Origin of the sequence: Mucilaginibacter sp. (assembly GCF_025362475.1) — a bacterium.
Taxonomy (GTDB): domain Bacteria; phylum Bacteroidota; class Bacteroidia; order Sphingobacteriales; family Sphingobacteriaceae; genus Mucilaginibacter.
In genome coordinates this window covers 57,672-173,014 of record NZ_JANYGH010000001.1, presented here as the reverse complement: position 1 = coordinate 173,014, position 115,343 = coordinate 57,672, and the positions used below count along the sequence as shown (strand labels likewise).

General features: G+C 41.0%; 92 protein-coding genes and 4 tRNA genes (1 of these 96 only partly in view). 55 read left to right on the top strand and 41 right to left on the bottom strand.

The genetic code is table 11. From position 1 onward, the window contains the following. Together Q0R88_RS00765 and Q0R88_RS00760 are read right to left on the bottom strand one after the other, a co-directional pair. On the bottom strand, positions 1 to 480 hold the 5' end (the start) of the coding sequence (locus Q0R88_RS00765; protein WP_295711228.1) for a hypothetical protein. It extends 585 nt beyond the left edge of the window; the window shows 480 of its 1,065 coding nt (coding positions 1-480); it begins with the start codon at positions 478 to 480; its stop codon lies off the left edge, out of view. A gap of 148 nt (positions 481 to 628) precedes the next feature. Then, the gene (locus tag Q0R88_RS00760; protein ID WP_295711226.1) at positions 629 to 1,468 is read right to left on the bottom strand and encodes a phosphatidylinositol-specific phospholipase C/glycerophosphodiester phosphodiesterase family protein; all 840 of its coding nucleotides are present in this window, start codon (positions 1,466 to 1,468) and stop codon (positions 629 to 631) included. A gap of 161 nt (positions 1,469 to 1,629) precedes the next feature. On the opposite strand from Q0R88_RS00760, the gene Q0R88_RS00755 reads away from it, so the two are divergent. Then, complete coding sequence (locus Q0R88_RS00755) at positions 1,630 to 2,172, top strand: outer membrane beta-barrel protein (protein ID WP_295711224.1); 543 nt, start codon at positions 1,630 to 1,632, stop codon at positions 2,170 to 2,172. Positions 2,173 to 2,276: 104 nt separating this feature from the next. On the opposite strand, the gene Q0R88_RS00750 is transcribed toward Q0R88_RS00755, so the two are convergent. The 3 genes from Q0R88_RS00750 to Q0R88_RS00740 all read right to left on the bottom strand — a co-directional run bounded on the left by Q0R88_RS00750 (position 2,277) and on the right by Q0R88_RS00740 (position 7,697). Next, positions 2,277 to 2,798 (bottom strand): YceI family protein, encoded by a 522-nt coding sequence (locus Q0R88_RS00750; protein ID WP_295711222.1) that lies wholly within the window; start codon positions 2,796 to 2,798, stop codon positions 2,277 to 2,279. Positions 2,799 to 3,018: 220 nt separating this feature from the next. Beyond that, positions 3,019 to 3,477: a DUF1569 domain-containing protein gene (locus Q0R88_RS00745; protein ID WP_295711220.1), complete on the bottom strand. Its 459-nt coding sequence runs from the start codon at positions 3,475 to 3,477 to the stop codon at positions 3,019 to 3,021. A gap of 92 nt (positions 3,478 to 3,569) precedes the next feature. Further along, complete coding sequence (locus Q0R88_RS00740) at positions 3,570 to 7,697, bottom strand: hybrid sensor histidine kinase/response regulator (protein WP_295711218.1); 4,128 nt, start codon at positions 7,695 to 7,697, stop codon at positions 3,570 to 3,572. Positions 7,698 to 8,099: 402 nt separating this feature from the next. Between Q0R88_RS00740 and Q0R88_RS00735 the strand changes: the two genes are divergently transcribed. After that, positions 8,100 to 9,479: an OmpA family protein gene (locus Q0R88_RS00735; RefSeq protein ID WP_295711216.1), complete on the top strand. Its 1,380-nt coding sequence runs from the start codon at positions 8,100 to 8,102 to the stop codon at positions 9,477 to 9,479. A 94-nt stretch (positions 9,480 to 9,573) separates the two neighbouring features. Here Q0R88_RS00735 and Q0R88_RS00730 read toward each other — a convergent pair whose 3' ends face one another. Continuing rightward, positions 9,574 to 10,692, bottom strand: coding sequence for a glycoside hydrolase family 76 protein (locus Q0R88_RS00730; RefSeq protein WP_295711215.1), 1,119 nt, complete (start codon positions 10,690 to 10,692; stop codon positions 9,574 to 9,576). A 699-nt stretch (positions 10,693 to 11,391) separates the two neighbouring features. Here Q0R88_RS00730 and Q0R88_RS00725 point away from each other — a divergent pair. From Q0R88_RS00725 to Q0R88_RS00690, 8 genes are all read left to right on the top strand, one after another. Next, positions 11,392 to 14,109 (top strand): outer membrane beta-barrel protein, encoded by a 2,718-nt coding sequence (locus Q0R88_RS00725; RefSeq protein ID WP_295711214.1) that lies wholly within the window; start codon positions 11,392 to 11,394, stop codon positions 14,107 to 14,109. 178 nt (positions 14,110 to 14,287) lie between these two features. Then, a complete protein-coding gene (locus Q0R88_RS00720; RefSeq protein ID WP_295711212.1) occupies positions 14,288 to 15,133 on the top strand; it encodes an ABC transporter ATP-binding protein in 846 nt (281 codons plus the stop codon). Further along, positions 15,126 to 15,911, top strand: coding sequence for a hypothetical protein (locus tag Q0R88_RS00715; protein ID WP_295711210.1), 786 nt, complete (start codon positions 15,126 to 15,128; stop codon positions 15,909 to 15,911). The genes Q0R88_RS00720 and Q0R88_RS00715 overlap by 8 nt, the downstream gene beginning before the upstream one ends. 12 nt (positions 15,912 to 15,923) lie before the next feature. After that, positions 15,924 to 16,316 carry a GntR family transcriptional regulator gene (locus Q0R88_RS00710; RefSeq protein WP_295711209.1) on the top strand — a complete coding sequence of 131 codons (393 nt, stop codon included), beginning with the start codon at positions 15,924 to 15,926 and terminating at the stop codon, positions 16,314 to 16,316. Continuing rightward, positions 16,313 to 17,047, top strand: coding sequence for a hypothetical protein (locus Q0R88_RS00705; protein ID WP_295711207.1), 735 nt, complete (start codon positions 16,313 to 16,315; stop codon positions 17,045 to 17,047). The genes Q0R88_RS00710 and Q0R88_RS00705 overlap by 4 nt, the downstream gene beginning before the upstream one ends. 26 nt (positions 17,048 to 17,073) lie before the next feature. Next, positions 17,074 to 17,961, top strand: a complete 888-nt coding sequence (locus Q0R88_RS00700) for an ABC transporter ATP-binding protein (RefSeq protein ID WP_295711205.1) — start codon at positions 17,074 to 17,076, stop codon at positions 17,959 to 17,961. 21 nt (positions 17,962 to 17,982) lie between these two features. After that, the gene (locus tag Q0R88_RS00695; RefSeq protein WP_295711203.1) at positions 17,983 to 21,621 is read left to right on the top strand and encodes a hypothetical protein; all 3,639 of its coding nucleotides are present in this window, start codon (positions 17,983 to 17,985) and stop codon (positions 21,619 to 21,621) included. 275 nt (positions 21,622 to 21,896) lie between these two features. Then, positions 21,897 to 22,694: a DUF3050 domain-containing protein gene (locus Q0R88_RS00690; RefSeq protein ID WP_295711201.1), complete on the top strand. Its 798-nt coding sequence runs from the start codon at positions 21,897 to 21,899 to the stop codon at positions 22,692 to 22,694. Positions 22,695 to 23,099: 405 nt separating this feature from the next. On the opposite strand, the gene Q0R88_RS00685 is transcribed toward Q0R88_RS00690, so the two are convergent. Further along, positions 23,100 to 23,939 (bottom strand): aminotransferase class IV, encoded by an 840-nt coding sequence (locus tag Q0R88_RS00685; RefSeq protein WP_295711200.1) that lies wholly within the window; start codon positions 23,937 to 23,939, stop codon positions 23,100 to 23,102. Between the two features lie 158 nt (positions 23,940 to 24,097). Beyond that, entirely contained in the window at positions 24,098 to 25,138 is a 1,041-nt protein-coding gene (locus Q0R88_RS00680; protein WP_295711198.1) for an RluA family pseudouridine synthase, read from the bottom strand. 73 nt (positions 25,139 to 25,211) lie between these two features. On the opposite strand from Q0R88_RS00680, the gene Q0R88_RS00675 reads away from it, so the two are divergent. The 3 genes from Q0R88_RS00675 (at position 25,212) to Q0R88_RS00665 (ending at position 28,409) form a co-directional block, all read left to right on the top strand. Next, the gene (locus tag Q0R88_RS00675; protein ID WP_295711196.1) at positions 25,212 to 26,099 is read left to right on the top strand and encodes a pyridoxal-phosphate dependent enzyme; all 888 of its coding nucleotides are present in this window, start codon (positions 25,212 to 25,214) and stop codon (positions 26,097 to 26,099) included. A gap of 341 nt (positions 26,100 to 26,440) precedes the next feature. After that, complete coding sequence (gene lat / locus Q0R88_RS00670; RefSeq protein ID WP_295711194.1) at positions 26,441 to 27,772, top strand: L-lysine 6-transaminase; 1,332 nt, start codon at positions 26,441 to 26,443, stop codon at positions 27,770 to 27,772. A 199-nt stretch (positions 27,773 to 27,971) separates the two neighbouring features. After that, positions 27,972 to 28,409: a hypothetical protein gene (locus Q0R88_RS00665; RefSeq protein ID WP_295711192.1), complete on the top strand. Its 438-nt coding sequence runs from the start codon at positions 27,972 to 27,974 to the stop codon at positions 28,407 to 28,409. 78 nt (positions 28,410 to 28,487) lie between these two features. Here Q0R88_RS00665 and bshB1 read toward each other — a convergent pair whose 3' ends face one another. Genes bshB1 through Q0R88_RS00650 form a run of 3 tightly spaced genes read right to left on the bottom strand, consistent with a single transcriptional unit; the run spans position 28,488 to position 30,342 of the window. After that, a complete protein-coding gene (gene bshB1, locus Q0R88_RS00660) occupies positions 28,488 to 29,210 on the bottom strand; it encodes a bacillithiol biosynthesis deacetylase BshB1 (RefSeq protein WP_295711190.1) in 723 nt (240 codons plus the stop codon). 14 nt (positions 29,211 to 29,224) lie between these two features. Continuing rightward, positions 29,225 to 29,725, bottom strand: a complete 501-nt coding sequence (locus tag Q0R88_RS00655; protein ID WP_295711189.1) for a glutathione peroxidase — start codon at positions 29,723 to 29,725, stop codon at positions 29,225 to 29,227. A gap of 2 nt (positions 29,726 to 29,727) precedes the next feature. Further along, positions 29,728 to 30,342, bottom strand: a complete 615-nt coding sequence (locus tag Q0R88_RS00650; protein WP_295711187.1) for a DUF4294 domain-containing protein — start codon at positions 30,340 to 30,342, stop codon at positions 29,728 to 29,730. 111 nt (positions 30,343 to 30,453) lie between these two features. Here Q0R88_RS00650 and Q0R88_RS00645 point away from each other — a divergent pair, with 111 nt between their 5' ends. From Q0R88_RS00645 to Q0R88_RS00630, 4 genes are all read left to right on the top strand, one after another. Next, positions 30,454 to 32,676, top strand: coding sequence for a bifunctional (p)ppGpp synthetase/guanosine-3',5'-bis(diphosphate) 3'-pyrophosphohydrolase (locus Q0R88_RS00645; protein WP_295711185.1), 2,223 nt, complete (start codon positions 30,454 to 30,456; stop codon positions 32,674 to 32,676). A gap of 132 nt (positions 32,677 to 32,808) precedes the next feature. After that, positions 32,809 to 33,276 (top strand): transcriptional repressor, encoded by a 468-nt coding sequence (locus tag Q0R88_RS00640; protein WP_295711183.1) that lies wholly within the window; start codon positions 32,809 to 32,811, stop codon positions 33,274 to 33,276. A 45-nt stretch (positions 33,277 to 33,321) separates the two neighbouring features. Beyond that, positions 33,322 to 34,599 (top strand): adenylosuccinate synthase, encoded by a 1,278-nt coding sequence (locus tag Q0R88_RS00635; RefSeq protein WP_295711181.1) that lies wholly within the window; start codon positions 33,322 to 33,324, stop codon positions 34,597 to 34,599. Positions 34,600 to 34,702: 103 nt separating this feature from the next. After that, a complete protein-coding gene (locus tag Q0R88_RS00630) occupies positions 34,703 to 35,965 on the top strand; it encodes an anthranilate synthase component I family protein (protein WP_366086520.1) in 1,263 nt (420 codons plus the stop codon). 216 nt (positions 35,966 to 36,181) lie between these two features. Here Q0R88_RS00630 and Q0R88_RS00625 read toward each other — a convergent pair whose 3' ends face one another. After that, positions 36,182 to 36,961, bottom strand: coding sequence for a DUF5995 family protein (locus tag Q0R88_RS00625; protein ID WP_295711179.1), 780 nt, complete (start codon positions 36,959 to 36,961; stop codon positions 36,182 to 36,184). A gap of 214 nt (positions 36,962 to 37,175) precedes the next feature. Between Q0R88_RS00625 and Q0R88_RS00620 the strand changes: the two genes are divergently transcribed. Beyond that, positions 37,176 to 37,544, top strand: coding sequence for a nuclear transport factor 2 family protein (locus Q0R88_RS00620; RefSeq protein ID WP_295711177.1), 369 nt, complete (start codon positions 37,176 to 37,178; stop codon positions 37,542 to 37,544). Between the two features lie 49 nt (positions 37,545 to 37,593). On the opposite strand, the gene Q0R88_RS00615 is transcribed toward Q0R88_RS00620, so the two are convergent. The 4 genes from Q0R88_RS00615 to Q0R88_RS00600 all read right to left on the bottom strand — a co-directional run bounded on the left by Q0R88_RS00615 (position 37,594) and on the right by Q0R88_RS00600 (position 39,233). Beyond that, positions 37,594 to 37,872: a hypothetical protein gene (locus Q0R88_RS00615; protein WP_295711175.1), complete on the bottom strand. Its 279-nt coding sequence runs from the start codon at positions 37,870 to 37,872 to the stop codon at positions 37,594 to 37,596. A gap of 62 nt (positions 37,873 to 37,934) precedes the next feature. Next, positions 37,935 to 38,870 (bottom strand): alpha/beta hydrolase, encoded by a 936-nt coding sequence (locus tag Q0R88_RS00610; protein WP_295711173.1) that lies wholly within the window; start codon positions 38,868 to 38,870, stop codon positions 37,935 to 37,937. Between the two features lie 99 nt (positions 38,871 to 38,969). Continuing rightward, positions 38,970 to 39,053: transfer RNA gene (locus Q0R88_RS00605), tRNA-Leu, on the bottom strand. A 96-nt stretch (positions 39,054 to 39,149) separates the two neighbouring features. Further along, positions 39,150 to 39,233: transfer RNA gene (locus tag Q0R88_RS00600), tRNA-Leu, on the bottom strand. Positions 39,234 to 39,373: 140 nt separating this feature from the next. Between Q0R88_RS00600 and Q0R88_RS00595 the strand changes: the two genes are divergently transcribed. From Q0R88_RS00595 to Q0R88_RS00565, 7 genes are all read left to right on the top strand, one after another. Next, entirely contained in the window at positions 39,374 to 40,384 is a 1,011-nt protein-coding gene (locus Q0R88_RS00595) for a YCF48-related protein (RefSeq protein WP_295711171.1), read from the top strand. Positions 40,385 to 40,517: 133 nt separating this feature from the next. Continuing rightward, positions 40,518 to 40,590, top strand: a tRNA-Lys gene (locus Q0R88_RS00590). Positions 40,591 to 40,685: 95 nt separating this feature from the next. Then, positions 40,686 to 40,758, top strand: a tRNA-Lys gene (locus Q0R88_RS00585). Positions 40,759 to 40,922: 164 nt separating this feature from the next. After that, positions 40,923 to 41,714 carry a hypothetical protein gene (locus tag Q0R88_RS00580; protein ID WP_295711169.1) on the top strand — a complete coding sequence of 264 codons (792 nt, stop codon included), beginning with the start codon at positions 40,923 to 40,925 and terminating at the stop codon, positions 41,712 to 41,714. 23 nt (positions 41,715 to 41,737) lie between these two features. Further along, positions 41,738 to 42,337 carry a hypothetical protein gene (locus tag Q0R88_RS00575; RefSeq protein ID WP_295711168.1) on the top strand — a complete coding sequence of 200 codons (600 nt, stop codon included), beginning with the start codon at positions 41,738 to 41,740 and terminating at the stop codon, positions 42,335 to 42,337. Between the two features lie 360 nt (positions 42,338 to 42,697). Next, entirely contained in the window at positions 42,698 to 43,309 is a 612-nt protein-coding gene (locus Q0R88_RS00570) for a TetR/AcrR family transcriptional regulator (protein WP_295711166.1), read from the top strand. A gap of 156 nt (positions 43,310 to 43,465) precedes the next feature. Continuing rightward, positions 43,466 to 44,335 carry an NmrA family NAD(P)-binding protein gene (locus tag Q0R88_RS00565; protein WP_295711164.1) on the top strand — a complete coding sequence of 290 codons (870 nt, stop codon included), beginning with the start codon at positions 43,466 to 43,468 and terminating at the stop codon, positions 44,333 to 44,335. A gap of 94 nt (positions 44,336 to 44,429) precedes the next feature. On the opposite strand, the gene Q0R88_RS00560 is transcribed toward Q0R88_RS00565, so the two are convergent. From Q0R88_RS00560 to Q0R88_RS00540, 5 genes are all read right to left on the bottom strand, one after another. Further along, a complete protein-coding gene (locus tag Q0R88_RS00560) occupies positions 44,430 to 44,792 on the bottom strand; it encodes a nuclear transport factor 2 family protein (protein WP_295711162.1) in 363 nt (120 codons plus the stop codon). Positions 44,793 to 44,908: 116 nt separating this feature from the next. Then, positions 44,909 to 45,994, bottom strand: a complete 1,086-nt coding sequence (locus tag Q0R88_RS00555) for a fatty acid desaturase (RefSeq protein ID WP_295711160.1) — start codon at positions 45,992 to 45,994, stop codon at positions 44,909 to 44,911. A gap of 48 nt (positions 45,995 to 46,042) precedes the next feature. Then, positions 46,043 to 46,366 carry a hypothetical protein gene (locus tag Q0R88_RS00550; RefSeq protein WP_295711158.1) on the bottom strand — a complete coding sequence of 108 codons (324 nt, stop codon included), beginning with the start codon at positions 46,364 to 46,366 and terminating at the stop codon, positions 46,043 to 46,045. Between the two features lies 1 nt (position 46,367). Further along, positions 46,368 to 46,559, bottom strand: coding sequence for a hypothetical protein (locus Q0R88_RS00545; protein ID WP_295711156.1), 192 nt, complete (start codon positions 46,557 to 46,559; stop codon positions 46,368 to 46,370). A 10-nt stretch (positions 46,560 to 46,569) separates the two neighbouring features. Then, positions 46,570 to 47,301 (bottom strand): acyl-CoA desaturase, encoded by a 732-nt coding sequence (locus tag Q0R88_RS00540; protein WP_295711154.1) that lies wholly within the window; start codon positions 47,299 to 47,301, stop codon positions 46,570 to 46,572. 543 nt (positions 47,302 to 47,844) lie between these two features. On the opposite strand from Q0R88_RS00540, the gene Q0R88_RS00535 reads away from it, so the two are divergent. Genes Q0R88_RS00535 through Q0R88_RS00505 form a run of 7 tightly spaced genes read left to right on the top strand, consistent with a single transcriptional unit; the run spans position 47,845 to position 54,628 of the window. After that, a complete protein-coding gene (locus Q0R88_RS00535; RefSeq protein ID WP_295711152.1) occupies positions 47,845 to 48,207 on the top strand; it encodes a transmembrane 220 family protein in 363 nt (120 codons plus the stop codon). A 9-nt stretch (positions 48,208 to 48,216) separates the two neighbouring features. Beyond that, complete coding sequence (locus Q0R88_RS00530; protein ID WP_295711150.1) at positions 48,217 to 48,936, top strand: EboA domain-containing protein; 720 nt, start codon at positions 48,217 to 48,219, stop codon at positions 48,934 to 48,936. A gap of 35 nt (positions 48,937 to 48,971) precedes the next feature. After that, the gene (locus Q0R88_RS00525) at positions 48,972 to 49,955 is read left to right on the top strand and encodes a TatD family hydrolase (RefSeq protein ID WP_295711148.1); all 984 of its coding nucleotides are present in this window, start codon (positions 48,972 to 48,974) and stop codon (positions 49,953 to 49,955) included. 5 nt (positions 49,956 to 49,960) lie between these two features. After that, positions 49,961 to 50,848, top strand: coding sequence for a UbiA-like protein EboC (gene eboC / locus Q0R88_RS00520; RefSeq protein WP_295711147.1), 888 nt, complete (start codon positions 49,961 to 49,963; stop codon positions 50,846 to 50,848). A gap of 34 nt (positions 50,849 to 50,882) precedes the next feature. Then, entirely contained in the window at positions 50,883 to 52,046 is a 1,164-nt protein-coding gene (locus Q0R88_RS00515; protein ID WP_295711145.1) for a 3-dehydroquinate synthase, read from the top strand. A 12-nt stretch (positions 52,047 to 52,058) separates the two neighbouring features. Further along, positions 52,059 to 53,264, top strand: a complete 1,206-nt coding sequence (gene eboE / locus Q0R88_RS00510; RefSeq protein WP_295711143.1) for a metabolite traffic protein EboE — start codon at positions 52,059 to 52,061, stop codon at positions 53,262 to 53,264. Positions 53,265 to 53,272: 8 nt separating this feature from the next. Next, positions 53,273 to 54,628, top strand: a complete 1,356-nt coding sequence (locus Q0R88_RS00505; RefSeq protein ID WP_295711142.1) for a nucleotide pyrophosphatase/phosphodiesterase family protein — start codon at positions 53,273 to 53,275, stop codon at positions 54,626 to 54,628. A 707-nt stretch (positions 54,629 to 55,335) separates the two neighbouring features. Here Q0R88_RS00505 and Q0R88_RS00500 read toward each other — a convergent pair. Next, a complete protein-coding gene (locus Q0R88_RS00500) occupies positions 55,336 to 55,758 on the bottom strand; it encodes a response regulator (RefSeq protein ID WP_295711139.1) in 423 nt (140 codons plus the stop codon). A gap of 320 nt (positions 55,759 to 56,078) precedes the next feature. Continuing rightward, the gene (locus Q0R88_RS00495; protein WP_295711136.1) at positions 56,079 to 56,849 is read right to left on the bottom strand and encodes a porin family protein; all 771 of its coding nucleotides are present in this window, start codon (positions 56,847 to 56,849) and stop codon (positions 56,079 to 56,081) included. 861 nt (positions 56,850 to 57,710) lie between these two features. Between Q0R88_RS00495 and Q0R88_RS00490 the strand changes: the two genes are divergently transcribed. Then, positions 57,711 to 60,269, top strand: coding sequence for a DUF5686 family protein (locus Q0R88_RS00490; RefSeq protein ID WP_295711135.1), 2,559 nt, complete (start codon positions 57,711 to 57,713; stop codon positions 60,267 to 60,269). A gap of 99 nt (positions 60,270 to 60,368) precedes the next feature. Here the strand turns inward: Q0R88_RS00490 and Q0R88_RS00485 are convergent, their stop codons facing one another. Continuing rightward, entirely contained in the window at positions 60,369 to 61,082 is a 714-nt protein-coding gene (locus tag Q0R88_RS00485; RefSeq protein ID WP_295711133.1) for a DUF4397 domain-containing protein, read from the bottom strand. Between the two features lie 445 nt (positions 61,083 to 61,527). On the opposite strand from Q0R88_RS00485, the gene Q0R88_RS00480 reads away from it, so the two are divergent. After that, positions 61,528 to 62,106 (top strand): RNA polymerase sigma-70 factor, encoded by a 579-nt coding sequence (locus Q0R88_RS00480; protein WP_295711131.1) that lies wholly within the window; start codon positions 61,528 to 61,530, stop codon positions 62,104 to 62,106. A gap of 13 nt (positions 62,107 to 62,119) precedes the next feature. Here Q0R88_RS00480 and Q0R88_RS00475 read toward each other — a convergent pair whose 3' ends face one another. From Q0R88_RS00475 to Q0R88_RS00460, 4 genes are all read right to left on the bottom strand, one after another. Continuing rightward, positions 62,120 to 63,301, bottom strand: coding sequence for a chromate transporter (locus Q0R88_RS00475; RefSeq protein ID WP_295711127.1), 1,182 nt, complete (start codon positions 63,299 to 63,301; stop codon positions 62,120 to 62,122). Continuing rightward, entirely contained in the window at positions 63,286 to 63,735 is a 450-nt protein-coding gene (locus Q0R88_RS00470) for a chromate resistance protein ChrB domain-containing protein (RefSeq protein WP_295711125.1), read from the bottom strand. The genes Q0R88_RS00475 and Q0R88_RS00470 overlap by 16 nt, the downstream gene beginning before the upstream one ends. A gap of 29 nt (positions 63,736 to 63,764) precedes the next feature. Beyond that, the gene (locus tag Q0R88_RS00465) at positions 63,765 to 64,754 is read right to left on the bottom strand and encodes a DUF1259 domain-containing protein (RefSeq protein WP_295711123.1); all 990 of its coding nucleotides are present in this window, start codon (positions 64,752 to 64,754) and stop codon (positions 63,765 to 63,767) included. Positions 64,755 to 64,815: 61 nt separating this feature from the next. Then, on the bottom strand, positions 64,816 to 65,676 hold the full coding sequence (locus Q0R88_RS00460) for a chromate resistance protein ChrB domain-containing protein (protein ID WP_295711122.1): 861 nt from the start codon (positions 65,674 to 65,676) through the stop codon (positions 64,816 to 64,818). Positions 65,677 to 65,864: 188 nt separating this feature from the next. Here Q0R88_RS00460 and Q0R88_RS00455 point away from each other — a divergent pair, with 188 nt between their 5' ends. From Q0R88_RS00455 to Q0R88_RS00430, 6 genes are all read left to right on the top strand, one after another. Then, positions 65,865 to 67,067, top strand: coding sequence for a FecR domain-containing protein (locus Q0R88_RS00455; protein ID WP_295711120.1), 1,203 nt, complete (start codon positions 65,865 to 65,867; stop codon positions 67,065 to 67,067). Between the two features lie 223 nt (positions 67,068 to 67,290). Beyond that, the gene (locus Q0R88_RS00450; protein ID WP_295711118.1) at positions 67,291 to 70,812 is read left to right on the top strand and encodes a TonB-dependent receptor; all 3,522 of its coding nucleotides are present in this window, start codon (positions 67,291 to 67,293) and stop codon (positions 70,810 to 70,812) included. A 19-nt stretch (positions 70,813 to 70,831) separates the two neighbouring features. Continuing rightward, positions 70,832 to 72,688 carry a RagB/SusD family nutrient uptake outer membrane protein gene (locus tag Q0R88_RS00445; RefSeq protein ID WP_295711114.1) on the top strand — a complete coding sequence of 619 codons (1,857 nt, stop codon included), beginning with the start codon at positions 70,832 to 70,834 and terminating at the stop codon, positions 72,686 to 72,688. Positions 72,689 to 72,720: 32 nt separating this feature from the next. Further along, on the top strand, positions 72,721 to 75,570 hold the full coding sequence (locus Q0R88_RS00440; protein WP_295711111.1) for a SusC/RagA family TonB-linked outer membrane protein: 2,850 nt from the start codon (positions 72,721 to 72,723) through the stop codon (positions 75,568 to 75,570). A gap of 27 nt (positions 75,571 to 75,597) precedes the next feature. Further along, positions 75,598 to 77,274, top strand: coding sequence for a RagB/SusD family nutrient uptake outer membrane protein (locus Q0R88_RS00435; protein WP_295711108.1), 1,677 nt, complete (start codon positions 75,598 to 75,600; stop codon positions 77,272 to 77,274). Between the two features lie 75 nt (positions 77,275 to 77,349). After that, a complete protein-coding gene (locus Q0R88_RS00430) occupies positions 77,350 to 78,384 on the top strand; it encodes a DUF1735 domain-containing protein (RefSeq protein WP_295711105.1) in 1,035 nt (344 codons plus the stop codon). A 423-nt stretch (positions 78,385 to 78,807) separates the two neighbouring features. On the opposite strand, the gene Q0R88_RS00425 is transcribed toward Q0R88_RS00430, so the two are convergent. The 9 genes from Q0R88_RS00425 to Q0R88_RS00385 form a co-directional block, all read right to left on the bottom strand. Continuing rightward, positions 78,808 to 80,199 carry a Gfo/Idh/MocA family oxidoreductase gene (locus Q0R88_RS00425; RefSeq protein WP_295711102.1) on the bottom strand — a complete coding sequence of 464 codons (1,392 nt, stop codon included), beginning with the start codon at positions 80,197 to 80,199 and terminating at the stop codon, positions 78,808 to 78,810. A 177-nt stretch (positions 80,200 to 80,376) separates the two neighbouring features. Then, positions 80,377 to 80,865: a peptide deformylase gene (locus tag Q0R88_RS00420; protein WP_295711099.1), complete on the bottom strand. Its 489-nt coding sequence runs from the start codon at positions 80,863 to 80,865 to the stop codon at positions 80,377 to 80,379. Between the two features lie 69 nt (positions 80,866 to 80,934). After that, positions 80,935 to 81,135 (bottom strand): hypothetical protein, encoded by a 201-nt coding sequence (locus tag Q0R88_RS00415; RefSeq protein WP_295711096.1) that lies wholly within the window; start codon positions 81,133 to 81,135, stop codon positions 80,935 to 80,937. 334 nt (positions 81,136 to 81,469) lie between these two features. After that, positions 81,470 to 82,285 (bottom strand): glycerophosphodiester phosphodiesterase family protein, encoded by an 816-nt coding sequence (locus Q0R88_RS00410; protein ID WP_295711094.1) that lies wholly within the window; start codon positions 82,283 to 82,285, stop codon positions 81,470 to 81,472. 25 nt (positions 82,286 to 82,310) lie between these two features. Then, on the bottom strand, positions 82,311 to 85,052 hold the full coding sequence (locus Q0R88_RS00405; protein ID WP_295711092.1) for a hypothetical protein: 2,742 nt from the start codon (positions 85,050 to 85,052) through the stop codon (positions 82,311 to 82,313). Between the two features lie 24 nt (positions 85,053 to 85,076). Continuing rightward, complete coding sequence (locus tag Q0R88_RS00400) at positions 85,077 to 86,174, bottom strand: alkaline phosphatase family protein (RefSeq protein WP_295711089.1); 1,098 nt, start codon at positions 86,172 to 86,174, stop codon at positions 85,077 to 85,079. A gap of 70 nt (positions 86,175 to 86,244) precedes the next feature. Then, on the bottom strand, positions 86,245 to 87,819 hold the full coding sequence (locus tag Q0R88_RS00395) for a SusD/RagB family nutrient-binding outer membrane lipoprotein (protein WP_295711086.1): 1,575 nt from the start codon (positions 87,817 to 87,819) through the stop codon (positions 86,245 to 86,247). Between the two features lie 12 nt (positions 87,820 to 87,831). After that, positions 87,832 to 91,143, bottom strand: coding sequence for a SusC/RagA family TonB-linked outer membrane protein (locus Q0R88_RS00390; RefSeq protein WP_295711084.1), 3,312 nt, complete (start codon positions 91,141 to 91,143; stop codon positions 87,832 to 87,834). 179 nt (positions 91,144 to 91,322) lie between these two features. Beyond that, positions 91,323 to 91,907 carry a phosphonate degradation HD-domain oxygenase gene (locus Q0R88_RS00385; RefSeq protein ID WP_295711081.1) on the bottom strand — a complete coding sequence of 195 codons (585 nt, stop codon included), beginning with the start codon at positions 91,905 to 91,907 and terminating at the stop codon, positions 91,323 to 91,325. A 198-nt stretch (positions 91,908 to 92,105) separates the two neighbouring features. On the opposite strand from Q0R88_RS00385, the gene Q0R88_RS00380 reads away from it, so the two are divergent. Further along, a complete protein-coding gene (locus Q0R88_RS00380) occupies positions 92,106 to 92,684 on the top strand; it encodes an XRE family transcriptional regulator (RefSeq protein WP_295711078.1) in 579 nt (192 codons plus the stop codon). A 12-nt stretch (positions 92,685 to 92,696) separates the two neighbouring features. On the opposite strand, the gene Q0R88_RS00375 is transcribed toward Q0R88_RS00380, so the two are convergent. Further along, on the bottom strand, positions 92,697 to 92,903 hold the full coding sequence (locus Q0R88_RS00375; RefSeq protein ID WP_295711279.1) for a GDCCVxC domain-containing (seleno)protein: 207 nt from the start codon (positions 92,901 to 92,903) through the stop codon (positions 92,697 to 92,699). Positions 92,904 to 93,054: 151 nt separating this feature from the next. Between Q0R88_RS00375 and Q0R88_RS00370 the strand changes: the two genes are divergently transcribed. From Q0R88_RS00370 to Q0R88_RS00305, 14 genes are all read left to right on the top strand, one after another. Further along, the gene (locus Q0R88_RS00370; protein WP_295711075.1) at positions 93,055 to 93,741 is read left to right on the top strand and encodes an HAD hydrolase-like protein; all 687 of its coding nucleotides are present in this window, start codon (positions 93,055 to 93,057) and stop codon (positions 93,739 to 93,741) included. A 3-nt stretch (positions 93,742 to 93,744) separates the two neighbouring features. Further along, positions 93,745 to 95,106, top strand: coding sequence for a DUF5690 family protein (locus Q0R88_RS00365; RefSeq protein WP_295711073.1), 1,362 nt, complete (start codon positions 93,745 to 93,747; stop codon positions 95,104 to 95,106). 59 nt (positions 95,107 to 95,165) lie between these two features. Continuing rightward, positions 95,166 to 96,296 carry a TIGR03364 family FAD-dependent oxidoreductase gene (locus tag Q0R88_RS00360; RefSeq protein ID WP_295711070.1) on the top strand — a complete coding sequence of 377 codons (1,131 nt, stop codon included), beginning with the start codon at positions 95,166 to 95,168 and terminating at the stop codon, positions 96,294 to 96,296. 111 nt (positions 96,297 to 96,407) lie between these two features. Then, positions 96,408 to 98,960 carry a phosphocholine-specific phospholipase C gene (locus tag Q0R88_RS00355; RefSeq protein ID WP_295711068.1) on the top strand — a complete coding sequence of 851 codons (2,553 nt, stop codon included), beginning with the start codon at positions 96,408 to 96,410 and terminating at the stop codon, positions 98,958 to 98,960. A 214-nt stretch (positions 98,961 to 99,174) separates the two neighbouring features. Beyond that, positions 99,175 to 99,765 carry an RNA polymerase sigma-70 factor gene (locus Q0R88_RS00350; RefSeq protein WP_295711067.1) on the top strand — a complete coding sequence of 197 codons (591 nt, stop codon included), beginning with the start codon at positions 99,175 to 99,177 and terminating at the stop codon, positions 99,763 to 99,765. Positions 99,766 to 99,905: 140 nt separating this feature from the next. Further along, a complete protein-coding gene (locus Q0R88_RS00345) occupies positions 99,906 to 101,624 on the top strand; it encodes a hypothetical protein (protein WP_295711064.1) in 1,719 nt (572 codons plus the stop codon). A gap of 79 nt (positions 101,625 to 101,703) precedes the next feature. Beyond that, positions 101,704 to 102,102 (top strand): hypothetical protein, encoded by a 399-nt coding sequence (locus Q0R88_RS00340; protein WP_295711063.1) that lies wholly within the window; start codon positions 101,704 to 101,706, stop codon positions 102,100 to 102,102. Positions 102,103 to 102,178: 76 nt separating this feature from the next. Then, positions 102,179 to 104,359 (top strand): TonB-dependent receptor, encoded by a 2,181-nt coding sequence (locus Q0R88_RS00335; RefSeq protein ID WP_295711062.1) that lies wholly within the window; start codon positions 102,179 to 102,181, stop codon positions 104,357 to 104,359. A gap of 143 nt (positions 104,360 to 104,502) precedes the next feature. Continuing rightward, positions 104,503 to 105,462: a FecR family protein gene (locus tag Q0R88_RS00330; RefSeq protein ID WP_295711060.1), complete on the top strand. Its 960-nt coding sequence runs from the start codon at positions 104,503 to 104,505 to the stop codon at positions 105,460 to 105,462. Positions 105,463 to 105,666: 204 nt separating this feature from the next. After that, complete coding sequence (locus tag Q0R88_RS00325) at positions 105,667 to 109,065, top strand: TonB-dependent receptor (RefSeq protein ID WP_295711058.1); 3,399 nt, start codon at positions 105,667 to 105,669, stop codon at positions 109,063 to 109,065. Positions 109,066 to 109,075: 10 nt separating this feature from the next. Next, entirely contained in the window at positions 109,076 to 110,707 is a 1,632-nt protein-coding gene (locus Q0R88_RS00320) for a RagB/SusD family nutrient uptake outer membrane protein (RefSeq protein ID WP_295711056.1), read from the top strand. Positions 110,708 to 110,747: 40 nt separating this feature from the next. Continuing rightward, positions 110,748 to 111,884 (top strand): SusE domain-containing protein, encoded by a 1,137-nt coding sequence (locus Q0R88_RS00315; RefSeq protein WP_295711053.1) that lies wholly within the window; start codon positions 110,748 to 110,750, stop codon positions 111,882 to 111,884. A 59-nt stretch (positions 111,885 to 111,943) separates the two neighbouring features. Continuing rightward, the gene (locus Q0R88_RS00310) at positions 111,944 to 113,104 is read left to right on the top strand and encodes a glycoside hydrolase family 76 protein (protein ID WP_295711051.1); all 1,161 of its coding nucleotides are present in this window, start codon (positions 111,944 to 111,946) and stop codon (positions 113,102 to 113,104) included. A 63-nt stretch (positions 113,105 to 113,167) separates the two neighbouring features. Next, positions 113,168 to 114,241 (top strand): glycoside hydrolase family 76 protein, encoded by a 1,074-nt coding sequence (locus tag Q0R88_RS00305; RefSeq protein ID WP_295711049.1) that lies wholly within the window; start codon positions 113,168 to 113,170, stop codon positions 114,239 to 114,241. A 65-nt stretch (positions 114,242 to 114,306) separates the two neighbouring features. Here Q0R88_RS00305 and Q0R88_RS00300 read toward each other — a convergent pair whose 3' ends face one another. From Q0R88_RS00300 to Q0R88_RS00290, 3 genes are read right to left on the bottom strand one after another with little or no spacing between them, the layout of a single operon-like run. Next, positions 114,307 to 114,558, bottom strand: coding sequence for a hypothetical protein (locus Q0R88_RS00300; RefSeq protein ID WP_295711047.1), 252 nt, complete (start codon positions 114,556 to 114,558; stop codon positions 114,307 to 114,309). Next, positions 114,555 to 115,019, bottom strand: a complete 465-nt coding sequence (locus Q0R88_RS00295; RefSeq protein ID WP_295711044.1) for a lysozyme — start codon at positions 115,017 to 115,019, stop codon at positions 114,555 to 114,557. The genes Q0R88_RS00300 and Q0R88_RS00295 overlap by 4 nt, the downstream gene beginning before the upstream one ends. After that, positions 115,006 to 115,245 (bottom strand): hypothetical protein, encoded by a 240-nt coding sequence (locus Q0R88_RS00290; RefSeq protein WP_295711042.1) that lies wholly within the window; start codon positions 115,243 to 115,245, stop codon positions 115,006 to 115,008. Before Q0R88_RS00290 ends, Q0R88_RS00295 begins: the two co-directional genes overlap by 14 nt. Positions 115,246 to 115,343: the final 98 nt, after the last annotated feature.

The following is a 115,343-nucleotide window of genomic DNA, read 5'->3' as shown; positions in this document are numbered from 1 at the left end:
ACCGGCAAATTGCAGTTTGTAACCTTCGGAAGCAGCGCAGTAAACATCGCAGATATTTGATGCACCGTTTAAGGAGGTATTGCCACAAAGGGTAGATGGTAACCTTAACGTCCTCACTATTTTACTCCACAGGGTATACCGGTCAATCATACCCTCCTGTACCCAAATGGTTTTGTATTGCCTCATCCGTTTAGGAATGATCATATCTGTACAATAAACCACCAGGTCGTATTTGTTTTTTTTAGCACCGAAATCAATTTGCAGTGAGTTTTGGTACAGGTATCTTTCAGATTTTAGCTTGAATTTGCGTGAGAGCACCGTGCCGTTGAATATCGGTGTTTTGGTTAACAGGTATTTAAGCGGTGCATTATCTGTAAACAACTGGCTAAACCAGCAATCATACCCGGGTAACTCATTTGCAATCTGGTGCATTTGGGTTGTTTGGTTAATTGAACCCGTAATGAATAATATTTTCTTCATCCTTTAACTTTCAATTATATCGGGCTGCTGTTACAAAGTTTTACTTTTTGTTAAAAGTAACCCCGCTACTTTTAGATAAAGAGAAGCCAACGTTATCAAATTATTAAGGAGTAAGTTTTTAGTGTTGTTTTTTTTACATCAGTAAAGTTTAATCAATCTTTGCATAACTTTTAGGGCCCGAAGTCAGGAAATTCTTAAGCTCCACCAGTTTATCGGTGTTGATGAGATCAACACCACAATTCAGTAATTCTTTCCATACGGCTTCATTTTCTGGCGAAGCCCAAAGCCTTACTTTTTTGCCAAACCTGTGCGCCAGCATCACATATGTACACAAACGTTTCTTTTCAACAGGCGAGAAATCGCCTCTGCCATCCCATTTTAATAAGTGTGAGTATTTGCAACTTGCCGTTTGATATAAATTTTTTGAAATGGTATCTTGTTTCAACTGCATCAGGTCCTCATCAATAAAGGCTAAGCGGTTTTGCTGCGTTTTAATCATTTCAGAGGGTTTATGCCCGGTTATAACTACGGTTACCTGCCTTTGAGTATAAACCCCATTATTGTAGCCTGATAATATTGGCCGGTATTTTTCAAGTAAAATTTCAAGCGCCTGGTAAGTTTTATCGGCATCAGATTTTATATCAATCATTAATGTGAGCGGGTAAACAGGGCATTTAATTTCTTTGTTATTACCCTCAATACATTCCATCAACGGTTTAAAATAGAGGCGCTCCAGCGTTCGTTGTTTTTTAAAAATGGGGAGGATGTGTGCTACAATGAGTTTGTTCCCTCTTAAATATATATCGGCTTCAATATGGGTAAACCCGTTATCAAGGGCATCATACAAAGGCCGTTTGTGCCAGTAATCATTGTGGGCAAATCCATTTAAAAGCCTTAAATTTTGGGAGTAGGAGTTATAACCGAGGGAGATCAGCAGAACCAGGAACAAGAATTTAAGGTGCTTGGGGCAATAAAATGCTGTTGGCATCGATAACTTTTTTGTTTCCACAAAATTACCTGTCCAATGTTGCCTAATTATTAGCTTATTATAATGATAAGTCTTTAACCAGAAAAAATTAACATCAGAGGCAACGTATTTGTCAAAGTCACTGTAATATCTATAAGTGATTATTAACTAAAATCAAAAAAATGAAAATTTTACAAAGATTAATAGCCGTTTCATTTACGGCATCAGCTATGTTTTTTGCAACAAACCTAAAAGCTCAAACTACAGCGAAAAACCAATTTAACCTTGGCTTAGGTGCCGAAGTTGGTGTACCAACCGGTGTATCGCGACTGGGCACAAATTTTACATTAGGTGCTACCGGCCGGTTGCAATATGGTTTAACCGATAATTTTGCACTGATGCTTACTACAGGTGGTTATCACTTTTTTCAAAAAATAAAACCGGGTACAAATAAAAGGTACGAAAGCTATGGTGAGATCCCTGTTAAAATTGGTATTAAGCAGTTTTTTGTGCCAAACATATATGTTGCTGCAGAAGGCGGCCTTGTCTGGGAAAAGTTGGAGGCTGGCCAGGGTTGGGCACCATTTCACAGACGCGACCTATCAGGCGGGGTGGGTTATGCCACTAAGCACTGGGATATTGGCGTAAGGTATGAAGACTTTTATATGAAAGATTATCATTCTGGTTTAGTAGGTCTGCGCTTAGCTTACGGGATAGGGTTATAGTTCCAACACACAGACGAATAATTAAACTAAAAAGGGCAAATGATATAATGATCATTTGCCCTTTTTTAGTTTAATTAAAAACTGGTGTATGAGTTGCGCCGGGATTATGCTTTAGTAACCGGAACAGTAAGGCTGATGGTAAGTTCATCGGGCGTGCCGCTGCGGGTGATATTAAAATCCTTGGGTACTATTTTAAAACTGCCTTTAAAGAGGCCTTCATTACCTTTATCATCAAAAGTGAAACTGATGGTAACAGGTTTTGTAATTCCTTTAATGGTGAGTTTGCCCGCGGCCTGGTAACCACTGCTGCTTTTACTAACCGATGTGGCCACAAATGTAATGGTTGGATGATTATCGGCATCCAACGCACTTTTGGCGTGCATATTTTTTAAAAAAAAACCTGTAGCAATGCTTTCAACATCAATGGTTGCAGAAATTTTTGATTGCTCGGGATCTGTTTTATCAAACTGGATATTGGCCCTTAGTGTTTCAAATATGCCGTGGATCTTGCCGCCTGCAAATTTCACTTCGTATGGGCTTTTAACCTTGTAGTTTATTAATGTGAAAGCAAAAGCCGAAATGCTGATGATAAGCAGCATTAGTAAGGGATACATGGTCTTTTTCATAAGAGATTTGTTTTTTAATGTTTTAATGAATATCACCCTATTGTTATTAAGGGGGTTATATAAACTACGTTTGCCATATTCATGGGGTTGCCTCCATACATAAACTTATGGTATTTGGTTGGGCCTAAACAAAAATCCCCTGGCCTTTTTTAATAAAACCAGGGGAGATGTGGAGGAAAAGCCGACGATGATGCTTTTAAAACTTTTCAACCTAAAGCAATCAACACCCAAACTGAGTAAGGTGATGGTCCAGGTGTTTATAGAACATATTGTTCCATTCGGTTATGCTTAAGGAGCCAAAGGAATGTGACATTCTGCCATCGAACTCTTTCTCGCCTAACTGCTGTGTTTTTTGGATAAAGGCTATCAGCCTGGCCTTTTCTTCCGCAAAATCTTTAGCCGTTGTAATGATAAAAGCAGGTGCAGTAGGGCCGTTGTGTTTATAAGGTGTTTCGCTTACTACCTTGTTTTTTACAAGTAGTTTAAGTATAAACTTCATAAAGCCCTTTGGTTTGGGATGCTTATCTTCATAAGTCATCTCATAGGATACGCAGCAATGCGCAAGCATTTGCGCTACAGCCATTTTGCCCCATTGCGGGCTTGTTGTTGGTGTAAGGGTATTGATTCTTTTAATTATACTATCAGCAACCGGTTTAGTAAAAATATTGGGTAGGGCCATAAGTGTTGTTTTTTACAAATTTATTGAATTAAACCCCTATGACGACCGGGAAATTCAATATAGGACAAAAGGTAGTTTTTTTGTTTTAGAGGTTAAGCCTGTACATTCACCTTCTTTCCATACTTTTCAAGAATACTGATGATCTCTGTCAGTTTCATGGGTTTGCTCAAATAGTCATCCATACCGGCCTGCATGCAGGCTTCTTTGTCTTCAACCATAGCATTAGCGGTCATGGCCACAATAATTGGCTGGCTGGGCAGGTGTTTCCTGATGTACCGGGTAGTTTCAAGGCCATCCATTTCGGGCATTTGAACGTCCATGAAGATGATGTCATACTTCCTCACGGCCACGGCATCCAAAACTTCGAGGCCATTGATGGCGATATCGGGCTCATAACCCATTTTTTGAAGAATTTGTTTGGCTACCTTTTGATTGATCATATTATCTTCTGCAATCAAAATTCTTAGAGGGTATTGGATAGCCAGATCTTTTGATAAAAACTCTTTTTTTAGTTTATGTTCTGTAAGGGTGTTTCTATCATTTTTTAAGTGATCAATAATGTGTTTTAACAAAACATTGTGTTTTGCCGGTTTTGTAAGTACTGTATTAAATAAGTTAGCCTCGCTTTTGCCTTGCTTATCAACAGAACTAAGCAATATCAGCGGCATTGCTGGATATATGGCTTTTATTTTACGGGCCAGGTCGGCACCGTCCATTTCGGGCATGTACATATCTGTAATTACCAGCTCAACCTGGTTGTTAGCCTCTAAAATTGCTAATGCCTCGGCGCCCGATTGGGCAATTAATGGAATAAATTTCCAATGCCTTAGCTGGGTTTCCATAATGTTGCGGTTGGTAGCATTATCATCAACAGCCAATATTTGTTTATTTTCCAGGCCGGCTGCATCTAAATTGAAATAGGCAGTTGGGGTTTTTATGCCAACGCTTGTTTTAATATTAAAGCTAAAAGTTGTACCAGATCCTAATTTGCTTGTTACATTAATTTCGCCTCCCATTAAATGGATCAGTTTTTCGCTGATGACTAAACCAAGGCCGGTACCGCCATATTTGCGGGTTGTACTGGAGTCAACCTGCGAAAATGCTTTAAAAAGTCTTGATAATTTATCTTCCGGAATGCCAATGCCTGTATCACGAACAGTAAATAGCAGGTCGAGCTCATTGTTATTTAAGGTGTTTTCAATTACATCAATAAATATTTCGCCTTCGTGGGTAAACTTAATGGCGTTCCCAACTAAATTTATTAATATCTGCCTTAAGCGCATCGAATCGGCAATGATATGTTCAGGCACGCCGGGTTCTATCTGGTAAATCAGGTCGATGTTAAGTTTTGATGCCTTATCAGCAAAAAGATCCAGTACGCTTTCTACACAATCCCTGATATTAAAGTCATGCTCTTCCAGCTCCATATTACCCGATTCGATCTTTGAGAAATCAAGGATATCATTGATAACGGTTAACAAGGCATCGCCCGAGTGCTTAATGGTTTCTGTATACTCAGCCTGTTCATCGGTAAGGTCGGTATTGGCCAATAGGGTAGCCATGCCAATAACGCCGTTCATTGGGGTGCGTATTTCATGGCTCATAGTGGCCAGGAAAATGCTTTTGGCCTTGTTGGCATTTTCGGCTTCCTCGCGGGCTTTTTCTGCCGCTTCACGTGATCTTCTTTCTTCAATAGTAAGCTGTGTAATACTTTCTGTACGTTCTTTTACCAATTGTTCAAGATGTTCTTTTTGCCGCCTCACCGTGCGCATGCGGTATTTGAAAAAGCCGTAAATAGCAGCCACAACAGATAAAACAACCAGCAACTCAAACCACCAGGTTAACCAGAATGGTGGCACGATGGTTATCTGGAGCGGGGAGGTAACCGGCGACCACAAGCCCTGGCTGTTTCTGTATTTTAACAGTACATGATATGTGCCGTGCGAAAGATTGGTGTACGAAGCAGTGTTGTGATTACCTATATAGTTCCATTCCTTATCAAATCCTTCTAAATAATAGGCATATTGTTTCCTATCAGGAGAGGCGTAATCCAGGGCTGAGAACTCAAACGAAAAAACAGATTGTTTATAGGAAAGCACCAGTTTCCGGGTATCGGTAACATCATTTTTTAATGGCGAGGGGTCTTGTGAGTTTACAGCAATGGAAAGCGGCTTGTTAAATACCTGGAAAGAGGTAATAACTAATGGTGCAAACCCTACTTTTTTTAATATCTGATCTGGAGTAAATTCATTGAACCCATTAATACCACCAAAATACATTTTTCCATCATAAGTTTTTAACGCCGAATGTGGTTTATACTCATCACCCTGCAAGCCATCTTCAACTGTATAGTTAAGAAAAGACTTTGTTTCGGGGTCTAATTTAGATAAGCCTCCATTGGTGCTTACCCAGAGTTTGCCATAATCATCTTCTCTTACGGAGTAAATAATATCACTTGGCAGGCCATCTTTTTTTGTAAAAGTTGTGAAATGCTTTTTTAGCGGATCAAAAAGATCAAGGCCCGATAGGGTAGTGAGCCATAACCGGCCTTTACTATCTTCAAAAATATCGGTTACGCCATTATTACTGATGCTATTGGTTTTTTCGTCATGAACAAAACGTTTAAACTTGCCTGTTTTACGATCAAATAAATTTAAGCCACCATCAGAGGTTCCAATCCACAGATTGTTTTTGCTGTCTTCTAATAACGAATAGATCCTGTCGCTGCTAATGCTGTTTGGATCATACAAGTTGAACTTATAGTGGGTAAAAACTTTTGTTTTGTCATCATAACAATCCAATCCATCGTTAAAAGTGCTTAACCAGGTTTTTTTATCGCGGGTATGTAAAATGAAATAAATATTATCGCCGCCTATTCCCTGTGGCTTAGCCGGATTATGCTTAAAGTTGGTGAAAATGCCGGTTTTAGGATCAAGTATGCTGAAGCCATCTCCCCAGGTGCCAATCCATAATTTGCCTTCGGCGTCGGGCTTTACGGTAAGTACGTAGTTGCCCGTAATGCCATTTTTGCCATCGGTTGGTTGTTTAAAGCTTGAAAATGTTTTACTTATCGGGTCAAATTTATTTAAACCGCCGCCATCTGTCCCAATCCATATTTTATGGTCTTTATCCTCGGCCAGGTCAAGTACGTAATTATTGGACAGGCTTTCCTGGTGACTGTTGTGCCGGTATAGGTTGAAACTTGCGGTAGTTTTTTTGGATAGATTGATGCCGCCGCCAAACGCGCCTACCCACATGTTTCCAGACCGGTCTCTGCAAATACCATAAACCGAATTTCCGTTGATGCTGTTGTTATCAATCTCGTCATGCTGATAGGAAACAAATTTGCCGGTTTTTCTATTTAATACGCATAAGCCGCCATTTTCAGTGCCAATCCATAGGTTTCCATCCTCATCGTTATTAAGGCTGTAAATGGTGTTACTTGAAATGCTGCCGGCATCATTTTTATCGTGCAGAAAACGTTTGAATGTTTTATCTGTTCTGTTAAATAAGTACAGTCCATCTGCTTGTGTACCAATCCATAGCTGATGGAACTTATCTTCAAAAATAGCTACAACGTTGTTACCCCGGATTGCTTTAGTCGCCGGGTCATAATAGGGAAAATTTGAAAACTTGTTGGTTTTGCTGTTGTAAAGGTTTAAGCCCCCGCCACCGGTGCCTACCCATATATTGTGCTGTGAATCTTTGTAAACAGTGCGCGCATTATTATCGCTAAGCGTGCCTGCATCCTTATCAGAATGCATATGATGCTCAAATATATTACGTTTCAGATTGTAACGGTCAATGCCTCCGTTTTGAGTTGCCACCCATAAATTGCCATTATCATAAAGTAAGCGGTTGATAATGTTATTGATGATGCTTTTGGGGTTTTTATCGTCATGGAAATATCGTACAAAGCGGCCTGTACTTCTTTGGTACATGTTTAAACCGCCCGATGTTGATAGCCAGATATTGCCATTGTCATCTTCGGCAATATCGGTTATCGTGTTGTTACTTAAGGATGTACTATCTTTGGAATCATAGCGGTATTTTATAAACTGGTATCCATCATACCTGTTTAAACCATTACGGGTACCTATCCACATAAATCCCCGGCTATCCTGAAAAATGGAGTTAATATTAATCTGCGATAAGCCTTCGGCAGTACCTACATGCAAAAACTTAAGGCTTTCGTTTTGTGCATAACCATTAAACGGCATTAGGATGCAAATTAAAAATAAAGAGCAAACAATGGGTTTATAGTTTTGGAACAACCTTAGCATAGAACGTGATTTAACATTGAAAATACTGCGGAAACAGTAGGATTATAATAATTTGTATACGTTGTTTTTCACTAATTAGTTTCCTAAAGGTTTAAACAATTGTTATTGTAAAATGCCATTTAGTATTACCGATGATACAAAATTGTACTGTTTTTGACCCATTAACCGTTTTGTACAAAAAGTAAAATTTGTTACTGTTGCCTTATGCAAATGTTTGGCCTGTTGCAATTTAGGAAGTTGATACTCCCTTTATCTCTGAGGAAATTATATGCGGCATTAATGTTGAAAACATGTTGTTATGTTTTACTGAAAAGTAAACTAATAATTAAACATGATAATATGAAAACAAATTTAAAAAAAGCCACCTTACTCCTTACCGGAATTATGGTAGGTGGTAGATTATTCGCTCAAAGTCCTGATACTACAGCCGCAAAAGACTATGTTAAACCGTTCTCAGGTGGCAATCAATTACGCACCTGGTCAATAGGTGTTAACGGCGGTTTATTAACTCCGTTCACTATTTTTGGCAGTAACAACAAACAGGATTTTACCCATCCGCAAGAGCAAATAGGATATGGGGCTTATATTAAAAAGCAAATATTGCCTTCTTTTGGCCTGCAGGCAGATTTCCTTCGCGGTAAAGTTAAAGGTACCAGCAGTCAAACAAATGCTTTAGGCCAATCTACCTACTCGCAGTATGAAACTAATATTAACTGGTCTGCAAGTTTAAGTGCCAACATTACATTGGCTAATATTAACTGGCGCCATGAAAAGCCATTTATCCAGCCGTATTTAACCGTAGGTGCGGGTACTATGAATTACACCCCTAAAATTACTGAAACCGGTGGCCAGCAAACTAATTTTAAAACCACTGGCAACGGATCAATAAACGAAGTGTTTATTCCGGTTGGTCTTGGTTTAAAATTCGACCTTGCTCCAGGCGTAAATCTTGATTTAGGTTACCAGGTTAATTTTGTAAACTCTGATAATTTTGATGGCTACAAATTCGGAGCTACAAATGACAGATTCTCTTATGCACACATTGGTTTAGAGTTTGCTTTAGGCAGCCGTAAAAAGCCACAAATGGCTACTCATAACCCGGTAGCATCTATGCGTACAGAGTACTTATGGGAAAATGAACAAACTAAAACTGCTTTGCAAAAACAAATTGATGCAGAAAAAGCTAAAAATGATGAATTAAGAAATGATTTGAACACTACTAACGCAAACCTTGCTAAATTAACTACTGATAGCGACGGAGACGGTGTTGTAGATGTAAATGACAAATGCCCTAACACACCAGCCGGTACAAAGGTTGATGGTTCTGGATGTCCGCTTGCAAAACCAGAAGTTAAGGTGTATGTTACCGAAGAGGATAAGAAAGTGGTTAAAGATGCCATCAAAAACCTGGAATTTGATTTAGGCAAAGCTACAATCCGCGCGCACTCATTTCCAAGTCTTGATAGGGTTGCCGGATTATTGGTTGACAAAAACTTCAGCTTGAAATTAGCCGGACATACAGATAACACAGGTGCTGATGAATTAAACATGCGTTTATCAAAAGACCGTGCAGAATCAATTAAAGCTTACCTGGTAAGTAAAGGTGCAAATGCATCACGAATTGAAGCTACAGGTTATGGCGAAACACAACCAATTGCAACTAACAAAACTGCAGCTGGTCGTCAGGCTAACCGTAGGGTTGAGTTCACTTTATATTAATAGCAAAATCCTGTTAAACACAGGTTATGTAAAAGCCTCCCGATTTATCGGGGGGCTTTTTGCGTTGGTTTATATCTTACGTGCAGATAGCGTGTTACTTTGTGGGTGGGCAAAGCTGCATAAAGGTTACTATGCTGCTGGCCTCGTATGATTGTATATCGCCGGTAGGGCAGCTTACCGCGTAATTGCGATAAGTAAGATTGCGCTTTGCGTCGCGGTTTTTCCAGGCGGTATTTATATTGTTCTGTATCCAGCTTAAATATTGGGTTTGGCCTCCCTCTTTTATTAACTGCATCACATATTGGGCAAAAATGGCTTTTAGCACACCTTGCTCATTAAAATCGCCCTCGGCAGGGAGTATGCCATTGGTGCATAGGTTGTTCTTAACATAATCTGTATAAAGTTTGGCATCGTTAAGGTAAGTAGCATCTTTGGTTGTTTTATATAGTTCCAAAGCCGCGCCAATAGCCGTGCCCGAGTTATAAGTATAATCCTGACCACCCGCCGGATTGTTGCCAATTTTATTATCGTTCACTTTGCCCGATGCATCAACCAAATTGGTTTTGCTCCAGGCATAAATTGATTTAGCCTTGGTTAAGTAAGAGGCATCGCCGGTGATGGTATATAAGCGCATAGCGGCAATAACCGTTGGATAATTAATGCATGAGTTTTTACCGCTGTGATTAAAATCCCAATACATGCCGCCATTAACGGAATCATATGAGCCTGCCCAAACATGATCAAAACCGGCCTTGGCTTTTTCCAGGTATGTGGCGTTACCGGTAATTTGGTTGGCACGGGCCAGCGACATTATCCACCACATCATGTCGTCATAAATAAACCATACTGCCTTATTGCTCCAGTTATAGGCATCATAATGATCATAGTTTCCCTGGTATATATCATTTATCATGGTTAGCTGGGATTTGGCTTTGGTACGCTGGTATACGTTCATAGCCATATCCCAATAAATAGCTTGCGCCCAAATGGCAGCTACACCATCCTTTTTGGTTGTACCGTAATATAATTTGGCTGTGGGGTTATAAAAGTAACTGTTGAACGCATTGTAGGCAAGGTCAGCATCGCTCGTAGTAAAATTCTTGTCAATAGATTTAACGATAGCAGTTTTTGTAGGGGGGATGTTTTTGTCTTTACTATAGCTTACAAACGAGATAAGCAACCCGGGAATAAATAAGCATAACGATTTTTTCATAGTGGTGTTTTTAAATGGAATATAACCTAATATAGTGTTGGGGGCAAGTTTAAATAAGCAGGAACAGAAATTTCCGGTACTGCTGCAATTGCGTATCTATAGATTTGTCTGTAATTATCTACATCGCCGCCTTTTAGGCGCTCGCAAAGCACAATGTCATTAACGGTCATTTAAAATAGGTAACTGGATGTTGGCGGTACAATTATCGGTCAAAAAAATTGCTTATGCCAAATCGCCGTAAAAAAGAATTGTTCCCTGGAAAAATAAGCATGGATTGAAGGTGGACGTTTATTTGTTTTTCTTTTAAATAGATAATTATATAGTTTAACGATATAGGTTAAACTAATATAATTAAAACAGATAAAATTTAATATTCAACAGATAATACTTTGAAACTATAGGCGTTTGATAGCCAGTTTATTTATAAAATACCTAAAGCTAATTTATTATGTACCGGGAAGTAGTTAATGATGAAATATTAATAGTATAATCCATTATGATCTCTACATAATCCATTGTTGTGGCTGATTATTGCGTATATTTTTGAAATAAACATTAACTGCCCTCATTTTATTATACCTGCCGGGATATTTTTGCTTCCCGTAATCAAATCTTTTTTCCTCCTTTATGACATAAAAATTTCGATCAGAATACCTTGCTTCACCTTGCCTTATCTACCTTATAACACCTTTCACCTGCATGAAATTCCTGTTTACCTTATTATTCCTTGTAACCGGTGTGTCCATCGGTTTTGCCCAAAATCACGCGTCCATTAAAGGTCGGGTTATTGATTCCCTTGATGGAAAACCTTTAGAACTTAGTACAGTAGCCGCTGTTGATGTAAAGGATACCTCGTTAATTGCCTATACTTTAAGTAAAAAAACAGGCGAGTTTGAACTCAGTAGCCTGCCAGCCGGTAAAAAGTTAAAACTGATTATCTCTTTCACATCCCATAAAAGCTTTGTTAAAGTATTCAACTTTCAAAAAAATGAGGCGGTAGATCTGGGCAGCGTTTCATTGAGCAACAAAATGCTGGCCGAAGTAGTAGTTAGGGCCGAGCGCGTTCCCATCACGGTAAAAAAAGATACTATTGAATTTAGTGCCGAGGCGTTTAAAACCAGGCCCAATGCAGTGGTTGAAGAACTGCTTAAAAAGCTGCCTGGCGTACAGGTTAACGGCGATGGAACCATAACCGTTAACGGGAAGGGGGTAAGCAAGGTACTTATTGATGGCAAGCAGTTTTTTGGCAGCGATCTTAAAATAGCCACCAAAAATTTGGACGCTGCCATTGTAGCTTCAATACAGGTTTATGACGACAGGGAGAACGATCCAGACCATTTGATAAGCGATACCAAGGTTCAAAAGGTAATTAACCTTAAACTTAAAAGAGCCATAAAACGGAGCATGTTTGGTAAAGTATTTGGTGGTGCAGGTACCCGTGACAGGTATGAAAGCGGCGGCCTGTTCAACTTGTTTCGCGATACTTTGCAGGTAAGTATTATTGGGCTAAGCAACAACCTAAACCGCACGGCGTTTTCAAACGATGAGCTGTACTCACAAGGTGGCTTTAACCGTAGTGGGGGTAACAGTTTATACAATGGCACGGTTAATACCGGTGGCCAGGGCTGGGGAGGTATTGAAAAAATAACGTCGGGTGGGTTTAACCTCAATACCGATTATGGAAAAAAGTTAAAACTAAACCTGCTTTATTTTTATAGTCAAAAAAATAATGTCTCACAAAATTCCGCATTTATGCAGAAGTTTTTGGGCGATACTACCCTGCATTCCACTTCGAACAGTGAATACCGGTCAAACAATTATTCACATTCCATAAGCGGCTTAATGGATTGGAATCCCGATACCCTCAATACCATCCACTACGCGCCAAAAGTGATCTTTAGGCGCGATAATTCGTCAAGTACTTCGTTCTCTGATAACTTCAACAGTATTGATGGTCATTTGAGTACTGCAAGCGGTAATTCAAGCAATAGCGGGCATGGTGCGGAATTTCAACAGGATTTTTATTATAACAAGCGTTTTAAAGGCAAAAGAGGGGCATCTATAAATATTGGCCACAACCTGGCGTATAGCCCTAATAACTCACAAAACCTTAGTGTTAACAATCTTCACTCTTTTGTATCCGACCTAAAATCAGATACCTTAAAGCGACTGGGCAATGGTAAAAGCACTAATTTTTCGGCAGCATTAAACGGAAGTATCCGGTATCCGTTCAATAAAAAAATAATTGCCGATATCACCACATCGGGCAATTACAACCGATCAGGAGAGGAGAGTTACGTTTATGATTACAATAAAAGCACACGGGCTTATGATATATATTTGCCAAGCCAAAGCACCAATCTTAAGCGGAATTTATTTACAGAGGATGTGAAACCGGGTATTACATACCAGGCTACCAAAAGTATATCGCTAATTGCAGGCGTGTCATTTAACTGGCAACAGGCCGAAAATAAATTTATAACCGAAACCAATTATCATAATTATCTTTTTGTGCTGCCAACTGTAAGGCTGGAACTGGGCTCTGCATCTATTGGCTATAGCCGGTCGGCCAATTTGCCCAGCTTATCGTCATTGCAACCTCAAACCATTGTTTACAGCCCTTTGTACACCTTTACCGGCAACCCATTGTTAAAGCCTACTACTTATGATAATTTAAATGCAAACTATAACAAGTATTTCCAGGCGTCGCAGGTGAATATTTATTTTTATGGCAGCTTTTCAACCGAGCAAAATGCGGTTGTACAAACGCAGATTAGCACTGCTAATGGAGCACAGGCTACAAACTTTGTAAACCGCGATGGGCAACTCAATGTAAACCTATCCATGGGTTTGTATAAGCAATTTAAAAAAATGGGTAAATGGACGTTAAACGCCAACTCCTCGCTAAACGGATACTTTCGCCGTAACCTTAATATTATTAACGGTGTAGATGGTTGGCAGAAAAGCTATTCGCCGGGAATTGGTCAATTTATCAACGTAAACTGGAATGACAAGATAGAACTGAACACAAATGTTGGTTATCGTACAAACAATACACTGTATAATTATGGTGACCATAAAAAGGTACTTAGCAATAACTTTAACATGAGTAATAACCTGGTGGTACGCTGGCCCAAACGAATAATATGGGAAACCAAGCAGGATTTTAACTACAACTCGCAGGTGAGTAATAATTTTCAAAAGGGCATCAATGTAGTAAGCAGTTCTATAGCCCTGCAAATGCTTAGAAAAGATCGCGGCGAAATAAAAATAACCGGCTATGATCTGTTTAATCAAAATACCAGCGTATACCGCTATGCCGGCGATAATTCTATTTACGATGTGCAAAACAACACCCTGAAAAGGTATTTCCTGCTTACGCTTACTTACAAGTTTAATAGCATGAGTACTAAATAGGAGGGGATTGATATTTAAGCCTTTAATAGCTTAACTTCATCGTTACCTCTATTTTTCGCATTAAGCTATCCATTGTTCCAGGCAGTTAGAAAAAACATTTATATTTTTTTCTGAGTGCTTGGAATTCTCAATTATACTTGCGTACATTTGTAGTGCACTATCTAACTATAGCACTACAATGATAGAGATAAAAGATCTGCATTTCGGGTACCAAAAAAACAAGCTGCTTTTTAGTGGACTAAACCTCAAACTAACTAAAGGGCATATTTACGGCTTGCTGGGAAAAAACGGCGCCGGTAAATCAACCTTGTTAAAAAATATAGCGGGGTTGGCTTTTCCTTTAAAAGGAAGTTGTGCTTTTAATGGCATGAACGTTTCCGACAGGCCGGTTTCGGTACTTGAAGATATTTACTTCCTGGCCGAAGAGCTATTTGTACCTGATCTTACACCCGCCCAGTTTGTGGCCAATACGGCATATTTTTATCCCAACTTTAGCAAAGCCGATTTTTATCAATACCTGAGGGCTTTGGATGTGGATATTGATGCCGTTATGAATAAACAATCATACGGGCAGCAAAAGAAGGCCATGATAGCTTTTGGGCTGGCCACAAATACAGGGTTGATGATCATGGACGAGCCCACCAATGGGCTTGATATTCCATCTAAGGTGCAGTTCAGAAAACTCATCGCATCAATACTTACCGAGGATAGATGTATTGTAATATCCACACACCAGGTAAGAGATCTCGATAGCTTAATTGATACCCTGCTGGTATTGCATGGTGGCGAGATTGTGATCAATCAGTCCATTGATGATGTAATTGAAAAAATCACATTCGGCAGTTATTCAGATACAGAAGATCTGCCTGTTCTATATGAGGAAAATGGTCCGCGGGGTAAAAACGCCATCCTTAAGAATACTACCGGCGAGTATAGTAAGGTAGATCTGGAAATACTTTTTAATGCCATCATTGCCGATAATCAACCTGTTTTAAAAACTTTAAATGCATCAGTAAATGAATAATATTTTTAAGCCCGCACGTTTCGGGATGCTGTTTATTAAATTCACAGCGGAGCATTATAAAAGCTACCTGATGTCGTTGATTGTGCTCATGGGAGTACTGATGCTTGGCGGCAGCTTTATGGTGTACCTAATAAACGTACGTATGGAAATAAGCCTGCAATTATTGCTGTTATTGTGGGTTGTAATGTTTACCGGAACGGTATTTACAAGTACCATATTTGCTGATATAAATAGTAAAAAGGCCATTACAAGCCTCACCTTACCAGCCACACATTTTGAAAAGTACCTGGTGGCCTGGCTCTATTCCTTCGTTATATTCCTGGTACTGGTAATATCAGCTTTTTACCTGGTGATGTTATTTTTATTGAACATCAAGCATTTTCCTGGGGAGCAGCAAGAGGTGTTCAGCTTATTTTATAATGTAAATGGTTTAAGCACTAGCGTGCTTTTTGTACTGCTTACCATATATGGTGTATTGCACTCCATTGCTTTTTTTGGAGCCATCTATTTTAAAAAGATGCATTTTGTAAAAACAGCGTTGCTGTTTTTTATAGTTATAGGTGTTTTAATTATATGCAATAATTTGGTTATGCGGCAAATGTTAAACCGGGATATTATCCAGGTAATGCCGTTTAGCAATGTAGGGTTCATGGAAAAAGGAACCATGTATTCTGTTAACGTGTCGGGTTTTGTGTGGACGGGCCAGGTGGTGTTTGTAGGTATGGCTTTGTTTTTTTGGGTAGCCGCCTACTTTCGTTTAAAAGAAAAACAGGTATGATCTGGTTTAACTATGGAGTTTAAAGATAAGGATGCCATATACCTGCAAATAGCAGCCTATGTGAGCGAAAATATATTATTAGGTAAATGGTTGCCGGATCAAAAGATTCCGTCGACAAGGGACCTTGCTATTGAGCTGGAAGTAAATCCAAATACTGTTATCAGATCGTACGAGTTTTTGCAGAGCCAGGAGGTGGTTGTAAACAAACGCGGACTGGGAATATTTGTGGCGGCAGATGGCCCTCAAAAAGTTAAAGCCTACCGTAAGGAACGTTTTATTCAACAGCAGATGCCTGAGTTTTTTAGAAATATATACCTGCTTGATATAGATATTAAGGATTTAGAGGCTATGTACGAAAAATACAGATTGGCCATTGCTCAACCCAAAACAGACCCAAACAAATGAAGACGAGTACAAAAATATTTATAGCTGCCTTACTGTTCCTGGTGTTATCAATACTGGGATATGATTATTTGCTAAAAAAGGAATTTAATACCGGCAAGTATAAAGATGTATACGCCTATTACATCCCGCTTGATTTTAAAAACTTTGATGTGTTGGATATTAATGCGGGGCACATAGCCAATGTAAAATTGATACAAGGACCGTTTAGTGTGAAGATAGAATCAGACGCCCGGCATTATGTAAAAGTAAAACAAACGGGTACTCACCTTCAAATAGATGTGAACCTGGCAGTTGAACGTTACTACAACCACAATGCCCAACTGTTGCTGATATCTTGTCCCGATTTAAAAAGTGTGAATGTTAATGCTTTTAGTACGGTTAAAGGGCAAAAAATTATTGATACGGTAACCACAGAAGGCTGGAATTCGCGCGAGGTTTTGATTGATGGCTTTAAACAGGATAGCTTAACTATTACCCAAAGCTACGGGAGCCATGTAGTGTTGGCTAATAATCATATTCGATCTGTAAATGCTGCGGTAGGCGAAAGCCTTTTAAGTGGCTCCATACTCACTATTTTAAAAAACAACCGCTTTGAAAACGCCAAGCTGCAGATTTTAAACCGGAGCAAGCTCATTTTACACCAGGCAAGCATACAGCACCTGGATTATAGCATGGCCGATAGTACACAGCTACTTATCAATGGAGCGGCCAATAATACAATAAAACGATAATAGAAATACCTAACCACTTACAACTTATGAAATTAGTTATCAATTCACTTTCAAAAACCTATGCCAATGGGGTGCATGCTTTAAAGGATGTATCACTGACCCTATCAAATGGCATGTTTGGTTTGCTGGGACCAAACGGAGCGGGCAAATCATCCCTGATGCGTACCATAGCTACCTTGCAGGAAGCAGATAAAGGCAGCGTTTTTTTGGATGACCTGGATGTGCTGAAAAATAAAACCGAAGTAAGGCAATTATTAGGTTACCTGCCGCAAGAGTTTGGGGTTTACCCTAAAATATCTGCCGAGCGGATGCTTGATCACATTGCCCAGCTTAAAGGGATCGGTAATGCCGGCGAACGGAAGGACCTGGTAGGCAGCCTGCTTGAAAACGTGAACCTTTCAAAAGACAGGAAGAAGCACCTTGGCACCTATTCGGGAGGTATGAAACAGCGTTTTGGCATTGCCCAGGCACTGATAGGTAATCCTAAGCTCATCATTGTTGATGAACCAACCGCCGGACTTGACCCAGCCGAGCGGAACCGCTTTTATAACTTGCTAAGTCAGCTGGGCGAAAATACGATAGTGATCCTATCAACCCATATAGTTGAAGATGTAAGCACGCTTTGCTCCAACTTTGCCATCATTTGCCAGGGCGAGGTGTTGTATGCAGGCCAACCCGATACTGCTGTAAATGAGTTGGAAGGTAAAATATTTAGTAAAGCCATCAGTAAGCAGGACCTCAATTTTTACCAGGACGATTTTACGGTGATATCCACACAGTTAAAAATAGGTAAACTACATATCCGCGTGATACAGGATACTGACCCGGGGAATGGTTTTGTAGCGGTAAGCCCTGGTCTTGAGGATGTTTACTTCAGCAATATTGCTACCCGTGTAGATGTAAATACCATTTAACCCTCTTTAAATCACAACAATATGTTCTGGAAAATATTTATTTTCGAGGTGCAAAATCGCCTCAGGAGGCCCGCGGTGTACCTATATTTTGCGGCCGCGCTAGTTTTTACCGTAATGACCTTTGCCACCGGTTCATTACCTTTAGGCGAAAAAGAACACATCAATGCGCCTTATGTAATTGCCCTTTGGTGCTCGGGTATCACCATGCTTATGATGTTGGTAAGCTCGTCCATTATGGGGGTAGCTTTATATCGCGATATTGAATACAATACCAAAGACTATTACCTTACTTATCCCATCACCAAAACCGGCTATTTTTGGGGTAGATATTTGGGTTCGTTTTTATTTATGCTTTTTATAGCAAGCTCCATTATTATTGGGGCTTACATAGGTACTAAACTTGGTCCTTTAATGGGCTGGAAAGACCCTAAAGAGTACGGCCCTAATAAGTTGGTGTATTATCTGCACCCGTTTTTTACAATGGCACTCCCAAACCTGTTTTTTACCTCATCGTTGTTTTTTGGATTAGTAGCGCTTACCCGCAATGTAAAGGTGATTTATAGCGGTGGGATCCTGTTGTTTTTAGGCTATTTTCTTTCCATCTTTTTCCTTAATCACACTAATAATGCCACGGTAATTATTAATGCCGATCCTTTTGGTCTCAACGCGGTTCGGTTGCTTTCGGGTACGGCAACTTCAATTCAAAAAAACACAACCTTGTTTCCTATTGAAGGCGCCTTTTTATTTAACCGCATCCTGTGGACAGGTGTAGGGTTAGTCATTTTGTTGTTTACTTATGTGCGTTTTAATTTTGAGCGGTTCTTTAGCGGAAAACGGGATAAATCGGCTATTGATGATGTAGTATCAAAAGTAAAGCGTTCGCTCATCTTAAACTCCAAAGTTAGTTTTTCGGGCTCCTATAACCGCAATACCCTGTTTAGTCTTACCAAGGTGGAGTTAACCAACATTATCCGTGATAATTATTTCTGGATCATTTTATTAAGCGGTGTTGGTTTTCTGGGTTTTGTTTTCTGGATGGGTAATACAGAGTTTGGTGTATCCTATTTCCCGCGTACCATTATGTTGATGGATATATTTAATGATGTATTCCCGTTCTTCATATTTTTCATCATTATATTTTATACCGGCGAAACGCTTCACCGCGACAGGATAACCAGGTATGCTTTCATCAACGATTCTCTGCCGCCGCCAAACTGGGTGCTAAATGGCTCTAAACTCATCGCGTTGCTCATTCTTGGATTTGGTTTATCCCTGGTTCCCTTAATAACGGGGCTGGTGGTACAAACTGCAAAAGGGTTTTATCAGTATAACCTGTCTTTTTATTTGGTTTACGTGTTTACCATTGTAATGCCCCGCCTATTGGAGATGGTTATATTCTCGTACATGGTGCATGTGCTTATTAATAATAAATTTGTGGCACATGGGGTAGGGGTAGCTTTTTGGGTGCTGGTTTTTTTCCTGAATGTAACGGGCATGTTTAACTATAACCTGCTCATTTATTCCTATACACCCTGGTATGGCATCTCGGATATGGATGGATTGGGTCATATGCTGAAACCTATATACTGGTTTAACCTGTACTGGCTGCTTTTTGGCGGTCTGCTTATCATCCTTTCGGCATTGTTTTATTATCGTGGCGTTACCAGTTCATTTAAGGAACGGCTTCAGTTGCTGGCCGAAAGGTTTGATGCTAAAACTAAGCTATTTACTGCCGTATTAGTAGCAGCTTTTTTAGCCGTAGGCGCTTACAATTACTATAACATAAGTTATTTAAACAATTTTTTAACCCAGGGCGAAAATGAGAACAGGGCTATTATTTATGAAAAAACGTTAAAAAAATATGCCAGCCTGCCGCTACCCAAAGTAACCCGCATGGTAATAAATGCGGATATATTCCCCGATAAGCAGCAGGAATTTGTAAAGGCCTTTATCACCGTTTTTAACAGAACCGATAAGTCTATTTCAAAGGTGCTGATGGACGGCGATGAGCTTGCTGATTACTCCATTAAAATGGATGGTAAACCGGTGCCGTTTACTTATCCCTTAACCTACCAAAGGGGGATGTTCAATTGGTTCAGGCCAAAGCGGGATACAGCCGATTTTCGTTTGTACCAGTTTCAAAAACCATTAGCTCCCGGCGATTCGGCGGTGTTCGAGATTAACTCATCAGTTACCCACAAAGGTTTTGAAAATGGCTTGTATGCTAAAAACAGACTGCGTAACGGTACGTTTTTTAACGGAGGGTTGCCCGGTATAGGTTATGATGACGATGACGAACTGAACAGCAATTACGTGCGTAAAAAAAATGGCTTGCCAGAGAAGCATGAAGATGAAATTGCGCAGAACAACCCGGTTGGTATTAGCACGCTAAAATCGGGCAGCGCTTCTGATCTTCTGAGCATAGATATTACAGTGAGCACATCAGGCGATCAAACAGCCATAGCTCCCGGCGAACTGCAAAAACAGTGGCAACAAAATGGCCGGAATTATTATCGTTATGTACAAACGCAACCGGGTATGTATGCTCCATTAGCTATTGTATCGGCAAAGTATTCGGCATCGCATGATAGTGTACAGCTTGATCATAAGGTTGATATCAATATCTATTATCATCCTGCTCATAATGCCAATATAGGGCGGTTTATGGCGGCATATAAAGATGGTCTTCGTTATTATTCCACAGCTTTTGGGCCATACCCTTTCAAAAATATCCGCCTGGCCGAAACCTCTGTATACGGCCCTCATGATGCTTCATTAAATACGATGGATACCTATGCCGAGTATTACGCGTGGAACGCTGATTTTAAAGACCCTAACCAGTTTGATTTTTGCTATTTTAATACCACGCGCGAACTGGCCCAGCAATGGTGGCGTTACCAGGTAGCACCTAATAGTACCGTAGGATCGTTGGTAATTCCGGAAGGATTGGCAACCTACAGTGCCCTGGTAATGGCCGAAAAGAAATACGGGAAAGATAACCTGAAATGGATCTTGTTAGATCAGATTGACTTTTACTCGTTTATCAGGCGGCGCATGGAAGACAAAGAACACCCGCTAATAAAGGCTGATAAATGGTTTGAGTGGGGCGGCAAAGCCGGTTTGGTGCTTTACACGTTGAAAGATCTCATGGGCGAAGATAGTTTAAACGCCGCCCTGCGGGAGTTTAAAGATGCCTATCAATTTAAAAGTAAGCCGCCCTTTGCAGGCAGTAATGATTTGTACCGATACCTGCAAAAGCACGTGCCCGATTCATTACAGTATTATTTAACCGATACGTGGCAAAAAATTACCCTGTATGATAATAAGGTGACCGAAGCTAAAGCTATACCAACAGGTAACAAAAATGAATATAAGGTAACCTTAAAGGTAAATGTTGAAAAGGTTTGGATAGATAAAAAGGGCAATGATATACCGGCCAGGAACATGAACGATTATATTGATATAGGGGTATTTGCTGCTAACAGTACTAATAGGGAAGGCCGCATGGTTACAAATCCACTTTACTTTAAAAGATATAAATTAACGGCTGGCCCGCATACCATAACTGCTATTGTTAAAGGGAAACCAATAAATGTGGGTATAGATCCATATAATAAACTGATTGACCGCATGCCTAATGATAATTCGAAAGATCTTTAATCGTGATGATTCATTAAATTTTTACGCTGCCGGATAGCATTGCACCATAATTAAAAAGTCAGCTGCTTTTACATAAAGGTAGCTGGCTTTTTAATCAAAATGCTTTATGGGCATCTAAAACAACAGCCATATTTATTTTGTGGCAATAATAAAATTCGCCGTTACTTTAAATCATTTTCAACTAACGTCCTATCAACCCAAAGTCAAAAACTGCAACTTGCTGTTATTTAACAAACTGGATTGCTACTTTTGCGGCTTCATAATTTTATTACCCCATGGCAAATTACAGCGACCGCATAGAACTTTTAAAAAAACAGATTAAGCCTTTACGTGATCAACTAATTCAACATGAGCTTTATAAAAACATCAATACCCTTGATGAGCTTACCGTTTTCATGGACCACCACGTATTTGCCGTTTGGGATTTTATGTCGCTGTTGAAATCGTTACAGCAAAAACTTACCTGTACGGTTACTCCATGGATGCCAACCGGGAATGCAAACACACGCTACCTCATTAATGAAATTGTAACCGGCGAAGAAAGTGATGTAGACGAAGAGGGTAACCGTACCAGCCATTTTGAACTGTACCTGCGCGCCATGCAGCAGGCCGGCAGCCAGGCAACAGCCATTAGCAACCTGTTTGATGAGTTAAACTTTGGCAAGCACATTGATGAAGCTTTGATCATTGCGGAGATTCCGTTGGCTACGCGTAACTTTATGCAGCATACTTTTGATGTTATCGGCACTAATAAAAATCATGTGCAGGCAGCTGTATTTACCTTTGGTCGCGAAGATTTAATACCAGATATGTTTTTAAGTATTGTAAAGGAGATTAACAAACAACTGCCCGGCAAGGTTGATATCCTGTTATATTACCTTGAACGCCACATTGAAGTTGATGGCGATCACCACTCGCAATTAGCCTACCAAATGACGGCCGAGCTTTGTGGCAATGACGACCAGAAATGGGAGGAAGCAACTGCCGCGGTTAAAGAAGCTTTACAGGCCAGAATTGCTTTATGGGATGGCATATTGACGGCCATTAAAGCCCCGGTAGGTGTGGAAGATTAATTCTTTTAATTTCTCATCATGAATTGTGAAATTTCGCGCAACTCTGAGGTGAAATGACGTTTAAAAAAGGGGCTGTCCTGCTGAGCCTGTCGAAGCATGTGGGCAAGGGCCTCTGCACACGACTCTTCGACAGGCTCAGAGTGACAGGCCATTTTGAATCCAATTACGGCTAACAAACTTGTCATAGGTAGTTTTAATTTAGGTGAACTCTGAAGGGGAAATGATGATTTGAAAGATTTGTCATCCTGGACGATAGTGAAGGATCTATTCGCAGACTATACAGGGCGGAGAAGCATGGCGAATAATAGATCCTTCACTATCGTTCAGGATGACAAAGAGTTTTTTTGCAACAATTTGTCATAGGTAAGAACAAAGCAATAACGGCTTCTATAAGTAGATTGCTATTTAATATACCTTATTCAACTCATCCATTAACTGCTTACTTATCCTGTTAAAGTAGCGCCTTACGCCAAAGCCCATTACGGTTTGGATACCGCGGGTAGCATTGGTTAAAAACACCTCATCGGCCTCGTATAATATATCGGGGTTTATCTGGGCTTCGGTAATTTGAATGTTATTATCCTGTGCCAGCTTGATCACCACCTGGCGCATAACACCTTCTACGCAGCCTTCGCTTAGTGCGGGGGTATATAAATGGTTTTGGTAATGGATAAATATGTTGGAGCTGCTGGCTTCGCATAAAAAACCATTCTGGTTGAGGAGGAAAACATCATCCAGCTTGTTTTGCGTTTTGTAGATACCCGCCATTACGTAAATAAGCGAGTTGCAGGTTTTGATGTTGGATAGATAGTTTGATGGCTTGGGCAGCTCGGTAAATACATCCATGATGAGGCCCTTCTCATTCAAAAAATAACGGGGTTCTTCAGATGCGGTTAGTTCCAGGCAGTAGCCCATTTTATTTTGCGTGGGAGTATACAATCCTTCGGCATCACGATAAACGGTTAAACGCAGTCTGCCATGTTTCGCTTTGTTCCGTTTGGCCAGCTCCTCCACAATCTCCTTCAAAAACCAGGCATCCATTTGCGAGTAACCATCAATTTTAAGGGCCTTCATTCCGCGTTGTAAGCGGTCGGCGTGCAAATCGGCAAACTTTAGCTGCCCTTTCATCAGGCGCATACTCTCAAACAGGCCATCGCCGTATTTAAAGGCACGGTTGGCTATAGTAAGCAGCTGACTATTTTGAGGAAGTATCTGTCCGTTAAAATTGATAAGCACAGGCGTCATTTTTAGATATGAGATATTAGGTTTGAGATTTTGACTTTTGGTGTAAACTAATTTGTTATTTGGTTGGATTTTATCTCCTATCTAACGTTTAATATATAAATTTTGGATATTAGGTTTGATACTTTGTTTAATGATCAAGTCTGTTCATTTGTTTTTTCTCAAATCTCGTTTCTCACATCTGTAGTGTACTTACGCCATTTTAGCAGTACGCTTTCAAAATCGGGTGGCAAAGGTGACTCAAAAAGGATTTGTTTTTTGAGTGTGGGGTGTAAAAAGCCCAGTGTTTGCGCATGAAGCGCCTGCCGGGGCATCAGCTCAAAACAATTTTCAACAAATTGCTTATATTTGCTAAACACGGTACCTTTTAAAATTTTATCACCACCGTAAGTTGCGTCACTAAAAAGCGGATGGCCAATGTGGCGCATATGTGCCCGTATCTGGTGCGTGCGGCCTGTTTCCAGCTGGCATTCAATCAGGGTAACATAACCCATGCGCTCCAATACTTTATAATGCGTTACAGACCATTTTCCTTTTTCGGGATCATCATATATAGACATTACCCTTCTATCAGCAATACTGCGGCCAATATAGCCTGTTACCGTGCCATCCTGTTCCAGATCGCCCCAAACCAAAGCAATGTATTTACGGGTGATGCTATGATCAAAAAATTGTTTGGCCAGCCAACTCATGGAACGCTCGTTTTTGCTGATAAGCAACAAACCCGATGTATCTTTATCAATCCGGTGCACCAAACCTGGCCTTCCATCATTACCCGGCAGGGTAGGGAGTTGCTGAAAATGGTAAACCAATGCATTAACCAATGTGCCGGTGTAGTTATTATAACCGGGGTGCACAACCATACCTGCGGCTTTATCTACAATCAATACATCGTGATCCTCGTAAACAATATTAATGGGGAGATTTTCGGGATAAACCTCGGTATCACGCGGCGGATGTGGCAATACTACTGATATTACATCTAAGGGTTTTACGCGGTAGCTGCTTTTAATGGGCTTATCATTTACCAGCACATTACCAAGCTCAATAGCGTTCTGGATGCGGTTACGCGATGCATTCTCCACCCTGTGCATCAAAAACTTATCAATACGCAACAGGGATTGACCCTTGTCAACCACAATACGTAAGTGCTCAAATAAATCCTGTTCTTCCTGCTCTATCAGCTCGGGTTCGTATGCCATTTGAGGGCAAAAGTAATCGTTTTTTGTGTAGGTTAAGTGTAATATTGCAATAGCATTAAGTACAGGTTATTTTATGAATATTGATTTGGAGATTTTTAGTCCGGTACACCAGGTCACGAACCCTTTATTTGATGAGCATGGTGTAAAAGTTTTTTTAAAACGCGACGATCTGATACATCCCATGATATCGGGCAATAAATGGCGTAAATTAAAATACCTGCTTAAAAATGCACAGGATAAGCAGAAAAATCATTTGGTAACATTTGGCGGGGCTTACTCCAATCATTTACTGGCTACCGCAGCCGCAGCCGCGAAGTTTGGGTTTAAGGCTACAGGTATTGTGCGGGGGGAGGAAGTTAAAAACGATACCCTGTTTTTATGCAAGCTGCACGGCATGCAATTGATATTTACAGATCGGGATAGTTATCGGGATAAACAAGCACTGTTTCATAAATACTTCGGAGATGATGAGGACGCTATTTTTATTGATGAGGGCGGTGCATCTGCAGAAGGAGCCCTGGGCTGCAGCGAGCTGGTTGACGAGCTTACAGATGCCTATGATCATATTTTTTGCGCCTGCGGAACCGGAACTACTGCGGCCGGCATTATTAACGGTCTAAACAATCACCAGCTTAAAACCCAATTTAACGCGATACCTGTTTTTAAAAATGGTGGGTTTATAAAGGATGAGATTGACCGGTTTTTAACCGCTCCCGCCGAATACTCTCTTCATACCGATTATCACTTTGGAGGATACGGCAAAGCTACTGATGAGCTGATCAGTTTTATAAAACAGTTTGTGGCCACTACCGGGATAGTAATTGAACCCATTTATACCGGTAAAATGGTATATGCGCTATATGATTTAATCGGTAAGGGCTATTTTAAAGCAGGAAGTAAAATATTGGCTATACACAGTGGTGGCATCTGGGGTTTGCTGGGGATGAAGGATAGGTTTTAGATTACAGATGTGCAAATTTTAGATGTGCAGATTTTAGATGATGTATTGGTAGCATCTTTAAAATAATAAAGTCATTGGTACATATTTGCCGGGGCTCGGCTCCTGAGCGATTAATAATTTTGAAATTTCTTCTCAAACGAATATTAAAATCCATCAGGAAAAGGAGTTTTTTTTGATGTAAGGCGAAAGTTTTTTTATTAAAATGTGGTGTACCGGTTTGGCCTTTGGTACAAAAAGTAACTTTAAACAATTTAAAGTTACTTTTTTGTCAATCGGTTCAAAAACCGCCTAAATTTGGTTTTTTGGGGCTTTTTATTAAATTTGTGTAAACCAAAATTAATATGTACAACCTACTTGTTTCTCCCCAAAACGTGCAGGCTTCTTTGCAGAAGCATGTACTTGCCGATGGCTTCGATCTCACTTTTGACATGGAAAAAAGTAAGGGTGTGTATATTTATGATTCAAAGAATGATCGTACCCTGCTTGATTTTTTTACATGCTTTGCATCGGTGCCTTTAGGTTACAATCACCCCAAAATGCTGAACGATGAGGAGTTTAAAAAAAACCTTATGCTGGCAGCTTTAACCAACCCATCAAACTCTGATATTTATACCACGCAATACGCCCAGTTCGTTGAAACTTTTTCGCGGGTGGGTATTCCTGATTATTTGCCGCATGCTTTTTTTATAGCGGGAGGTTCGTTGGCTATTGAAAACGCGCTTAAAACCGCTATGGACTGGAAGGTTCAAAAAAACTTTTCCAAAGGTTATACCAAAGAGCGTGGTTTTAAGGTGATTCACTTTGAGCATGCTTTTCACGGTCGCTCTGGTTATACATTAAGTTTAACCAATACTGTGCCTAATAAAACTAAATGGTTTGCCAAGTTTGATTGGCCCCGCGTATCTGTACCTTACATGAATTTTCCTTACAGTGATAGCAATCATGAGGATCTGCTGCAAAGAGAACTACTTTCTGTAGCGCAGATCAGGAAAGCATTTGAAGATAACAAGGATGATGTTTGTGCAATTATTATAGAGCCTGTACAATCAGAAGGTGGTGATAACCATGTACGCAAGGAGTTTTTAGAAAAACTCAGAGAACTTGCCGATGAGTATGAAGCCATGCTGATATATGATGAAGTTCAAACAGGAGTAGGCCTTACAGGTAAATTTTGGTGCCATGAACATTTTGGTGAAAAGGCAAGGCCTGATATTTTGGCCTTTGGTAAAAAGATGCAGGTTTGTGGCATACTTTGCAGCAACCGCGTTGATGAAGTGGAAAACAATGTTTTCCATGTTTCGTCACGGATTAACTCCACCTGGGGAGGCAGCTTGGTTGATATGGTTCGATCATCAAAAATCATGGAAGTGATAGAAGAAGATAACCTTTGCGATAATGCGGCTCAGATGGGCGAATACTTACAAAATCAGTTAAGGGATATCGCCGGCATGCTTCCTATAATAAGTAACGTGCGGGGCAAGGGTTTATTAACAGCCTTTGATTTTCCTGATAAAAACAGACGTGATGCATTCATTAACAAAGGCTTAGATAATAATATCATGTATTTAGGTTGTGGCGAAAAGAGTATTCGTTTCAGACCGGCCCTTATTATTGAAAAAAAACATATAGATACAGGTTTAGAAATGTTGGAAAAAATATCTAAATCGCTGTAATATAGTGTAATAAGTAACTCTGTTAGTTAATTATCAACACAGAAACAGCCTTAGTATTTAATATTTGCTTATGACATTAATCATCCTGGAAAGCACAAATTAATAATATAAACTATTTTTTTACCAAAATAGGCTATATTTTTAATTATTATTCGGATTAAATTTGTACTATCCTTTATTAGATCAAATCTAATTCATCATGAGCAAACATATAGAGAAATTAAAAAAACAACTTGTTGAGGTAGCAGAAGTTGTTAACTCATTTCAATCAGAAGCTGTACAGGTAAGAATTATCGACAGGCTACTGGATGTAATGATTGAGGGCGAAAAAGCAGATGCTGAAGGATCTGAGATTTTTAGCAAAAAAGGCCGTAGGATGCGCTCAGAGGATGAAAACTTTGCAACGCCGGGCCGAAAAAAACCAGGAGCAACTAAAATATTGAACCAGTTATTGAGTACCGATTTCTTTGATACCCAGCGTTCCATATCATCAATTGCCACTTATTGTAAGGATCAGTTTGACTCCGACTTTAAAACTTCTGAACTATCGGGCATCCTTTTAAAGCTTGCGAACGAAAATAAACTAAGAAGAGAAAGAAGTAATGAGAACAATCGTTTTGAATATATTAAAGCTTAAATATTTAACTAATATTATAAAATAAGCCGCTATCTTATTAAAGATTAGCGGCTTGTTTATTTATAGTTAAATAATATATTATTTTAAAGCAAATAAATTATCTACACCTAAAATTTTCCTGCTTGTATACCCTTCTGCATATTTAACACCTATGCTTTTACCAAATTCGCTTGCACGGGCAGCCACCACATTAATAAATTCGGGCGATGATATGTAGGTTTGGGGTTCATCGCTCCACTCAGGATTAAAAAACTGGGAGCCGTAAGCACGGATACTTTCTATTTTTTTGTCCCAATATTCAGTAACATCTACCAAGATATCAGGCCTGATATAATTATCCTGTATAAAGTGAAGTACCAGGTTTGGGCGCCAGGCCAACTGCGGGTCACCATTGTCGTCAACGGTTTCTATTTTGCGCAAGCCTGCTAAAAACGCCGAGTGCTCAACCAGCTCATTAGCCCGGCCATGATCCGGGTGCCTGTCATGATAAGCGTTGGTAATTACAATTTTTGGCTGATACTTGCGAATTGTAGAGATAACCTGTAGCTGGTATTCTTTTGAGTTTTCAAAAAAGCCATCGGGGATGCCTAAATTTTCTCTTATGGCAAGGCCTAATATGTTTGCCGCCGCTGTAGCTTCCTGCTCGCGGATCTCTGCCGAGCCACGCGTTCCTAACTCGCCACGGGTAAGGTCAACGATGCCTACTTTATGGCCCATGGCTATATGTTTCAAAACGGTGCCTGCGCAGCCAAGTTCGGCGTCATCAGGGTGTACCGATAAAACTAAAATATCTAATTTCATTATTGTATTTGTGGTTATTGAGCGGTTGATAAAAGACGCTCTATTTTCTTCCTGATCTTTGAAGATGTTGGTTTGGTAAAGGGATAATAAAAGTCAGTAACATGGCCGTCCCTGTTGATTAAAAATTTATGAAAGTTCCATCTCGGGACTGATTTAAGCGTGCCATTTTCTTTTTTATCAGCAAAAAACTGGTATAAAGGATGGGCAAATGGTCCGCGTACCCTTATCTTATCAAATACCGGATAGTTTACACCCATGTTTGCACAAAAAGCGTCAATAGCAGCGCCTTCCAGCGGCTCCTGGCCGCCAAAATCATTTGAAGGGAATGCGAGTATTTCAAAATCCGTATTAATAAAGGCTTCTTTTAATGATACAAGATCATTATACTGTGGGGTAAAGCCGCATTGGGAAGCGGTGTTAACGATTAAAAGTACTTTATTTTTATAAGCCGATAGACTGATTTCATCACCGTTTAACTTTTGAATGTTAAACTTGTAGACGCTTGTAGTATCCATTATTAGAAGTTAGTGGAATTGTATCCGGCCTGGGTAAGGATGGCCTCGATATCTCTCTGCTCCTCAGGATCGTAAGTTTCTTTAAGGTTATGGCCAAATATGCTGGCTACGGATTGAAACATAAATGCTTTAAAACCACCTTTAAGCTCTTTAACCATAGTATAACTGGTAGTGCCGGTTTCCCGGTCAATTAACTTGATTAAAACTTCACCCTGACTAATTGTCAGATTTTTTATTTCCTTATTAAACAATGTTTTAATTTCTGTTTCGCAGGTGCCAATCAGCTCTTTCTGCTTCTTTTTATCACCGGTAAGTGCCAGGTCGCGTTGTAGTTTAGCATATCGCTGGCCTGCAAAACGGGCATACGGTAACACCTTCATCACATTATACCTTAAACGGCGGTAATTATCTCTGTCGGCATCGCTGGCAAATATTCGGGTATCAACAATTCTTACAGGGGCGCATACCACCCACGGAACCAATTCTCCGTCAATACTTGTTACCGCAACTCTTATGGTATCATTTTTGCCTACAATCATAAGTGCAGGTTTATCTGATTGGGCTTTTACCTCGCCCATAATGCAACAAAACATCAACAGAAAACCAATAAATTTCATAATTTTACTTAATACAAAATTAAAGCAAATTTTTGTGGTATTTAAATATAATCTGTAATAATAATTTTTATTACGGATTTATCCATTTTTTTTTACCACATATATTCATATATGAAAGAGATAGTGATTGATCTGGAAGCAGAAAAAAATGAGATATTAAAAAGATATCGTGCTTTACTACGTGCCTGTAAATCAACCTTGCAAAAGGGGGATAAGAGAATGATTCGCAAGGCATTTGATATGGCCCTTGAAAGTCATAAAGACATGCGCCGTAAAAGCGGCGAACCCTATATATACCATCCTATTGCCGTTGCGCAAATTGCTGCCGAAGAAATTGGCCTTGGTACCACTTCAATAGTTTGCGCCCTGCTGCATGATGTGGTTGAAGATACCAACGTAACGCTGGATGAAATTGAGATGGAGTTTGGTAAAAAGGTAGCCAAAATCATTGATGGCTTAACCAAAATATCGGGCGTGTTTGATACCAACAGCTCTTTACAAGCCGAAAACTTTCGTAAAATGCTGCTCACCCTGGCCGATGATGTCAGGGTTATCCTGATAAAACTGGCCGATAGGTTACACAACATGCGTACCATGGAGTTTATGCCGCGTGACAAGCAGCTTAAACTATCATCAGAAACCGTTTATCTGTATGCCCCTCTTGCGCACAGGTTGGGTTTGTATACCATAAAGTCTGAACTGGAAGATCTGTCCATGAAATACATGGAGCGGGAAACTTACCAGTTCATCAAAAAGAAACTGAATGAAAAAAAGGCGGAGCGTGAAAGATTTATTCGCGATTTTACTGAGCCGGTAACCAAGGTTCTGGAAGGCCAGGGATTACATGCTGATGTTTTTGGTCGCCCAAAATCTATCCATTCCATTTGGAATAAGATGAAGAAGAAATCTATCCCTTTTGAAGAGGTATATGATCTGTTCGCCATCAGGATAATTCTGGATAGTGCCCCTGATCAGGAAAAGGCTGATTGCTGGAAAGCTTATAGTATAGTTACCGACCAATACCGCCCAAATCCCGATAGGTTACGTGACTGGATATCATCGCCCAAGGCAAATGGTTATGAATCATTGCATACTACCGTTATGGGCCCCCGGGGCCAATGGGTGGAGGTGCAGATACGTACCAAAAGGATGAACGAGATTGCCGAAAAAGGCTTTGCCGCTCACTGGAAATATAAGGAATCATCAACCGATAGCGGCCTTGATCAATGGGTGCAAAAGGTGAGGGATATGCTTAAAAATCCCGACTCCAATGCGCTCGACTTTCTTGATGATTTTAAAATGAACCTTTTCAGCGATGAAATCTTCATTTTTACCCCAAAGGGAGCGCTCATCCAGTTGCCATTAAACGCTACCGCGCTTGATTTTGCTTTCGAGATTCATACCGACGTTGGAGCCAGCTGTATTGGCGCCAAGGTGAACCATAAACTGGTGCCGTTAAGCTACAAACTGCAAAACGGTGACCAGGTGGAGATCATTACATCAGGTAAGCAAACACCTAAAGAAGACTGGCTTAACTTTGTTGTTACTGCCAAAGCCAAAGCCAAAATAAAATCGGCATTAAAAGAAGAGAAACGTAAAATTGCTGAGGATGGCAAGGAGATACTGGAGCGCAAAATGAAATCGCTCAAGATCACTTACAATTCTGAGAATATACATAAGCTCAGCTATTTTTTCAAGCTGCAATCTACCCAGGATCTGTTTTATAACATCGCGAAGGGTGTTATTGATATGAAGGACCTGAAAGAATACCAGGCATTTGAGAAAATTGTTGAAAACAAGCCGCAGGATAAAATTGAGCAGGAACAGGTTCAAAGCCTTATCCGCAACCTGAAATCAAAAGACAGCGATATGCTGCTGATTGGCGAGGACATGCAGAAAATTGACTACAAGCTGGCCAATTGCTGTAACCCAATTCCTGGTGATGATGTGTTTGGCTTTGTTACCGTTAGCGATGGTATTAAAATTCACCGTACCAATTGCCCTAATGCCGCCAAACTGATGGCCAATTACGGCTACCGTATAGTGAAAGCCCGCTGGACCAACCAACAGGAACTGGCATTTTTAACCGGTTTAAGGATAACCGGTATTGATGAAGTTGGCCTCATTAATAAGCTTACTACAGTTATATCAACGGATTTTAAGGTGAATATTCGCTCTATTACTGTTGATAGCGACAATGGGATTTTTGAAGGATCAATCATGGTATATGTAAATGACACCAATCACCTCGAAAACCTGATCAAGAAAATAAAATTGATTAAAGGTGTTACCGGCGTAAACAGGTTTGATTCGGCTATTGAAAAAGCATCTTGAGGAAGAGAGTCAAGAAATAAGAATCAAGACGGGAGAACGCGTTTTCATTAAAAAATGTCTTAATTCTTGATTCTTGCCTCTTGCCTCTATCTTAACAAATTATTAATAACTTTGCCTGCTTAACAGACTATTATGCCCCAGCCGGATACTATAGCATTGGTTAAAAAAATTTTTGAGGCCTACCTTGAAAATAAAAACCTGCGCAAAACGCCAGAGCGTTTTGCTATTCTCGAAGAAATTTACTCTCGCTCAGATCACTTTGATGTGGAATCACTATACATCCACATGAAAAATAAAAAATACCGGGTTAGTCGTGCCACTGTTTATAACACGCTTGAGCTGTTGGTATCATGTGATTTGGTTACCAAACACCAGTTTGGTAAAAATATGGCACAGTTTGAAAAATCATACGGCTACAAGCAGCATGATCACATCATTTGTATCGACTGCGGCAAAGTGGTTGAATTCTGCGATCCCCGTATTCAGCAGATCCAAAGCATGATGGGCACATTGTTGAAATTTGAAATCAATCACCACTCTTTAAATCTTTATGGAAACTGCGAGAAATTAAGAGCGGGTTTTTGTGACAGAAAAATATAACTTTGCCACCTTTCTTATTTAAGTACTGAATTTACAATAACATAAATGGCTGTTGACGTATTATTAGGCCTCCAATGGGGCGATGAAGGTAAAGGAAAAATTGTTGATGTGCTTAGCGCAGGTTATGACCTGATTGCACGTTTCCAGGGTGGCCCTAATGCAGGGCATACTTTGGAGTTCGACGGTAAAAAATTCGTTTTGAATACCATTCCTTCAGGTATATTTTTTGAAAACACGATGAACCTTATTGGTAATGGTGTAGTGATAGATCCTATTACACTTAAAAAGGAAATTGATAAGCTGAAAGATGCAGGTCATGATCTTTTAGCTAAAAAGAATCTTCTGATAGCCAAAAAGGCTCACCTGATATTACCAACCCACCAATTACTGGATGCTGCATCTGAGAAAAAAATGGGCGAAGGTAAAATTGGTTCAACCTTAAAAGGGATAGGACCAACCTATATGGATAAAACCGGCAGGAATGGTTTACGCATTGGCGATATCACCCTGCCCGATTTTAAGGAACGTTACCAGAAACTGGTTGATAAGCATACTGCTATGCTACAGGCCATGTATGGTGAGGTTGCAGATTTTTCTGAACGCGAGCAGGCATTTTTTGAAGCCATAGAGTTCATTAAAGGATTTCCGTTGGTTGATTCTGAGCATTTGGTAAACGACTATATTAAAAAAGGCAAAAAGGTTTTGGCCGAAGGCGCACAAGGCGCTATGCTGGATATCGATTTTGGTTCATATCCTTTTGTTACTTCATCCAATACAACTGCAGCCGGCGCTTGTACCGGTTTAGGTATAGCGCCACAGCAAATTGGTGATGTGATAGGTATTTTTAAAGCTTATTGCACCCGTGTGGGTGGCGGTCCGTTCCCAACAGAGCTGGAGGACGAAACAGGCGAAGAATTGCGCCGCATAGGTCATGAATTTGGTGCTACTACAGGCAGGCCACGCCGTACCGGCTGGATTGATCTGCCTGCATTAAAGTACGCTATTATGCTTAACGGTGTTACCCAACTGGTAATGACCAAGGCCGACGTATTGAGTGGTTTTGATAAAATATACGCTTGTACGCACTACAACTATTTAGGCGAAAAAATTGACTATATGCCTTATGATATCTGCTCGGTTAGCCCGGAGCCGATATTAAAAGAAATTGACGGATGGAACGAGGATTTAACAGGTATCACCGAATTAAATGAGATCCCTGCTAAACTGCAGTTATACATTGATTATCTTGAAGCAGAATTGGGCGTGCCTGTAAAATACCTTTCGGTAGGACCAGACAGGAAACAAACTTTGGTATTGCACTAATTTTAACCCGCTGTAGGTTTGCATATCACAAACTTTAAAACATAATATTATTAAAAGGTCGGTTATCCCGGCCTTTTTTCGTTTACTTGGTTATTTTTGCAAGGTGATAGTACAGGTAGATCATCTGCAAAATTTTAAGCATAAAGCCTTACAATGGGCCCAATCATTTAACGCGGTTTGTTACTTTGACTCCAACGGCTTTGACGATCCGTATTCTAAATTTGATACCCTGATAGCAATAGGTGCTAAGGCCGAGATCACCGCTTATGCAGGCAATGCTTTTGATGAACTCGAAAAGTTTCGTAAAAAAAACGAGGGCTGGATCACTGGTTTTTTTGGTTACGATCTGAAAAACGAAGTTGAAAAACTATTCTCCCAAAATGCTGATGGCCTGCAATTTCCAGATCTTTATTTTTTTTCACCCAAACATCTCATCATTATTAAAGATGAAAAAGTAAAGATCATAAGTGATGATGAGCAGCAGGTTTTAGCACTCATTGAACAGGAGGAATTAAATGCTGGCTCCGCCCAGCCTAACATTGATTTGCAGGCCCGTTTTAGTAAACAGGAATATATTGATGCGGTAAATGGCATAAAGGAACACATTAACCGGGGCGATATTTATGTAACCAATTTTTGCCAGGAGTTTTTTGCCGAGGGTATAAATATCAATCCCTTACCTATATTTTTACAGCTGAACAGCGTTTCGCCCAATCCGTTCGCTACCTTTTTTAAGTGGCAGGATAATTATATTCTTGGAGCTTCGCCCGAGCGGTTTATGGCTAAGCGCGGCAACAAATTAATTTCGCAGCCTATAAAAGGTACTGCCAAAAGAGCTGCTGATTTTAAAGCTGATGAGGAGGCTAAACAGGAGCTGCGCAATCACCCAAAAGAATTACAGGAAAACGTAATGATTGTTGACCTGGTGCGTAATGACCTTACCAAATCGGCCAGGCAGGGTACTGTTAAAACGGAGGATTTGTTTGGTATATACAGTTTCAAACAAGTACACCAGATGATCTCGACGGTGGTATGTGAACTTCAGGACGGATTATCGGTCATAGAGGTCATTAAAAACACTTTTCCTATGGGTAGCATGACTGGAGCTCCCAAAGTAAGCGCGATGCAGCTGATGGAGCAATATGAGCGTAGTAGGCGTGGTGTTTATTCGGGTGCGGTAGGGTATATGAGTGCCGATGATGATTTTGATTTCAATGTAGTGATCCGTTCGCTGCTATATAACTCGGCTAATGGCTATCTTTCCTTCCACGCGGGTAGCGCCATAACTTACCATGCCGATGCTGAAAAAGAATATGAGGAGTGTTTGCTTAAAGCCCAGGCCGTTTTAGAAGTTTTGGGAAGATAAGGGCTTTGTTAAGTAATCTATGGCGTTTTCTGCAGTAAAAACCTTTTGTCATCCTGAACGATAGTGAAGGATCTATTATTCGCCATGCTTCTTCGCCCTGTATATTCTGCGAATAGTTCCTTCACTATCGTTCAGGATGACAAACCTTTTAAACAGTCATTTATCTTTTAAAACATCCTTGCTTATTTAAATTCGTTTTCTAAACCACCTTCACCATTAATTCACCTTGAGATAAGTTTTTTTGTAGGTATTCAATACCTCGGTGATCTTTGAGGGGTTTCTCCACTCGAACAGGTGGATTAGCCACATGGTACAGCGCAACAGGCCCACAGGCTTCGCGATGCCAATGCCCAGTTTGTTTATATCATCGTCGCGTTTGGCTATCAGGTTAAGATAATCCTGGTCTTTCCGGGTAAAAAGGTCTTCGGCAAAACACCAGGCGCCATCCCTGGCATTGCCAAGTGCAAACTGAATAAGTATGGAATTATTTTGGGCATGTAAACCCGCCAGCGATAAAAGCGGTGATACCTGGTTAAGCTCGTTGATCACCTCATAGGTAAGGGCAGAAAGTATGGTATTGATGGCATTAAAATCTTTATGAATTAAACTTAGCGGCTGATTAAGGGCATTTGCTACCTCCACAACGGCAATGCCCAGGTCGAGGTTAATATGTGCGTTCATACCTGCCAGTAAATGCTGCAGCACCACCTTTGATGATTTGTTAAAGATGCCGAAGGCCAGCAGCCAGGAGGCAGACGGCTGCTGCTTTTGCTGCCATTGCTTATAAGCAGTAACATAGCGGCTTGCAAAGGTCACGTCAAGTTGTTCCATACGGGCAGCGTTTTCAAATTCACCGGCCAGGATGCCTTCCTTTACCCGGCAGGTAACCTTGTGGTATAAGGCGGCAAAATACCCGGCCCGGTTACCGGTTGCAATGGAATCGGTTATGATGGCCTCTAAATCGGTGATGATCTGATCAATGCTAACGGCATTCATAGGTTTGTTTTATGGATAAGAAAAGGTTAATTATTGCACATGTAATATACCATTATAAAACAATTACAGTCAAGAGGTTATAGCTTAAATTTGGGGCAAGCAGGTGGGGTAATGAGCGCCAAAGAAACTTAACTTAAATTTAAAATACCTGACGGTGTTGTCTTTGTAATTATGAATAACTTTATACTAACAATAACCAATTAAAAACAATAAAATGAACACACAAGAAGTAGCTGAAAAATTAGTGCAGCTTTGCCGTGAAGGCAAAAATTTAGATGCCATACATGAACTGTATGCCGATGATGTGGTAAGCCATGAACCCAAAGGCTCGCAGATGGAGCTTTCTGAGGGTAAAGAGGCAGCATTAGCCAAAAATCAGCAATGGTATGATATGGTTGAAGAGATCCACAGCGGTGAAGTATCAGATCCTATTGTGAGTGGTAATTTCTTTTCGTGCACAATGGATATGGATGTTACCTATAAAGGGCATGGCCGCAGCATGATGAGCGAAGTTTGCGTTTATGAAGTTAAAGATGGTAAAATTGTTGCCGAGAATTTTTTCTACAACTTGCCTCAGCAATAAAACAATATAAATGAATAAAGCCCCGGGAATTCCCGGGGCTTTATTCATTTTATGGACGTGGCGGCAACGGCGGACGTGGTGGCCTTGGTAAACCCGGTGGATGCGGTGGTGGCGGCGGAAGTTTGATATGCAGTGTTCCGCTGCGGTGCCGGCGATAACGCCTGTGATGCCTTCTGAATGGATTAGGTGGCCGTGGCGGTGGTGGCGGTAGCCTGATCTGTAAAACAGATGCTTCCGCAACGGCTGGCAATTCCTCGGCAGATATTTCCAAAGCTTGCAAGCTAAAAATAGCTACTGTAGCAATTGTGACTATCCTGGTTAATTTCATGGTGTATAATTAGTTTGTTTTAAGCATTTTTCAATACAATAACCTTAAAGGTTGGCAATTGTTTACTCCTGTTTCTTAAATAATATATCGTAATAAAAATCCGCGGCAAATTGGGCGGCTTCCAGCCATCTTTTTTGTGTTGGGTTACCAGCCCCAAACAACGGATTAAAATGTTTTTGCAGTTCGTGACCAAAACCATTAAAAGCTTTTATTCCGTTTGTGATTTTTAACTCATTGGCCTTTTCATGAACAGATATACTGCCATACATGCCCGTATCAGTTTGAGCAGGTTTTACAATATGGTCATTTGAACCATAAGCACTCACAATGGGCACCCGTGCGTTTTTTAACCAACGGATATCAAAGATACCTCCCCAAAAATTGATGATGCCGGCAATCCGCGCCCTGTCATCGGGCTTTAATGTGGCGGTTGAATCTGCCACGCCGGTACGCCTGGAAAGTTCTGCATTGCTGCTGTAGGCGGCTTGTAATGCTATAATTGCCCCGGCCGAATTGCCGGCCAGGATAATTTTATTGGGATCAATATTATATTCGGTATGGTGCTGTTTAAAATATTCAATGGCGGTTTTTACATCCTGTACGGCGTAGTAGCAGCTTTTTTGCAGTTCATTAAAATGAAATGCCGGGTTCTTTTTACTTAAACGATAGTTGATAGCCGCGCAAACATAACCACGCTGGGCAAAATCCCTGCTCCAGATTTGTATGCCCTGAGCTGTTTTTGAACCATACTTAAAACCTCCGCCATGCATCCATATAATTAATGGGCGTGCCCTGGAATGATCACTTTTTGGCTGATAGAGATCAAATAGGTATGATTCCTTATCGGCAAGTGGAGCAAATGGATTATAACTCAGATTTTGCTTAAGATCAACATTAGGGAAAACGTGATCTTTATATTGATGAGCCGGCTGGATTTGGGCTTTTACGGTAAGCGCCGTAACTAAAATAATTAATGTAAATATGGATGGTTTTTGCATCAGGTAGTATTTGCTGTATATACGTTACAACTAACATTTCCAGATGTTTGCCAGACCTTTTAATTATGGCCTGCGAGGGGGATTTTGAATTTTTTTTAGTGCCCAGAACGAGATTCGAACTCGTACATCCTTACGAATACCACCCCCTCAAGATGGTGCGTCTACCAATTTCGCCACCTGGGCAGTTACTAAAAAAAGATCTGAGATGTTAGATTTGAGAGGTGAGACACAAAATTTTATCAAATCTCATGTCTCAGATCTCTTATCTTAAAAAAGGCGTGCCCGAAGAGAGACTCGAACTCTCAAGAGACAATTCTCAACGGCTTCTGAGACCGCAACGTTTACCAATTTCGCCATCCGGGCCTGTTGTTTTATTAACAAGCGTGCAAATATAATCGTTTCTATCAAAAAGCATTATAATAAATATAAAAATCCATAGGTTGTTGTTACTTGACTTGTTTACAATTAATTTAGGAACCATATTCATATTTACACTCAAATTAATGAAACGTTTTTATCGGCTAATATTCAGTACTTTACTCCTTTTGCCCTTGTTGTCATCGGCGCAAACTATAACTATCCTGCAACAGGATAAGCCCACAAGTATTCGGGGATTATCTGTAGTAAATGATAAAATAGCCTGGATTAGCGGCAGCAAAGGGCATATAGCCACCACTAATGATGGCGGAACAACCTGGAACTGGAAGCAGGTGAAAGGCTACGAAAAAGCAGATTTTAGGGATATTGAAGCTTTTAGCGATAAAGAAGCCGTGATCATGAGCTCGGGTACGTCGGCCCTGGTGTTAAAAACCATTGATGGCGGTAAAACCTGGCAGGAAAAATGCCGCAAAACTGATAGTGTTTACTTTTTTGATGCCATGGATTTTGCCGATGCAAAACACGGTTATATTTTAGGCGACCCCATCAACAACAAATTCCTCCTGATGGAAACCACAGACGGTGGCGAAACCTGGGCCGAAATGAAAAACGCACCCGATGCCTTACCCGGCGAAGCAGCGTTTGCGGCAAGCGGTACTTGCTTAAGGGTGAGTAACGGGTTTGTCTATATTGTTTCGGGCGGAAAAAATAGTAGGTTGATCTCGTTGAAGCCAACAGGAAAAGAATGGGAATACACTAATTTGCCAATAACCCAAGGCAAGCAAAGCGAAGGTGCATTTTCTATAGCATTGGGAAAAAATGAGGGGATCATAGTTGGCGGCGACTATGCAAATGGGAAAAAATTAGATTCGGTTGCTACTATTTACAAGGTTCGTCCTTCCCTGCAGTTTGTTAGCCCACAGACTGCACCCGCAGGTTTTCAATCGGGAGTTGAATACATTAATAGTGGCACTTTCCTATCTACAGGTACAACAGGAAGTAACCTTACAATAGATGGGGGAGCCAATTGGAAGCAATTTGATACCACCAGTTTTAACGTTTGCCGCAAAGCTAAGCATGGAAAATTGGTTTTATTGGCTGGAGACAAGGGTAAAATAGCCATTTTTAAAATGTAGTTTATTGGCAACTAATGGCTTAACAAATACTTTACAATTAATTGCAAATAGCACTTGCACCGTATTATTAATCGCCCTATATTTGCACCACTTTAAACGGAAACGGTAACATTATCGAAAAAGTTGAAAGTTTGATTCCGTAGCTCAGCTGGTAGAGCATAACACTTTTAATGTTGGGGTCCTGGGTTCGAATCCCAGCGGGATCACGAAAAGCCTTTGAGAGAAGGCTTTTCTTTTTAAAAATTACAATTGAATCTCTTTAAACAGAAACAGCAGCATTGTTGGAGAAGTTGAAAAGTCTGATTCCGTAGCTCAGCTGGTAGAGCATAACACTTTTAATGTTGGGGTCCTGGGTTCGAATCCCAGCGGGATCACAAAAAAGCCTCACAAATGTGGGGCTTTTTTCGTTTAATACCTTATAATTATCTACAAACTGTTGATTTTACGTTTTGCAATAATCAATTTAAATACTTAGCTTTAAGTGTCTTATATCAGTGTGGCTTATCTTTTCTTTATTGACAAATATAAATGTTTATTTATGAAAAAGGTTTTGTACTTGCTCTGTTTCCTTATTGCACTTACGGTTACTAATACCGCCTCGTCGCAAGGATTTTTTAAGAAGATCAAAGACAAGGTGAATAAAACTGTAGATAAAGCAGTAGATAAGGAAGTAGACAAAAAGGTCGGCATTCCTCCTGAAACCGGATCGGGCAATAGTAACTCCGGCACATCCGGTAACCCCTCCAATAAAGGCGGTGGCGGATTAAGTAATACCACTCCGCCTGATGTAAAAGCGCAAATGGCAGAAGCCGAAACAGCCCATGCGGCTAAGAATTACAGCGATGCCCGGTATTCGTTACAGCAGGCACTCATGGGGGTAGAGCTTCAATTGGGGCGGCAGATTCTCAAATCTTTACCCGCTTCGGTAGATGCTTTAAACGTAGATACAGCACAGGACATAGTAATGAGTACCCAATGGGGCTGGAGTAACCTGAACATTCACCGGGTGTGGAAAAACAACGCTGATAAACAGTTGACAATTACTATTGGAAATGCAGGGATCTATGCAGGTTTAGCTGCGTTATATTTTTCAAATGCCGGTATGATCGAAGCCAATGGCGCTAAACAAAATTTTAAACAGGTAAGAGTTAAAGGCAACAAGGCAATCATTCAATACGAAGACAGTAAGGGATATACATTGATAGTATCCATTGGCCAAGCTTCCATGATTGTTTGGGAGTGTATCAACTTTGCCAACGAGCAGGAAGTGATGACTGCCGCTAATACTTTTGATATTGACGGAATAAAAAAGATGCTTGGGGAACAATAATTTTAATCTCAACATAAAAATTCATGAAGGCTTTTATAACATTAATCGCAGTCATCGCCTTTGTAAGTACTGGCGTTGCACAGGATTTCACTAAAGCAATGAGCACTGCTAAAACGGCCTACGGTGCAGGCAAACTGGAAGATACACATTTTGCGCTGCAGCAAGCCATGCAGGAAGTTGACCTGGTAATTGGTAAGGAGGTGCTTAAATTATTGCCACCTAAAATGGATGCAATGGAAATTATTGCAAGGGAAGATAATGTTGCTTCCAATGTTGGTTACGTTGGCGCTACTATACACCGCTCCTATGAGAAAAGCGGGAGGAAAGCCGATATTTCTATCATTAGTAATTCCCCTTTGGTTGCTATGACGAACACGGTATTAAATACGCCTCTTTTAGGTGGAATGATGAGTGATGGTAAGAGCAAAACTGTAAAAGTACAAGGTTATAAAGCAAGGCTTGAAAAACAGGCAGGTAGCACCAATGACAAAAATGATTACGAGTTACAGATACCTTTGGGAAGTGCTTTAATTACTTTTAAGGTAGATGATTGCACAGATACACAAATACTGGAATTTGCAGAAACAATTCCATTGCAAAAGATAGCTAAACTGATTCAATAGTTTACGGTATTAAAAGGTCCTTGTACTTTTCAATACTAATTTTAATATATGCCTTAAACCAAAACGGGGCAGAGCTTGAAAAACGGGGAGTGTTTTTTTTAACTTTTTAAGAACAACTTGGTCACGAAAATGGGCCTTTTCTGTTTAAAATGCATTTTTGATCGCTCCGGCAAAGGGTAAACAACATTCGGATCAATCCGAGAAACCAGCAAAATTTAATCTTTCCTTCTCGACTTAACCGGTAAAATCCGCCTATTTGTTATTCCAAAGTCATATAACCGGCAAAATAACGAAAACTACTAATTAGCTGTTCTTTTTTCGAACAGTGTTCTATATCTTTGTTCTGTATTAATTAACAAGATGTCAATAGCAATCAGAAAAGTCAAGGAAAAAGAGGAGATGCGTAAGCTGATCCTCGACGGTGCCCGAAGAGTTTTTTTGGAAAAAGGCTATGAAATGGCAAGTATCCGCAACATAGCTGAAGCAATTAATTACAGCCCCAGCAGTATCTATTTTTATTTCAAAGAAAAAGGCGAAATATTTCACGAACTGCATGAGGAAGGTTTCAGATTGCTTTTGTCAGAGCTGCAGGTGTTTGAACATAATGAGGATCCATTTGAACGCTTGAAAGCGATGGGCTACGCATTTTTAGACTTTGCCATTAATAACAGGGATTTTTATAACCTGATGTTCATAGTAGATGAACAGCTGAAAAAGAAATCAGAGACCGATCCCTGGCGCATGGGGGTAAAGACACTAAATTATCTCATTGATGTGATAAAAATTTGTATGGAGAACGGTCATTTTAAGGGCATGGATGCCGAAGACCTGGCATTTACATTCCTTTCATCACTTCATGGAATATGCGCCCTTTTTTGTAAAGACAGAACGAGCACATTTAAAGGCAAAACCTCAGAGGAGTTGATGAAAAAAGGCTATGAAAATTTAATTTACATGATGGGAAAAATCTGATTTTTTTTACCATCTTTTTGAACACTGTTCTATTTTAAATCATCGTTCTTTTTTATGGATAATATGTTCATTACAAATTAGATACCTGGAAACAAAAAGAAAATAAGGACTAAATAATCACTAACAAATAATTAAAAAATATAAATAAATAATATCATGAATACTAAAGTTTTGGTTACAGGCGCCACAGGCGCAACAGGAAGCAGCGTTATAGAAAAATTATTGGAGCTGAACGTACCGGTCAGAGCGCTGGTTCACAAAATAGATGAGCGTACCGCACATTTAACAGAGCAAGGGGTAGAAATTGTGGAGGGAGATCTTTCAAATTTTAATTCTGTAAGTGCAGCGTTAAAGGGTATTGGCAGCGCTTATTACATGTACCCTATCCAGGTAGATGGGTTGGTAGAAGGAACTGCTTATTTTGCCCAGGCTGCAGTTGACGAGGGTTTAACACATATCGTCAATATGTCGCAGGTGGCCGCCCGTAGGGATGCGAAGAGCAATGCATCTCAAAACCATTGGATAGCAGAAAGATTGCTTGACCGTACCGGCATTCCTGTTACTCATGTACGCCCGACCTTTTTTGCGGAATGGCTGAAATATTTTGCTAAAGAAATTAAGGAAAACAACCGCATTGTGCTTCCTTTCGGTGAGGCCCGTTATGCGCCTATTGCCGGGGAAGATTCCGGAAGGGTTATTGCATCTATCCTGGCTAATCCGGAAGGCCACGCCGGTAAAATTTATCCTTTGTACGGTTCTACAGAACTTACCCAATACGAAATAGCCGAAATATTATCTGGGGAACTTAGCCGGAAGATCAGCTATGTAGCTGCTGATATTGATAAGTTTGCTGAGTTGATGAAGGCGAGATATACCCCATATTTTATACAACATGTTGAATCGGTTGCACAGGATAGCCGGGACGGTGTATTTTCCGGAACAAATGATTTTGTAGAAAAAATATCCGGTTCAAAGCCATTGCATATTGTCGACTATATCCGTAAAAATATTGAACTATTTAAATGATCAATTTAAATTCGGAAAAAGCACTTTTGGGCTCTTTGCCCCAAAATAACAGATCATCACAAATTAATTCGAATCAAGCTAACTGGTGCCTTATTTAATCCTGGGCACCGGTTGGTTTTTTTACCCCATAGGTGATCATTTTTTTGACTTTCCCGTTCAGTAGTTCGTAGATATCGCAATAGTACATATCAAATACCTTTCCGTCACGGTTCTGGCATTTCACTTCGCCGCTCACGGATGCCTGGTCGCCGTCAATCAAAAAGTGATCCTGAGTGCAGGTGATCACTTTGATCTCCGGGTTCTTAGAAAAAAAATGGCCGATGTTTTCCTTACCCGATATGACATCATCACCTAACATATGCCACTCCACATCATCGGCCATATATTTTAATATTGTTTCGTTATCATTATCATTAAAAGCTTTAGTGATAGTCTCTATAATTTGCCTGTTTTCCATACCTGTATATTTTAAAGATCCATATACAAATATAGTATTGGCATAAAGTAAACCGGGTACCATTAAGCGACATTGTACAGGGCTGTAAGCGACAAATTATGCTGATTGCCCGGTCGTCAATCACCTATCTTTATCGGATCATAACAACTTATTGGCTGCTCCATTTTATTTGCATTTTTATTGTTTAAATAAGGCAGATAATATTGCTGATAAAATTGCTTTTTAGCATCCTTATAATGGCTCACGGCACCAAGCATACTCATCAGCTTAATGTAATACCATGCAAAATCTATCTGAAAGGGCTTAAAGCCACTCCTGGCGCTCTTTGGAAACAGATGATGATTGTTATGCCACTCGCCGGCTACAATGCCCGGCCATAGCTGGTTAATTGATTTGTCTTTTTGGTTATAGTCTGTACCCTCATGCTGTTTCTCTTTACCTTTTGCATGCCCTTCGTAGTTAAACGTACGTACTCCAACTGCCCAAAAGCCGGCGGCGCCAAATAAACTACAAGCCAGCGCATGCCCACCTGCCAGGTAAAATACCACATACCAGAAAGACCAGTTTAATATCCATGACATAACCGCGCGCCAGGGATTTACATATGAGCCCCAGTGCTGATATTGTACATAAGTATTTGCTTTAACACCTGTATGTTTCATTAATCGTTTTACCCGGTTGTAATCACCCTCACTTAAATATTTGGCAATTGGCTGGTGATTAACATCGGCTAAAAAGCAATATAAAAACCCGGCCTGGGCATTATAAGGGTCGCCGGGCTGATCAGATTTGGAATGATGTACATGATGCGATATTACGTAAATCTCTTCGGGGATAACATTTAAAGTGAGATTCTGTGTAACAAAACGCCAGAATTTGTTGGTAAAAACATACGCGCCATGCGTGCAATAGCGGTGGTGCCAGATGGTGCCATGTGTGCCCATGATAATCATTCCATAAATAAAGGCCGCCAGTATGGTCCACCAGCTTAAGAAATAAATGATGAAGAGTACAAAAAAAGGAATCAGGCATAAAACTTTTAGCCAGCTGAAAAATGGCAACCAGTTTTTACGGTTTGCAATCGGGTTTAATCTCGAGAAAAACTCGGTTAATATTTGTAGTACAGTCGGCTTTATCAAAGCACCCTGTTCGTCCTTCCAACCATAAGAAGGCGTTTGCAGTACGTAATCTAAAAAGGGCATCGGCTAAAAAATTAAAGGTAATCGGCACGTATAAAAATTGGTGACTATTTAAGATCGTTGCCTGTTTGGATTAAAGGCAATGAGGTATTGTAAGTTGTTTTTAATGATCATATCAGTATTCAAAGTGTTTTCAACGTTGGCATGTACAATGGCTGATCTTTTTTTGACCAATCCATACAATTCTGCCAATTGCTCGGGTAAAACTTTTATAGAAACGGTTGGAAAATATTTCTTTTCCATAGCTAATTTTTCATCATTTGTGGCTAAGCTAACCTCCCATGTTTCTTCGGTTTTAAACCAATGCTCTTTGGCACTATTGCCCAGGTCAAACAAAAACATGCTGGCCTGTAAATCAACTGTCTTTCCGGCCATGTTAGTTGTGTTTTTTATTGGTGGATACAACCTCGGTTTTATATTCCGTGGATTTGCCCGCCTGGTAATCAGATATCTCCTTTTTACCCTGTAGGCTTGGTGTTTTTTTGATGGCTTTACTGCCTTTATCTTTACTCATTGTTTTGTTGTTTAATATCAGTGGCTCATCTGCAAATGCAGGTTTAATTGCCAATGTGTAAAATTTAATATGCTTTCCGCAGTTTAATAATTCGCATCCAGTGCATCAGTTTCATAACCGGGTATACCGGATCTATCTCAAACCATTTTTTGCCAAAGTTGGCGCTATTGGGGTGTTTGTGATGATTGTTTTGAAACAGTTCGCCCAGCATTAGGAAATCGAAAGGTGTGGTGTTTTTTGATTTATCCTTGTTGTCGAAATTAGTGTAGCCATATTTGTGCCCGCACCAGTTTACAATGGCGCCATGGATAGGTCCCATTAAAAAATGAATAGGCAACAGTAGAAACATCCACCAATGGGCGGCAAAAAATATATAGAAGCAGGTATATGCTGCGCCAAATAACAGTCGGGATAGTATTGAAGACCCCATCCGGTCTATTAACGGCCATTCGGGGTAGTTACCGGCAAAGCGGGCTTCCGGGTCTTTTGTTCTTTGCAGATGATCACCAAATGTTTTAAAGGTAGCCTTTGTCATTTGGAGAATGTCTGTAAAAAAATGCGGCGAATGAGGGTCCTTTTCCGTGTCGCTATAGGCATGGTGTTCCCGGTGCATCAAGGCATAGGCCCTGGGGTTTAAAAAGGATGCGCCTTCAAATAAGTAGGCCATAATGTAAAATACACGTTCCCAGAATTTATTGGTTGTGAACATCCGGTGCGAAGCATAGCGGTGTTGGAAGAAGGTTTGGAAAAACAGGGATAAAAACCAGTGCGCAATAAAGAAAATCAGGATCGGCATAAAAAAAAGTATTAATAGCAAGTACAATAAAATAGATACATGGTTACCCTTTTAAGGAATCATGCATTTTAGATGGGGTGGAAACAGATGAAGTTTTGCTCTCTGTGGCCTGAATCTGCCTGATGAGATACAAGCTTGAAATTTAAGATGCGCTTGAGATCAACGGGTAAAATGTTGTGGTATTAAACCAGAAACTGCAGGTACTTTGTAGTATAATTTAAAATACTATAATATAATAACTGATGATTAAACAATTTGTTACGCCGTTTGCAATATTTATTTTGGTATGATTTCAGGCTGGGTGATAACAAAGGATAGGTGGACAGCATCATAGCCTAATCATTTCTCAGATTGTTTAAGAATATTTTAATGACCACTTGTGCACAAAAAGTAACGGTTTTCGAACAAAGATTTAATGGATTACGGTAAATTTCCTGTTAATAATGCACAAATGGATTTCTGGAATAGTTTTATTCTTTAAATTGGCTGGCTGTTAACAAGCAATTACAAATTGCTGTTACCGGCCCAATAAACTAAATTAATATGCTTGTTGTTTTAAATGTAATTTTTGTGGTTTCGTTTTTGGCTTTTGCTTATGTAAACCTGAATGATGTTGACTGGTACTTATGGGTGCCCATATACCTGAGTGCTACCATATGTTGCGGCCTGGCTGCCATGGGTAAATTTTATCCGCTTGTTGATATTTTGCTTATAGCTTTTTACCTGGTTTACGCGGTTATACTTTTTTTTCAGAAAGATGGTGTACGCGACTGGATAACCAAATACAATAAACCCAGCCTGGTAGAAAGCATGCAGGCAACCAAGCCATACATTGAAAAAACAAGGGAGTTTTTTGGTTTACTTATTATTGCCGGGGCATTGCTCATTAATTACTTTGCAGTTTAACAAAAAGTTATGGTTACTTACAATACAGAGGAATTAAACGCGGTAATTGCTGACATAACAAAAAATAATATCACCGCCGAGGCCTGGACCTGGCTTAATGCGGATAGTAATACCAGTAGCAATTTGGCTTTAAATACCGCCTTTGCAATTATACCGCGTAAAACGGGCAAAGCAGTTATAAGGGTAGCTCATGAGCAGGAAGAGTTATTAAAATCCATCAGGCCGGGCTTCGCAATCGATAACTGGACCGCCGATAGGCTGAGCAGGGTTTGGTTGTTGATGAGGTATAAGGATGTTGACGAAGGCCATTATTTTAAGGCGATTGAAAACCTTTTTTCGGCAGCCGAAATGAATGAACAGGTTGCATTATACACCGCCCTGCCGGTACTGCAGTACCCTAAATTATGGGTTAAACGCTGTGCCGAGGGGATTAGGAGTAACATAGGTACGGTGCTGGAGGCTATTATGTACAATAATCCTTATCCGGCAGAGAACCTGGAGGAAGCGGCATGGAACCAAATGGTTTTAAAAGCTTTTTTTACAGAAAAACAAGTGAACAAGTTATTCGGTTTGGATAACAGGGCAAACCAGGAGCTTGCCCGTATATTAATTGATTATGCTAAAGAACGCCAGGCAGCCAACCGTAAAGTTGAGGATATGCTTTGGTACATTGTTGGCAAATTTGTTAACGATGAACAATTGGATGGTATGAAACAAGGGAAGTTTTAGCAGTAATAAATCGTTGATCATAAAAAAATAAAAAAATGTGTTGCAGCCATAATCCAGAAGAGAGAAGTTTACCCGCTGAACAATCAACAGAGGCGTTTGATATAGGTGTAATAAAGGGCATGAAGTTTTTTGATCCGCATGTGCACATGACGTCACGCACTACCGATGACTACCAGGCTATGGCCGATGCCGGCATAGTGGCGCTTATTGAGCCTTCCTTTTGGCTGGGTCAGCCGCGTACCGGGGTAGATAGCTTTAAAGATTATTACAGCAGCCTGGTTGGCTGGGAAAGGTTTCGTTCATCGCAATTTGGAATAAAGCATTACTGTACTATAGGGCTTAATTCAAGAGAAGCCAATAACGAACCATTGGCCGAGCAGGTAATGGAAATGCTACCCCTGTTTATGTATAAAGATGGTGTGGTTGGTATTGGCGAAATAGGGTTTGACGATCAAACCGCTGCCGAAGAAAAATATTATCGGCTGCAGCTTGAATTGGCTAAGGCAGCCGGTTTACCGGTACAGGTTCATACTCCGCACCGCGATAAAAAACGCGGAACGCAGCGCAGTATGGATATTGCCATTGAACATGGCCTTGCCCCGGATATGGTAATTATTGACCATAACAACGAGGAAACTGTAAAGGAAGTACTTGACAGGGGCTTTTGGACAGCCTTTACTATTTACCCCTTTACCAAAATGGGCAACCAGCGCATGGTGGAAATTACAAAACAATATGGCCCCGAACGGATCATGGTTAATTCTGCCGCCGACTGGGGGATCAGTGATCCGCTGGCGGTACCAAAAACCGCGGCTTTAATGAAGCTTAACGGAATAAGTGATGCCGATATTGAGTTGGTTACCTATCGTAACGCTATAACAGCGTTTGCACAAAGCGGACAAATCAACGAGGCAGATTTTATTGCAACCATTGATCAAAGCGCCAGGTTTGAAGGAAATAGCATTTTACGTGGTGGTCAGCAGCCGCGCATCAATAAGTCTTCAATTATTATCAGCTAAGCGCATTGGAAAAAATAATTGTTTACTTGCGTATGATGAGGCCGGCTAATGTAGTAACCTCGGTTGCCGATGTGCTGGCGGGTGCCGCCATAGCCGGAGCTTTTTCTGAAGTTGTCTTCAAAGGGTATTTGCAAAGTGTTTTAATGCTTTGTTTTTCAACAGCTTGCCTGTATGGCGGCGGCATAGTTTTTAATGATGTTTTTGATGCCGATCTGGATAGGGTTGAACGCCCGGAGCGTGCCATACCAAGCGGCAGGGTTAGTTTGCTGCAAGCGGCAATATTTGGTAGTATATTGTTACTTGCGGGCATTATAAGCGCGGGCATGGTTAGCCTGGTATCTGCTTTATTGGCAGCAGCCATCAGCTTTTTTGCGCTGTTGTATAATAAGATAGGTAAGCATCATCCTTTTTTTGGTCCGCTGAACATGGGTTTTTGCCGGGGTTTAAATTTACTTTTAGGGGTGAGCATAATAACAAGCGCACTGCCACAATGGTACTTTTTGGCAATTGTGCCCATTATTTATATCTTTTCAATCACCATGATTAGCCGGGGCGAAGTGCATGGTGGTAACAAACGTAATTTATACGTCGCGGCGCTTTTATATGTTATAGTGGCAGGTTTAATATTCTACATTTCCTATCGCAATAAAAAGCTGCTTTTATCTGGCATTATCCTGATCCCGTTTTTGCGGATGATATTTAAGCCGCTGTTTAAGGCAATTCAGGATCCGGTGGGTAAAAACATAGGCAAGGCAGTAAAAGCCGGCGTTATTTCATTGATATTGATGGATGCGGCATGGGCGGCAACATTCAGTACTATTTACGCGGCACTGATCATAGCCTGTTTATTGCCATTATCTATCTGGCTGGCAAAGATTTTTGCCGTTACGTAATTACATTTATTTAAAAACGTTCTTTAGTTTATACATGAAGCATTTATCCCAATCTTTTACTGTGAAGTTTGAGTACCAGGTTTACTTTACAACCGGTATTTTTAATATAACCAATACCCTTTTTAACGATTTTTTATTGAGCGCCGGCACACCGGCATCATTGCGGAAAATACTTTTTGTGGCCGATAAGGGTGTTATAGATGCACATCCAAATTTAATAAACGAAATAAAAAATTACTTTTCCATTTACCCTACAGTTCAACTCATTCCGGATGTTTTAATAGTAACCGGGGGCGAGGATGTTAAAAATGATGTGGCTCACTTTAACCAGGTTGTTGAAGCGGTAAATACTTATGGTATTGACAGGCACTCTTATATAGCGGCTATTGGCGGCGGTTCGGTGCTTGATATGGTGGGTTATGCTGCCGCGGTGTCTCATCGTGGCATTAAACATATCCGCATACCCACTACCGTATTATCGCAAAATGACTCAGGCATTGGGGTGAAAAATGGTATTAACTTTTTTTCGAAGAAAAACTTTTTAGGGACATTTATGCCTCCGGTTGCTGTTTTTAATGATGAAAAGTTTTTAGAAACCCTCAGCGACCGCGATTGGTGCTCGGGAATGTCAGAAGCGGTTAAGGTTGCTTTGTTGAAAGATGCGGAGTTTTTTAATTGGATAGAGCATAATGCCGGCGTTTTGGTTCAACGCGATAGGGTAACAATGAATTACCTGGTCTGGAAGTGCGCGCAACTCCATATGGAGCATATTGCCGGTACAGATCCTTTTGAAAGCGGCTCATCCCGGCCACTTGATTTTGGACATTGGAGCGCTCATAAACTGGAATACCTGAGCAATTTTGAAGTGCGCCACGGCGAGGCCGTAGCCATGGGCATTGCCCTTGATACCGTTTATTCCGAACTTTCGGGCCGTTTAACAGCTGCAGATAGCAAAAGAATTGTACAAACTTTGCTAAACCTTGGCTTTGATGTTTCGCACCCCTTGTTGCAGGTTGATAAAGAGGATAGCCCAATATTGGCCGGTTTGGAGGAATTTCGCGAGCATTTGGGTGGCCAGCTAACCATTATGCTTCTTAACTCAATTGGCGAAGGCGAAGAAGTACATGAAATTGATGCCGGTTTATTAAAGCAAGCCGCTAAAAAGCTGGGTGAATTGCAACAACATCAATTGCAATAATTTGATACACTTATGAAACTTACAGCAGGACATTTAAGCTATTGCACCAATATACACGCCGGCGAAAACTGGGCCGACCATTTCAATGCCCTGAAACTTAGCTTTCCGCAAATAAAGGCACAACTATCTCCTGATGCGCCCATGGGTATTGGTTTGCGCCTATCTAACATAGCCAGTATCGAACTGCTCCAGGGCGATAACCTGGCCCAATTTAAACAATGGTTACAACTGAACGATGCCTATGTGTTTACCATGAATGGTTTTCCGTACGGCGGGTTTCACAATGTGATAGTTAAAGACCAGGTACATGCCCCCGACTGGACAACCGCCGATAGGCTGGCCTATACGATAAGGCTTTTTAACATATTAGCGCTTTTACTGCCTCAGGGTATGGATGGTGGTATATCAACTTCGCCTTTAAGCTATAAACATTGGTTTAATAGTGAAGCGGCAATGGATGAAGCTAAGCAGGAAGCCACTAAAAATATACTGCAGGTAGCTGCCGAACTCAATTCAATAAAGCAAAAAACAGGTATTAAATTACATTTGGATATTGAGCCCGAGCCTGATGGCGTGTTAGAAACCGGAAGGGAATTTATAGAATGGTTTGAGACCGATCTGTTACCGCAAGGCATCAGCTATTTCCAGGATAATTTTAATATACCGGCTGCAGAAGCAGAAATCCTCATAAAAGAACATGTGAATTTATGCTATGATGTTTGCCATTTTGCAATAGGTTATGAACCACATGAAGCTATCATTGATGAAGTGGCGCAAAAAGGAATAAAAGTAGGCAAGATACAGATCAGTGCCGCCCTCAAGGCCTCATTTGATCACACATCAGGCAATAAGCAGGCAATATTAACTGAATTTGAAAAGTTTAATGAACCCACTTACCTGCACCAGGTTATTGCCCGGCTTGCCGATGGTAATTTGCTGCGATACGCTGATTTGCCCGAAGCATTAATGGCAACAGATGATGCTGAAGAATGGCGCGCCCATTTTCATGTTCCGGTATTTTTGGAAGATTTTGGCCTGTTACAATCCACACAAGCCGACATCGTAAAGGTATTAGGCATCCAAAAAAATAGCCCTTTTACCAATCACCTGGAAGTAGAAACTTATACATGGGGAGTATTGCCGGATGCCATGAGAATCCCGCTTACCCAATCTATAATAAGAGAGCTGGAATGGGTTAAATACGAGTTAACAAATTAAGTGCTGTTATGAATAAAACGGTTGTTATTGATATTGTGGGGTTATCTACCTCGGTAATTGGTGAGCATACGCCTTTTTTAAAAAAGTATATAGCCTCAAAAAATTTAACCACCATTGAACCGCTTTTGCCTGCAGTAACTACTGCGGTACAATCGGCCTACCTTACAGGGACATACCCGGCGGCAAATGGTATAGTAGGTAACGGTTGGTATGATCGTATTGACAGTGAAGTTAAATTCTGGAAACAATCAAACAAGCTGGTTGCCGGAGATAAGATATGGGATAAGGCAAAAAAAGAAGATCCGTCTTTTACCTCATCTATGATGTTTTGGTGGTATAATATGTATTCAACTGCCGATTACTCTGTAACACCAAGACCCAATTACCTGGCCGATGGTCGAAAGATGCCGGATTGCTATACCCATCCTGCCGAATTGCGCGATATTTTGCAGGAAAAATTGGGGCAGTTTCCGCTGTTTCAGTTCTGGGGGCCGGGAGCAAACATTAAATCGAGCAAATGGATAGCAGATGCATCTATGTATACCGATGATCTTCACGATCCTACGCTTACCCTTATCTATCTTCCGCATTTGGATTACTGCCTTCAAAAGTTTGGACCAGATGAATCAAAAATAGCCAACGAGCTTAAAGAGATTGACGCTTTGGTGGAGGAGCTAATTACATTTTACGAAAAGAAGGGTGCAAGTATTATCCTTTTATCAGAATATGGTATCGCTCCGGTTAATAATCCTATCCATTTAAACCGCTTATTTCGCCAGCATAACCTATTGCAAATTAGGGTAGAGCGGGGTCTGGAACTGCTTGATCCGGGAGCCTCAAAGGCATTTGTTGTTGCCGATCATCAGATAGCCCATGTGTATATCAATGATCCGGCGGTAACTGAGCAGGTAAAGGCTTTACTAAAAACGGTTCCGGGCATTGAGTTGGTGCTTGATCGTGCTGAACAGGCGGCTTATCATATAGATCATGAACGTGCCGGCGAACTGGTTTTAATGGCAGATGAGCATAGCTGGTTTACCTACTACTTTTGGCTCGACGATGCCAAAGCGCCTGATTATGCCCGCGTAGTTGATATTCATAAAAAGCCGGGTTACGATCCTGTAGAAATGTTTATGACCTCAAAAGCCAGGGCCGGCTACAAGCTGTTGCGTAAAAAAGCCGGCTTTAGGTATGTAATGGATGTTATACCGCTGGATGCCACCCTTATTAAAGGTTCACATGGCCGCATTGGCATTCCTGCTAAATATAAGCCTGTATTGATAACCAATGATAAGGTATTGCAGGATAAGGTTGCCCCGGTTGATGTTTTTAATATTATTTGGAAGCATCTAAAAAACGAATAAACGGAAATTAAGAAACGTTACCGGCTTCTGGTGAAAGTTTAACTTAGGTCCCTGTCAAAACAGCGTGTACATCTGCTTTGTATCTGCTTGGATTTTTCTTTAAACGCTATTGGAAATGAGCGTATTTGTGCTTATATTAGTATACCAATTGTAAAGAAACCTTAAAACCGGAGGAGTCACCATGAAGAAGAAAACTGTAATAGTTAATCAGCCTGAGAAGACTGAAACTAATAAATCGGAACTGCTGACCAATCAACATCTTACTCAAAAAACGTATCGCGATCATACTCATTGTGATCACGCATATGGCAGGGTTAATAAATTCCCTTTCGGAAGTAACCACGGGCCATTTTCATTTTAAGGCTATAAATTTTTAGCCACCTACGAGTTCGGGTTGAGGGACGCTTGAACTTATTTAATTTAAGTGCCATGCTTAAAAGTAATGTAAGTATGGACACTTACTATTAGCTGCTACCTTCAGGTAAAAAGCCTTGAAAATAGCCGGGAAAAATTATCAGTAGCCCTCGCATTAAAGTTTAATTAGGTTCTGCAGAACAAAGTATTGATAAATATATTGCCACCAGTGGTGTGCAACCTGAATTGTTTTGGCCCGGGCCAAGCTACCTGCAAATTGCAGCTGAGCTTTAGCCGCGCTAAAGGAAGCGCTGTTTTTAATTTTATGTACAGTGTTGTTTAGAGATCCTAACTTAATTGGAATCGCTTAGCTGGGCCACATTGAAAATTTCCATTATTTTTTCTGAATACAGAGGCTTGGTAATAAATTCCTTTATCAAGGGATATTTGCTTGCTTTGCTAACATCATCTTTATGGATCGATGAGGTTAAAAGAAATAGATTGCTTTTAACTGTAGGGTCAATTTTTAAAAAAGTATACTGATCCAGAAACTCCCACCCATTCATCACCGGCATATTCAAATCAAGAAAAATATAGTCATAGTTAAATTCGGGTTGCTTTGCTTTATTATCCGCTAACAGATCTATGGCAATTTTCCCATTTAAACAAGAGGTTATATTTGAATTGGTAAAATACCTTTGAATGAATTTAGTTGAAATATAATTGTTCAAAAAGTCATCATCAATTAATAAAACATTTAGTGGGTTAGCAATCATGGCGTTAGGTTTGTGGTTATATTTAATTAAGACGGAAACGGGATATAAACCTAACGAAGTTACTTGTTAAAAAATACCTGCTAAGGGTCAAAAAATACCTGTAGAAGGTATTTAAAAATATCTTATTAGGTAACGAAGTAATAAGGATAGGTCAATTTCTAAAGCTAAAGTTAAACAAAATGTTCACATACATGATTTTTTAAACAATTTAATAAATAATAATTTACCGCAGATTTAATCAATCAAAACATTTTGATTGTTGTTCTAATTAAATGTGCGGTAAATTAAAAAGAGACCGTTGTTTGTTAATGAAGTACCAATCACTTTCCAAACCAATAACTGTAACCTATGGTAACTGTGGCCGCGCCAACTTCATTTTTTCCATTTTGCGTGCCTTTTTGGATATTCAGAAATCCATAATTGCCACCCCCTTCAATAAATAGGTTACATGATCCTATACGGTAGTTAAGGCCTATATTACCTTCAATGCCTGTATTGAATTTATGAAGCTGGTCTTTTATATCTTCATTATTATCAAAGGATTGCGCGCCTCCTGGAAGGGACTGTTGCCCGGAAGCATCGGTAAAAAATTCGCTTTTGCCGCTGGTAACCTGGTGAGCAGAGACCAGGAGCCCAACAAACGGACCTGCATCAACATAAACACGAAATGGTGATTTTTTAATATTCCATCCAAATTTGGCCAGTAATGGCAGCATCAGGTAGTTTAATTTTGCCTTACTATTGTAATTGGCATAAAGGTAGGGAGGGGCTTGCCCGGGAGGAAACATCGCAGCTAAAGCATCCGGAGTAGTAAACGCCTGGAACCCATTTTTTTTACCTCCCTGCGAAGAATATTCTATCATGGGTTGTATTGAAAAAAGAGTGGAGATTTTATATTCAACAAATATACCTGCGTCCAGCCCTAAGCGCGAGCTATAACCGGTATTTAGTGGGTTTTGACTACCAGACCCACCGGTTAAATTAGGAATACTAATGCCCCCCCGAACACCCAAAGCAAAATTCTGGGCCTTTGCGCAAAAACCAAAAAGCAGGAAACCTGCTACCAAAAAGTAAAAAGTTAAATTTTTCATAAGAGTTTGCTTTAAGTAAAAAAATAACCAGGAACTAAGAGTCTGTCTAAATTTGATTTATTAATTTTTTTTACTTCTAATGAAGCCCATATCCACGCGTCATTGCGAGGCACGAAGCAATCCCCACCTTACAGGGGAGGTTTGCAAATCCGATCTGCATAGTTCGGGGATTGCTTCGTGCCTCGCAATGACGGGTGGTTTATTTACTTTTAGACAGCCTGTTAGGTAAATCAGGTTTAAATACTATTTGATCTATACAAAGCTTAATAATTTTTTCCTGCAAAAAAATGACCGCTATCATGAAGCTGTTATTGCCCCGTCGTGGTTTTTTTGGGTAAATGACCGGCGTTTTCCGGTACCCCATGATTTTGAGGGCTATTCAGATCTGTTATTTATATGCAGATATTTTTAATGGTTCAAAAACAATATCCACACTCTTTCCTTTCATCTTTGACATTAGAGTATCTGAACAGGAAAAATAACCTGAAAATGATTTTATACTTTATAAAGTTACCGTTCGTTAATGTTTCTGATTGATTTTGAAGTTCTTCTGAAAATTTGTTGTCGTTTAATGGTTGTCCGGCTCATGAGTTTTAGTCATACATCATGCTTTCAGGCCGGCCTTCTTCAGAAACAAAACAGAATTATAATTTATTTTAGACATAGTTGAAACTTCACAGTTAAAAAAGATATGGCTAAATGTTACTTTGCTTTAGGTTCATTTTTACTCTTAACTCTTAATTTAATTTGTTACTTATTTTTTGGAATCTCATTATAAAATTAGCTTCGCGGAAGCAGGTTATATCCCCGCTTTTTAAGTTTTCGACTCTTCCCGGGCTAAAAAGAATTATTTATTTATCGTTGCTTTTATCTCCTTTATACAGTGAAGCCCAGCAGCCAGATAGTACTATTGCCGGGAAAAAGCAATTGAATGTACAAACGGTAACCACTGTGAACGGATTGGTTGTTGATGATGTATCTGGCCGGCCACTGCCTTTTGTAGGCGTAAATTTTAATGGCAGCAGGTATGGCTCCAGTACAGATAGGGTGGGGCGATTTGTATTGAGTGCCACAGGCTCTTATAGCCGGGTAACATTTTCTTATATGGGCTACCAGTCGGTTACCAAAATTATTAAACCCGGCCAGGTTAATGAATTGCAAATTCGGCTGCATAGCAGTCAAACCCAGTTAAAAGAAGTTTCGGTTGTTTCTGGCAAAAAAAAGAAATACACCAATAAAGGAAACCCAGCCGTTGAACTTATTCAGCAGATTATTGATCATAAGGAGCAGAACAGGATGGAAAGTGCCGACTATCTTCAATATGATCAATATGAAAAGATAGGCTTATCCTTTTTTCATCTCCCACAAAAACTCATCAATAGTCATTTTTTTAGTAAATACAAGTTCATGCTTGATACTACTCAAAAAATAAACGGCCAGCAGGAAACTTCCCTTCCGGTTTATTTCAGCGAAAAGCTATTTCAAAACTATTACCGCAAAAATCCATCAAAGTCTATAAGGGTATTAAATGCGCAAAAGGAAACCAACATCATCAAATTTGTGGATACCGTTGGACTGGATACCTACCTTAACCGGCTCTACGGCAATAATATAGATATATACGACAATAATATTTTTATCATCACCAATCAGTTTCTGAGCCCAATTGCTAATCACGCCCCGGAGTTTTATAAGTTTTTTATAACCGATACCATACAAACGGATAAAGGAAAATTAGTGGAGGTCAGTTTTATACCCCGCAATAAAGGTGATCTGCTTTTTGAAGGTAAGTTAATGGTAACCCTGGATGGGCATTATGCTGTTGAAGCTTGTGAGCTTAACGTAAATAAGCAGATCAATATCAATTTTATGCGCAGCCTTAAAATTCGCCTGGATTTTGAACAATATCCCGGCGGGCGTTATTACCTGAACAAAAGTGATGTAAAAGCAGACTTTGGTATTTTAAAAAACAAGGGAACCGGCGTTTTTGGCGAACGAATGGTGCTTTATGACCACTATAAATTAAATTCACCGCTCCCGGAGGAATTTTATCAGGGTAAAAGTTTGCAAACCGCTGTAAATTCCCAGAAACAAGATACTGCCTACTGGATGAAAAACAGGGCCGATACATTGAGTACACAGCAGAAACAGTTGTACGGGCGTATTAGCAAGCTGGAAAGTATGCCGTCTTTTAAAAGATTATCGTGGATTGCATCAACACTTACAGGAGGATATGGCGATTTTGGCGCGGTACAAATAGGCCCCATAGGCTCTATTTATGCCTTTGATAATGTAGAAGGGGCACGCTTCCAGTTGGGCGGGCGAACTACGCCAAAGTTTAACAGATCCATCTATTTGGAAGGTTTTACAGCCTACGGGACGAGGGATACTAAAGCAAAATATAATTTAAGCACTTATTTTTCATTAAATCAAACGCCGCCTTATCGTTTCCCTAACGATTATTTTAAAGTTAGCTACCAGTATGATATTGATAAACCAGGAAAGATTTATTCAATAAATAACTCGCAGGCTACGCTCGCCTCATTCCAAACGGGCAAAACGGATTACTGGCTTTATAATAAAATTTTCAGGGTTGATTATGTGAAAGATTTTGAGAATCATTTTTCATATAATGTTACTTTCAAAAACTGGAACCAACAAGCCGCCGGAACCTTGTTGTTTGAGGAAAATGATGCAAATAACACCATCATACATGATTTAACCACTACCGAAGTTGGCCTTGGGTTGAGGTATGCGCCTCATGAACAAATTTTACAGGGAACGCAGTCCCGCCATACTATTTATAGCAAATACCCCATTTTTAACTTGCAGATAAACCATGGTTTTGAAGGGCTGCTCAACGGAGCTTACAGTTATAACAATATAAGCGCGAATATTTTTAAACGGTTTTATTTATCACAGTTGGGTTACTCGGATGTTACGCTGCTGGGTAATCTGTTAACCGGAAAGGTGCCATTTCCGCTGCTGAATATCAGTCCGGCCAATCAATCTTTTGGTTATGAACCCGATGCTTACAATAAAATGAATTACCTGGAATTTGTAAGCGATCATTATGTGGGCTTAAATATTACACACAGTTTTAATGGCTTTTTTCTGAATAAAATACCATTAATAGAGCATTTAAAATGGCGGGAGTTTTTATCATTTAAAGTTTTATATGGGGGCCTGCGTAACGAAAATAATCCCCTTTACTCAAAAAATTTATACAAATTTCCAGTAGGTTCAAATGGTGCAAACGGTACTTATGCCTTAGGCAGCACACCCTATGTGGAAGCGGGAGTTGGTGTCGGAAATATTTTTAAGTTGTTGCGTATAGATGTGATTAAACGGTTTAATTACCTTGATCATTCAGGTATCTCGGCGTATGGCATTAAGTTTAGCATAAATCCTGATTTTTAATCTGTAGCCCGGGTTCTTGAGGCCTCAAATTATATTAAAAACAAAATCCCTGCTCCTTTTTGGAGGCAGGGATTTTTGTTTCGGCATAAAGAGGGTAAATCAATAATAGTATACATTCTCCTGCACATGTGCGCTAATCTTTTTTACATCGGTGGCGGCTCCCAATCCCTGTAACCATATGGTATTAATGGTGTTTCTTTTTAATGTAACATCAGTAAGTGTGAATAGTACAGTGGTTGTTCCGGCTTTGCGGATTTCGAACGTATAAGGGGTAGCGCCATCAACAGCGATGAATGCGGAATATTTTTTATAAGTTAAGCCTGTGGCCAGTACTGAACCGCCTTTTATTGCCAGGTCTGCAGCGCCTGCATCGGGGCTCAGATTAATAAATCTTACGGTGGCCTTGCCTTCAGCCGGACGGCTAACAGAATCGGCTATCAGCAAAAAATCGGGTGTACTCACCTGGTTAGCCAGGAACAGCGAATATAGTTTATCGGCCTTAAGCGTAATCGTGTCGCTTTTTACTTTCTGCTGGCTTCCTCCTACATAGAATGTTGCGGTTCTTTTGCCGGTATAAGCCCTGATGTAATCAAGACTTTCGCCGCTTTTGATAGAGAAGTTATTTGCCCTGTTTTGATCAAGATAGAAATCAACAGGCTGGGCATCCGGCGAGGCATTGATGGCAGAGATGAGCGCTACAGGCGGTACCACATAATGGTTGTTGTCGTTATTCTTAAGGCATGAGGTTAACAGGCCGCTGAGCAAACACATCATCCCGAACATGGCTGCCCCTTGTGTAAAGAATTTTTTCATAGTTGGTTATTATTATTTATTCTACCAATACGGTGAGCAATAGCAAAACGCTACGGCAAATAGTTTTTTTTAATGTTAAAATGTATTTCGGCCCATTTTTACAGGCCACATACTGTACTGCTTTTAACAGGAAAGCCGTGTAAAATAAATCTATATAAAACCAAAGTTTAAACTAAGCGGAGGATAGCCACGGAACAATTTCAATAACTTGAAATAAGTTTTTGGACTTTTTTTTATTTTTTTAACAGGCAGGAGTGGTGATAGGTAAATGATAATAATTTGACGTTATGTGCTGTAAGATAGTGTATTATCTCGCATGTCTTACTTTTTACACAACGTGTAATTGCTGCTTTTATTGCCACTACAATACCACTACTTTAATTTAATGTTATGAATTGCGAAAATTTACTCTTTATATTTATAAACCAATTTATAAACAGCAAAAGTGCATCAGGAAATTAGCAGCAGTTATATTCAGCAATTGATTGCGGGCGATGAAGCCGCGTTTGATATGATCTATGAAACATACTGCGGTAAGGTTTACAGGCTGGCATTTAGGTTTTTAAAGGATGCTGCGCAAAGCCAGGAAATTGTGCAGGAATGCTTCATAAACCTTTGGATTAACCGGCAAAAGCTAAATCCGGAGGGAAATATATGGCTGTATTTGTATGTAATTGCTAAAAGGCTTTCACTAAATGCACTGAGGCAAATTTGCCAGTCGAGAGAGCTTACCGAAAAACTGATTGATCATATCAGTACCGTTCATAATGGTACCGAAGAGGATGTGCTGGTACATGACCTTGAACATTTTACCGAACAGATCATCAATAAACTGCCTAAGCAGCAGCAACTCATCTTCAGACTAAGCAGGGTAGAGCACCTTACGCATAAGGAGATTGCAGAGCAATTACAGATATCACCAAATACGGTAAAAAATCACATGGTTGAGGCGCTTAAAACTTTAAAATCCCACCTGCAATATTCTGACCTGATCTATTTTTTAGCCCTGTTTTTTTGGGTTTAGCAAAAAACGTTGATTATAGCGTTTTGATCAATATGCCGATGATTGCGGCAATACCAATGATATATGGCTCCTGTAATTTTTTGATATAAATAAGGGCCAATACAGCTGAAATTGCGATGAGTACGGTAGGGATATCAATGATTGACCGCAAACCAATCACAATTACAGAGCCTACCAAAGCGCCAATCACAGCCGCCGTAATGCCATCAACAAAAGCTTTGATGCTGGTATTCTTAGCAATTTTTTTAAAGGATGGCGCCAGGGCAACTGTAAATAGATAACATGGCAGGAAAGTAGCCAATGCCGCTACGCAAGCTCCGGGAAAACCCGCAACCAGGTATCCGATGAAGCCAACGGTAATCACCACCGGGCCAGGTGTGATCATTGCCACGGCAACTGCATCCACAAACTGGTGCTCATTTAACCAGCCAAATTCTTTCACCACACCACCATGCAGGAAAGGCACTATAGCCAGCCCGCTGCCAAAGACGAAAGCCCCTGCTTTGGCAAAGAACCAGGCAATTTGTTCCAGGGTTTTGCCTTCATATTTCCAAAAGCCCGTACTGATCATTATACCCGCAGGTAATACCGCAGGTTTTTTGAGCCATTGCGGCGGCGCCTTGATAACCATGTATAAAATGCCGCAAGCGATAAATAAAAGGATCTCTTCCCGCTCGGTAATAACGGTGATAACGATGCCCGCTATATAAAACAGCCACAAAGGCCATTTGGATTTCATAGCAGCCGGCTCAAACTTGCTGATGGATTTTATAGTGAGTTTGTAAGCACTCATAGCGATGATACCAATCACGGCCGCGCCGACGCCATAAAATACCGCCTGCATCCAGGGCAATCCCCCGTAAAGCTGGTAAGCCATCCCTAATAATACCACCATGATAAACGAAGGCAGTACAAAAGCCAGCCCTGTTAACGTGGCGCCTATCAGTCCGTAATGTACAAAGCCAATATAGATGCCTAATTGCGCGGCCAAAGGTCCTGGTGCAAGCTGCGCCAATGCCAGGCCCTCCTTGTATTCTTCCTCGGTTAGCCAGCCTTTTTTGTCTACCAGGTCACGTTGCATGTAGCCAACTAAGGCCACCGGACCGCCGAACCCCCAGGTGCCGAGCTTTAGAAAGTACTTTGTAATATCCGCCAAAGAATAAGCGGGGCGCAGTTTTATCAATTGTTCTTCCATGTGTGTATTTCCATTTGTACATATTTAGCCCAGCTATACAGAGCATCGTAAATGATCAGCCCATAAGCCAGTTGCTCCTGATCATCTTTAAAGTTATAGGATAATCCGGCGGAGATGGCCCAAAGGCCGGCTGCCTGTTGTGCCAGATCAAAGCGGTTGGTGTCGGCGCCGCGAACGATATCTGCCATCTGCAAAAGCGCTGAAACTGTTAAGCCATGTTTTTTGATGATATAGTCAAACGTGCAGCGCTCGCCCTCATGAGTGTATTCCACGCCGGCAATATCGTACGGTATCGCGTTAAGCGATTTTGCCAGTTCGATAACCTGTTCCTTAGGCACAAATAGAAACTCGGCTGATGGGTCAACAAAGTTTTTAATGAGCCAGGGGCAGGCGATACGGTCAATTTTTGGCCGTTCACGGGTGATCCATTTCATAACAATTGGGTTTAAAGGTTCATGGATAATTACATCTTCATACTTTCCATTTTTTTTGCTTGTTTTCCTAAAATATCCAAAGCAGCACGGAAACCTTGCGCCAATGTAGCCGCATTGCCACGGCCATAATAATGCAGGAAAATCATGTGCGGATCATCGCCCAGCATGTGGTTGTGTACCGCAACTACTTCCAGGTTATGCGCCCGTAAGGTTTTGATCACGCCATTTACTTCACTTTGCAGCATAGCAATGTCCCCGGCAATATGTGCATCATCATGTTTACCAGCGAAAGAGGCCCAGCTATTCAGGCCGATGTTGGTTGTCATTTCCACGCCCATTGCCACAACGTTCAGGTCGGCCCGGCCAATAGTATATTTATAGGTCGGCCCGTTTACCGTGCCGGTATATTTCACAATGGCGTCCAATGCGGGCAGGTCAAAGTTTTCCTTTCCGGTAACCGTTGGCGGTGCTGATGGTGCTGGCTGGTTAGATGGGAACAGTTTGCTGTCGCGGATGGTATCCGCATATTTTTTAGCCAGTTCAGCCACGCTCCCCATCCCGTGAATATGCATGTAGAATATGCGGGGCTCTTCGTAAAAAAAGTGGTTGTGTATGGCGGCTATTTCCAGCCCGTTGGCATGGGCTGCGGAGATCAATGGATTAACTTCCTCCATTTGCAATACCGTATCGCTCATCACCATGGCCGATTTTCCATCAATGGTCTTTTTGAATGATACCCAACCACCAAAACCAAAAGGAATAGGTACGGGCTCACCTTTAATTTTCATTTTAAGATCGTTGCGGGGCAATGGAGTGGTGTAAACAGCTTCAGCATCTTTGTAGCTGCCTTTTTTACCCAAAGCTGTATCAACAGCGGCCATTTCCTCTGCGGTTAAGGCCGGTGTTTTACCATGCGGCATGGGAAGGGCTTTTAATTGATCAATGGGTAACAGTAAAGCTGCACCGGCAAGTGCTGTAGTCTGTAAAAATTGCCTGCGGTTATTATTTGGTGTTTTCATAGATAGTGGAATTTCATCTATGCAATACTACCAACAAAGCCCTGCTGTAAATAGAATGGATTTAACTATTAGTATCCTTTTTACTTTTTTCGCTGTTTTTTTTATAGAGGGTAGGCGTCTGGCCGGTCTGTTTTTTGAATATGCGGGTAAAATGGCTCTGATCAGAAAAGCCGGTTAGGTAAGAGATCTCGGTTAAGGAATAATCGGTGCTGCCCATAAGGTGCATGGCTTTTTCAATACGCATTTTCCTGATGTATTCTCCAAAAGAAAGGTTTTCAAAGTATTTGGAAAATTCTCTTGATAAATAAGTCGGGTTGATCTCCAGTTCATCGGATACCTGCTGCAAGCTTAAAGCCATATTGGTATCCAGCTGATCCTGGATCATTTCTTTCAGCTCTTTTGCCCATTCAGGCGCTTTTTTAGATTTAGTGTCTTTGATGTATTTATGGTATACCTCCAGCAGCATTTGCTCCACCGGCCCGGCCTGGGTATGTTTCAACTGGTGGAGATGTTTCGCCCAGCTATACAGGCCATCGTAAATGGTCATGCCCAGGTTCAGGAGTTCCTGATCATTTTTAATATTATACGCCAGCCCCGAAAATATCGCTTCCAGCCCCGCTGCCTGTGGGGCAAAGTCATGCCGATCGGTATCCGCACCGCGAACGATGGCCGCTACCCGGTCAAGCGCGGCATCTTTCAACTGGTGCTTTTTGATAAAATAATCAAAAGTGCAATGGTCGTCATAATGCGTGTATTCCACGCCAGGCAAGTCAAAGGGTGTGGCGTTTAACTCGCCGGCCTTTATCAATACCTGGTCAAACGGTACAAAGATGATCTCCGCATCAGCATCAATAAACCTTTTGATTAGCCAGGGGCAGGCGATGCGGTCAATCTTAGGGCGTTCACGGGTGATCCATTTCATTTGTTGTAATTCGAGCTGTAAATGTAATCAAGAACCTTTAGTGTCTTACTAAAACTAAAAAAACACTGGCATGAAAAGAGAAAATTCGCACGAAATAAAAAAAACTTTATTCTCAACTAGTCCTATGGTAGTTTCTGCGTGTTCTCTACATAATTAACCCCTTCCGGGTTTTGTTATAAACCAATTATATGAACAATAACAGGCTAAAGTATTTGCTGCAGCAATATTTTGATGATACTATAAGTAGGGCTGATTGTACAGAGCTACTCAACTATCTGAAAGAGAACCCTGCCGAAATAGCCGACCTTGTTGATGAAGAATTATTAAAGCTTGATGCTGACCCCGAGTTTAACCAAATACAGGCCCGCAAGGTTTTAGATAATATTAAAACCGACCCAAGGTTTAATCAAGCTCCACTGGCTGTTAAGCCCAAAACAAAAATTGTAAGTCTGTTTGGCAGCCTGGCAAAAGTTGCGGCGGTAATTGCTGTTTTTAGCGCCGTTGGATTTTATTTGATACATAAACACAAGCCCGCTGATAACCAGGTTGCAATAGTTAAGTCGTCAAAAATTTTACCGGGCAGTAATAAGGCGGTTTTAACGCTGGCTAATGGTAAAGCCATTGTGCTGGATAATAAAGCCAACGGCACGCTTGCAAAGGCCGGCCAGGTACAGGTAAATAAAGTAGCCAACGGAAAGTTGGTGTATGATGCTTTGCCAACTGATGTTAAGGCAAAAGTTATTGATAACGCCTTAGTGTACAATACGCTATCTACCCCTCGCGGCGGCGAATACCAGGTGGTGCTGCCCGATGGCACCCACGTATGGTTAAACTCTGCATCGTCAATAAGTTATCCTGTTGAGTTTGCGGGCAACGAAAGACGGGTTAAGCTAACCGGTGAGGCCTATTTTGAAGTGGCTAAAAATAAAGACAAGCCTTTTTATGTAAACAGCAATAACGTGCAGGTAAGAGTATTGGGTACACATTTCAATATTTCGGCCTATAATGATGATGATGAGCTTAAAGCTACTTTATTGGAAGGCTCGGTTCAGGTGAGTAAGAATAATAGCCAGAGTTTGTTAAAGCCCGGTCAGCAGGCAGTGATAAACAATGGCGCCGATATGATCCGGGTTTCGCAAGCCAATATCAACGAGGTAATGGCCTGGAAAAACGGCTATTTCATATTTAATGATGATAACATTGCCACCATACTAAAAAAGGTATCGCGCTGGTATGATGTTGATGTGGAGCAAAAGGGAAATTTTGAAGGGCAGCATTTTGGCGGCACATTTTACCGCACAAAGGGTATTGATGAATTATTGAAAAACCTGGAAAAAATTGGGAAAGTTCACTTTAAGGTCACAGGAAGGAGGGTTACTGCTATGGAATAGTTTTACACTCTCCTTTTCTATACCAGTAATTATCTGCATAAAATAAAAACCAGGAGCGTTCGTACCGCCCCTGGCCTCAGCCGTGTTATGGCTGCGTCAGATAATGAAAATAATTGCAGCGAATACAACCACTTATTAATAAACTGACATTCAAATGTATAAAATTTTTACTGCATTTACTTGCGGCAAACAACGTGGGCGCCTATATAAACCTGTGCTTATCATGAAGCTAACTCTTATTTTGTTAACGGCAACTTTTTTACAGGTAACTGCTGCAACTTACGCGCAGAAAGTTACTATAAAAGTAAAACAGGCTACTTTAAAAGAAGTTTTTGAGGAGATACGGAATCAAACCAATTATGATTTCCTGTACAACTCAGACGATATTAAATTAGCCAAACCCGTTACAATTGATCTTAACAATGTAACCATAAAACAGGCCATGGACGCTTGTATGGGTAAACAGGCTTTAACCTATTCAATTGAGGATAAAACCATACTCATCCAAAAAAAATCAACCAATCAAAACAACAGCAATGCTCCGCCCAAAAAAATAACAGGTAAAATAACCGATAAATTGGGTTTACCTGTACCCGGTGTAACCGTTAAAGAAAAAGGAGGCAAGGCTATGGCCGTAACAGGTACCGATGGTACTTATGCCATTAACGTATCAGATGCCAATGCCACATTAACTTTCTCTTTTATTGGATTTACCACCAAAGAAGTAGCCCTAAATGGCGGCTCGGAACTAAACGTAATACTCGAAGATACCCAGCAGGGGCTTAACGAGGTTGTTGTAGTAGGTTACGGTACGCAAAAAAAGGAATCCATCACCGGTGCTATTTCTACAATCGGTACTAAGGATCTTACACAATCGCCTGTTGCCAATTTAAGCAACGCTTTGGCCGGTAGGTTATCTGGTTTAACAGCCATCCAAACATCTGGTAAACCGGGCGATGATAACTCAACCCTGTATATAAGGGGGGTAGGTACTTACACAGGCCAAACTGCCCCATTAATTATGGTTGATGGTATTGTGCGGGATAGTTATAACGATATTGATGCCAACGAAGTGGAAACCATCAGCATACTAAAAGATGCATCGGCTACGGCTGTATATGGTGTGCGTGGTGCCAATGGTGTAATACTAATTACCACCAAGCGTGGTAAAGAAGGAGCGCCAAAGGTTAGTGCAACTGCCCAAACCGCCATATCGCAGTTTTCGAGGATGCCTAATTTTGTTAACTCCTATCAATATGCTTCCTTGCTGAATGAGCAGAGTTATGAAAATTACTGGATTCAGCATGCTAAAGATGCAGATATCAAAACCTGGAATGATTTTGCTCAAAAAAGGGATGCCAACTGGATAAAAGAGGCTACCATTTATTACTCGCCCGAGGATCTGAAATATTATCAGAACGCGCATACGCCTACTTTAAACGGGCAAACAAATCCTTATTATGATCCCTACGGTCACCCTGACCAGGATTGGAAAAAGCAGATCTTTAAAAATTTCGCGCCTCAAACCCAGTATAATGCCAACATCACCGGCGGTACCGAATCTGTAAAATACTTTGTTTCCCTAGGTTACCTTACCCAGGGCGGGTTATTTAATACCGATTATATGCCTTTCTCTGATGAGATGCAGTTTAAAAAGAAACGCTACAATTTGCGTGGTAACCTGGATTTTGATGTAAACAAAAATTTCAGGATCTCGGTTGATGTAGGTACCCAGTTTGTTACCATCACCGGGATGGATAATGATGGCTACACCTGGGAGAAACGTATCCTGTGGTCATCTCCGCTTGGATCTCCAGGGATGATTAATGGCAAATTCGTAGTGCCATTTAGTAACCAAAACGATCAGCTGAATCCCTTATATGCTATTGCCAGCAGCAATAACTATAATATTACCAATAACAGTACACTAAACTCGGCCATCAGGCTAAGCCATAAGCTTGATTTTATTACCGAAGGTTTATCGGTAAATGCAAAGGGAGCTTATGATAGCTATTTCAGCAGCCGTACAGGTGGTGGTTACAAGCCATTGTTGTATGGCGTAAGGGCAAATCCCAATGGCAATAAGCTGGACCCCATTTTGGTACAGCTAAATGATGATACCCCGCCGCAAAGATGGTCTGACTGGAACAATGGTAAATGGCGCAAGGTTTATGGCGAGTTCTCCATTAACTACAACCGCACGTTTGCCAAAAAACACGCTGTAACCGGCCTTTTGCTTTATAATGCAGAGAAAAAATACGACCCGAATTTAGCCTATGATCTTCCGCATGCTTATATGGGTGTGGCCGGCAGGGTTACCTACGCCTATGATAACCGGTATTTTGCCGAGTATAACATGGGATATAACGGATCAGAAAACTTCCCCGAAGGTAAACGGTTTGGCTTTTTGCCTGCCTATTCATTAGGCTGGGTAGCCAGTAATGAATCTTTCTTCCCTAAAAACGATTACGTAACCTATTTAAAGGTACGCGGTAGTTTGGGTAAAGTTGGTAATGATAACATAGGTGGGGCCCGTTATTTATATTTACCAGATACCTGGCAATATGGGCAGGGCTACAACAACGGTGGTGGTTACACTTTTGGTACCCTTAATGATCGTAATACCATCCGCGGTGCTTATGAAAGCGTTATTGGTAACCCTGATGTTACCTGGGAAACCGCTACAAAATCAAACATTGGTTTAGAGGCCCATTTATTTAATGATAGGGTAACTGTTGTTTTTGATCATTACAATGAGCACCGTATCAACATCCTCTCCTATAAAGGTACAGTGCCTCAAATTGTGCAGGCCACTTTGCCGCCGTATAACCTGGGCGAGGTTAAAAACTGGGGTAACGAGCTTGAATTAACCTATAACAGTACCCCCGGCAAATTTACCTGGTGGGTAAAGGGCAATGCCTCAACCAATAAAAACAAAATCATTTTCAGGGATGAAGCCATTGTGCCAGGCTTAGAATACCAGGCGGCAACAGGGCGCCCAATTAATCAACCTTTAATGTTGCAAGCCAATGGGTTGTATACGTCATGGTCAACCCTGTATGCAATTGATGGTAATGGTAACCCTGTGTTATCAAATCCTATAAGGGCGCTTAACAAAGCGGGCCAGCCTTATGTAAACGCCGCAGGCCAGCCGGTTTATCAAAAAGACCTGGGTTATGCCGGGGCGGCATTGCAACCGGGCGAAGTTCGTTTGGTTGATATTAATGAAGATGGCGTGATCAACGAAAAAGATTATACCAGGACCGGCAAAACAGATATTCCGGAATTAAGCTATGGTTTATCATTTGGCTTTAGCTTCAAGGGGTTTGATTTTTCGGCTTTATTACAGGGAGTAGCCGGAGTAGCCAAGTTTGCCAACAGCACCATCCACTTTAATAAACAACAATCGCTTTTTGAGGTAGATGCAAACCGTTTTACCCAGGAACGGTACAATGCCGGCGAGCGGATAGATTTCCCTATCGCGGCATATAACCAGGCAGCTACCTACAATACCTTTTTCCTTAAAAATACTTCCTATACAAGGTTAAAAAACATGGAGATAGGCTACACATTTAAACCCGCCTTTTTAAAACGGGCAGGTATCCGCACGGCGCGCCTGTATGTGAACGGAGCCAACCTTTATACCTGGTCGCCAAACAAAATCTGGGGCGATCCGGAGAATTTGGGCTACGTGGGCTACCCGCTTACCAAAACCTACAATATTGGCTTAAATGTTAATTTTTAATTAATTAAAGCGAGAAAAGATGAAAACAAAAAATATAATTATACTGCTTTTGGCATGCTTAATTGGCGGTATACTTTCACCGGGATGTAAGAAGAGTTTTCTTGAAAAACCAAAAGGTGGTTCGGTAACGGTTGATACTATTTTTCATACTAAAAACCAGGCGCAATACGCTGTGGCGCAAATGTACATGCTATGTATCCGGGGCTATTTTCCTGAAACTTATGACGGCTGCCGTCCAGAAGCTATTACAGATCAGCTTTATATTATCCATCCGGCGTATGACTGGGCTTCAAACACCATTGGCACAGGTACCTATATTACCGGTAACATGAGCGCCAACGCCACTTGTGATTATGGCTTTGGTGCCGATAATGGCAACGGCTTTGGCTGGCATTATAAAGGTATCCGCCAGGCCAACCTGGTATTAAAAAATATCAACATGGTTACGGATGCCGATAACAGCTGGAAACAGGATGTAAAAGGGCAGGCTTTATTTTGCCGTGCCATGCAGCATTATGAGCTGTTCAGGTATTACGGAGGTATCCCCATTGTAAATAAACCGTTGGATGGTACCGGTAAAATATCCGTACCCCGCAGTTCGGTACAATCAGTGGTTGATAGTGTAGTTAAATGGTGCGATCAGGCTGCGGCTCTGTTACCTGCCACACGCCCGTCGGCAGATTATGGCAGGATAACAAAACTGGCAGCATTGGCCCTTAAATCACGAATCCTGTTGTATGCGGCAAGCCCCTTGTATAATACACCCGCCAACCTTAAATCAGAAGTTACCGGAGCCCGTTATGGCGATGGCCGGGATACAGTGCTGGCTTATCCTACCTATGACCCGGAGCGCTGGAACAAGGCTGCAAAAGCTGCTAAAGATGTGATTGATGCTGCAGGCGCTTCAGCAGTATCGCTTTACAACACAGGTAAAGCGGTAACTACCGGCGAAACCTATGCAACAATTGGCGATTATGAATCTGTTTGGAATGTGTTTGCCAACCAGGAACTAATATTGGTAAATACCTCAAACCAGGTACCAAGCGGTAATGCCTGGGGCGATGGATCTGCATGGGGCCAGTACCTGTCATCAAAATTGCGTTTGGCCCAATGGGGTGTTAAAAATAATGTACCCATTGAGTTTATGCAGCAGTATGAAAAAAAGGATGGTACAAAATGGACACTACCCGCCAGCGGAACCGATTTGCCTTCAGATATCAAGGCGCTTGACCTCGACCCGCGTTTTTACCAAACCATTGCTTATGATGGTATGTACTACAGCAGCCAGCGGGGTACATTGGCCTACTACAAAAAAGGCGATTACAGTACCGATGGTAACCTGGCCAGCAGCGATGCCGGTGTTGATGGGTATGCCATGGAAACCTACAAGTTTGTTGCCCGTGTGGATAACATGAGCGATAATCATTTTGCATGGCCGGTGTTTCGCCTTGCAGAGTTTTATTTAAACTATGCCGAAGCCATTAACGAGTACCAGGGCCCTACAGGTGATGCTACCAACTACCTTAACCTGATCAGGAAAAGAGCCGGCATGCCCGAAAAACATCCCGTGGATGCAGGCGCTTTCAGAGATGCGGTACAAAATGAGCGCACTATTGAATTTGCTTATGAAGGCCACAGGTATAATGATCTTAATCGTTGGTTAAAAGCCAAATCTGTATTAAACGGAACCTTGCATGGCATTGTAACTACAGCCCGTAATGTTGGCGGTACCTTAAAACGTACCTGGCAAACTACCTCGTTTGTTACAAGGGTTTTCCCGGCAAGGTACTATTACGTTCCATTCCCTAATGATGAAGTAAGTAAGCGTTACCTGGGTAATGCTAAGGGCTGGGATGGACAAAATCCAGGATGGTAATTGGCTTTTACACATTTTAACTAATGAAAAAAATGAAAAAAGAATATATAAAACTTTTTGCCTGGATTTTTTCATTCTGTAGTTTTTCTGTCGCGAACGCGCAAACTAAGAATGTAATTTCAGCAGATTCCATTAAAACTGATCAGAATAAAACCAACACAGTTGACTATGGATTAAGGACTGAAAAATCATGGAGAAATACGGGCGCTGTTTTTACGCTTAAAGGCGATGAACTAACCCATATGATGGCCGGTAATTTATTAAATACGCTGCAGGGCCGTATTCCCGGTTTAACGGTAGTAACCGGCTCTGGCGAGCCCGGCTATGATAACCCCACACTTTATGTACGCGGGCAAAGCAGCTGGAATGTTGCAGGTAACCAGGTAGTGATTTACCTTGATGGTTTCCAGGTAGATATGGGCGCTATCAGCTCCTTGTCGGCTTATGAAATTGAATCAGTAACGCTTTTAAAAGATGCCGCCGCCACAGCTATATATGGCTTGCAGGGTGGGGCAGGTGTACTAAGCATCCGCACCAAAAAGGGGGGCAATTTGCCTAAAACCCAGATAACCGTTAACGGCAGGTACGGCATATTAAGCGCGGTACAATTACCAACTGTTATGAATGCCTATGATTATACCCGTTTGTACAACCAGGCTTTGCAAAATGATGGCTTGCCAACGAAGTACAAAAATCCCGACTTGTATAAAGCAACTAATGATCCTTTTCATCCAAACGTGAACTGGTACGATGAAATGCTAAAAAAGACCTCCACCATACAGGATTATAACTTCTCCTTTAGGGGCGGTAATGATATGGCTAAGTTTTTTGTGTTGATGAACTATACCGATTTTGAAGGTTTATACAAAAACGCCAGCGCCATTGATAAGGATTTTGGTACAAACGCACATTACAACAAAATTAACCTGCGGGCCAATGTGGAGTTGCAGCTAAGTAAAAGCTTATCTGTTGAAGCCAACATCACCGGGATAACCGAGGATAAAAATACCCCCGCTGGTTTTACGGCTACATCATTGTTCAACAACCTGTTGGGCTTGCCGCCGGCTGCGTTTCCTATAAAAAATCCTAATGGTACCTGGGGAAACAGCTCGGTATATAATTTTAACCCTGTTGAGCTTTTACAGCAAAATGGTATTTATAACTCGCATACCCGTAACCTGCAAACCAACTTTGGCTTTATTGAAAAATTGGATGTAATAACCCCGGGCCTGGCCTTAAACGGATCGTTGTCATTCAGTAATCAATACGTTGGTACTTATCAAAAAATTTTTACGGTACCATCTTATGAAATTGTTAAAGATGCCAATGATATGCCCGTAATGGATGCCGGAAAAGTGGTTTACAAAACCATAGGCACAGTTAGCCAGGGCATACTTGATGGAGGCAACCAACACTGGAACAGAACCGCCATTAAAATTGGATTTGATTATAACCGCAGCTTTGGCAAAAATACTTTTAGTGGTATGGTGTTGGGGCAAAGACAGGGTTATAGCCATGATGGGCTGGTTTACCAGGTTCGTACCCAGGGCCTGTCGGGCAATGTAACTTATGATTATGATCAAAAATACATTATTGATCTGTCTGCCGCTTACAACGGATCGGCCGACTTTGCCCAGGGACATCGCTACGGATTTTTCCCTGCAGCAGGTTTGGGCTGGATAGTATCTAAAGAAGATTTCCTGAAGGATAATACCGTCATCAGCTTTTTAAAGGTGAGGGCTTCTTACGGTACTACCGGTAATATTAATGAAAACTTTCGTTTTTTAAATGAGCAATGGGCGTTAGGCGCCAATGGCTATATCGTCGGAACAAACAATACCTATAAAAACGGGATGACCGAAGGTTCGTTTGCTAATATCAACGCTTCATGGGAGCAAAAAACCACACTGAATTTTGGTGTCGATTTGAAACTATGGAAAAAACTATCGGCAACGGTTGATGTATTTAGCGAAAAACGTACCGGTATTTTAGAGATTCCATCGGCTGATGTACCCTACTTTACCGGCTTTAATTTGCAGTATGCCAATACCGGCGAAGTAAAGAATAAAGGTTTTGAAGCGGCACTTAATTTCAATGACCAGGTTAATTCTTTTCAATACAACCTGGGCGGCTCAGTAGCTTTTGCCCGCAATAAAATAACCAAACGATCAGAAAGCGCCCAGCCTTATAACTACTTGTATACCCAGGGTTATAGGCTCGACCAAATGAAAGGCCTGGTTTACAAAGGCTTTTACCAGCAATCTGATTTTGACGCCAGCGGTAATTTAAAACAAGGTGTTGTTTCATCATCTTATGCAAATGTTAAACCCGGCGATTTAAAATTTGCCGATCAGGATGGTAACGGTATCATTAATGATTATGATAAAATACCTATGAACTACGCTAAACTGCCCGAGATCACTTTAGGGTTTAACCTTGGGTTTAAGTACCTGGGTTTTGATTTTGACGCCTATTTAGAAGGTGTGATGCACCGCACGGTGAGCCTGCTTGATGATGCCTATTTATATACTCATCCTTTTGTAAACAGCAATTCCATTACGCCATTTTCTGCCAATAGCTGGACCCCCGAAACGGCAAATACAGCCACAACGCCACGCCTGTCAACCTTAAGTAATGCCAATAACAACCAACAATCTGATTTTTGGTTGCGTAACGGCAATTTCTTTAAGCTGCGCAGTATTGAGTTGGGTTATACGTTGCCTAAAAAAGCATTTTTAAAGAAACTTGATGCTATCAGGCTATTTGTAAATGGCACCAACCTCATAACCTGGGATAAAATTGATAACCTGGAGGCCGAACGGCTTTCTATGGGCTATCCTTTAATGAAGGTTGTAAGCTTTGGATTGAGAGTGAAATTGTAATAGTAAACTATTAGTAATTACCAAGAAATGAAAAGAAATCATTATATAATAACAGTGTTGGTGCTGAGCACTCTGCTGTACTCCTGTAAAAAGGATTACCTGGATGTAAAGACGATAAAGGCTGATATTTCTGTAGAAAAACTATATGCCAATTACACTTACGTGCAGCAGGTAGTTTGGAATACGTACAGCTACCTGCCAGATGGATTTGCTAATCTTGATCTGGAAGCGGCCTCGGATAATGCCGAAAGTACCAATGTGAACTCCAGATCACAAACCTATAATTACGGTATCTGGAACCAATACAATAACCCGGATAATGCGTGGCTAACTAATTTTAACGGAATAAGGCAAGCTAATGAATACCTTAAAAACAAGGATAAGGTTGATATATCCTACATTAAAGGCAAGATAACATCAACAGATTCAACCGCTTATTTTAATGCCCGCGATAACGTGAAGTTTATGCAGGGGGAAGTGCTCTTTTTGAAAGCTTTCTTTTATTTTGAACTGGTTAAACGTTATGGCGGTATGCCCATTCTTGAAGAGCCGCTTGATTACAGCAACAAAAGCAGCTGGGATAATATTCCAAGAAATTCTGTTGACGAGTGTGTTAAATATATAGCCACTTTATGTGATAAAGCTGGCGCAATAATTCCCGCCGATCTTTCGCCCTATTCATGGTACGATGATGGCCGGGTAACGCAAGGCGCTATCAAGGCTTTAAAGGCCAAGGCTTTATTGTATGGTGCAAGTCCGCTGTTTAAAGACAATGGATCAACCACTACATGGGCACAGGCAGCGAAAGCCGCGCATGATGTAATTGCATTAGGCAAATATCAGCTTGATGGCAACTACACCAACCTGTTTGGCTCCAATAATGCTGCATCAAAGGAGTTTATTTTTTACCGTCGTTACGGTGCAATAAATTATGTGGAATATTATAATTTCCCCATTGCTTTTCAAAACAGCATTGGCAACAGTATTACGCCAAGCCAAAATTTTGTAGATGATTACGAAGTTGTTACCAGTGGTAATGCTGTTCCGTTTGATTGGAATAATCCGGCCCATGCTGCAAATCCTTATGCCAACCGCGATCCGCGTTTTGCCGCTACGGTGGTTTATAACGGTTCATTGTTTAAAGCAACTAATATTGAAACCTTTACCGGTGGCAATAGCGGCTTGCCAAAGCAAAATGCCACCAAAACAGGCTACTACTTATCCAAATGGGTAAACCAATCTGTTGATCTTGTAAACGCTACTACAGCTAATCATACATGGAGCTATTTCAGGTACGGCGAAGTGCTGCTGAACTATGCGGAAGCAATGTTTAATGCCTACGGTGCCGATGCAGATCCGGAAGGGTATGGAATGACGGCCCTTAAAGCTATCAACACGGTAAGGCAGCGTGCGGCAATGCCCGTAATAACAGCGGTACAATTGAACCAGGCACGTATTGAGCATGAGCGCAATGTGGAGTTAAGTTTTGAAAATAACCGCTTATGGGATGTGCGCCGCTGGAAAAAAGGGGTGGCTTATTTTAACAAACCTGTAAACCGGATAGAGATCACCAACACAGGCGCTACCAATACCTATGTTGTTAAGCAGTTAGAAAACAGGGTGTTTTACGATAAGATGAACTGGTATCCTATACCACAAAGCGAAATTGCAAAAACACATTGGGCACAAAATCCAGGCTGGTAATAATATAAACGGATCATTGCATCACCTGGTGCAATGATCCTTCATGATTTGAATTATTAACGTAAAAAATATTTTATGAAAACTCATGCATCAACAATACTAAAGTTGTCGGTTTGCTTTATGCTGACAATGGTATTATCCTGTAAGCAGGAATATCTGCAGGGACCAAAAACCACAAAAACAGTTAAGGTTTATTTGCCGCAGGCAGAAAAGCCCAACGGCCTTGTTGCCGCCCTAAACGATTCAAAGCTGGCTGTGGATACAATAGCGCATACCGCTAATTTTGCTATTCCGGTTTACCGGGGCGGCGAATCGGGATTTGATCCCCTAACCGTAGATGTAAGCGTTGATAACAGCAACATCGCCGCCTTGGTTACATCGGGCGCACTCCCTGCCAATACCATCCCAATGGACCCAACCGATTTTACTTTGGCAACAAAGGACTCCGTTGTTTTTGATAACAACATTATGAAAGGCAACATTGTACCCAAAATTAAAATAGCTAACCTGAATAAATATAGCGGTAAAGTTTTGGCGTTGGGTGTTAAGATCAGTAATTCATCAAAACAGGAAATTAACGCGGATATGAATAGGGTGATCATCTACTTTGATGCCGATGCACTGATAGACGCGGTAACCCCCAAAACAAACATGGTTGATAAAACCAAATGGAGTATAGTGAAGTATGGCGACGGTGTCACCTTTAAAGTGAACGATGATGGCAGTATACTGGCAACAGGAGGTAATTGGGGGCAGCAGGGTGTTATCCAAACCTTTGAGGTAAGAGCCAACAAACAGTATAAAATTGACATGCACGTAGCCGGTTCTGGCGCTACCGACTGTTGGTTTGAGGTTTACGTTGGTAAAGCTGCGCCTGTGGCCGGCAAGGATTATAGCGACGGCGGAACACGCATTGCCTTAAACACCTGGAATGGTTGCGGTAAAACACCTTTTGATGCATTACTGTCATCACTGTCATGTGCAGGCACAGGCAATGTTGTTTCGTTCCCAACTGCAGGTACGGTTTACCTGGTTATCCGTTCAGGCGGTTCAAGCCTGGGAACAACGGGTATCAAGCTTACTGCTATCGATTTTAGAAGGGTAAATTAAGGTGATTAGTGATAGGATGATGTTCTAAAAGTTTGTCATCCTGAGGAACGAAGGATCTATTCGCAGACTGTACCGGGCGAAGAAACATGATGGATAATAGATCCTTCACTATCGTTCAGGATGACAAAAAAAAGTTTTATGGGCAAATAACATGTCATTAAGAATCCCAGACTTACGAAGTTTTAAAAACTTCGTAAGTCTTTCGTCGCTTGTCATTTCTTCTTCGGAGGATCATGTTTTTTTTCATCCAAAATATTAAACGACTTGAGATCTCTTCATATATCTTGAGATTTAGTTGAATAGTAAGTGCATACTATGAGGCGTCCCCGTAATGAGATACGGGGCGCTTTTTTAGTTTAAAGATAAATACCCTTGCTGAAAAAAGTTTTAGCTTCCGGTGATTAATATCGCGGTTAGGTTTACTTACACTATCTTCATATTCTCTGCATCCCAATGGATTACCTTGTTTTCAAAATAGCTATCGTTACAGGCTAAACAAGGCGCTGCCGCCCTAAACCCGAATACCGCATCCTCAACCACAGGCTTACCCGTCCTGATGGAATCAAAGAAGTTGGCAAAGTGGTCATTTGAGGTATTGTAACCCTCCGGAGCCCTGTAGGTAATACCGGGGATAGCAGGGGCTTGCTGATCGGCTTGCGAAAAGCGTTTATTATAATCGTTCGTTAAAGCTTTCTGTTGCGCTTCGGTAAAGGTTGATAGCGAATCCCAACCGCCAATGCCGGTGGCTACCGGCATTTTACTTTTGGTGATGGTAAAGCTATCATCGCCCATAAGGTTCATTACACCTTCCGAGCCTACAATTTTGGTGGTACTATGGTCGCCCTCACCGCTAATGAAATTAACCCGGAGCGTTACCTGGAAAGCAGGGTGCTCTTTTGTTTCGCCATAATGGATCACCGCGCTCATCACATCGGGCACATTGCGGCCATCTTTCCAATAGGCCAGATCGCCGATAGAATATATCCTTTCGGGCCCTTTTGAGCCGGTTATAAAATGGATGCCGCTAAGCAGGTGGACAAATAAGTCGCCTGCAACACCGGTACCATATTCGCGGTAGTTCCTCCACCTGAAGAAACGTTTGCTATCATAATCATACTTCATTTTTGCGTTTGACTGAAACCGGGCCCAATCCACACTTTGCGGCGATGCGTCAAGAGGGATAGTATATTGCCAGGCGCCCAAAGCGCTTTGCCGGTTAAATGAAGCCTCTATAGAATTGATCTTGCCGATAGCGCCTGCATCATATAGCTCTTTAGCTTTTTTATAGGCAATACTGCTTACCCGCTGGCTGCCCACCTGGAAAACCATTTTGGTATCCTGCTGCGCTTTTATTTCGGCAAGGCCCTGGCTTATTTTGTGCACCATGGGCTTTTCGCTGTAAACGGCTTTGCCGCTGTGCATGGCATCAATAGCTATCTGGCTGTGCCAGTTATCGCTGGTGGCAATAATTACAGCATCCACATCTTTACGGGCTAATATTTCACGATAATCGCCGGTAGTAAAAAGGCTTGCTCCGTAAACTTCCTTTGCCCTGTCCAGCCGTCCCTTGTATAAATCGCAGCAGCCAATCAGCTCCACACCTGGAACGCTTAATGCTGCTTGGGTATCATTAAATCCCATGATACCCATACCTATGGTTGCTATGCGGATCTTATCATTTGGTGAGATGCGTTTCTCGGCGCGCAATATTCTAAGTTCATTTTCTTCCCTGGCTGCTAAACTGCTGAGGGATGCGGAAGTTAACAAAACGGAAGTACCCAGGTGCTTTAGGAATTTTCTGCGATCGGTAGACATAGCTGTAAGTTAAGTTTCAATAATTGGTTATTATGTTGACGGCAAGGCGCGGTCACTAAGGTTTACAGCAGGCAATTTAATAAAGGGAAATGAGAATACCAGTGATTATCAAAAATAAGGTAGGGGATATGGGATGGTTCCGGGAACTCAGCTACCGCTGATCAACTCGACGCTTTTTTAGGACGCCCTCCATTTAAAGGAGGTATTGTCAATAGCTCTCATGGTGCACAAAACGCCGTTTAAGTGGTCGTACTCATGCTGCAGCAACTCTGAAAGACTGCCGTCCATTATCCATTGATGTGGCTGCCATTGCTCGTCAAGATAGTTTACGGTTATTTTTTGATGCCTTTTTACTTTAACCAGCAAGTTTGGGAAACTCATGCAATCATCCCATAATTCAAAAAGGTCTGCACTTGGGTCAACAATTTCGGGATTTATAAAGACTACAGGCTTATCAATATTCATATAAATAAGCCTTTTCATAATACCTAACTGGGGCGCTGCAATGGCCCTGCCAAAATGATATTTATTCCTGATCTGCTCCATCACGTTGTGCATATCAGCAACCCAGTCCTTTACAAACTGAAGCTCTGTTTTTAAAACCGGCGTTGAGGTTTGATACAGACGTTCATCTCCAAGCATTAACAGATCATCCAGTGTTTTCATTTTGATGGGTAGGTTTTATTTTACCCTTTCGTTCCCAGGCAGAGGTAAAACTTTATTAATAAAAATAGTTTAAGGGTTTAATTTATCCACTATATCCTCATCAAAATAATCCGTAATTACATAGATCTGTTCTGTTAAAAAGTCGAACATTAAAACCATACCGCTTACCTGCATTTGCTGTTTTAACTCATATTCGCTGCTTTTATAAAAATGCTTTTTTTTTATTGTATGTTTTATTGCCGGCAAATTAATCCATATAAGTGTTTTCACTGGTGCCGTAATAAGTGTAATTTCAGGGCCATTGATAAATATATTCGTTACAACCCTATTTAACTTTTTACTTCGGGATAAGGTAACGCCATAATTAATAGATACTAAAAGTAAAATAAAAAAAAACTCAAGGCCACCAAAAAAGAGAATTGACCCCGCTGATGATTTATATAATAGAGGTGTATATATCAATATGACTACTAATGAAGTAAAGAAACTTCGCCCAAAAAACTTTATATGCTTTTCAATTAATTCAAATAGATAAGGATTCGCTATATATTCCATTTTAAAAAATGTGCTTAAATATATAGCAAATCCTTAACCTAAAAAACTTTTACCTTAAACCTTTCTCCTTTAAAAACTTCACCAAAGCGGCTGGGTGGTCGGTTTGTAAACCTCTCAGCCCTTTGTCCAGTGCCTTGTTCCAATCAGCCGGGCCTTCACCTGCACTTTGAATATCAGGCCAAACCGGGATGTGGTATTTATCGGCCAGTGCAACCATATCATTAGTATATTGATTGTATGAACCATCAAGTATATCGGGATGGTATTTGTCAATAAAGCTATCCATGCCTGCCACAGTTTTAACGCTATCGGGTAAGCTCAGCATTAACGGCATTTGTGGTGCTGCCTTGCGCCAGCCGGTAAACTGAGGTGCACTGTTTATATAAACCAAAACCTGTTTTTCCATACCGTATTCTTTTATCACCTGGTAGGCCAGCTCCGGATCGGCCGCTTTAAAATCCAGGTAGATATTGATCTTGTTTTTACACAATGAAAGGATCTGTTTAAAGGTTGGAATATGGAAAACTTCCGTAGTACTTGTGTCCTTACTTTTTACCTTTAACTCCAGTAATTGAGCAAGTGTGAAATCTTTAACATTGCCTTTACCATCGGTCATGCGGTTGATGCTGCCGTCATGCATACTCACCAGTTCACCATCTTTGGTGGTGCGGAGGTCAATCTCCACATAATCGGCTTCGTTTTTGATGGCTTGACGGTAGGCTTCCAGTGTATTTTCAGGATATATCACATGATCTCCCCGGTGAGCGGCTATTATAAACTTATGTTTTGATTTTGGAGCGGGGTTTGGGGTGAAAACCCCTGTGCTTAAAATAAAAGCTATGAATGAAATAAATGAAAATTGCATTTGTTTTTAGGTAGATAAAAGGTTATTAATTAACTATAGTGCCCGACGTTTTTTTTCCTTTTTGCTGTTTGTAATGATCTTCGCGTTCGCGATCCTCATCGTCCATCTCGGGGCCCTTTTCAATTTTGCGCCAGTTAATGGTTTTGTTGTAACGGCTCATTGCTTTCTGCGGATCAAATACACGGGTATCGCTCTTCACAAAAGTGTAAGGGGTATAATCAGGCTTGTCTGTAAAAAAGTCCTGTAGTAATGATGCGGTAACATCATATTGGTTTACATAAGGGACATCAAGGATATTATAAATGGTTTTTAATATCGATCCAAAATTGGCATGCGTATGGCTCACATAACCTTTTTTAACATAAGGCCCGGCCAGCATCAGGATGGAACGGTGCGCATCTATATGGTCAACTCCACCTTGCGGGTCATCCTCTGTAATAATTACCAGCATGTTTTTCCAATATTTGGTACGCGATAAAAAGTGAAGGATGCGGCCAACGGCCAGGTCATTATCAGCCATGTATGATTGCCTGTAGGGATAACCATCTTTCGGTCTTATATCGGCCCCGTGATCATTGGGTACCTGCATAGTAATAAGCGAAGGCATTTTCTTTTTGCCCTTTATCCACATTTTGGTGAACTCACCTTCAAATTGATCCATTCTAAACTGATCGGGAATGTTGGTGTTAAAGCCCGCGTAATTGTGGCTGGTACGGGTAAATAAGGCCTTTTGCATAGGTACCATTACAAGGTGGGCGGCGCCGGTGTTTACATCCTGCCAATCTTCGCGAACGTGTGCGGTTTCATTAGCTTCGCCAAAATTGTAAAACTCTACATGTTTACGTTCCAAAGCTTCCCATAAACCGCCTGTTTCTGCATAATCCTCAGGATCCATGCTTCCGGTTGAACCGGGGAAACGACGGCCTGGAGCTTTTGAGAAAAGCTTGGCTGTTTTGCTTACGTTTGAATTAGCTTCAACCCATTCGTTAGGGATAACGCCCATCATCCAGTGATGCCCGTGTATGGATGCATCACTATCGCAATAGTAGTTATCAGAAAACGCAAACTGTTTGGCTGCTTTTATATGGTTTGGTGAAACATCAAGATTTGGGAATTTTACCTTTAAGGCATCTGGTAAGGTATATTCGCAATGCACGCCAAACCGGGCTAAGGTGCTGTCGCCATCGGCATTTTTTAGCTGCCCCAAGACCTCATCATAAGTACGGTTTTCTTTAGTAATGTAAACGATGTATTTTATTGGTGTAGGTGACGAACCAGGCAATACCGGCAAGGGGTTTTTAGTAACTGCGGATATTGGTTCACTTACAAAAGTATTTCCTATAACTTGCCGGGTGTACGCTGCAAGTTGCGCATCGGTAGGCATGGCCACTTTTTGAAAGGTGCCCAATTGAATATCGCCAATATAGGTACCCTGCGGTGGGGCTACAAAGCCATGCCCGCCGTTAGGGCCGGCACCGTAACCGCGGCATGATGTTATGTACAATTCGCTTTCATCGGCAGATAACTTTACTCTTGAAGTTCCCCAGCCAGTAGGAATAAGGCCTCTGGTACTTTTGGTAGGTATATCAATTACTGCCACGGCATTAAAGCCTAAAAGGGCAACATAGAGTGTTTTTTCATCTTTGCTTATGCTGATACCGAAAGGCAATAACCCTCTGAATTTATCAATACGATTATCAACCTTAATTGGGATATCGCCCAGCAACTTATGGTTTTTGTAATCAATAATGGTAATATTATCATTGGTGGCATTGGTAACATAGGCGTATTGACTGCCTACAGCTATTGAATTTGGACTTGCGCCACCTGTTACTTCGGCATCCTCCAGCATTTGGCCAATCTGGTGGCCGGTTTTAAATTTATCTGTAACCTGATTGCTGGCTAAATCAATGGTGAAAACACTCATCGCTTCGGGGGATAACGGATCACCAACTCCCGGGATCTTTCTGCCTTCAATTACCGTTCCCTCGCGCGATTCTTTGGTATTATCGCCATAGGGGTGCTGCGATATCATGATTGAATCGGCATTTTTGGGTGTTGCGCCGCTGATGAGCGGGTAGGCGTACCTACCAACGTTGGCAACAAAGGCAGTTTTTTTATCCGGACTTAAAGCCAGGCCAAACGGTTGTCTGCCGGCATTAATTGATGCCGTTATTTTTTTTGTGCTCAGATCAATCCTTACCAAACGGAAGTTACCACGATCAAGTACCAACAGTTCATTTTTATCGCTATTAAAAAGCAGGTCGGATGTAAAACTGTCATCATATTCCTTGCCGCCAATATTACCGTTGAGGGATAAGGAATCTGTTTTAATAAACTTTTCGGCATCATAAACAATTACGGCCCCGTTATCGCCGCCACTAAGGTATAAGGTTTTTGAATCGGGAGAAAAAGCAACGCCTAAAAATGAGCCATTGGGTAGAGGCGAGGCAATTTTTTTACCATAAGCGGGTACCCTGATTCCATTCATAGAGGCAATGTCAATGAGTGTTATAACCCCATTATGCAGGGTTACTGCCTTTTTACCATCTGGGGAAACAGAGAGGCCAAATGGATCATGCGTAATGCGGATGGTTTTGCCTGCAGGTGTTATAAACCTGCCACTTGGTAAAATAGAGGTGCCGGCAGTATCAAATTTACTATATTGATTAATGCCCGGTACCTGCAAAATATTTACTTGCTTTTGAGCCAAAGCAAAATTGCCTGCGCCTAATAACATGAGTAAGGTTAATAGATTACTTTTCATAGGGTACAAACTAAATAATTAAAATTATTTAGTTTGGGTAACACTGCCAATTGCATCGCCAACTTCATGACCTGCGGCTGCTTTAAAATCAAATCCAAGCAGGTTGGCTATGGTTTGTGCAAGTTGTTTATGATAAATGGTAGTTGGTGTTTTTATTACGCCTGTTGGTGGAGTATCGGGGCCGATTACAGCAAACCATGTTTGTTCTGAATTGGGTGTATCGGTGCCGTGGGTGCGCCAGTTTTCTAAAGGTACATCGCCCCGGCCATGGTCACAGGTAATTAGCAAGGTAGTTTTGTCTTTGTACTGCGGGTCGGATTGTATGTACTGCCATAACTGACCTAAAAAGCCATCCTCTTTATGGGCAGATTGCAAATAAAACTTGTAGTTACCCTCATGAGCCAAATCGTCTGTTTCATCAAACCCTAAAACCAGTACACGCGGTTTATATTGTTTCAGATATTCAAAGCCAAATTCAAAAGTTAAAAAATCAAGCCGCTCATCGGGGCCTATAATCTCTGGCACTTTATGTTGAATTTCGTTCAAGTATTTTAACCGCTCGCTTGCCTTAGGATCATTAAAATTAGTATAACCCGAGTTTACCATTAAACCGGAACGATTTGCATTAAGTATAAAAGGAAAAAGCTGCCATGATGAAAATACGGCCACCTGGTTCTTAAATCCTTTTTGCTTGCTCAGGTATTCAAATATGTTAACGTTGGGATTAAATACCTCATCGTTAGAATTTATCTTTACATCCGGGAAACCGGTGAATATTTCGTTATAGCCAGGGTACGAAAAATGATATGGGTTAGCAACCTCATCTTTGTTGCCCTCGTCCCTGTTGCCATAAAGCTGGCCTTCTTGCCCTATAACATTCCAAAAAAATGGAAGCAGCAACTTGCGGCGTTCCTGAGGGGTTGGTGCCCAGAATTTCTTGGTAATACCTCCTTTATCGCTGGTAAATTTTGAATTGATAATGGCCGAATCGGCGCCGCGATAAAGTTCTTGCCAACGAAAGCCATCAAGTGTAACAACTATTATATTTTGAGTTTTATGCTTCTGTGCTAATAAGGTGCTGAACGAGGCACCGAACAATAATAATGCAATAAACTTTTTCATGGGTTTTTTGAGTTAAAAATAAAGGCCCCGGTTAAGGAGCCTTTATTGATATTAATATAAAAATGTTTAACTATTTCAAAATGTACATAACACCATTTATATCATCGTTACCACCGTATTGGCCGGCCAATGCTTTGTTATAATTAATAGCATTTGAAGTACGCTCAGAACCGGGATATTGAAAACGTAAAGCGATACGGGTGCTATTACCTGTACCTGGTCCGGTTGTAAAGTTTGGTACACCAGTACGGCGATAGGTGAAATACGACTCCAGGCCTGACTGACGGAACAATGCCAGGTATTTTTGCTGTAATATTTTGGTAAGCCCTGCCGCATCTGCACTATACTTAACACCCGATTGCGCGTAGTAAGTAGTCCAGTTAACATTGATAGGATAAGTATCGTAATTTGCAGGGTTTGCAGTACTTGTTGAACCCGGACGATAAAACGAAGCTGTAAAAGTACCAGTGCCTGTTGGGATACTATAATAAGCGAATGAAGCCTGGATGCCTTTAATGTAATAATCTTCGGCGTTACCGGTTGCCCAGCCACGATTAATACCTTCGGCAATGTTAAACATTAGTTCTGGATAGCCAACCTGAACAGCGGGCTCGCCTGTGAAGGTAGAATAGTAATGTTTTCTGTTTATGAATGAGTATTTTCCTAACGATGCGTTGTTATACATCACGCCCAAATCCAAACCGGGATCGGCACCTATAAATGATGAAAAAGCGGTAGGGCTTTCCTTCAGGTTATCCACGTTGTAACGGGCAGGCTCGGCAGTAACAAATACGCGCGGGTCTTTTAAATTGGTTAATAAGCCAATATAAGTAGCTGATGAATTTTTACGACCACCATTTTGACCGAAATTATCAGGTGTTTGCGGATAGTAATTGGTTGGGACCACAAAAGTATACTGAAAGTTATCAGCGGCGCTTGTCATGATAGGATATATTGCAGGACTACCAACTACTTTTGCAAATTGCGCGGCAACATCAATGTCTCCATTTTTTTTGCTTAATTGTACTAATAATCTTATCCTGAATGAGTTTACAACTTTTTGCCATGCAGCTAAATTGTTGCCAAGATAAATATCACCCGCAAGCGTAGTATTACCTGATGCGATCAAGGTGTTGATATCAGTATTGGCGCTTTCCAACCAGGCCAATGATTGAGTCATTACTGTTTTTTGCGAATCGTAAGCAGGCGTTAGATTCTTTTCGCCTTGTAAAGCCTGAGTCATCGGAATATCTCCCATTTCCATGCTCATTTTGCTGAAAAGATAGGCCCTGAAAAACTTACCCAGGGCACTGTATGGATTAACAGCCGGGGCACCTGCCTTAACAGCCTGGTCTTCCATAGCTACCACGTTTTTTAAAGTGGTGTAGTAGTTATCACCGCTACCAAAATCATAACGGTTGTTGCCGTAATAATCATAATTGTAAAGAAAGTATTGTGAGTAAATTTCCTTTGAGCCATCCGGAAATTCAGCAATGTTGTTCAATACACCGTTAAGTAATAAAGAGGCCGGTACCGCGGTGGGTACGTTTTCATTCACGGTTAATTCCTGGAAACTCTTTTTACAGCCTGTTACGGTCAATATCATAAATACTGCCAGTAAATTAATGCTTAAAATCTTTTTCATATTCATCTGTTATTAGAATGATAAATTTAAATTGAAGCCGTAGCTACGTACTGTTGGCGATTGCAATACAGTTTGAGGCTGGACACCATTGTATTGGTCAAGATCCACATCCTTAAAGCGTTTGTCTTTGTAGAAATACAACAGGTTACGGCCGTAAAGCGAAGCGGAGATTTTTTGGATAAAGCTTTTTTGTAACCATGCTTTAGGGAAATCGTAGCTAAAGGTAACTTCACGTAATTTACTGAAGGTTTTATCCATCAGGTTTGATTCATCAACGTTGTAATATTTACTCACATAATCCTGAACCAGGGCAGTTTGTTTGTTACTTGCAAATTGCAGATCGCCATAGTTTTTTATGGCACCGGTTTGTGAATCAAGGTTGATTGGTACTGGTTTACCATCGGCACCTTTGTTTGATACAACTACACCCGGACCAACATAGCTGCCATTATAGCCTGCAACGTGATCGTAGTTGTAGTCTCTCCAGTCTTTATAACGAGCATCGCCAAGTGCGCCAGTAGCAGTTTCAATATTTGCACCACCACGCATTGTTTTGTTGTGCATGTAATCAATAATAACACCACCAACGGCACCATCAAACTGGAAGCCCATGCTTAAGTTTTTGTACCTGATCTTGTTGGCAATACTCCAGTTATACTTAGCATTCATATTACCCAATACCTGGCCACCTACTGATCTTGGCTTACCTGCTTCGTCATTAATGATCTGGCCGTCTTTAGTCCGTAAAAATTTACTGCCGCGTAAAACATCAGTACGATCGCCAACTTTATAATAACCTTGATAGGTACCATCTTGACCCGGAGGCAGTTCCTTGTAAACTTCTTTATTGGTCGCAACGTTCACCAATACATTCCAGGTAAATCCACCCAGGTTTTTAATTGGTGTACCCTCTAATGATCCTTCATAACCAGACCGCTTGGTTTTTAAAGTATTTAAATAAAGTGTAGTATAACCAGTGGCGGTTGAGATTGCACTTGGGAAAATCCTCGGCCCGTCAATGTATTGAAACGCGCTACCGCTGAAACCTAAACGGTTTTGCAGAAATTTAATATCAAAGCCTTCTTCGTAGTTTACACGGGTAGATGTTTTGATGTTGTTAGCATACAGGTAGTCGGTTGCATAACCGGCTGTTTGGCCGTTATATGGCTTATCTGTTCTAAATGAGGTATTCAATGAATAATCCGGACCGTTGTAAGGTGATGCATAGGTGGAGCCATAACCCAGTGGATTGGTAAATAATGGATTATTGGTATTTGGACCACCACCGAAAGCAGTTATAGCGCTGAAAGGGGCCGGACCAATTGTTGAGCTGGAAGCATCTGCCCTTACGTTGGCATATGAACCACGCAGTTTCAGGAATGAAATTACCTCTGGCAATTTAACGTAATCAGAAACTACGGTAGCTACTGATACACTTGGATAAAAATAAGTGACCGGGTTTTGGAATGCGCTGGTATGATCGCTGCGGTAAGTTGCTGATAACGTTGCATATTTACCAAACGACATATCTAACGAAGCGTAGTAGCTAAATACACGCTCAGATGAGTGGAAGCTGGTTGCTTGTACAGGGTTTTTTGAGTTGCTGAAAGCGTAAACCTCAGGCACGTTCAAATAGTCGGTAGATACCCAGTTTGAATTGTAGCTCATGGTACGCAGGTTTGAACCTACTAAACCCGAAAGATTTAAGAAATTCTTAATGGTATAGTTGTAGTTCAAAATTAACTCAGTGTTGTTATCAAACAAATCGCGGCGATCTTCGCGGTAGTCGCCCTGGTTGCCTTCACGGCCGTATGGGTGGGCAGAATACGGAAGGTCTTCGGTACGTAAAATGTTATACGTATCAATTTGCGAACGTAACCTTAAATTCAGGTTATCATTAAATTTATAAGTACCACCCAAATAACCGTAAGTGTCATTTTTGTAATGGCCACGGGTCCATTTTTGAGTTAGCAAATAAGGGTTGTGGTAACGTTGGTATTCTTCAAACTGTGATTGAACACCTGTTTTACCTGGCTGCCAAATGGCTTTAATATCAGGTGCATTAACATCCCAGTCGGCACCGGTCCAGATAGAGATGTTATAGATAATACTGTTAGGGCCGTATTGAACATCAGGGAAATTATCAGTTGATTGTCTGTTGAAATCAATGTTACCTTCAAATGTCAATTTTGGAGTTGGCGTAAATGACGCGTAAAAGTTGGCATTTGCAATATTTAAATACTGTGAAGGGATATAGCTGGTTTGATGTTGCTGTGAAACCGAAAAGCGGGTTGTGTAATTATCGCCAACAACGCCTAATGCAACGTTGTTGTTGGTTTGTGTACCAACCTGCAAAAAGTTTTTAAGATTATCCTTACCGCGGGCTAACCAAGGGGTACCCTGGCGCACACCATTAATAATTGGGCTATCATACTGAGGGATTAACTGGCCGTTAAAATACGGACCCCAAACGTCATAGTCACCATCAACACCACCTCTTGCGCCACCTTTACCGTCAACAAATTCGTAAAATGTGTTTTCGCCTGGTCCGTAAGAGTTTTGAGTACGCGGGAATGCTAAAAAGCCCGAGTTTAATACAGTACTGCTGTTGATATCAACAGTTAAGCCTTTTTTGTTTTTATCACCTTTTTTTGTGGTGATCAGGATAGCGCCATATTGTGCACGGCTACCGTAAAGCGCTGCCGCAGCAGGACCTTTTAGTACGGTATAAGTTTCGATATCATCCGGGCTGATATTATAGGTATCAGTGTTGATTGGAAAACCATCCACAACATATAATGATACCTGGTTACCACGGATCAATACGTTAGGGTTACCCAATAACTCGGCAGATGGACCAACCGATACACCGGCAACCTTACCTATTAAACCTGCAATTGGGTTAGGGTCACGTGCTGTAGTTAAGGCATCACCCTGAACTGTTTGTACAGCGTAACCAACACGCCTGGTTTCCTTTTTAATACCCAATGCGGTTACAACAACTTCGTTTAATGTTTTGTTGTCGCCGGTTAGGCTTATATTGATCACTGCTTTATCACCAACAACTGCTGATTGTGAAGTGTAACCAATAAATGAAAACGAAAGAGTTTGACCTGCACTTGCAGAAATGATGTAACGGCCTTCAATATCTGTAACTGTTCCTTTATTTTGTTCTTTAATTCTCACACTTACCCCGGGTAATGGTAAATGATTCTCGTCGGTAACTGTACCGCTTATTTTGCTTTGTGCTAATAAAATAGATGGCGCAATACAAAATAACAAAACCGTAATAACGGTTTTTAATTTCTGGTAAAACTTATTCATCTGCTAAAATTTAAGGGTGAAAGATTTGCTTTTTTCATACAGCAATACTAAACTTTGTTTATTATTAGTAAACCAATTTAATATTAAGCTATACTTAAGCTTTTGTTCACCCTGTGTTAAGCAGTGAGTTTTTGTAACGGAAATATCACACGTCCGTTACAAAAACTTAATATGAGGGTTTAAGCGTTAACCTGTTGTAAATGAGTAAGTGCAATAGTTTTTAAATAGGCAATGTTATCAACAGGGACATTTATCTCCTTAGCCATATCATCCCAGTAACGCAATCTGATAATCAGTTCGGCATCCGGACTAAGCTCAAAATCAGCAGCTTCATCAGCAGTCATCACGCCACCCTGAAAATTCAACGTTGCTTTGCTTGCATCTGATAGCCGGTTATAATACTCCGGGTATTTATAAGTAAGGTACCTTTTGGCAATTACGTGTCCCTGTACCAGGTTGGCTACCCGCTCAGAAAATCCGCGTTCCAGCAAATAGTCGGCTCCAATTTGTTCATGGTCAACATTGCCCATGCCATCCATACTTTCTGCTTCACCGGCTTCGGCACATAAATGACCAATGTCATGAAAAAAGGCAGCCAAAATTACTTCATCGTCATGTCCTTCTGCCTGTGCCAATGCAGCGGCCTGCGACATATGCTCCAGCTGCGAAACCGGTTCGCCAATATAGTCTTCGTCGCCAAATTTTTCATAAAGTGAAAATACCTCTTTCACTACAGCCTGCGGGTCATAAGATGGAAATGTCATATTGTTAGGTTTTTATTGCAAATTAAAGCGATTAAGGTTATGGTATTATTAAATGTTTATGAAATATTTTAAACTCAATCTTTTGATTGGTAATTAAATTAACCCTTTAGTTAAAATTTAACCTTTATTAACAAAAAAATCATTTTGTATAAGATGTGTTATTAATTACTTTGCAAAAGTTTATTAATACTAAACAGGATGGAAGAAGATATACTGATACAGATCAGTAACCGTATAAAAGAACGTAGAAGAGAGAAAAATATAACTGTGCAGGAGTTGGCCGTAAGGGCCAATGTAAGTAAAGGGCTAATATCGCAAATAGAGAATAGTCGTACCGTACCATCACTTATTGTATTAATAGATATAATTCAGGCGCTTGAAATTGATCTTAACGAGTTTTTTAAAGATATCAGGTCAAAAGATAGTCCGGTACCGATATTGATAAAACGCAAAAGCGAATACGAACATTTTGAAAAAGAATATGCCGATGGTTTTCATTACCAAAGGATATTTACTCAATCTATAACGCAATCCACCGTTGATATTGTAATACTTGAACTGGAGCCTGATGCATCGCGGCCGATGGTTGAAACAGAAGCGTTTGAGTATAAGTATATTTTAAACGGCGAGGTAGAATACCGCTTTAATGACGAAAAAATAATACTTCATCAGGGAGATTCGATGCTTTTTGATGGGCGTATCCCGCATACACCCAAAAACCTGGGTATCACAACCGCAAGTATGCTGGTTATTTATTTTTTTGAGGAAAAGAAATGAATTTGAAAAAGGCTAACAGCAGGATTTGTTAGTTTGCAAAGGCGGGCATTTGTGCGTGCCATAGCTGCAAAATACACAGCAGTCGCCTTGTTTTGGTTTTAACACCACCTTGCAGTTATTACACTGGTAAAAAAACTGACAGGCATCAACCGGCATTTCTTCTTCTGATTTAAAACCACATTCCGGACATGTAATTTCAGAAATCAATGTAACTTGCATTTGTAAAGTTAAGTCGTGATTATCAAAATCCAAAGCGATATTTTCAAATCCTCAAATTTTTTTAGTTGTATCCCTTAACTAAACCTTAACATAAATTTAGTTTGGTATTAATAAAATAAGTTTAGTATTGCTAAACATTTTATATTTGTTTATGAGTATTAAATTAGTTGTTTTTGATATAGCCGGCACTACGGTAAAGGATGATCATGAAGTGAGTAAAGCCTTCCAGGCTGCAATGAAAAAATCGGGGTATGCGGTTGAAATATCAAAGATAGACCCATTGATGGGTTATGAAAAGACCCTCGCCATCAGGAAAATGTTAGGAGAGCATGAGCCGGATGCAACTATAATAACTGATAAGCTTGTAAGCACTATTCATAAAGAATTTGTGCAGCAAATGATCAATTTTTATCAATACGAACCAGGCATTGAGCCCTTGCCCAATGTAGAGAAAACATTGGCTGCTTTGCGTGCAAATGGCGTATTGGTAGGTATAAACACAGGTTTTTCGCGCGATATAGCTGATACAATAGTTACCCGCCTGCAATGGCGCGAAAAAGGATTGATTGACTACGTGGTAGGATCAGACGAAGTGGAGTTTGGTAGGCCGCATCCATATATGATCCAAAAAATGATGTTGGCAGGAGGGATAACCGATCCATTGGAAGTTGCCAAAGTAGGGGATACTGAAGTTGACGTTCGCGAGGGACAAAACACAGGTTGCAAATATGTAATTGGTGTTACCACCGGCATATTTACACGTGCCGAGCTGGAAAGCTACAATCCTACCCATATTATTGATGATATAGCACAGGTTATTGATATCATAAACCAGTAAACAATGAGCCCGATTGACGGTTTAAGAGCAAAAGTTGCCAAATGGCCATATTCGCTGCTTTCTGTAATGGCCGCCATTTCGGCGTTTGGCTTGTATACTTCGATGTACGCTTTCCGTAAGGCTTTTGCTGCCGGCACTTTTACCGGGCAGCAATACCTGCATGTTGATTACAAAGTTTGGCTGGTAATTGCCCAGGTAATAGGATACACCCTAAGTAAATTTTACGGTATCCGTTTTATTGCCGAAGTGAACAGCAAAAACAGGGGGCGCTATATTTTAGCGCTTATTGGCTTTGCCTGGCTTGCTTTGCTCGCTTTTGCCTTTGTTCCCGCTCCCTGGAATATTGTTTTTCTTTTCCTGAATGGTTTTCCGTTGGGGTTGATATGGGGTTTGGTGTTTGGCTACCTCGAGGGCCGGCGCTCAACAGAGTTCATGGCCGCGGTATTGTCTATCAGCCTGATATTTGCATCGGGTTTTGTAAAAACTATTGGCCGCACGCTGCTCACCGTTTTTCATGTGAACGAATATCACATGCCTTTTTTAACAGGTGCTATTTTTATTTTACCCCTGTTATTGTTCGTTTTTTGCATGGAACTGATGCCTGCCCCAAATGCCGAAGACAAGCTGTTGCGTGCGGAGCGCAGCCCCATGAATGCTACCGAACGTAAGCAATTTCTTGTTCGGTTTTTACCCGGTATTATACTCACTATTATTATATACGTACTGCTCACCATTATGCGCGATGTGCGTGATAATTTTGAAGTGGAGATATGGGCCGACTTTGGGGTGAAAAGTAACAGCATATATACCAATATTGATTCTATCATATCCGTTATTGTACTGGTAGGTATGAGTTTGCTGATCCTCGTAAAAAAGAATTTGCGGGCATTTAGCATTATTCACCTGTTTATAATTGGTGGATGTGTATTGGTGGGTGTTTCAACCCTGCTATTTTCTTTAAAAATGATCAGCCCGATAAGTTGGATGACCATGGCGGGGCTTGGTCTTTATATGGGCTATGTTCCTTACAATGCTATCTTTTTTGATAGGATGATAGCTACCTTTAACTACCGCAGTAATGTAGGCTTCATTATGTACATAGCCGATTCTATGGGTTACCTGGGCAGCGTGAGTATCTTGTTTATAAAAGAGTTGGGGCGTCCAAACATTAGCTGGGGTACGTTTTTTAAAGAGGGTGTAATGGTTGTTGCTGTTGTAGGGGGCATTTGCAGCGTGCTATCGCTGATTTACTTTTTGCAAAGCGCTAAGGGAGGTCAAAATTCAAAAGTCAAAGTTCAAAAGTCAAAAAGTAACACGGAGTTTACTGCTAATGACTTAATGAGTAATAACCCAATAAATGAATAAATCATTGGCTTTTGCAGGTAACCTTGCTTAGACCAATGAACTAATGAACCATTGAACCAATGAACAAAAATGCTATAGTAATCGGCGCGGGAATAGTAGGCCTTGCAACCGCCCGCGCTCTTGCCATACGTGGTTATAAAGTAACCGTGTTTGAGCGTAATGAACGTGCGGTTGGTGCTTCCATCCGTAACTTTGGGATGGTTTGGCCAATAGGGCAAGCCACCGGACCTATGTTTGAACGTGCCATGTTATCGCGTAGCATCTGGAAAACCATTTGCACCGAAGCCAATATCTGGCATAATGAAGTTGGCTCATTACACCTGGCTTATCATGATGACGAGTTGCAGGTAATAAAGGAATATGTAGAGGTAAATCAACAACATCGCGATTGTGCTTTGTTAACTCCCGGGGAAGCCATTTTAAAGTCGCCGGCCATTAATACCGATGGATTGAAGGGAGCATTGTGGAGTGGTGAAGAAATGATTATAGAATCGCGCGAGGCGGTTGGGCAGGTAGCTAAATACCTGGCTGATAAATTCGGTGTTGAATTTCATTGGAACACAGCTATCAGCCGTATAGAACATCCTAAAGTATTATCTGGAACCCAAAGCTGGCAGGCTGATGAAATATACGTTTGCAGCGGTGCCGATTTTGAAACCTTGTACCCCGAACTTTTTGCTGAAACTAAAATAACTAAATGCAAGCTGCAAATGATGCGTTTGGTTACGCAGCCGGATGAATGGCGTATTGGTCCGTCATTATGTGGTGGTTTATCCATGATCCATTACCCCGGTTTCCAGGCAGCTGCATCATTGCCTGCTTTGCGTAAACGTTATGAGGAGCAGTATGCGGTTCATTTAAATTGGGGGATTCACGTAATGGTTTCTCAAAATGGTAGTGGTGAGCTTACCATTGGCGATTCGCATGAGTATGGGCTGGTGCATGACCCATTTGACAAGGCATTTATTAATAATTTAATAACGGAGTACTTACATACTTTTGCCAACTTTAAGGACTGGAACTTATTGCAATCATGGCATGGTATCTACCCCAAAATGACAAACGGCGCAACTGAACTTATTGTGGATGTTGAGCCCGGTGTAACCATCATAAACGGCCTGGGTGGTAACGGAATGACACTTTCATTAGGTTTATGTGAACAGGTGATTGCTAAAAGGAAGGATAATTAGCTGATAGTCCATAGACCATAGTCGATAGTCCATGGACTAAATAAATATTATATTTTCATAAAAAAAAGCCATGGTCCATGGACTATCGACCATGGACTAAAATAAAAACTCATGCGTGATTCAAGGAGAGATTTTCTTAAAAAAGCGGCTTTATTAACAGGCGCGGCTGGTCTTGCCAGCGTTTTGCCCGAATCTATTCAAAAAGCGATGGCTATAAACCCGGCACCGGGCAGCACCTTTATGGATGCGGAGCATATCGTGATCCTGATGCAGGAAAATCGTTCGTTTGATCATACTTACGGTACGCTTAAAGGCGTAAGAGGATATAACGATCCACGGGCTATTGATCTGCCAAATAAAAATAAGGTATGGTTGCAATCAAATAATAAGGGCGAAACTTATGCGCCTTTTCGTTTGGATATTAAAGGTACCAAAGCTACCTGGATGTCGTCATTACCGCACTCCTGGGCCAACCAGGTTAATGCCCGTAACGATGGTAAATTTGATCAGTGGCTTAATGTAAAACAAAACAGCATTAAAGAGTACCGTCATATGCCTTTAACGCTTGGTTATTATAATCGTGAGGATCTGCCTTTTTACTACGCTCTTGCAGATGCATTTACGGTATGTGATCAGAATTTTTGCTCATCGCTTACCGGCACTAACCCCAACAGGTTATACTTTTGGAGTGGAACCATACGCGCCGAGCAGCATGAAAAATCCCTTGCCCATGTTTGGAATGATGATATGGATTATGGCACACTTAACTGGGCTACTTTTCCCGAGCGTTTAGAGGATCATGATATTTCATGGAAACATTATCAGAATGAGATAGCTATTGATACGGGTTTTGAAGGTGAAGAAGATCCATGGTTATCAAATTTTCAGGATAATCCGCTGGAGTTTTTTGGGCAGTACAATATCAAGCTTTATGATAAACATATAGCTCACCTGCAAAAAAGATCAACCCTATTGCCTGATGAGATAGCTGATGTTGAAAAGCAAATTGCAGCTTTACCTGCCGGTGATGCACATATTGATCATCTTAAAAAACAGCTTAAACAAAAGAAGCGCGATCTGGATAATATCAAAAAAGATATGGCCAGCCTTGATCCTGGTAAATTTGCCAAGCTATCGCAACGCGAAAAAAATCTGCATCAAAAAGGTTTTGTTACCAATACCAATGACCCGCATTATCGTACACTGGTAAATCTTAAGTATGATGATAACGGTACCGAACGGGAATTACTTGTACCAAAAGGTGATGTTTTGCATCAGTTTAGGGATGATGTAAAAAATGGAGCTTTGCCAACCGTTTCCTGGTTGTCGGCACCCGAAAACTTTTCCGATCATCCAAGCGCAGCCTGGTATGGTGCTTGGTATGTATCCGAGGTGATGGATATCCTGACCAAAAATCCCGAAGTATGGAAAAAAACAATTTTCATATTAGCTTATGATGAAAACGATGGATATTTTGACCACGTGCCTCCGTTTACAGCACCTCATCCACATAAAGAAGGAACCGGCAAAGTATCAAAAGGGATTGATACCAGTGTTGAATTTGTAACCCTTGAGCAGGAAAAAGCCCGCGAAAATTTCCCAGAGGTTTATGATCGTGAAAGTGCTATTGGTTTAGGCTATCGTGTGCCATTGGTTATAGCCTCGCCGTGGAGCAGGGGAGGTTGGGTTAACTCAGAAGTATTTGACCATACCTCGACTTTGCAGTTTTTGGAGAATTTTTTAAGCAAAAAGACAGGTAAGAAAGTGGCTGAGCCCAATATCAGCAATTGGCGCCGCACGGTTTGCGGTGATTTGACAACCGTTTTTCGCCCATATAATGGTGAAAAAATAGCTAACCCGGAGTTTGTTGCTAAAGATGCTTTTTACGAAAGTATCCACATGGCTAAGTTTAAAAAACTACCTACTTATAAACTGCTTACAGCCGATGAAATAGCCCTGATCAACACAGATTCGTATGCGTCTCCTTATATGCCGCAACAAGAAAAGGGCATTAAACCGTCATCAGCTTTGCCATACCAGCTTTATGCCGATGGTAAGTTAAGTGCCGATAAAAAGTCGTTCGAGATAAAATTTAATGCCAGCAACCATGCATTTGGTGATAAAGCTTTAGGCTCGCCATTTAACGTTTATGCGCCGGGTAAATATGCCAGCTTTAAAGATCCACAGCAAATGGAGCCTTTACGTACCTGGGCCTATGCCCTAACTGCGGGGGACAGCCTGACTGACGCATGGCCAATAAATGAGTTTGAAAATGGCGAATACCACCTGCGTGTTTACGGGCCAAATGGTTTTTTCCGGGAGTATAAAGGTAACACTACCGATCCGCTGGTTGAAGTTGCCTGTGAATATCAGGCTGTCGGCGGAAAGCTAAGTGGTAATATCGACCTAAAACTGGCTAATTTAAGCCATGATAAATCTTATACTGTTGAAATTATTGACCATGGTTATAAAACAAACAATCATAAAACTCTATTGAATAAAAAAGGCCAAAATTCGCTGGTGCTTAATCTGGCTAAAAGCCATGGATGGTATGATTTTAGCGTGAAAGTTGCCGGTAGTCACACTTTCGAAAAAAGGTATGCAGGCCGTGTTGAAACCGGTAAACACAGCTTTAGCGATCCTTTGATGGGAAAGGTGGTTTAGAAAATTATTTATCTTTTTACCAACCCGGCAGTTTTAATAAAACTGCTGGGTTTTGTTTTTTCTCCCCATAATACTATCAAGTTACGGTTCTACTTGCTCCAGGGGAGCATGTAGCTTTGTGGCCGAAATTTGCTTTAAACAAAAAAAGTTTTTTATTTAAAAATAATCTTGTAATTATGCCTATCCAATTCAGAAACCGTTTTACAGTCCATTTATGCTTCCAGGTAAGGAATATCAAATGTGGCCCGATGGTAAATTATTAGATTTACTAAGGCTGGATGACCGTGAGGCATTTGAATTGCTGTACAAAAGATATTCGTCAAGGCTATTCCATGCCGCTTACAACCTTTTCAGGGACCGCGATGTTTGCGAAGACCTGGTGCAGGAATTGTTTATTGATCTGTGGACAAAAAGAAATCAACTGAACATTACTTCGTTAGAGGCATACCTTAAAGTCGCTATCAGGAACCGGGTTATATACTATATCCGTACTAAAAAAGCCACGCTTGACCTGGATGTTGTTGAAGAACTGATTGAAAAATACACCGCCGACAGCAAATTACTGCAAAGCGACATCAGCCAGCTACTGGAAACCAATGTAGCCCGGCTGCCCGAAAAATGCCGCCAGATATTTACCCTGAGTCGTAAGGAATATTTATCTAACAAAGAGATCGCATCCCGCTTAAATATCTCCATAAAAACTGTCGAAAATCAAATCACCATAGCCTTACGCTATCTACGCACCGGGCTCACTGATTATTTGCCATCAGTTATCGCTTTGCTGATGGTGTATATGGCGAGGTAATGATAATTCCATCCAATGATATTTAAAAAACTATTGTTTAAATTTGTTTAATCAATATAAGCTTATAGTTTTTATCCAATTCCTAATTTAAATATTGCCGGTCGCCTGTTTATCGCTAACTTCTGTTTAAAAAGCTGAAAATGAAAAAGGTATCGCTATTTTCTGTATTCCCTGTAGTTTTAACAGGGATATGTTTGCTTGCATTCAAGGTACATATTTCATCGGGCGAAAAATCTATAAAAAAGATAACTGCTATTACCTGTGGATCATCTAATGCTGTTGAGGATATTGATACAACAGCAGGCGGTAAATACATGATAAAACTACCGGGATGGGGTGGGTACAACTACCCGATATCGACCCATAACGATAGTGCCCAATTTTACTTTAACCAGGGCTTAACCATGTATTATAGTTATCATATGAAGGAGGCGCTTGCATCATTCAAAGAGGCTACCCGGTTTGATCCCGCTTCGCCCATGGTTTATTGGGGCCAGGCATTAGCTATGGGGCCTTACTATAATGCAGTTAACCTGTACAAAGTGCCCAAGGGGGTATCTGCCGTTTTAAAGCAATTGAACGCGAAAGCAGCCAACTCGTCTGAAAAGGAAAGAGCTCTCATCAGGGTTATGAAGCTGCGGTACCCGGTATTGCAGGAACAAACTACCCATGATGAAAAGGCTTATGCGCAAAGTATGAGGAAGCTAATATCGGCGTACCCCGAAGACGCTGATATAAAAATGCTCTATATAGATGCCATGATGCTGATACATCCATGGGATTTTTGGACTACCGACGGATTGGCAAAAGAATGGACGCCAGAGTTGGTGGACTTATGTAAAGGTGTATTGAAAACAAAACCCGATAACCCCGCCGCCTTACATTATTATATTCACCTTACAGAGGCATCCCATAATCCCGAAGTGGCTATGGCGAGTGCTGAAGCGTTGAAAAGGCTTTTTCCGGACGTAGGACATATGGTGCATATGTCAAGCCATCTTTATCAACGAAACGGGCTGTATTTTCAGGGTGTGGACGCCAATGAAAAGGCGAGTAAAAGCGTTAGTTTATATGCCTCTATAGTTAAAAATGTACCCCTTGCCACCTCCGTGCCTCATATATATGCTGTGGAAACGTACTGTGCCTTTAGTGGAGGCATGTATGAAAAGGCGAGAGTAATTGCGCTGCGTTGCCGCAAAAGCATAAAGCCAACTGCCGAAGATAATTATGCCCAATATTTGTATATGATGCCGGTGCTTACGATGGTGCGCCTGGGTAAATGGGATGAAATATTGAAAGACGATAACCCACCGGATGCCAGTTGGACTTATGCACAAGTACTCAATAGCTTTGCAAAAGGCCTGGCCTTTATTTATACCGGCAAGCCAGACTCTGCCGAACGGCAGCTCGCGTTGATCCGTAGTAAAATTGATGCGCCGGTTTTAAAGATAAGAAACATTCCTTTTAATACCCCGTTGGACGGGGCAACCGTAGCGGAGAATATATTGGACGGCGCAATTTTATTAGCGCAAAACAAGTATGAAAGCGGTATAGCCAGTTTTAACAAAGCCATAGCAGCTGAAGATCGTATGATATACGCGGAGCCTTCTGAATGGCCTATCCCAGCGAGGCAGTTTTTAGGCGCTTATCTATTAAAAAACGATGATAATGTAAAGGCCGAGCAAGTTTACCGGGCCGATTTGGTGCGCAATCCTGGTAATGGCTGGTCGTTGCTGGGCTTATATCAAAGCCTTAAAGCACAAAACCATAAAGAAAAGCTTGCTTATTATAAGGCTGGGTTTCTTCGCTCATTTTCACATGCCGATGTGGTGCCGGCTACTTCGGTTTTTATGAATTGAAAGAGGAGGGCAGGTTTGCACTGTTAGTCTAATCGGCTCAAAGCTGAATTATGGCACAGTTTCATATATTTGTTTATAAATGTATAGGAAGATCATCTGTTATTTTTTAGCGAGCCTGTTTTTAACGGGTAGCGTGATGTTGCCATTAGGCGATTTCTCGTTGATGCGTGATATTCCGAAAATGTATCAGAATTATACAAAGATCACTTCCGGGGAAGAAATGGGGGTGATTGATTTTATCGGCGATTACCTGCTGTACGGTAAGCAGATCTTTGGGCATAACGAACATGATAAAGCGCCGGCGAAGGGATTGGATGTGCAGTTTCAGCACCAGGCCAGTCCGCTCAATGTAGTAGTTAGCCAGTTGCCTTTTACAGTGTTTTTTAATTATTTTTCAATTTTAACTCATCCATCATTTAACCAGGTGTTTTATACTTCCGATTATCGGAACACACTTTTCAGGCCTCCTCTTGCCTGATCATTATTAGCCAAGGTTTTATCGTACTATTTATTTATCCGCCTGCCATTATTATGTGCAGGCTCAATTCATATTTATGAAATTTTTTTTCATGCTGCTATTCGGTGTGCTATTATCTCAATGTACCATGGCGCAAAATACATTTAAGGCAAAAGTTGTTAATGATCAAACAAAAGTTACTCTAAAAGGCGCAACTGCCACTATACCAGGTCTAAAACTGACTATAAGTGCAGATACTGCAGGGCTAATTAATATTACCAATATTCCAAACGGGAGATTTCAGATTGAGATTGCGTATGTGGGCTTTGCTACAAGTACCAAAGTTTATAGTTTCCCGATGCGGGACGCAGATAAGGTTATCGAAGTAAGTCTTGAACCATCAACCGGCGAACTGGCCGAAGTAACAATTCAAACCACCCGGACTAATCAAAACCTAAAAGACGTACCCACGCGGATTGAAGCATTACCTTTGGAAGAACTGGACGAAAAAAGTATCATGAGGCCGGGTGATATTAAAATGCTGCTGGGCGAAGCCACCGGCATTCATGTACAGCAAACTTCGCCTGTAAGTGGCACGGCCAGTTTCCGTATCCAGGGGTTGGATAGCCGTTATACGCAATTGCTACAGGATGGAATGCCGCTTTACACTGGTTTTTCGGGTAATTTAAGTTTGTTACAAATTAGTCCGCTCAATTTAAAACAGGTTGAGTTTATAAAGGGTTCCGCATCAACTTTATACGGCGGAGGTGCAATTGCCGGCCTGGTAAACCTGATCAGTAAAGTACCTGAAAAAGAACCGGAACTTACGTTTTTGTTGAACGGCACGAGTGCGAGGGGCGCAGATGCAAGCGTTTTTTATGGTCAAAAATGGCAGCATATAGGGACAACAATATTCGGCTCTTATAACTATAATGGAGTTTTTAACCCATCGGATAATAGCTTTACGGCTATCCCGAAAACCAATCGCTTTTCAATAAATCCCAAAGTATTCTTGTATATGGATGATCATAATTTGGGTTGGTTCGGTGTAAACACCACTTATGAAAATCGTTTAGGTGGCGATTTGAAGGTAATAGATGGTAAGGCAGATGATGTTCATCAGTATTTTGAAAAGAATAAAACGTTCCGTTTTTCTACCCAATTGTCATTAACTCACAAGATAGACGAGGAAAGCCGCGTCAATTTTAAGAATACTGTAGGCTATTTTGACCGGCAATTGGGCCAACCGGGGTTCGATTTTAAAGCCCGGCAGCTATCCTCGTTCAGCGAATTAAGTTATGTGCGCAATGGCGAAAAGGCTTCCTGGGTTGCAGGTGCTAACCTGGTAACCGATCATTTTACGGCCGAACCGCCGCAAAATAATTTGAATTACAATTTGACCACGATAGGTGCGTTTGCACAAAACACCTATAAAGCCGCAAGTTGGTTTTCGCTGGAGACCGGGTTAAGGCTGGACGATAATACACCCGTACCTCATAAACCGGCCAGCGGACTTTTTTTCCTGCCAAGAATAAATGCCTTATTTAAGCTGACGGACCGTTTGACCAGCCGCATAGGTGGCGGATTGGGTTATAAAATGCCAAGCTTGTTTAATGATGAAAGTGAACGGGACGGTTATCAGCATATTCAGCCTTTAAATACAGGTAACACGCAGGCCGAACAATCTTACGGATTGAACGGCGATCTGAATTACCGTGGGGCATTAGGCGATGAGATATTTGTTAATATTAACCAGCTGGTATTTTATACCAAAGTGGATAAGCCACTGATTTTGCAAAACAATGCATTTATGAACGCCGCAGGCCATTTGATTACCAAGGGTGCGGAAACTAATATCAAGTTGGTTATGGATGAACTGGTGTTTTATCTGGGATATACCTATACCGATACCAAACGGTTTTTTAACGGGCTAACAGACATTCAGCCCCTGACTCCTAAAAACCAGTTCAGCTTCGATTCGACTTATGAAATTGAGGGCCGTTTTCGTTTTGGAGCCGAGAGCTTTTACACCGGCCGTCAACTATTAAGCGACGGTACTACAGGGAGAGGGTATATTACTTTTGGGTTATTGGCCCAAAAAATGTGGAAACACCTGGATGTTTTTATAAACGCTGAAAATTTGACCGACCAGCGTCAAACCAGGTGGGGCGCTATTTATTCGGGTAGTATAACAAGGCCCGATTTCAAGGATATTTATGCGCCCCTGGATGGTGTTGTGGTTAATGCCGGTATCCGCATTAAATTATTAAACAAGTAACTGAAAAAGCCAACCCTTTGCAAAACAGGGTTGGCTTTTAATTAGTTTGTTAAAAGACAAAGAATTTCGAAAAAAAATCTAAAAAAAACTTTCAACTTCTTTGGGGGGTAGGGCTGGTTCAATGCATCCTGCATATATAAACCATGAGAAAGTTTAATTTCAGGAAAAAACATATCACCGCTAAGGACCAATCTTTGCAGGAGGAAATTGTAAATCAATATTTTGATAAGCTGGATTTGGGCAATGTGCCCGAAGTAAGCGATCATGGTGTTGAATTTAGAAGCGATGAGATATACAATCGCATAACCGCTCAAATTGATGGTGGTGGCAAAACTAAGAGCTTTAAAAAGCAATGGCTTGTTGCTGCTTCACTGCTTGCCGGTTTATGCTTCTCGGCATACATCTTCCGTAATAATATTCTCGATTTAGTTTCTCCAATTGCAAGTAAACAGATAGCGGCTATTAACGGTAAAATGATAAATATAACGCTTGCCGATGGTACCAAAGTTTGGCTCAATGGCGGCAGTAAGCTAACCTATCCCGAAAAATTCCGCGGGGATAAAAGAGAAATTACACTTGTGGGTGAGGCGTTTTTAGATGTAGCTCATGATGCACAAAAATCATTCATTGTACATACCGGTGCAATCCGCACGCAGGTTTTGGGTACAAGTTTTAATGTGAAAGCCTATCCCGAAGATCATGTTGTAAAAGTGGATGTTTTAACCGGTAAAGTGGGTGTTATTGGTGCATCCAATAATGCAAAAAGATCGCAAACCATTTTTCTAACTCCTGCCGAGGAGGTGGTATTTAACACACATAACAATCTGGCCGTTAAAAAAGTGATGGTTGATGTAAATGCGCTTACAGCCTGGAGAAACGGCGAACTGGTATTTAAAAATATGCCATTGCCCGAAGTGTTAAATACTATTGAACACCGCTTCAATGTAAAAATTAATGCCGATTTGAATTTGGTGAGATGTTCTATCTCGGCCAACTTCACCAATGTGTCCCTGGTAAATATCATGAAGATCATGTCAAAGCTGGTGAAAGGTAAAGCTATACAAGAGGGAACCGGCTACCGCCTGAGGGGTAAAGGCTGTTAAAATAAACCAATTTATAAAGTATATAATCAATTATTAACTAACCTAAATTAAAAAAGAATGATGACATAAATACATAAAAAAACCCTGATCAAAGGGATTTGAACAGGGCTGCTTAAAATGCCAGGTTAATAATAAGTGCAACGTTTCGAGGTCCAATTCAGAACAAAGCACTTTAATTTCAAACACTTTAATTATCTCAAATCTATGAATATATCTCTATTTTCAAATGGAGTAGTTCGTTATGTATTAATATTAATGAAATTTACCTCGCTCGCCTGCTTTGTTGTTTGCTTTATGTGCCTGTCGGCCGTTGCAAATGATTCATTTGGCCAGAAATTTTTAGAGGTATCGGTTACGCTAAAGTTTAAAAATGTAAAGCTTACTGATGCTCTTGATAAAATTTCGGCCGATAAACATATAAAATTTGCTTACGCAGATAATGTATTGAAGCCGGATTTCAGGGTGAGCTTGAATGCCAAAAATAAAAGCGTCAAAGAGGTGCTTAATGAGGTCTTAACTCCATTTAACCTCAGCTACAAAATTATTGATGATGTAGTTGTTATTGATGAAAAAACCGAACCGGAAAGCAATCCCGGTGGTATACAGAATGCTCGGCCGGTTGCCATTAAAATAACGGGTAAGGTAACCGACGAAAGTAACCTGCCTTTCCCTGGTGTTGGTGTAAAAATAAAGGGAACCACAAACGGCACCATAACCAATATCGATGGAGTATTCACTTTGAATAATGTTGGCAGTGATGATATACTGGTATTCAGTTTTATAGGCTACACACCCAGGGAAGTGCCTGTAAATAATCAAACTACAATAAATATAAAGCTATCACCAGAGCGTACTTCCTTAAACGAAGTTGTTGTGGTTGGTTACGGTACACAAAAACGGGCTAATATCATTGGCGCAGTTGATCAAATCTCATCAAAAGCAATCGAGGGCAAGCCATCTATCAATTTAACCCAGGCTTTGCAGGGAACATCCCCCAATCTGATCATTCAGCAAAACAACTCCGAGCCAGGAGCCTATGCAAATATCAATATCCGTGGTGTAAGCACGTTAGGTAATAATAGCCCCCTGGTGGTAATTGACGGTATAACCGGAGGCGATATCAATTTGCTTAATCCGCAGGATATTGAAAGCGTATCCATACTGAAAGATGCGGGAAGTGCGGCCATTTACGGCTCGCGCTCTGCAAATGGTGTTATATTGGTTACTACTAAAAAAGGGAAGAAAAATTCAAATACGCAATTGACCTACAATGGGCAGGCCGGTGTACAGGAACCTCATGTAGGGTATAAGCCGGTGCACAGTTATGAAAACGCCATCCTGAGGAACGAGGCTGTTGTGAACGCCGGTTTACAACCTATCTACAGCCCCCAGGACATTCGCAATTTTCAGCAGCAGGGAGATAATCAATGGTTCCTGGATGCTATTTTGAAAAATGCCGTATTACAAAACCACAACCTGGCTTTAACTGGGGGGAATGCCACTTCATCGTACCTGGTGTCGGCAGGGGTTACTGATCAGCGTAGCAATTTAGTAGGACCTGATTATGGTTTGCGTCGCTATAATTATCGTATTAATTTAAGTAGCGAGTATGGTAAGTTGAAGCTTACAAGTATTTTATCATACTCGCGCACCGAAATAAAGGAACACTCCTACAATACATCAACCTTAATAGTTGATGCCGGCAGAACACCCACTTATTACAAAATAAAAGATGACCAGGGCCGGTATTTGACCAATGATGTATTAACAGAGTTTAACCCGCTGGGAATATTAGAAGCAGGTGGTTACCGCAAGCGGGACAACGATAATATTTTTGGCAATTTAAATGCCGAACTATCCGTAACTAAGGATTTTAAGTTGAAAGGTGTTTTTGGTGGTACGCTATTGGCAAATCACATGTTTGGGAGGGTAATAGAGGTTGATTATTTCCCTAAAGGAACTTATGGTGCCGATAGGAATACTGATGACGAGAACAACAAAAATCTATTCCTCAACACGCAGGTATTGGCACAGTATACCAAAACATTCAATAAATCGCATAATGTTGATGTGCTGGTAGGTGTTGCTAACGAATCAACCACTAATCAAAGCAATTACCTGCATCTAAAATACACCGATCCTGAATTGGGTACGCCGGTAACAGGTACAATTATAGATCCATCATCATCAGCAACAAATAATAATACTACCGAAAGTAGTCTTAATTCTGTTTTTGGGCGCGCAACCTATAATTTTCAGAATAAAATTTATGGCGAGTTTGATTTCAGGATAGATGCTTCCTCAAAATTCAATACGCAAAACCGCAATGCTTTTTTTCCATCAGGATCTGTTGGATACAGGCTTACTGAGGAAAACTTTATGCAGAACTATCGCGATAATTATGGCGATCTGAAATTAAGGGCGTCATACGGTATATTGGGCAATCAAAATGTTGGCGATTACCAATATCAGCGTACTTATGGGCCATTCCAGAATGCGTATGGGTTTAATAACTCAGGTGTAGGTGGTACTGAGATCAAATTTGCCAATCCCGATATTCGTTGGGAGCGAGCTGCAACATTGAATATAGGTGTTGATGCCGGGTTCCTGAAAAATACATTGAATATTGCGGTTGATTATTTTAATAAAGAGACGAGAGATATTTTATTGCCACCAATAGTGCCTGGTGTTTATGGTGCCCAGGTACCTGATTATAACGCAGGTAAAGTTCAAAACCGCGGATGGGAACTTACTGTAAATTACCGTTTATCCGGTAAAAACTTCAACCACTCTTTCTCCTTCAACGTAGCCGATACCAAAAACAAAGTATTATATCTTGAAGGTGGCGATCAGATAAAATCCTACGATGAATTGCAGTTGATTAATAAAGTTGGTTTGCCAATTGGCTCATATGTTGGGTTAAAACGCGATGGCTATTTCCAAAACCTGAATGATATTGTTAACGGGCCAAAACCTGCCGGTTTAACTGTTTCGCCAGGTGATAACCGTTACGTGGATGTTAATAAGGATGGTGTAATTGACGATAACGACAGGTTTGTTTTAGGTAACGGTTTTCCCCGTTTAACTTTTGGGTTTACCTATAATGTCACATACAAAAATTTCGATTTTAACCTGTTTATGCAGGGGGTAGGTAAACGCAGCATGTTTGTACGTGGTGAGCAGGTGGAACCATTCCACTTTAATTACTCCCAGGTGATCTATCAGCACCAGCTGGACTACTGGACTCCTCAAAATCCTGATGCCCGTTATCCGCGCCTTGCCGCGGCAGGTAGCCAGTCGAATACCAACAACTTCAGGCGGGGATCTGATATGTACATTTTTGACGGCTCATACCTGCGCGTTAAAAACGTGACTTTGGGATATTCATTACCGCAAAGTATTGCTAAGGCAATAGGTATGCATAAGGTTAGGGCTTATGTGTCAGGTCAAAATATTCTCACTTTCTCAGGTATGAAATTCCTTGACCCTGAATCAACTGAGCTTACCAGTAACGCCAATGTACCGCAAGGTGGCGGTGCTAATAGCGGCAGGTCTTACCCTACGCCGATATATTACGGGTTTGGTATTGATGTAACATTATAATTTATTATACATGAAGAAATTAAAAACATATAGAACCGTGTTTTTTATGGCCCTGGTAACTGTTATAGTTTCGGCCTGTAAAAAACTCGATCTGGCACCTGTAAATAAGTTTACCGATGCCAATTTCTGGACAACCACAGCAAAAGCGAGCAGCGTATTAAATACAGCCTATTCACAAATGTTCCGCAGTGATTATTTCTTTTATAACGAGGGAGCATCAGATAATGCTTACAATGGTAGGGGAGATGCCAATGGAGTAGCATCGCTTGCTGCAGGAACATATGACGCATCTCTTGGCCGCATAAAAGAGGAGTGGGGTTATCATTATACTGGCATAAAAACCTGTAATATATTCCTGGAGAATGTTGATAAGGTAACCGCTATGGATGCGGGACTTAAAAGCAGGATGAAAGCCGAGGCTCGGTTTATTCGTGCTTACCATTACTTTCAGTTGGCTACCTGGTTTGGTGATGTGCCTTTGTTTGATAAGGATATATCCATAAGCGATTCAAAGACGATTGCCCGCACACCAAAAGCGCAGGTAATTGATTTTGTGTTAAAAGAACTTGATGACGCTGCTGCTACACTACCTGTTAACACTGCATATGCCGCTGCGGATAGAGGGCGTATTACAAAGGGGGCCGCCATTGCACTAAAAGCAAGGGTATACCTTTACGATAGCCGTTGGCAGGATGTTGCAAATACCTGCGAAAAACTGATCAACGATAATACCAATGGTACTTACAGCCTGTTTCCATCATACGAGGGATTGTTTTTGGCAGAAAACGAGTATAACAGTGAAGTTATTTTTGACCTGGAGTTTGTACCACTTATTAAAACATACAGCCAGTTTTTTGATTTTGCACCATTGGCAGTTGGCGCCCGCTTAAATGCGCTTGCACCAACCCAGGAACTGGTTGATAGTTACCTGATGACCAATGGGAAAAAGATAGGGGATTCAGGATCTGGGTATAACGAAGACAATCCATACGTAAATCGCGATCCGAGGATGACCAATACGGTGGTTTACAATTTATATCGTTGGAAAAAGCCTGATAACTCGATACAGACAATCTATACCAAGCCGGGATCCGATCCTGGTACAGATAAATTGGACGAGTATGCACCAGGTAAAGTAAGCTCGCCAACAGGTTATTACATCCGCAAATATTACGACCCTACATCTGCCGTAAATTTCCAGTCGGGTTTAAATCTGATTCTGATCCGTTATGCCGATGTACTGCTGATGTACGCCGAGGCTAAAAATGAACTTGGCCAGCTTGATGCCGGAGTATGGGATAAAACCATAAAACCAATCCGCTCACGGGCCGGATTTACTGATCCTGCTGCGCTCAACTTTAGTGGTGCTGCCCAGACCGATTTACGCAACACCGTTCGTAATGAGCGTCGTGTTGAACTGGCAATGGAAGGACTGCGCATATTTGATATCCGCCGATGGAAAACCGCCGAAGTAGTATTGAATGGCTGGGCACATGGTGCAAGATTTGGTCCGCTGTCTGTAGATAACGGTTACATAAGAGCCAACCTGCGCAGCTTTGATAAAAGCAAAGCGTATTTATGGCCTGTTCCGCGCGATGAGCGAGCCGTTGATCCAAATCTTACACAAAATCCGGGTTGGTAGTTCAATAATTATTTATAAAAACTTATAATCAATTAAGATCATGAAAAAAATTACTTTCTGCCTGATGGCGGGCATATTGGCACTAATAATTGTATCGGGTTGCAAAAAAGATAAAACCCTTCAACATACACAGGTATCGGCAGTAAATAACTTTTTTGCGCCGGCCGATAACAAATTCCTGAAACTTGAACCGGCTTCTGGTTCAGCATCATTTGAATGGGAGCAGGCACAAGCCGAAGATAACGGGCCTGTGATGTACGAAGTTGCTTTTGATAAAGCTGCGGGCGATTTTTCAAAGCCGATATACACCATGCCATCAGATGGTAATGGCTTGTATAATAAACTAACCATCTCATTTAAGGATCTGAACAAAATTGCCGACCTGGCAGGTATTCAACCACAAGAAACCGGTAAAATAAAATGGACGGTAATGTCGTCTAAAGGTATTAACGTTAAAAAAAGCAGCCTGTCGCGCACTATTGAGGTGCAGCGTGCCGCCGGGTTCAGCGAAATTCCTGCCGATCTGTATTTAACAGGAACGGCTACCGAAGGAGGCGACGACCTGGGCAAAGCAGTGCATTTAAAACAAACATCAACCGGTGTTTTTGAAGCATATACCTCTTTAAAGGCCGGAGTATACCATTTTGCAGAGCGCAATACAGGTACCCCTGCAACTTACTCAAATGACGGTGTTAAATTGTTAAAGGACGGCAGCACTACAGTTACTGGCGATACAAAAGTTGAGAAAATAGTGGTTGACTTCACAACCGCTTCAACATCAATGACACAAATAGTATCAGTAGGTTTATGGTTTGCTGCCGATAATAAAATCTGGTTTAATTTGCCATACGTTGGTAACAGTAGTTGGGAAATTGACAATGCATCCATCGTTTTCCACCAGGAATCATGGGGCAGAGATGAGCGGTACAAGTTTATGTACACCCTTAAAGATGCTGCCGGTGTAACTTCAACGCAGTATTATGGCAGCACCAATTCAGATAATAATGCAGCTACCTCAACCACCGCAGCTTCATATTATTTTATGGTGCCGGTTAACAATTCACAGTATGATTACTGCTTTAAATTTAATCACGCTGCCGATAATGGTAAAGCCGATATTAAGGTTATCTGGAGTGCGGATGTACCTGCGTATACCCATTTAGTTACCGTTAAGTAATAAATAAATTTATCAGTTGTGTGCCGGTAGTAATCGGCACACAATTTAAAACACAATTTATGAAGATCATAACTCACAATATAAAGAGCACGGCATGCGCGGCGTTAATTCCGCTGATGCTTACCTCGTGTTTAAAGGATAAGCCTTTTCCCCTTTACCCCAACAAGCAAACAGCGACGGTTGATTATAAGTTTGCCGCAACTGCCGATTCATTACAAGATAAAACATACAGTACCTATTTATCATCAAACGGAAATTATTTTAAACAGGATAATGCCGGCAACACCAACTATAACTACTGGCCCCAGGCGCATACTCTTGATGTTTTTACCGATGCTTATTTGAGAACCAAAAATGAGGTTTACAAACAACGGATGAAATCATTGCTTAATGGTACGCGCATTACTAACGGTAATAAATATCAAAACGAATATTATGATGATATGGAATGGCTGGCCCTGGCAAGCCTCCGCGCTTACGAAGCCACAAATGATAACGACTACCTGGACGCGGCTAACACATTATGGACCGATATTAAAACCGGCCAAAACAACAACCAGGGTGGTGGTATAGCCTGGCGTAAATCGCAGCTGGATTACAAAAACACGCCCGCCAATGCGCCTGCTGTTATATTTGCCTGCCGCCTTTATGCCCTAAAAAAGAATGATGCAGATCTTACTTTAGCCAAAAATATTTACACCTGGCTCAATGCTACTTTGGTTGATCCGGCAAGTGGTATCATCTGGGATGGTATAAATGGCAATCACGATGGGCTAATCAGCAAAAATAAATTTACCTATAACCAGGGTGTTTACATTGGCGCCGCGTTGGCGCTTTATAAGGTAACTAATAATGCCGACTACCTTGCCGATGCCGTACGTAATGCAATTGCTACTATTAATGATACTGATATATCTCCCGGCGGGTTACTAAAATCAGAAGGGCAGGGCGATGGCGGTTTGTTTAAAGGGATCCTGGTTAGGTACCTTACTTTATTAATTGAAGAACCCGCCGTTAGTACAGCTGATCGCGATGCTTATGTTAAATTTTTGAAATATAACGCGCAAACATTATATACCAAGGGCATTAGTCGCCCAGCGCTTTTTGTAAGTCCTGATTGGAAAAGTCTGCCGTCGGGAACTACCGACCTTACCACCCAATTAAGCGGTGTAATGATGATAGAAGCCGCAGCTGTTTTAAAAGCCGACGGTAAATTTTAAATTTGGAATATCTTCCGGGGTTTGCATACTCCCGGAAGATATTTAACTGATCCTATACCTGCTATGAAAAACACCACACTAACTTTAATTATCTGCCTTTCCATTATTTTAAATGCTGGGGCCCAAACTGCTACCGATTACAAAAGCCGTATCGCCATCATCAATAAAAATATCTATGATAAGTTTTACGACAAAAAAAGCGGCCTATATTTGGAAACAAATGATTCATTAGCCAACAGAGGAAATCATTCGTTTTTGTGGCCTTTGTGTGCATTGGTGCAGGCCGCAAATGAAATGGAAGCAGGCCAACCCTCAAAAAATTATATAGCCCCGGTTATGAAGGCCATTGATCAGTATTATTCTGCAAAACCGCCTGTACCGGGCTACCAGGCTATGGTAACTAAAGAAAAAGTTGATTCCCGTTTTTATGATGATAATGAATGGGTTGCTATTGCTTTAATGGATGCTTATGCCCGTAACCATAAAAAAGAATACCTTAATAAATCCGAAATGATATACCGTTTCCTGTTATCTGGTCATGATAACGTTGGCGGCGGCGGCTTTTATTGGGTTGAGGGAAACAAAAAGGGAAAGAACACCTGTTCAAATGGCCCGGGGGTATTGGTTGCTTTACAGTTATACCTGGCTACCCATAAAAAAGCTTACCTGGATACCGCAATTGTTACTTACAATTGGACAAAGCAACACTTGTTGTCGTCTAATGGAGTTTATTATGACGCCATAAGAGTGCCGTCTATGACGGTCGACTCTGCTTATTATACTTATAATGCTGGGACGATGTTACAATCAGGAGTTATATTATATAACATAACCAAAGATAAAAAGTATCTTAACGATGCACATGGTGTAGCCAAGGCTGCCGAAAGACATTTTTATAAAAATGGCAGATTACCCGGTAACTACTGGTTTAATGCGGTATTATTGCGTGGCTATATAGAATTGTATAAGGTTGATAAAAACAAGGTTCAGCTGCAGTTTATGATTGATGATGCCAACCGCACCTGGGCCGAAGAAAAAGACGATCAAAACTTATTAGGCCCCAAAAAAGCAAAAGCATTAATTGACCAGGCTGCTATGCTGGAGATCTATTCAAGGCTGGATAACCTGAAGTTTTAAATTAGTTTGTGGCGAATAGGTTCATTTTTGGTAAAAAATGAACCTATTTTAATTTTATGTCAATTTTAGGATTTTTTACTGTCTTTCAATTCTCTTACCTCCTGTTGTAAAATAGTCACCTCGCCCTCAAGAACTTTCAGCCTTATTTCGTTGACGCGATTTTGAGTTTCTTGGGTAGACCGTACATCTTTTATATCGCCCTTTAGCTGGAAATAAGTAGTCATAACTGATACGACAATACTTATTGTACTAATGATTGTTACCGTAATGTTTTTAAGGGTAATTCCCCTTATTTCGTGTTGTTCAAGCGTTGTCATAGCTGTTTAAATAAATTACTTTCCTTGGTTCGGCGTTTTGTTAAAGTATCACAAACTACTTTTTTACCGGTATGCGGATCTGTGATCTTATTCCAGGCAGAAAAGCAGTCAGCTGCAGCGGCATAATCTTTAACATTGAGCTTTTTTAATAAGGTAGATTGTTTTAATGCACCGGTGCCTTCATTGTAAGTAAAGGATACCAACGCATCGAATTGATTTTGAGTAAGCGGCACCAGTACAAATTTGTTTACTGCGGTTTCGTACTGGCTAAGAGTGATGCTAAAAAGCTCATCTGCCTGTTTTTTGTCAATCGGCTTGTCGGTAGCCTTTACAGTATTACCATCAGCATAACTGGTAGATCCGTATCCAATTGTCCAAATACCGGCTACGTCTTTGTATGGGTGTGGTACTAAACCTTCAAACTCTTTAATCAGTTTAGCTCCGTTATTACTTAGTTTCATTGGAGCTTGTATTACCAGGTTCAGTTTGTTTTACCGCAAACTGGGCAACAGCGGCAACGGTAGTGCCGACCGTAGCCATTACGGCTGTGATGGCTACGGGTATAATTCCAATTCCTGTTAATGAAATTGAAAGCGTTACCAATCCTGCACCTAAAATTTGTACTTTCTTAAAAAATGAGGGCGTATCACTGGTGATACGTTGCCATAACGTGTATTTTTTTTCCATGATTTTTATTTTTTTAGCGGTATGAGCTTGGGTGGAATAATGGGCTATACCTTGTTTTAGTGACTTTTGATGTTTTTGGGGCGGGTGTATAAAAAGAA

Bases quoted from the DNA above. Each gene is read 5' to 3' on its own strand.
- Q0R88_RS00655 (WP_295711189.1), bottom strand. From the start codon at position 29,725: ATGGATACTACAAGCGTCTACAAGTTTAACATTCAAAAGTTAAACGGT.
- Q0R88_RS00410 (WP_295711094.1), bottom strand. From the start codon at position 82,285: ATGCAATTTTCATTTATTTCATTCATAGCTTTTATTTTAAGCACAGGG.
- Q0R88_RS00385 (WP_295711081.1), bottom strand. From the start codon at position 91,907: ATGACATTTCCATCTTATGACCCGCAGGCTGTAGTGAAAGAGGTATTT.
- Q0R88_RS00360 (WP_295711070.1), top strand. From the start codon at position 95,166: ATGAACAAAAATGCTATAGTAATCGGCGCGGGAATAGTAGGCCTTGCA.
- Q0R88_RS00350 (WP_295711067.1), top strand. From the start codon at position 99,175: ATGCTTCCAGGTAAGGAATATCAAATGTGGCCCGATGGTAAATTATTA.
- Q0R88_RS00700 (WP_295711205.1), top strand. From the start codon at position 17,074: ATGAAATTAGTTATCAATTCACTTTCAAAAACCTATGCCAATGGGGTG.
- Q0R88_RS00530 (WP_295711150.1), top strand. From the start codon at position 48,217: ATGGTTACTTACAATACAGAGGAATTAAACGCGGTAATTGCTGACATA.
- Q0R88_RS00335 (WP_295711062.1), top strand. From the start codon at position 102,179: ATGAAATTTTTTTTCATGCTGCTATTCGGTGTGCTATTATCTCAATGT.
- eboE (WP_295711143.1), top strand. From the start codon at position 52,059: ATGAAACTTACAGCAGGACATTTAAGCTATTGCACCAATATACACGCC.
- Q0R88_RS00375 (WP_295711279.1), bottom strand. From the start codon at position 92,903: ATGCAAGTTACATTGATTTCTGAAATTACATGTCCGGAATGTGGTTTT.
- Q0R88_RS00465 (WP_295711123.1), bottom strand. From the start codon at position 64,754: ATGAAAACACCAAATAATAACCGCAGGCAATTTTTACAGACTACAGCA.
- Q0R88_RS00735 (WP_295711216.1), top strand. From the start codon at position 8,100: ATGAAAACAAATTTAAAAAAAGCCACCTTACTCCTTACCGGAATTATG.
- Q0R88_RS00425 (WP_295711102.1), bottom strand. From the start codon at position 80,199: ATGTCTACCGATCGCAGAAAATTCCTAAAGCACCTGGGTACTTCCGTT.
- Q0R88_RS00690 (WP_295711201.1), top strand. From the start codon at position 21,897: ATGGCAAATTACAGCGACCGCATAGAACTTTTAAAAAAACAGATTAAG.
- Q0R88_RS00675 (WP_295711196.1), top strand. From the start codon at position 25,212: ATGAATATTGATTTGGAGATTTTTAGTCCGGTACACCAGGTCACGAAC.
- bshB1 (WP_295711190.1), bottom strand. From the start codon at position 29,210: ATGAAATTAGATATTTTAGTTTTATCGGTACACCCTGATGACGCCGAA.
- Q0R88_RS00310 (WP_295711051.1), top strand. From the start codon at position 111,944: ATGAAGATCATAACTCACAATATAAAGAGCACGGCATGCGCGGCGTTA.
- Q0R88_RS00420 (WP_295711099.1), bottom strand. From the start codon at position 80,865: ATGAAAACACTGGATGATCTGTTAATGCTTGGAGATGAACGTCTGTAT.
- Q0R88_RS00355 (WP_295711068.1), top strand. From the start codon at position 96,408: ATGCGTGATTCAAGGAGAGATTTTCTTAAAAAAGCGGCTTTATTAACA.
- Q0R88_RS00565 (WP_295711164.1), top strand. From the start codon at position 43,466: ATGAATACTAAAGTTTTGGTTACAGGCGCCACAGGCGCAACAGGAAGC.
- Q0R88_RS00290 (WP_295711042.1), bottom strand. From the start codon at position 115,245: ATGGAAAAAAAATACACGTTATGGCAACGTATCACCAGTGATACGCCC.
- Q0R88_RS00495 (WP_295711136.1), bottom strand. From the start codon at position 56,849: ATGAAAAATTTAACTTTTTACTTTTTGGTAGCAGGTTTCCTGCTTTTT.
- Q0R88_RS00610 (WP_295711173.1), bottom strand. From the start codon at position 38,870: ATGCAAAAACCATCCATATTTACATTAATTATTTTAGTTACGGCGCTT.
- Q0R88_RS00745 (WP_295711220.1), bottom strand. From the start codon at position 3,477: ATGGCCCTACCCAATATTTTTACTAAACCGGTTGCTGATAGTATAATT.
- Q0R88_RS00400 (WP_295711089.1), bottom strand. From the start codon at position 86,174: ATGAAAAAGTTTATTGCATTATTATTGTTCGGTGCCTCGTTCAGCACC.
- Q0R88_RS00625 (WP_295711179.1), bottom strand. From the start codon at position 36,961: ATGAATGCCGTTAGCATTGATCAGATCATCACCGATTTAGAGGCCATC.
- Q0R88_RS00450 (WP_295711118.1), top strand. From the start codon at position 67,291: ATGAAGCTAACTCTTATTTTGTTAACGGCAACTTTTTTACAGGTAACT.
- Q0R88_RS00575 (WP_295711168.1), top strand. From the start codon at position 41,738: ATGAAGGCTTTTATAACATTAATCGCAGTCATCGCCTTTGTAAGTACT.
- Q0R88_RS00755 (WP_295711224.1), top strand. From the start codon at position 1,630: ATGAAAATTTTACAAAGATTAATAGCCGTTTCATTTACGGCATCAGCT.
- Q0R88_RS00665 (WP_295711192.1), top strand. From the start codon at position 27,972: ATGAGCAAACATATAGAGAAATTAAAAAAACAACTTGTTGAGGTAGCA.
- Q0R88_RS00685 (WP_295711200.1), bottom strand. From the start codon at position 23,939: ATGACGCCTGTGCTTATCAATTTTAACGGACAGATACTTCCTCAAAAT.
- Q0R88_RS00365 (WP_295711073.1), top strand. From the start codon at position 93,745: ATGAGCCCGATTGACGGTTTAAGAGCAAAAGTTGCCAAATGGCCATAT.
- Q0R88_RS00715 (WP_295711210.1), top strand. From the start codon at position 15,126: ATGAATAATATTTTTAAGCCCGCACGTTTCGGGATGCTGTTTATTAAA.
- Q0R88_RS00405 (WP_295711092.1), bottom strand. From the start codon at position 85,052: ATGAAAAGTAATCTATTAACCTTACTCATGTTATTAGGCGCAGGCAAT.
- Q0R88_RS00445 (WP_295711114.1), top strand. From the start codon at position 70,832: ATGAAAACAAAAAATATAATTATACTGCTTTTGGCATGCTTAATTGGC.
- Q0R88_RS00550 (WP_295711158.1), bottom strand. From the start codon at position 46,366: ATGGCCGGAAAGACAGTTGATTTACAGGCCAGCATGTTTTTGTTTGAC.
- Q0R88_RS00680 (WP_295711198.1), bottom strand. From the start codon at position 25,138: ATGGCATACGAACCCGAGCTGATAGAGCAGGAAGAACAGGATTTATTT.
- Q0R88_RS00760 (WP_295711226.1), bottom strand. From the start codon at position 1,468: ATGCCAACAGCATTTTATTGCCCCAAGCACCTTAAATTCTTGTTCCTG.
- Q0R88_RS00300 (WP_295711047.1), bottom strand. From the start codon at position 114,558: ATGACAACGCTTGAACAACACGAAATAAGGGGAATTACCCTTAAAAAC.
- Q0R88_RS00485 (WP_295711133.1), bottom strand. From the start codon at position 61,082: ATGAAAAAATTCTTTACACAAGGGGCAGCCATGTTCGGGATGATGTGT.
- Q0R88_RS00320 (WP_295711056.1), top strand. From the start codon at position 109,076: ATGAAGAAATTAAAAACATATAGAACCGTGTTTTTTATGGCCCTGGTA.
- Q0R88_RS00540 (WP_295711154.1), bottom strand. From the start codon at position 47,301: ATGCCGATCCTGATTTTCTTTATTGCGCACTGGTTTTTATCCCTGTTT.
- Q0R88_RS00430 (WP_295711105.1), top strand. From the start codon at position 77,350: ATGAAAACTCATGCATCAACAATACTAAAGTTGTCGGTTTGCTTTATG.
- Q0R88_RS00325 (WP_295711058.1), top strand. From the start codon at position 105,667: ATGAATATATCTCTATTTTCAAATGGAGTAGTTCGTTATGTATTAATA.
- Q0R88_RS00615 (WP_295711175.1), bottom strand. From the start codon at position 37,872: ATGAAATTAACCAGGATAGTCACAATTGCTACAGTAGCTATTTTTAGC.
- Q0R88_RS00595 (WP_295711171.1), top strand. From the start codon at position 39,374: ATGAAACGTTTTTATCGGCTAATATTCAGTACTTTACTCCTTTTGCCC.
- Q0R88_RS00390 (WP_295711084.1), bottom strand. From the start codon at position 91,143: ATGAATAAGTTTTACCAGAAATTAAAAACCGTTATTACGGTTTTGTTA.
- Q0R88_RS00650 (WP_295711187.1), bottom strand. From the start codon at position 30,342: ATGAAATTTATTGGTTTTCTGTTGATGTTTTGTTGCATTATGGGCGAG.
- Q0R88_RS00535 (WP_295711152.1), top strand. From the start codon at position 47,845: ATGCTTGTTGTTTTAAATGTAATTTTTGTGGTTTCGTTTTTGGCTTTT.
- Q0R88_RS00705 (WP_295711207.1), top strand. From the start codon at position 16,313: ATGAAGACGAGTACAAAAATATTTATAGCTGCCTTACTGTTCCTGGTG.
- Q0R88_RS00560 (WP_295711162.1), bottom strand. From the start codon at position 44,792: ATGGAAAACAGGCAAATTATAGAGACTATCACTAAAGCTTTTAATGAT.
- Q0R88_RS00720 (WP_295711212.1), top strand. From the start codon at position 14,288: ATGATAGAGATAAAAGATCTGCATTTCGGGTACCAAAAAAACAAGCTG.
- Q0R88_RS00305 (WP_295711049.1), top strand. From the start codon at position 113,168: ATGAAAAACACCACACTAACTTTAATTATCTGCCTTTCCATTATTTTA.
- Q0R88_RS00435 (WP_295711108.1), top strand. From the start codon at position 75,598: ATGAAAAGAAATCATTATATAATAACAGTGTTGGTGCTGAGCACTCTG.
- lat (WP_295711194.1), top strand. From the start codon at position 26,441: ATGTACAACCTACTTGTTTCTCCCCAAAACGTGCAGGCTTCTTTGCAG.
- Q0R88_RS00475 (WP_295711127.1), bottom strand. From the start codon at position 63,301: ATGGAAGAACAATTGATAAAACTGCGCCCCGCTTATTCTTTGGCGGAT.
- Q0R88_RS00505 (WP_295711142.1), top strand. From the start codon at position 53,273: ATGAATAAAACGGTTGTTATTGATATTGTGGGGTTATCTACCTCGGTA.
- Q0R88_RS00315 (WP_295711053.1), top strand. From the start codon at position 110,748: ATGAAAAAAATTACTTTCTGCCTGATGGCGGGCATATTGGCACTAATA.
- Q0R88_RS00460 (WP_295711122.1), bottom strand. From the start codon at position 65,676: ATGAAATGGATCACCCGTGAACGCCCTAAGATTGACCGCATCGCCTGC.
- Q0R88_RS00340 (WP_295711063.1), top strand. From the start codon at position 101,704: ATGTATAGGAAGATCATCTGTTATTTTTTAGCGAGCCTGTTTTTAACG.
- Q0R88_RS00645 (WP_295711185.1), top strand. From the start codon at position 30,454: ATGAAAGAGATAGTGATTGATCTGGAAGCAGAAAAAAATGAGATATTA.
- Q0R88_RS00695 (WP_295711203.1), top strand. From the start codon at position 17,983: ATGTTCTGGAAAATATTTATTTTCGAGGTGCAAAATCGCCTCAGGAGG.
- Q0R88_RS00295 (WP_295711044.1), bottom strand. From the start codon at position 115,019: ATGAAACTAAGTAATAACGGAGCTAAACTGATTAAAGAGTTTGAAGGT.
- Q0R88_RS00470 (WP_295711125.1), bottom strand. From the start codon at position 63,735: ATGAAATGGATCACCCGTGAACGGCCAAAAATTGACCGTATCGCCTGC.
- Q0R88_RS00580 (WP_295711169.1), top strand. From the start codon at position 40,923: ATGAAAAAGGTTTTGTACTTGCTCTGTTTCCTTATTGCACTTACGGTT.
- Q0R88_RS00525 (WP_295711148.1), top strand. From the start codon at position 48,972: ATGTGTTGCAGCCATAATCCAGAAGAGAGAAGTTTACCCGCTGAACAA.
- Q0R88_RS00555 (WP_295711160.1), bottom strand. From the start codon at position 45,994: ATGCCCTTTTTAGATTACGTACTGCAAACGCCTTCTTATGGTTGGAAG.
- Q0R88_RS00635 (WP_295711181.1), top strand. From the start codon at position 33,322: ATGGCTGTTGACGTATTATTAGGCCTCCAATGGGGCGATGAAGGTAAA.
- Q0R88_RS00740 (WP_295711218.1), bottom strand. From the start codon at position 7,697: ATGCCGTTTAATGGTTATGCACAAAACGAAAGCCTTAAGTTTTTGCAT.
- Q0R88_RS00725 (WP_295711214.1), top strand. From the start codon at position 11,392: ATGAAATTCCTGTTTACCTTATTATTCCTTGTAACCGGTGTGTCCATC.
- Q0R88_RS00370 (WP_295711075.1), top strand. From the start codon at position 93,055: ATGAGTATTAAATTAGTTGTTTTTGATATAGCCGGCACTACGGTAAAG.
- Q0R88_RS00380 (WP_295711078.1), top strand. From the start codon at position 92,106: ATGGAAGAAGATATACTGATACAGATCAGTAACCGTATAAAAGAACGT.
- Q0R88_RS00570 (WP_295711166.1), top strand. From the start codon at position 42,698: ATGTCAATAGCAATCAGAAAAGTCAAGGAAAAAGAGGAGATGCGTAAG.
- Q0R88_RS00515 (WP_295711145.1), top strand. From the start codon at position 50,883: ATGAAGCATTTATCCCAATCTTTTACTGTGAAGTTTGAGTACCAGGTT.
- Q0R88_RS00345 (WP_295711064.1), top strand. From the start codon at position 99,906: ATGAAAAAGGTATCGCTATTTTCTGTATTCCCTGTAGTTTTAACAGGG.
- Q0R88_RS00750 (WP_295711222.1), bottom strand. From the start codon at position 2,798: ATGAAAAAGACCATGTATCCCTTACTAATGCTGCTTATCATCAGCATT.
- Q0R88_RS00395 (WP_295711086.1), bottom strand. From the start codon at position 87,819: ATGAAAAAGATTTTAAGCATTAATTTACTGGCAGTATTTATGATATTG.
- Q0R88_RS00455 (WP_295711120.1), top strand. From the start codon at position 65,865: ATGAACAATAACAGGCTAAAGTATTTGCTGCAGCAATATTTTGATGAT.
- Q0R88_RS00500 (WP_295711139.1), bottom strand. From the start codon at position 55,758: ATGATTGCTAACCCACTAAATGTTTTATTAATTGATGATGACTTTTTG.
- Q0R88_RS00640 (WP_295711183.1), top strand. From the start codon at position 32,809: ATGCCCCAGCCGGATACTATAGCATTGGTTAAAAAAATTTTTGAGGCC.
- Q0R88_RS00330 (WP_295711060.1), top strand. From the start codon at position 104,503: ATGAGAAAGTTTAATTTCAGGAAAAAACATATCACCGCTAAGGACCAA.
- Q0R88_RS00620 (WP_295711177.1), top strand. From the start codon at position 37,176: ATGAACACACAAGAAGTAGCTGAAAAATTAGTGCAGCTTTGCCGTGAA.
- Q0R88_RS00710 (WP_295711209.1), top strand. From the start codon at position 15,924: ATGGAGTTTAAAGATAAGGATGCCATATACCTGCAAATAGCAGCCTAT.
- Q0R88_RS00440 (WP_295711111.1), top strand. From the start codon at position 72,721: ATGAAAAAAGAATATATAAAACTTTTTGCCTGGATTTTTTCATTCTGT.
- Q0R88_RS00730 (WP_295711215.1), bottom strand. From the start codon at position 10,692: ATGAAAAAATCGTTATGCTTATTTATTCCCGGGTTGCTTATCTCGTTT.